This is a genomic window from Streptomyces sp. NPDC090994, from assembly GCF_044768905.1.
Taxonomy (GTDB): Bacteria; Actinomycetota; Actinomycetes; order Streptomycetales; family Streptomycetaceae; genus Streptomyces.
This window is the reverse complement of sequence record NZ_JBIVWS010000002.1, coordinates 505098-618365: the sequence shown is the minus strand read 5'-3', so window position 1 is coordinate 618365 and position 113268 is coordinate 505098. Positions and strand designations below refer to the sequence as shown.

At 73.8% G+C, this 113268-nt stretch carries 101 protein-coding genes and 2 pseudogenes (2 of these 103 running past the window's edge); 58 read left to right on the top strand and 45 right to left on the bottom strand.

The features are described from left to right. Positions 1-3660 carry part of the coding region annotated (locus ACIQR3_RS07385) for a beta-ketoacyl synthase N-terminal-like domain-containing protein (RefSeq protein WP_403535403.1) on the bottom strand (this coding region is incomplete at its 3' end). The annotated region extends 1604 nt beyond the left edge of the window, so 3660 of the 5264 annotated nt are shown. 200 nt (positions 3661-3860) lie between these two features. Here ACIQR3_RS07385 and ACIQR3_RS07380 point away from each other — a divergent pair. Then, complete coding sequence (locus ACIQR3_RS07380; RefSeq protein WP_403535400.1) at positions 3861-5450, top strand: bifunctional 3-(3-hydroxy-phenyl)propionate/3-hydroxycinnamic acid hydroxylase; 1590 nt, start codon at positions 3861-3863, stop codon at positions 5448-5450. On the opposite strand, the gene ACIQR3_RS07375 is transcribed toward ACIQR3_RS07380, so the two are convergent. Both ACIQR3_RS07375 and ACIQR3_RS07370 read right to left on the bottom strand, forming a co-directional pair. Further along, positions 5416-8331, bottom strand: coding sequence for an AAA family ATPase (locus ACIQR3_RS07375; RefSeq protein ID WP_403535397.1), 2916 nt, complete (start codon positions 8329-8331; stop codon positions 5416-5418). The genes ACIQR3_RS07380 and ACIQR3_RS07375 overlap by 35 nt on opposite strands. 431 nt (positions 8332-8762) lie before the next feature. Continuing rightward, positions 8763-9392, bottom strand: coding sequence for a malonic semialdehyde reductase (locus ACIQR3_RS07370; RefSeq protein ID WP_403535395.1), 630 nt, complete (start codon positions 9390-9392; stop codon positions 8763-8765). Between ACIQR3_RS07370 and ACIQR3_RS07365 the strand changes: the two genes are divergently transcribed. The 6 genes from ACIQR3_RS07365 to ACIQR3_RS07340 all read left to right on the top strand — a co-directional run bounded on the left by ACIQR3_RS07365 (position 9379) and on the right by ACIQR3_RS07340 (position 13953). Continuing rightward, positions 9379-9627, top strand: a complete 249-nt coding sequence (locus ACIQR3_RS07365; RefSeq protein ID WP_403535392.1) for a hypothetical protein — start codon at positions 9379-9381, stop codon at positions 9625-9627. The genes ACIQR3_RS07370 and ACIQR3_RS07365 overlap by 14 nt on opposite strands. Before the next feature lie 26 nt (positions 9628-9653). Beyond that, positions 9654-10598: a zinc-binding dehydrogenase gene (locus ACIQR3_RS07360; RefSeq protein WP_403535390.1), complete on the top strand. Its 945-nt coding sequence runs from the start codon at positions 9654-9656 to the stop codon at positions 10596-10598. 132 nt (positions 10599-10730) lie between these two features. Continuing rightward, positions 10731-11534 carry a thioesterase II family protein gene (locus ACIQR3_RS07355; protein WP_403535388.1) on the top strand — a complete coding sequence of 268 codons (804 nt, stop codon included), beginning with the start codon at positions 10731-10733 and terminating at the stop codon, positions 11532-11534. Between the two features lie 80 nt (positions 11535-11614). Continuing rightward, complete coding sequence (gene ccrA, locus ACIQR3_RS07350; protein WP_403535385.1) at positions 11615-12982, top strand: crotonyl-CoA carboxylase/reductase; 1368 nt, start codon at positions 11615-11617, stop codon at positions 12980-12982. A gap of 151 nt (positions 12983-13133) precedes the next feature. Then, entirely contained in the window at positions 13134-13553 is a 420-nt protein-coding gene (gene panD / locus ACIQR3_RS07345; protein ID WP_403535382.1) for an aspartate 1-decarboxylase, read from the top strand. A gap of 55 nt (positions 13554-13608) precedes the next feature. Continuing rightward, positions 13609-13953 (top strand): GNAT family N-acetyltransferase, encoded by a 345-nt coding sequence (locus ACIQR3_RS07340; protein WP_403535380.1) that lies wholly within the window; start codon positions 13609-13611, stop codon positions 13951-13953. A gap of 497 nt (positions 13954-14450) precedes the next feature. Here ACIQR3_RS07340 and gndA read toward each other — a convergent pair whose 3' ends face one another. Further along, positions 14451-15890, bottom strand: a complete 1440-nt coding sequence (gndA, locus tag ACIQR3_RS07335) for an NADP-dependent phosphogluconate dehydrogenase (RefSeq protein WP_215167246.1) — start codon at positions 15888-15890, stop codon at positions 14451-14453. Between the two features lie 300 nt (positions 15891-16190). Between gndA and ACIQR3_RS07330 the strand changes: the two genes are divergently transcribed. Beyond that, the gene (locus ACIQR3_RS07330) at positions 16191-17456 is read left to right on the top strand and encodes a transglycosylase family protein (RefSeq protein ID WP_403535376.1); all 1266 of its coding nucleotides are present in this window, start codon (positions 16191-16193) and stop codon (positions 17454-17456) included. Here the strand turns inward: ACIQR3_RS07330 and ACIQR3_RS07325 are convergent. Then, positions 17446-18735, bottom strand: coding sequence for a DMT family transporter (locus tag ACIQR3_RS07325; RefSeq protein WP_403535373.1), 1290 nt, complete (start codon positions 18733-18735; stop codon positions 17446-17448). The two genes, ACIQR3_RS07330 and ACIQR3_RS07325, sit on opposite strands and share 11 nt — an antisense overlap. Before the next feature lie 476 nt (positions 18736-19211). Between ACIQR3_RS07325 and glgA the strand changes: the two genes are divergently transcribed. From glgA to ACIQR3_RS07295, 6 genes are all read left to right on the top strand, one after another. Further along, positions 19212-20372 (top strand): glycogen synthase, encoded by a 1161-nt coding sequence (glgA, locus tag ACIQR3_RS07320; RefSeq protein WP_403535370.1) that lies wholly within the window; start codon positions 19212-19214, stop codon positions 20370-20372. Between the two features lie 47 nt (positions 20373-20419). Continuing rightward, a complete protein-coding gene (gene glgC, locus ACIQR3_RS07315) occupies positions 20420-21640 on the top strand; it encodes a glucose-1-phosphate adenylyltransferase (protein ID WP_403535367.1) in 1221 nt (406 codons plus the stop codon). Positions 21641-21885: 245 nt separating this feature from the next. Next, a complete protein-coding gene (locus ACIQR3_RS07310) occupies positions 21886-24489 on the top strand; it encodes a PA14 domain-containing protein (protein ID WP_403535364.1) in 2604 nt (867 codons plus the stop codon). A gap of 142 nt (positions 24490-24631) precedes the next feature. Then, positions 24632-26947, top strand: coding sequence for a GH92 family glycosyl hydrolase (locus ACIQR3_RS07305; protein ID WP_403535361.1), 2316 nt, complete (start codon positions 24632-24634; stop codon positions 26945-26947). Between the two features lie 185 nt (positions 26948-27132). Continuing rightward, positions 27133-28473, top strand: coding sequence for a wax ester/triacylglycerol synthase family O-acyltransferase (locus ACIQR3_RS07300; RefSeq protein ID WP_403535358.1), 1341 nt, complete (start codon positions 27133-27135; stop codon positions 28471-28473). 558 nt (positions 28474-29031) lie between these two features. Continuing rightward, positions 29032-30534, top strand: coding sequence for an SDR family NAD(P)-dependent oxidoreductase (locus ACIQR3_RS07295; RefSeq protein WP_403535355.1), 1503 nt, complete (start codon positions 29032-29034; stop codon positions 30532-30534). Positions 30535-30576: 42 nt separating this feature from the next. Here ACIQR3_RS07295 and ACIQR3_RS07290 read toward each other — a convergent pair whose 3' ends face one another. Continuing rightward, a complete protein-coding gene (locus tag ACIQR3_RS07290) occupies positions 30577-31017 on the bottom strand; it encodes a hypothetical protein (RefSeq protein WP_403535352.1) in 441 nt (146 codons plus the stop codon). Between the two features lie 424 nt (positions 31018-31441). Here ACIQR3_RS07290 and ACIQR3_RS07285 point away from each other — a divergent pair, with 424 nt between their 5' ends. Continuing rightward, a complete protein-coding gene (locus ACIQR3_RS07285) occupies positions 31442-31624 on the top strand; it encodes a hypothetical protein (protein WP_403535349.1) in 183 nt (60 codons plus the stop codon). A gap of 43 nt (positions 31625-31667) precedes the next feature. Next, entirely contained in the window at positions 31668-32150 is a 483-nt protein-coding gene (locus ACIQR3_RS07280; RefSeq protein WP_403535346.1) for a GNAT family N-acetyltransferase, read from the top strand. Here the strand turns inward: ACIQR3_RS07280 and ACIQR3_RS07275 are convergent, their stop codons facing one another. The 3 genes from ACIQR3_RS07275 to ACIQR3_RS07265 all read right to left on the bottom strand — a co-directional run bounded on the left by ACIQR3_RS07275 (position 32151) and on the right by ACIQR3_RS07265 (position 35836). Beyond that, positions 32151-33515: an MFS transporter gene (locus ACIQR3_RS07275; RefSeq protein WP_403535343.1), complete on the bottom strand. Its 1365-nt coding sequence runs from the start codon at positions 33513-33515 to the stop codon at positions 32151-32153. A 34-nt stretch (positions 33516-33549) separates the two neighbouring features. Continuing rightward, positions 33550-34470, bottom strand: a complete 921-nt coding sequence (locus ACIQR3_RS07270) for an amidohydrolase family protein (protein WP_403535340.1) — start codon at positions 34468-34470, stop codon at positions 33550-33552. Positions 34471-34810: 340 nt separating this feature from the next. Continuing rightward, positions 34811-35836: an amidohydrolase family protein gene (locus ACIQR3_RS07265; RefSeq protein ID WP_403535338.1), complete on the bottom strand. Its 1026-nt coding sequence runs from the start codon at positions 35834-35836 to the stop codon at positions 34811-34813. 253 nt (positions 35837-36089) lie between these two features. On the opposite strand from ACIQR3_RS07265, the gene ACIQR3_RS07260 reads away from it, so the two are divergent. The 4 genes from ACIQR3_RS07260 (at position 36090) to ACIQR3_RS07245 (ending at position 42351) form a co-directional block, all read left to right on the top strand. Beyond that, positions 36090-39104 (top strand): alpha-mannosidase, encoded by a 3015-nt coding sequence (locus tag ACIQR3_RS07260; RefSeq protein ID WP_403535335.1) that lies wholly within the window; start codon positions 36090-36092, stop codon positions 39102-39104. Positions 39105-39269: 165 nt separating this feature from the next. Beyond that, a complete protein-coding gene (locus ACIQR3_RS07255) occupies positions 39270-40610 on the top strand; it encodes an L-fuconate dehydratase (RefSeq protein WP_403535332.1) in 1341 nt (446 codons plus the stop codon). After that, positions 40607-41371: an SDR family NAD(P)-dependent oxidoreductase gene (locus ACIQR3_RS07250; RefSeq protein WP_403535330.1), complete on the top strand. Its 765-nt coding sequence runs from the start codon at positions 40607-40609 to the stop codon at positions 41369-41371. Before ACIQR3_RS07255 ends, ACIQR3_RS07250 begins: the two co-directional genes overlap by 4 nt. Further along, positions 41368-42351: an aldo/keto reductase gene (locus tag ACIQR3_RS07245; protein ID WP_403535327.1), complete on the top strand. Its 984-nt coding sequence runs from the start codon at positions 41368-41370 to the stop codon at positions 42349-42351. Before ACIQR3_RS07250 ends, ACIQR3_RS07245 begins: the two co-directional genes overlap by 4 nt. Here ACIQR3_RS07245 and ACIQR3_RS07240 read toward each other — a convergent pair. After that, positions 42339-43760, bottom strand: a complete 1422-nt coding sequence (locus ACIQR3_RS07240) for a lipase maturation factor family protein (protein ID WP_403535325.1) — start codon at positions 43758-43760, stop codon at positions 42339-42341. The genes ACIQR3_RS07245 and ACIQR3_RS07240 overlap by 13 nt on opposite strands. Before the next feature lie 130 nt (positions 43761-43890). On the opposite strand from ACIQR3_RS07240, the gene ACIQR3_RS07235 reads away from it, so the two are divergent. Both ACIQR3_RS07235 and ACIQR3_RS07230 read left to right on the top strand, forming a co-directional pair. Next, the gene (locus tag ACIQR3_RS07235; protein WP_403535322.1) at positions 43891-45981 is read left to right on the top strand and encodes a SpoIIE family protein phosphatase; all 2091 of its coding nucleotides are present in this window, start codon (positions 43891-43893) and stop codon (positions 45979-45981) included. Between the two features lie 43 nt (positions 45982-46024). Then, positions 46025-46888, top strand: coding sequence for an Fpg/Nei family DNA glycosylase (locus ACIQR3_RS07230; RefSeq protein WP_403535320.1), 864 nt, complete (start codon positions 46025-46027; stop codon positions 46886-46888). A 13-nt stretch (positions 46889-46901) separates the two neighbouring features. Here the strand turns inward: ACIQR3_RS07230 and ACIQR3_RS07225 are convergent, their stop codons facing one another. The 3 genes from ACIQR3_RS07225 to ACIQR3_RS07215 form a co-directional block, all read right to left on the bottom strand. Continuing rightward, positions 46902-47552, bottom strand: coding sequence for a zf-HC2 domain-containing protein (locus ACIQR3_RS07225; protein WP_403535317.1), 651 nt, complete (start codon positions 47550-47552; stop codon positions 46902-46904). A 117-nt stretch (positions 47553-47669) separates the two neighbouring features. After that, positions 47670-48173, bottom strand: coding sequence for a hypothetical protein (locus ACIQR3_RS07220; RefSeq protein ID WP_403535315.1), 504 nt, complete (start codon positions 48171-48173; stop codon positions 47670-47672). Between the two features lie 145 nt (positions 48174-48318). After that, positions 48319-48867, bottom strand: a complete 549-nt coding sequence (locus ACIQR3_RS07215) for a sigma-70 family RNA polymerase sigma factor (RefSeq protein ID WP_403535312.1) — start codon at positions 48865-48867, stop codon at positions 48319-48321. A 230-nt stretch (positions 48868-49097) separates the two neighbouring features. Here ACIQR3_RS07215 and ACIQR3_RS07210 point away from each other — a divergent pair, with 230 nt between their 5' ends. Then, positions 49098-50285, top strand: coding sequence for a CapA family protein (locus tag ACIQR3_RS07210; protein ID WP_403535309.1), 1188 nt, complete (start codon positions 49098-49100; stop codon positions 50283-50285). Between the two features lie 66 nt (positions 50286-50351). Here ACIQR3_RS07210 and ACIQR3_RS07205 read toward each other — a convergent pair whose 3' ends face one another. Further along, on the bottom strand, positions 50352-50822 hold the full coding sequence (locus ACIQR3_RS07205) for a universal stress protein (RefSeq protein WP_403535306.1): 471 nt from the start codon (positions 50820-50822) through the stop codon (positions 50352-50354). A gap of 139 nt (positions 50823-50961) precedes the next feature. Here ACIQR3_RS07205 and ACIQR3_RS07200 point away from each other — a divergent pair, with 139 nt between their 5' ends. Beyond that, positions 50962-51798 (top strand): polysaccharide deacetylase family protein, encoded by an 837-nt coding sequence (locus tag ACIQR3_RS07200; protein WP_403535304.1) that lies wholly within the window; start codon positions 50962-50964, stop codon positions 51796-51798. 69 nt (positions 51799-51867) lie between these two features. On the opposite strand, the gene ACIQR3_RS07195 is transcribed toward ACIQR3_RS07200, so the two are convergent. Next, a complete protein-coding gene (locus ACIQR3_RS07195) occupies positions 51868-52533 on the bottom strand; it encodes a class F sortase (protein ID WP_403535301.1) in 666 nt (221 codons plus the stop codon). Positions 52534-52866: 333 nt separating this feature from the next. Between ACIQR3_RS07195 and ACIQR3_RS07190 the strand changes: the two genes are divergently transcribed. Further along, on the top strand, positions 52867-53361 hold the full coding sequence (locus tag ACIQR3_RS07190; RefSeq protein WP_403535298.1) for a hypothetical protein: 495 nt from the start codon (positions 52867-52869) through the stop codon (positions 53359-53361). Between the two features lie 146 nt (positions 53362-53507). Here ACIQR3_RS07190 and ACIQR3_RS07185 read toward each other — a convergent pair whose 3' ends face one another. From ACIQR3_RS07185 to ACIQR3_RS07175, 3 genes are all read right to left on the bottom strand, one after another. Continuing rightward, complete coding sequence (locus ACIQR3_RS07185; RefSeq protein WP_403535295.1) at positions 53508-54101, bottom strand: hypothetical protein; 594 nt, start codon at positions 54099-54101, stop codon at positions 53508-53510. 296 nt (positions 54102-54397) lie between these two features. After that, positions 54398-55162 carry a hypothetical protein gene (locus ACIQR3_RS07180; RefSeq protein ID WP_403535293.1) on the bottom strand — a complete coding sequence of 255 codons (765 nt, stop codon included), beginning with the start codon at positions 55160-55162 and terminating at the stop codon, positions 54398-54400. A gap of 16 nt (positions 55163-55178) precedes the next feature. Next, a complete protein-coding gene (locus ACIQR3_RS07175) occupies positions 55179-55310 on the bottom strand; it encodes a hypothetical protein (RefSeq protein WP_403535290.1) in 132 nt (43 codons plus the stop codon). 738 nt (positions 55311-56048) lie between these two features. On the opposite strand from ACIQR3_RS07175, the gene ACIQR3_RS07170 reads away from it, so the two are divergent. The 3 genes from ACIQR3_RS07170 to ACIQR3_RS07160 all read left to right on the top strand — a co-directional run bounded on the left by ACIQR3_RS07170 (position 56049) and on the right by ACIQR3_RS07160 (position 60145). Further along, a complete protein-coding gene (locus ACIQR3_RS07170) occupies positions 56049-56975 on the top strand; it encodes an SCO0930 family lipoprotein (RefSeq protein WP_403535476.1) in 927 nt (308 codons plus the stop codon). A gap of 219 nt (positions 56976-57194) precedes the next feature. Then, positions 57195-58007 (top strand): SAM-dependent methyltransferase, encoded by an 813-nt coding sequence (locus tag ACIQR3_RS07165; RefSeq protein ID WP_403535288.1) that lies wholly within the window; start codon positions 57195-57197, stop codon positions 58005-58007. Next, positions 58004-60145 (top strand): putative bifunctional diguanylate cyclase/phosphodiesterase, encoded by a 2142-nt coding sequence (locus ACIQR3_RS07160; protein ID WP_403535285.1) that lies wholly within the window; start codon positions 58004-58006, stop codon positions 60143-60145. The genes ACIQR3_RS07165 and ACIQR3_RS07160 overlap by 4 nt, the downstream gene beginning before the upstream one ends. Before the next feature lie 160 nt (positions 60146-60305). Here the strand turns inward: ACIQR3_RS07160 and ACIQR3_RS07155 are convergent, their stop codons facing one another. Next, positions 60306-61190 (bottom strand): LysR family transcriptional regulator, encoded by an 885-nt coding sequence (locus ACIQR3_RS07155; RefSeq protein ID WP_403535282.1) that lies wholly within the window; start codon positions 61188-61190, stop codon positions 60306-60308. Positions 61191-61310: 120 nt separating this feature from the next. Between ACIQR3_RS07155 and ACIQR3_RS07150 the strand changes: the two genes are divergently transcribed. From ACIQR3_RS07150 to ACIQR3_RS07125, 6 genes are all read left to right on the top strand, one after another. After that, on the top strand, positions 61311-61982 hold the full coding sequence (locus tag ACIQR3_RS07150; protein WP_403535280.1) for a succinate dehydrogenase: 672 nt from the start codon (positions 61311-61313) through the stop codon (positions 61980-61982). A gap of 2 nt (positions 61983-61984) precedes the next feature. Continuing rightward, positions 61985-63934, top strand: a complete 1950-nt coding sequence (locus tag ACIQR3_RS07145) for a fumarate reductase/succinate dehydrogenase flavoprotein subunit (protein ID WP_403535277.1) — start codon at positions 61985-61987, stop codon at positions 63932-63934. After that, positions 63931-64680: a succinate dehydrogenase/fumarate reductase iron-sulfur subunit gene (locus ACIQR3_RS07140; RefSeq protein ID WP_215166038.1), complete on the top strand. Its 750-nt coding sequence runs from the start codon at positions 63931-63933 to the stop codon at positions 64678-64680. The genes ACIQR3_RS07145 and ACIQR3_RS07140 overlap by 4 nt, the downstream gene beginning before the upstream one ends. Before the next feature lie 198 nt (positions 64681-64878). Further along, entirely contained in the window at positions 64879-65655 is a 777-nt protein-coding gene (locus ACIQR3_RS07135; RefSeq protein WP_403535274.1) for a GNAT family N-acetyltransferase, read from the top strand. Continuing rightward, a complete protein-coding gene (locus ACIQR3_RS07130; RefSeq protein ID WP_403535272.1) occupies positions 65652-66506 on the top strand; it encodes a lysophospholipid acyltransferase family protein in 855 nt (284 codons plus the stop codon). The genes ACIQR3_RS07135 and ACIQR3_RS07130 overlap by 4 nt, the downstream gene beginning before the upstream one ends. A 47-nt stretch (positions 66507-66553) precedes the next feature. Continuing rightward, on the top strand, positions 66554-67426 hold the full coding sequence (locus tag ACIQR3_RS07125; RefSeq protein ID WP_403535269.1) for a DUF2382 domain-containing protein: 873 nt from the start codon (positions 66554-66556) through the stop codon (positions 67424-67426). A gap of 31 nt (positions 67427-67457) precedes the next feature. On the opposite strand, the gene ACIQR3_RS07120 is transcribed toward ACIQR3_RS07125, so the two are convergent. The 3 genes from ACIQR3_RS07120 to ACIQR3_RS07110 form a co-directional block, all read right to left on the bottom strand. Further along, positions 67458-68543: an LLM class flavin-dependent oxidoreductase gene (locus ACIQR3_RS07120; protein WP_403535266.1), complete on the bottom strand. Its 1086-nt coding sequence runs from the start codon at positions 68541-68543 to the stop codon at positions 67458-67460. A 42-nt stretch (positions 68544-68585) separates the two neighbouring features. Continuing rightward, on the bottom strand, positions 68586-68756 hold the full coding sequence (gene rpmF / locus ACIQR3_RS07115; protein WP_403535263.1) for a 50S ribosomal protein L32: 171 nt from the start codon (positions 68754-68756) through the stop codon (positions 68586-68588). Between the two features lie 145 nt (positions 68757-68901). Further along, positions 68902-69111 carry a dodecin gene (locus ACIQR3_RS07110; RefSeq protein ID WP_215166045.1) on the bottom strand — a complete coding sequence of 70 codons (210 nt, stop codon included), beginning with the start codon at positions 69109-69111 and terminating at the stop codon, positions 68902-68904. 171 nt (positions 69112-69282) lie between these two features. On the opposite strand from ACIQR3_RS07110, the gene ACIQR3_RS07105 reads away from it, so the two are divergent. Continuing rightward, positions 69283-70548 carry an extracellular solute-binding protein gene (locus ACIQR3_RS07105; protein ID WP_403535260.1) on the top strand — a complete coding sequence of 422 codons (1266 nt, stop codon included), beginning with the start codon at positions 69283-69285 and terminating at the stop codon, positions 70546-70548. A 101-nt stretch (positions 70549-70649) separates the two neighbouring features. Here ACIQR3_RS07105 and egtD read toward each other — a convergent pair whose 3' ends face one another. The 4 genes from egtD to egtA are packed head-to-tail and all read right to left on the bottom strand — an operon-like array spanning position 70650 to position 75029. Next, complete coding sequence (gene egtD / locus ACIQR3_RS07100; protein ID WP_403535257.1) at positions 70650-71612, bottom strand: L-histidine N(alpha)-methyltransferase; 963 nt, start codon at positions 71610-71612, stop codon at positions 70650-70652. Continuing rightward, the gene (egtC, locus tag ACIQR3_RS07095; protein WP_403535254.1) at positions 71609-72436 is read right to left on the bottom strand and encodes an ergothioneine biosynthesis protein EgtC; all 828 of its coding nucleotides are present in this window, start codon (positions 72434-72436) and stop codon (positions 71609-71611) included. The genes egtD and egtC overlap by 4 nt, the downstream gene beginning before the upstream one ends. Beyond that, positions 72436-73755 (bottom strand): ergothioneine biosynthesis protein EgtB, encoded by a 1320-nt coding sequence (gene egtB, locus ACIQR3_RS07090; protein ID WP_403535252.1) that lies wholly within the window; start codon positions 73753-73755, stop codon positions 72436-72438. The genes egtC and egtB overlap by 1 nt, the downstream gene beginning before the upstream one ends. Then, positions 73755-75029 carry an ergothioneine biosynthesis glutamate--cysteine ligase EgtA gene (egtA, locus tag ACIQR3_RS07085; RefSeq protein WP_403535248.1) on the bottom strand — a complete coding sequence of 425 codons (1275 nt, stop codon included), beginning with the start codon at positions 75027-75029 and terminating at the stop codon, positions 73755-73757. The genes egtB and egtA overlap by 1 nt, the downstream gene beginning before the upstream one ends. Before the next feature lie 208 nt (positions 75030-75237). On the opposite strand from egtA, the gene ACIQR3_RS07080 reads away from it, so the two are divergent. Beyond that, the gene (locus tag ACIQR3_RS07080) at positions 75238-76062 is read left to right on the top strand and encodes a TIGR02452 family protein (protein WP_403535245.1); all 825 of its coding nucleotides are present in this window, start codon (positions 75238-75240) and stop codon (positions 76060-76062) included. On the opposite strand, the gene ACIQR3_RS07075 is transcribed toward ACIQR3_RS07080, so the two are convergent. Beyond that, positions 76047-76511 (bottom strand): type II toxin-antitoxin system PemK/MazF family toxin, encoded by a 465-nt coding sequence (locus ACIQR3_RS07075; RefSeq protein ID WP_403535242.1) that lies wholly within the window; start codon positions 76509-76511, stop codon positions 76047-76049. The genes ACIQR3_RS07080 and ACIQR3_RS07075 overlap by 16 nt on opposite strands. Positions 76512-76691: 180 nt before the next feature. Here ACIQR3_RS07075 and ACIQR3_RS07070 point away from each other — a divergent pair, with 180 nt between their 5' ends. From ACIQR3_RS07070 to ACIQR3_RS07060, 3 genes are all read left to right on the top strand, one after another. Then, the gene (locus tag ACIQR3_RS07070) at positions 76692-77150 is read left to right on the top strand and encodes an SRPBCC domain-containing protein (RefSeq protein ID WP_403535239.1); all 459 of its coding nucleotides are present in this window, start codon (positions 76692-76694) and stop codon (positions 77148-77150) included. 40 nt (positions 77151-77190) lie between these two features. Then, positions 77191-78081, top strand: a complete 891-nt coding sequence (locus ACIQR3_RS07065; protein ID WP_403535236.1) for an NAD(P)-dependent oxidoreductase — start codon at positions 77191-77193, stop codon at positions 78079-78081. 82 nt (positions 78082-78163) lie between these two features. After that, positions 78164-78589 carry a PPOX class F420-dependent oxidoreductase gene (locus ACIQR3_RS07060; protein ID WP_403535233.1) on the top strand — a complete coding sequence of 142 codons (426 nt, stop codon included), beginning with the start codon at positions 78164-78166 and terminating at the stop codon, positions 78587-78589. Between the two features lie 171 nt (positions 78590-78760). Here the strand turns inward: ACIQR3_RS07060 and ACIQR3_RS07055 are convergent, their stop codons facing one another. Beyond that, a complete protein-coding gene (locus tag ACIQR3_RS07055; protein ID WP_403535230.1) occupies positions 78761-79399 on the bottom strand; it encodes a LysE family translocator in 639 nt (212 codons plus the stop codon). 51 nt (positions 79400-79450) lie between these two features. After that, positions 79451-80329 carry an alpha/beta fold hydrolase gene (locus ACIQR3_RS07050; RefSeq protein WP_403535227.1) on the bottom strand — a complete coding sequence of 293 codons (879 nt, stop codon included), beginning with the start codon at positions 80327-80329 and terminating at the stop codon, positions 79451-79453. Between the two features lie 125 nt (positions 80330-80454). Between ACIQR3_RS07050 and ACIQR3_RS07045 the strand changes: the two genes are divergently transcribed. Continuing rightward, complete coding sequence (locus ACIQR3_RS07045; protein ID WP_403535225.1) at positions 80455-82428, top strand: BTAD domain-containing putative transcriptional regulator; 1974 nt, start codon at positions 80455-80457, stop codon at positions 82426-82428. Between the two features lie 192 nt (positions 82429-82620). Then, positions 82621-83058 (top strand): CBS domain-containing protein, encoded by a 438-nt coding sequence (locus ACIQR3_RS07040; RefSeq protein WP_403535222.1) that lies wholly within the window; start codon positions 82621-82623, stop codon positions 83056-83058. Between the two features lie 10 nt (positions 83059-83068). Here the strand turns inward: ACIQR3_RS07040 and ACIQR3_RS07035 are convergent, their stop codons facing one another. From ACIQR3_RS07035 to ACIQR3_RS07020, 4 genes are all read right to left on the bottom strand, one after another. Continuing rightward, positions 83069-84508 carry an FAD-dependent oxidoreductase gene (locus ACIQR3_RS07035; RefSeq protein WP_403535219.1) on the bottom strand — a complete coding sequence of 480 codons (1440 nt, stop codon included), beginning with the start codon at positions 84506-84508 and terminating at the stop codon, positions 83069-83071. Then, complete coding sequence (locus tag ACIQR3_RS07030; RefSeq protein WP_403535216.1) at positions 84508-85716, bottom strand: polysaccharide pyruvyl transferase family protein; 1209 nt, start codon at positions 85714-85716, stop codon at positions 84508-84510. Before ACIQR3_RS07030 ends, ACIQR3_RS07035 begins: the two co-directional genes overlap by 1 nt. A 228-nt stretch (positions 85717-85944) precedes the next feature. Further along, positions 85945-86784, bottom strand: coding sequence for a helix-turn-helix domain-containing protein (locus tag ACIQR3_RS07025; protein ID WP_403535214.1), 840 nt, complete (start codon positions 86782-86784; stop codon positions 85945-85947). 176 nt (positions 86785-86960) lie between these two features. Beyond that, positions 86961-87179: a hypothetical protein gene (locus ACIQR3_RS07020; protein WP_403535211.1), complete on the bottom strand. Its 219-nt coding sequence runs from the start codon at positions 87177-87179 to the stop codon at positions 86961-86963. Between the two features lie 170 nt (positions 87180-87349). Between ACIQR3_RS07020 and ACIQR3_RS07015 the strand changes: the two genes are divergently transcribed. Beyond that, on the top strand, positions 87350-88255 hold the full coding sequence (locus tag ACIQR3_RS07015; protein ID WP_403535208.1) for a LysR family transcriptional regulator: 906 nt from the start codon (positions 87350-87352) through the stop codon (positions 88253-88255). A gap of 143 nt (positions 88256-88398) precedes the next feature. Here the strand turns inward: ACIQR3_RS07015 and ACIQR3_RS07010 are convergent, their stop codons facing one another. Next, positions 88399-88962, bottom strand: coding sequence for an NAD(P)H-dependent oxidoreductase (locus ACIQR3_RS07010; protein ID WP_215166065.1), 564 nt, complete (start codon positions 88960-88962; stop codon positions 88399-88401). A gap of 141 nt (positions 88963-89103) precedes the next feature. Here ACIQR3_RS07010 and ACIQR3_RS07005 point away from each other — a divergent pair, with 141 nt between their 5' ends. Continuing rightward, positions 89104-89772: a TetR/AcrR family transcriptional regulator gene (locus ACIQR3_RS07005; RefSeq protein WP_403535204.1), complete on the top strand. Its 669-nt coding sequence runs from the start codon at positions 89104-89106 to the stop codon at positions 89770-89772. A gap of 162 nt (positions 89773-89934) precedes the next feature. Then, positions 89935-90942, top strand: coding sequence for a LacI family DNA-binding transcriptional regulator (locus ACIQR3_RS07000; protein WP_403535202.1), 1008 nt, complete (start codon positions 89935-89937; stop codon positions 90940-90942). Between the two features lie 36 nt (positions 90943-90978). Here ACIQR3_RS07000 and trxA read toward each other — a convergent pair whose 3' ends face one another. Then, positions 90979-91365 (bottom strand): thioredoxin, encoded by a 387-nt coding sequence (gene trxA, locus ACIQR3_RS06995; protein ID WP_403535200.1) that lies wholly within the window; start codon positions 91363-91365, stop codon positions 90979-90981. A 119-nt stretch (positions 91366-91484) separates the two neighbouring features. On the opposite strand from trxA, the gene ACIQR3_RS06990 reads away from it, so the two are divergent. After that, complete coding sequence (locus tag ACIQR3_RS06990) at positions 91485-92921, top strand: dihydrolipoyl dehydrogenase family protein (RefSeq protein ID WP_403535197.1); 1437 nt, start codon at positions 91485-91487, stop codon at positions 92919-92921. Positions 92922-93006: 85 nt separating this feature from the next. Here the strand turns inward: ACIQR3_RS06990 and ACIQR3_RS06985 are convergent, their stop codons facing one another. Further along, the gene (locus ACIQR3_RS06985; RefSeq protein ID WP_403535195.1) at positions 93007-93651 is read right to left on the bottom strand and encodes a peptide deformylase; all 645 of its coding nucleotides are present in this window, start codon (positions 93649-93651) and stop codon (positions 93007-93009) included. A gap of 141 nt (positions 93652-93792) precedes the next feature. On the opposite strand from ACIQR3_RS06985, the gene ACIQR3_RS06980 reads away from it, so the two are divergent. Further along, positions 93793-95211 carry a PepSY-associated TM helix domain-containing protein gene (locus ACIQR3_RS06980; protein ID WP_403535192.1) on the top strand — a complete coding sequence of 473 codons (1419 nt, stop codon included), beginning with the start codon at positions 93793-93795 and terminating at the stop codon, positions 95209-95211. Positions 95212-95247: 36 nt separating this feature from the next. Here the strand turns inward: ACIQR3_RS06980 and ACIQR3_RS06975 are convergent, their stop codons facing one another. Further along, entirely contained in the window at positions 95248-95631 is a 384-nt protein-coding gene (locus ACIQR3_RS06975) for a tetratricopeptide repeat protein (protein WP_403535189.1), read from the bottom strand. 193 nt (positions 95632-95824) lie between these two features. On the opposite strand from ACIQR3_RS06975, the gene ACIQR3_RS06970 reads away from it, so the two are divergent. Beyond that, positions 95825-96151: a hypothetical protein gene (locus tag ACIQR3_RS06970; protein ID WP_403535186.1), complete on the top strand. Its 327-nt coding sequence runs from the start codon at positions 95825-95827 to the stop codon at positions 96149-96151. Positions 96152-96272: 121 nt separating this feature from the next. Beyond that, complete coding sequence (locus tag ACIQR3_RS06965) at positions 96273-97643, top strand: DUF3500 domain-containing protein (protein ID WP_403535184.1); 1371 nt, start codon at positions 96273-96275, stop codon at positions 97641-97643. Between the two features lie 67 nt (positions 97644-97710). Here the strand turns inward: ACIQR3_RS06965 and ACIQR3_RS06960 are convergent. Then, positions 97711-98398 (bottom strand): annotated as a pseudogene (locus tag ACIQR3_RS06960) (LysR family transcriptional regulator); the annotation flags it as partial. 245 nt (positions 98399-98643) lie between these two features. Here ACIQR3_RS06960 and ACIQR3_RS06955 point away from each other — a divergent pair. The 6 genes from ACIQR3_RS06955 (at position 98644) to ACIQR3_RS06930 (ending at position 103236) form a co-directional block, all read left to right on the top strand. Continuing rightward, positions 98644-99282 (top strand): class I SAM-dependent methyltransferase, encoded by a 639-nt coding sequence (locus ACIQR3_RS06955; protein ID WP_403535181.1) that lies wholly within the window; start codon positions 98644-98646, stop codon positions 99280-99282. Between the two features lie 132 nt (positions 99283-99414). Continuing rightward, complete coding sequence (locus tag ACIQR3_RS06950) at positions 99415-99603, top strand: hypothetical protein (RefSeq protein ID WP_215166086.1); 189 nt, start codon at positions 99415-99417, stop codon at positions 99601-99603. Between the two features lie 21 nt (positions 99604-99624). Continuing rightward, positions 99625-100320 carry a hypothetical protein gene (locus ACIQR3_RS06945; protein WP_403535179.1) on the top strand — a complete coding sequence of 232 codons (696 nt, stop codon included), beginning with the start codon at positions 99625-99627 and terminating at the stop codon, positions 100318-100320. Further along, positions 100317-101249, top strand: a complete 933-nt coding sequence (locus ACIQR3_RS06940; RefSeq protein ID WP_403535176.1) for a DUF6895 family protein — start codon at positions 100317-100319, stop codon at positions 101247-101249. Before ACIQR3_RS06945 ends, ACIQR3_RS06940 begins: the two co-directional genes overlap by 4 nt. Beyond that, the gene (locus ACIQR3_RS06935) at positions 101246-102166 is read left to right on the top strand and encodes a DUF6895 family protein (protein ID WP_403535173.1); all 921 of its coding nucleotides are present in this window, start codon (positions 101246-101248) and stop codon (positions 102164-102166) included. Before ACIQR3_RS06940 ends, ACIQR3_RS06935 begins: the two co-directional genes overlap by 4 nt. Next, positions 102163-103236: a serine hydrolase domain-containing protein gene (locus ACIQR3_RS06930; RefSeq protein ID WP_403535170.1), complete on the top strand. Its 1074-nt coding sequence runs from the start codon at positions 102163-102165 to the stop codon at positions 103234-103236. Before ACIQR3_RS06935 ends, ACIQR3_RS06930 begins: the two co-directional genes overlap by 4 nt. A 63-nt stretch (positions 103237-103299) precedes the next feature. Here ACIQR3_RS06930 and ACIQR3_RS06925 read toward each other — a convergent pair whose 3' ends face one another. Next, entirely contained in the window at positions 103300-104676 is a 1377-nt protein-coding gene (locus ACIQR3_RS06925) for an alpha-lytic protease prodomain-containing protein (protein WP_403535168.1), read from the bottom strand. Between the two features lie 260 nt (positions 104677-104936). Beyond that, the gene (locus ACIQR3_RS06920; RefSeq protein ID WP_403535165.1) at positions 104937-106601 is read right to left on the bottom strand and encodes an alkaline phosphatase D family protein; all 1665 of its coding nucleotides are present in this window, start codon (positions 106599-106601) and stop codon (positions 104937-104939) included. Positions 106602-106773: 172 nt separating this feature from the next. Here ACIQR3_RS06920 and ACIQR3_RS06915 point away from each other — a divergent pair, with 172 nt between their 5' ends. Beyond that, positions 106774-107079: a hypothetical protein gene (locus tag ACIQR3_RS06915; protein WP_403535475.1), complete on the top strand. Its 306-nt coding sequence runs from the start codon at positions 106774-106776 to the stop codon at positions 107077-107079. A 67-nt stretch (positions 107080-107146) separates the two neighbouring features. Here the strand turns inward: ACIQR3_RS06915 and ACIQR3_RS06910 are convergent. Beyond that, positions 107147-107382: pseudogene (locus ACIQR3_RS06910) on the bottom strand (methyltransferase); the annotation flags it as partial. Next, entirely contained in the window at positions 107364-107909 is a 546-nt protein-coding gene (locus tag ACIQR3_RS06905) for a hypothetical protein (protein ID WP_403535481.1), read from the bottom strand. The pseudogene ACIQR3_RS06910 and the gene ACIQR3_RS06905, both read right to left, overlap by 19 nt. Here ACIQR3_RS06905 and ACIQR3_RS06900 point away from each other — a divergent pair. Together ACIQR3_RS06900 and ACIQR3_RS06895 are read left to right on the top strand one after the other, a co-directional pair. After that, positions 107850-109199, top strand: a complete 1350-nt coding sequence (locus ACIQR3_RS06900; protein ID WP_403535163.1) for a glycosyltransferase — start codon at positions 107850-107852, stop codon at positions 109197-109199. The genes ACIQR3_RS06905 and ACIQR3_RS06900 overlap by 60 nt on opposite strands. A gap of 153 nt (positions 109200-109352) precedes the next feature. Next, positions 109353-109712 carry a cupin domain-containing protein gene (locus tag ACIQR3_RS06895; protein WP_215166104.1) on the top strand — a complete coding sequence of 120 codons (360 nt, stop codon included), beginning with the start codon at positions 109353-109355 and terminating at the stop codon, positions 109710-109712. A gap of 139 nt (positions 109713-109851) precedes the next feature. Here the strand turns inward: ACIQR3_RS06895 and ACIQR3_RS06890 are convergent, their stop codons facing one another. Next, complete coding sequence (locus tag ACIQR3_RS06890; RefSeq protein WP_403535473.1) at positions 109852-111162, bottom strand: FtsX-like permease family protein; 1311 nt, start codon at positions 111160-111162, stop codon at positions 109852-109854. 18 nt (positions 111163-111180) lie between these two features. Further along, complete coding sequence (locus tag ACIQR3_RS06885; RefSeq protein ID WP_403535160.1) at positions 111181-111927, bottom strand: ABC transporter ATP-binding protein; 747 nt, start codon at positions 111925-111927, stop codon at positions 111181-111183. 142 nt (positions 111928-112069) lie between these two features. Between ACIQR3_RS06885 and ACIQR3_RS06880 the strand changes: the two genes are divergently transcribed. Then, on the top strand, positions 112070-112711 hold the full coding sequence (locus tag ACIQR3_RS06880; protein WP_403535158.1) for a hypothetical protein: 642 nt from the start codon (positions 112070-112072) through the stop codon (positions 112709-112711). On the opposite strand, the gene ACIQR3_RS06875 is transcribed toward ACIQR3_RS06880, so the two are convergent. Then, a protein-coding gene (locus tag ACIQR3_RS06875; RefSeq protein ID WP_403535156.1) for a lactate utilization protein C crosses the window boundary here: on the bottom strand, positions 112698-113268 show its 3' portion. Its footprint extends 65 nt past the window's final position; 571 of the gene's 636 nt are visible here — the last part of the coding sequence; its start codon lies beyond the right edge, outside the window — the gene reads right to left on this strand; its stop codon occupies positions 112698-112700. The genes ACIQR3_RS06880 and ACIQR3_RS06875 overlap by 14 nt on opposite strands.

Below are 113268 nucleotides of genomic sequence, written 5' to 3'. Positions count from 1 at the left end.
GTCCACCGTCACCGCGGGGCCTTCGAAGCCGAGTACGTAGGACACGCGGCCCGACGCCACGCTGGCCGTCGTCCCGGTCATGAGGTGGCCTTCGAGATCGCCGGTGGCGCCGGCACCGTAGTTCTGGTGCATCATTCCGGTGAAGACGCCGATGTCCTTGCCGCGCAGGGCGGTCGGGTCGATGCCGGCCCGTTCGAACGCCTCCCAGGACGTCTCCAGCATGAGCCGCTGCTGCGGGTCCATGGCCAGGGCCTCGCGCGGGGAGATGCCGAAGAAACCCGCGTCGAAGTCGCCCGCGTCGCGCAGGAAACCGCCCTCGCGGACGTAACTGGTGCCGGCGTGGTCGGGGTCCGGGTCGAAGAGGTGGTCCAGGTCCCAGCCCCGGTCCGTCGGGAAGGGACCTGTCCCCTCGCCGCCGGCCGCCACCAGCTCCCACAGGTCCTCCGGGGAGGTGACACCGCCCGGCAGGCGGCAGGCCATGCCCACGATGACGACGGGGTCGTCGGCCGTGCGCGCCACCACCCCGGCCGGGGCGGTGCCCGCCGGGGTGGTGCCGCCGGACAGTTCACGGCGCAGCAGGCCGGCCAGGGCCTGCGGGGTGGGATGGTCGAAGGCGGAGGTGGCGGGGAGGCGGAGTCCGGTGGCCTCGGTGAGGCGGTTGCGCAGTTCGACCACGGTGACCGAGGTCAGGCCCAGGTCGGTGAAGGGGCGTCCGGGCTGGACGGCCTGCCTGCCGGTCAGGCCGAGCAGGTCGGCGAGCTGGTCGCGGACCAGGTCGGTGAGGAGCCGGTCGCGGTCGGCGTCCGCGACGCCGGCGAGGCGCTCGCGCAGGGCGTTCGTGACGGCCTCGTCGGCGGTGGCGGTCCGGACCGGCACGTCGATCAGGTCGTGCAGGAGAGGTGAGCCGGGAGCGGCGGACGGGTCGAGCTTCATCACGACGAGCTGGGCCTCGTCCACGGTGAGGGCGGCGTCCAGGGCGGCCATCGCCTCCTGCTCGGTGAGCACACCGCTCCCCGCACCGCCCGCCGTGTCACCCTCACCCTCCCAGGGGCCCCAGGCAAGGGACCGGGCCGGTACACCCTCGACGCGCAGGTTCTGGGCGTAGGCGTCGAGGAAGGCGGCCGAAGCGGCCTCGGTGGTCTCGCCGGCCGCGCCCAGCAGGCCCTTGGTCGAAGAGGACAGTACGAAGGCGGTGAGGGCGGCGTCGCGGGTGAGGTCGTGCAGGGTGCGGACCTCGGCGGCCACGCGGGTCTCGGAGGGCTCGTCCACGGCGTCCCAGGCGTGGACGACCAGGGTAAGGGGAGAGGGAGCCTTGGCCAGCGCTCGCCTGAGTTTCGCGCGGTCGTCGAGGTCGGCCTCCGCGAGCCGGACCTCCGTGCCCTGCCGGGTGAGCCAGGCGCGCAGACCGGCCGCTCCGGCGCCCTGTCCGGGCGGGGTGATCAGCAGCAGGCTGCGGGCGCCGTGGGCGGTGGCGAGGTGGCGGGCGATCGCCGCGCCGCGCCGGGTGTCGGCTCCGGTGACGACGACGGTGCCCGCGCGGTCGAAGGCGTGATCGGGCTGCGCGGCCGGGTCCGTCGCGGCGTCGAGGGTCACGCGTTCCAGCCGGGGCAGCAGGACGACACCGTCGCGGACGGCGCTCTGCGGTGCACCGGACGCCACCGTGGCGGCCAGGGCGGCCGCGCCCGCGTCGTCCGCGTCGGCCAGGTCCACGGCATCAAGATCCACCACGGCGACACGGCCGGGGTGGGCGGCCTGGAGGGCGCGGACCAGGCCCCACAGCGCCGCCTGGCCGAGGTCCCGCACCGTCTCGCCCGGGTGGGTGGCCACGGCGCCGCGGGTGAGCACGACCAGCCGGGGGCCGGCCGGGTCGGCGGACGTGAGCCAGGGTTCGGCCGTACGCAGGAAGTCGTCGACGCTCGTGCCCGCGGTGGCCGGCAGCAGGGCCACGGAGGGCGTGTCGCCGGTCAGGTCGATGCCGGAGGCCCGGAGGCGGTCGGCGAGGGCGGCGCCGGGGTCACCGAGGAGCGTCCAGTGGCCGCCGGCCGGCGCGGGCGCGGACGGCTGGGGAACCCAGTGGACGCGGAAAAGGGTGTCGTGGTGGGCGTTGCCGACCGCGCGGAGCCGGGCGGGACCGTCCAGGAGCCGGTGCCGGGTGACCTTGCCGGTGGCTGTGCGCGGGACGCGCTCGATCTCGTACAGCTCCTCGGGGACCTTGAAGTACGAGAGCCGCTCGCGGCACAGGGCGAGCGCCTGGGCCGGGTCGAAGCCGCCGGGGGCGGGGACGACGAAGGCGACCGGCACTTCACCGAAGACGTCGTGCGGCTTGCCGGCCACGGCGGCGTCGGCGACGCCGGGAACCTGGCGCAGCACGTCCTCCACCTCGCCGGGGTGGATGTTCTCCCCGGCGCGGATGATGAGTTCCTTGAGCCGTCCGGTGACGGTCAGGTAGCCGGCGCGGTCGCGGACGGCGAGGTCACCGGTGTGGAACCAGCCGTCGCGCAGCGCCTCGGCGGTGGCGTCGGGCTGGTCGTGGTAGCCGGCCATGATGTTCGGGCCGCGCACCCAGACCTCGCCCTCGGTGCCGTCGGGTACGTCGAGGCCGGTGCGGTGGTCGACGACCCGCAGCGCGAGGCCCGGCACGGGAAGGCCGCAGGAGCCTTCGACGCGGGCGCCGGTCGGCCAGTTGATGGCGATGGAACCGGAGGTCTCGGTGGAGCCGTAGGCGTCGATGAGGGGGGCGTCGAAGGTCTCCTCGACGGAACGGCGCAGCGCGGCGGTGAAGACGGCGCCGCCGACCAGGCCGACCCGCAGCGGGGGCGCGGTGAAACCGGGGGCCCGCGCGGCGCGGACGAGATAGTGGTAGAGCGTGGGGACACCGGCGATGACCGTGGACCGGTCCTGTTCCCACAGGTCGAGTACGTCGTCGGCGGAGTGGCCGTCGGTGATGCGGGCGGTGGCTCCGACGGCCGTCACGGCCAGCACGCAGACGATGTGGGACAGGCTGTGGAACAGCGGCAGCGGCCACAGCACCCGGTCCTCGGCGGTGAGGCCGAGCGCGGGGACGTAGGCGGCGGCGACCGACCACAGGCAGTTGCGCTGGGTGGCGAGGACGCCCTTGGGGCTGCTGGTGGTGCCGGAGGTGAAGAGCATCCAGGCGACGTCGTCGAGCCCCTGGTCGTCGCGGGCCCCGGTGGCGGGCTCGGTGGTGGCGAAGTGCTCGTAGCCGAGGCACCCGGCGGGCACGGGTCCGTCGCCGTCCACCACGATCAGGGTCAGCGGGCCGGTGCGGGGGGCCAGCCGGCGCACCGCGGGCACATGGGCGGCGTCGGTGATGACGACGCGGCTGCCGCTGACGGTGAGCAGGTGCTCCAGCTCGGCGGCGGAGAGGTGCGGGTTGACCGGGACGCCGATGCCGCCGGCGCGGACGACCGCGAAGTAGCTCTCCACCGTCTCGACCCGGTTGCCGAGGAACATCGCCACCCGGTCGCCGGGCAGCAGGCCCAGTCCGGCGAGGTGCCCGGCGAGGCGGCGGGTACGGGCCTCCAGACCGGCGTAGCTGACGGCGCGCCGGGCGTCGAGGTAGGCGGTCCGGTCGCCGAAGCGCCTGCTCTGTTCGGTGAGGAGTTCGTGGACCGGGCGGATCAACTCGGCACGCAGCATGCTGACTCCACACTCCCGTTGGCTGAGGTACGCGTGCCGCTGCGGCGGCTTCGGCCACGTCCAGCTTCACCCGTGCCGGGCGTCGGGGATCCCCTGAATCACCCCCTCAACTCCCCTTACTTGTGATCCGTGGGGCTTCCCGCGCGGTGCGCGGCGGAACGCCGTTGGTAGGTTCGCCGCACTTCCGGAGGGAGGGGCCGATGCGCACGTCGCGGGCGGATGTCCTGATCGTCGGGTACGGGCCCGTGGGTCAGGTGTTGTCACTGCTGCTGGCCGAGCGGGGCCGGCGCGTGACGGTGGTCGAGCGGTGGGAAGCCCCCTACACGCTGCCGCGGGCGACCAGTTTCGACGGCGAGACGGCCAGGACCCTGGCGGCGCTGGGGGTGGGCGACGCGTTCGCGGAGATCGGACTGCCGGCCGACGCCTACGACTGGCGCACCGCCGACGGCGCGTCGCTGCTCCGCGTCGAGCTGGCGCGGCGGGGCGCGCACGGCTGGCCGGAGACGACGACCATGCACCAGCCCGCCCTGGAGGAGGCACTGTCCGCCCGCGCGCGGCGGCTGCCGGGGATCGAGGTGGTGCGCGGGTGCACGGTGACGGAACTGTCCGACGACGGGGACCGGGTGGAGGTGACGGCGGCCGACGCGGCGGGGCGGGAGCGGCGGTGGACGGCGTCGTGGGTCGTCGGCTGCGACGGCGCCAACAGTTTCGTACGGGAGCGGCTGGGGGTGCGGTGGAACGACCTGGGCTTCTCCTACGACTGGCTGCTGTGTGACGTGACGCTGGACGTGCCGAGGGAGTTCTCGCCGCTCAACGTGCAGTACTGCGATCCCGCGCGGCCGACGACGGCGGTGGGCAGCGGACCCGGCCGCAGACGCTGGGAGTTCATGCGGCTGCCCGGCGAGAGCGTGGCCGAGCTGAACCGGGAGGAGACGGCGTGGCGGCTGCTGGCGCCGTTCGACGTGACTCCGGCCAACGCCACCCTGCGGCGGCACGCCGTCTACCGCTTCCAGGCGGCCTGGGCCGAACAGTGGCGGCGCGGCCGGGTGCTGCTCGCGGGGGACGCGGCCCACCTGATGCCGCCGTTCACCGGCCAGGGCATGTGCGCGGGCATCCGGGACGCGCTGAACCTGTCGTGGAAACTGGACCTGGTGCTGAGCGGTGACGCCGGTGCGGAACTGCTGGACACGTACGGCCCCGAGCGCGCCGGACATGTGCGGGAGGCGATCGGCACGGCGGTGCGGCTGGGCAAGGTGCTCTGCGTGACCGACCCGGCCGCGGCGGCGGCCAGGGACGCCGCGCTGCTGGCGGGCGCGGACACCGGCCGGGGCGGCGGCGCCGGCGCGCCGCTGCGGTCCGGGCTGCTGTACACCGGGGCCGGCGCGGAACCGGTGCCGCCGGCCGGGGAGGTGGTGCCGCAGGGCCGGGTGCGGCTGGGAGGTGTCACCGGGTACTTCGACGAGGTGGCCGGCACCGGTCCGGTGCTGCTGGGGTCGGCCGCTCCGGCGGCGGCACTCGACGGACCGCGGCTCGCCTTCCTCACCGGGCTCGGCACCCGGATCGTGCACCTGGTGGCGGACGGGGCCCCGGACGCCGCCGTGGACGTCGACGGTGTGTATCTGCCGCTGCTGCGGGCGGCTCGGGCGCGGTACCTGCTGGTGCGCCCGGACCACCACGTCTACGGCCCGGCCCGCACCGCACGTGAACTGGCGGCGCTGGTCGACGCGTTCCGTGCGGGGCTGACCGGCCGGCCGGTCACAGCAGGTAGGGCAGGTCCTGGCGCCGTTTGACGTTGACCTTGCGGAAGACGCGGGTGAGGTGCTGCTCGACGGTACTGGCCGTGATGTACAGCTTCGCGGCGATCTCCCGGTTGGTGTACCCCTTGGAGGCCAGCGCCGCGATCTTGCGTTCCTGCCGGGTCAGCGAGGAGACGCCGTCGGGGCGTTCCTCCGCGTCGGCGGCGGCGGGCGCGGCCTCGGAGCCGGCCGGGTCGAGGGCGGCCTCGCGGCACAGGTGTTCGGTGCCGGTCTGCTTGGCGAGGTGCCAGGCCCGGTGCGCCACCCGGCGGGCGTTGCGCTGGTCGCCGGCGTCCCGGAAGGCGGCGCTGAGGTCGATGAGGGCGCGGGTGAGTTCGTAGTCGTCGCCGCTCTCCTTGAGCATGTCGACGGCCTCGGTGAGCAGTTGCGGGCGGCGGGTGACCCGGCTCACCGCGGCCAGGGTGCGCAGGCTCTGCCCGCGTTCCCGGGAGGGGCCGGGGAGCAGCCGGGCGAGCTGTTCGCGTACCAGGCGTTTGGCCTGTTCCTGGTCGTTCTGGGCGAGCCAGGCCTCGGCCGCGCTGAGGCGCCAGGGGACCACGTCGGCACCGGGCCTGCCCCAGGTCTCGGCGAAGCGGCCGCAGGCGAGGAAGTCGGCGAGCGCGGCCTGCGGATGGTGGGTGGCGAGCCGGTAGTGGCCGCGGGCGTGCAGGTAGGCGGCGCCGTGGCGGCTGTGCAGGGCGTGTTCGGGCAGCGGCAGCGCCACGTACTTCTCGGCCGCCGCCAGGTCTCCGGAGCGGGTGGCGGCCAGGACGGCGCAGGCCAGCACGCCGGCGAGGCCGACCCCCCAGCCCTGCGGCGGGACGAGGGACAGGGCGTGGGCGGCCAGGTCGCGGGCGCGGGTGAGGTCGCCGCGCCGCAGGTGGGCCTCGACGCGCACGGCGAGGAACCGGGCCTGCGAGGCGACGGCGTGGTGCGCGGCGGTCTCGGCCTCCAGTTTCTCGCACCAGGCGACCACCTCGTCCAGCCGGCCCGCGTGGCAGAGGCCGCGCAGGGCCAGCACCCCGGACTCCACGTTCCACAGCGAGTCGTGGTCGAGGTGGTAGGTGCTCAACAGCAGTTCGGCACGCCGGACCAGCTGGTCGTCGCGCCCGTCGACGTAGTCGTCGGACAGGGCGACCGCGGAGGGCAGCCACGGGTCGTGGCAGGGGACGGCCGCGGGGGTGGCCGCGGCGACGGAGTGGGCGAGTCTGCGCAGGCCGGTGTGGAGGGGGTAGGCCATCGCCGCCCAGCTGGTCAGGGAGCGGATGTCCTCGGTGCCGGGGCCGGGCCCGGTGTCCTGCCGGTACCGGGTGCGCAGGACGTCGAGCAGGGCGGTCAGGTCGTGCAGGGCGCCGGTGTCGGCGAGACCGAGGACGAGGTCGGAGACGCCCCGCCGGTCCAGGCGGCCGGCGTGGAAGTCGTCGAGCTGGGGGCGGAGGTGGCGGACGGCGGCCTGCGGTTTCAACTGCCGTTCCAGGCGGCTGAGCCGGGTCCGGACGCGGGCGGCGGTGGTGCCGTCGGTCCGGGTGCGCCGGGCGAGACCGAGGCAGCCGAGGGCGGTGCCGGTGTCGCCGGCCGCCAGTGCCTCCTGGGAGGCGGTGAGAAGGACGTCGACACCGTTGTCAATGCCCGCGTCCCCGGCGCTCGTCAGCTGCCGGGCGACCATGAGCGCCGAGGCGCCGTTCTCCCGCAGCAGTTCCGCGGCGGCGTGGTGCAGCGCGGTCCGGTCGGCGGCGGGCAGGTTGTCCAGGACGGCGGCGGCACCGGCCGGATGCCGGAACGCGTACCGTTCGGCGCCCGCCGGTGCCGCGGCCTGGGCCGCCGGCACCATGGCACCGGTACCGGGCGGGCCCGCGTGGGCGCCCGGCCCGCGTGCGTCGGTGCTCAGCATGCCCGCGTCGGCCAGGGCCCGCAGGGCCCAGCGGGTGGTCTTGGTGTCCTGCCCGGCCAGCGGGGCCACGTCGGCCGGCTCCGGGGCTCCGCCGAGCACGGCGAGGGAGCGGACCACGGCCGGTATCGGCGGCCGGGCGTGGGCCATGAGGTCGAGGAGGGCCTGTCCGTACCCTTCCGGGTGGCCGGTGCCGCCCGCCTGCTGGTCGATGATCAGAGCACGTACGGCCAGCGGGTTGCCGCCGCTGACGGCGTACAGGTCGGCGGTGAGCCGGGGGGTGGCGGTGCGCGGTCCGAGGAGCCGGGTGGCGAGGCTGTGCACGGCGGTGCGGCTGAGCGGGGCCAGCGGGACGCGGTGGACGTGCGGGCTCGGTGCGAGCCCGCCGAGCAGCGGTGAGCGCGGCCGGCGCATGGTCGGGTCGTCGGTGACCAGCACCAGGATGCGGGTGGAGGGCAGCCACGCCACGACGCCCGCGAGGAAGTGCAAGGAAGGGGCGTCCACGTAGTGGGCGTTGTCGACACAGATCACCAGGGGGGAGTTTTCGGCCAAGTGGGCCAGTTCCACGGTGAGTTTCTGGAACGCGTCCGCGATCCGGGGGTCCGCGGCGTCCTGGGTGTCAGGGGCGGTGCCGCCGTGGAGGAGGGCGTGCTCGACCGCCGCGGCGAGCAGGGCGCGGAACGCCTCCCGGCGGGCCGGCGGGATGGCCAGGCCGTGGGAGAGCTGGGTCAGCACGCCGAACGGCAGCGCCTCTTCGCGCAGCGACGCGGTGGCCCGCAGGACGCGCGCGGCGCCGGGATCCAGGGTTTCGAGGAACTCGTGGAGCAGTCTGCTCTTGCCGCTGCCGAGCGGTCCCTCGACGACGACCAGCCGTCCTCTGCCGCCGACGGCGTCCGCCAACGACGCGCGCAGCGCGGTCAGCGCGGCCTCGCGCTCGACCAGATCACGTCGGCCGGTGACGGCGGCCGTGGAATCGCGGCATTCCAAAAAACTTAATGACATGCCAGCTCCCGACATTCCCTAGTGTTGTGCGGCCGGGCGAAGGGAACACCGCCGCTCAAACTGCTTGACGTACGGGCAGACGACAGGCCGTGACGTTTCACGTCACGGCGAGAATGATGGAGGAAAAAGACAGGTAAAAACCGGTGTCTTTTGTGGTGGCGGTGTGCGGTCAAGGCGCCGATGGGCGCGCACCGAATACGTGGGGGGACGTCGAGTGGGCGGGGGACACCGAATGGGTGGGGGCAACTCTCCGAATCATGGATAAATCGCCGCGCGTCGCAATGTCAAGCGAGTGAGTCGTACGTCACGGACCGCTTCGGCTTCGCGCGCGGGCCGGGCGCGGCGGGGAAACGGGACGCTCGCGCCGAGTGCCCCGTTCCCCCGGAATGTCGGCGTCGTGCCGAGCTGATCCTCCGTCAGGCCAGTTGCACGGCTTGCTCGTAGGACAGCCGCGCCCCCCGCTCGCGGAACGCGTTCTCGGCCGGGTGGCCGATGTTGACCAGCAGGACCGACTTCCACCGGCCGTCGGGGAAGAACTCCTCGTCGACGGCGCCCGCGTTGAAGCCGCCCATCGGGCCCGCGGCCAGGCCCGCGGCCCGCACGGCCAGCACGAAGTAACCGGCCTGGAGCCTGGAGTTGAGGTCCATCTGGGTCACCCGCAGGGCCTCGTTGGACTCCAGCATCGCCCGGAGCTGGGGGTTGGACGGAGCCAGGAAGGGGACGTACTCCGCGAACTGCGTGTCCGCCGCCAGCACCGCGGTGACCGGGGCCGACGCGGTCTGCTCCCGGTTGGGCGGTGCCACGCAGTCGAGGAGCCGGCGCTTGCCGTCCTCGGTGCGGACGTAGAGGATCCGCAGCGGGTTGATATTCGCCGAGGTCGGAGCCCACTTGAAGAGTTCGTAGATGGCCTGGAGCCGGTCGTCCCCGACCGGCTCGTCACGGAAGCCATAGGCCGTCTTCGCCTCGGTGAACAGCAATGCCTGTCCCTCGGGGGAAAGCGCGTACAAGCTCTGGTCCACTTCCGAGACCAGGGTGCTGTCCGACATATCGAAATGCTCCTCTTTCGCGGTACACACGGTGCTGATTGCCTGGCACAGCGTACGCGTTCCACGAGCCCGCCCACAGGCCGAAACCGCTGTTGTGCAGGGACATTTGGCCGCCGCCGGAAAAGAATGGCGCAAGAACATCGGTGCGGTCTACCGCCGGGCCGAGCACCTGTGGCAGGCTTCGCGCATGCGCCCGCCGACGATGCGCCGCCGCGACGAGAAGGCGGTCCTTTGAGAGCCGCCGTGCTGACGGAGCCCGGCGTGCTGTCCGTGACCTCCGTGCCGGACCCCGAGTGCGGTACCGGAGAGGTACTGATCAGGATGCGCGGCACCGGCCTGTGCGGCTCCGACCTCGCGGTGTACGCGGGACGGCGGCCCCCGCCGCGCCGGCCGTGGATCCTGGGCCACGAGGGCGCCGGCCGCGTGGCCGGGACCGGCGCCGGCGTCGAGGGACTGACGGTCGGTCAGGACGTGGTCATCGAGCCGGACTACTGCTGTCTGACGTGCCCGCCGTGCCGGGAGGGACGGACGTCGGCCTGTGCCGGCCGGGCCGCGGTCGGGCTGACCGTGCCGGGGCTGCTGAGCGAGTACGTGGTGGCGCCGGCGGAGTTCGTGTGGCCGGTCGCCCCGGACCTGCCGCTGGAGGACCTGGTCTGTGTGGAGCCGGCGACCGTGGCATGGGCGGCGCTGCGCCGCTCGGGCATCACCCCTGGCCTCTCCTGCCTCGTGACCGGTGCCGGCTCGCAGGGCCTGCTGCTGTGCCGGGCACTGGTCGAGCACGGGGTGACGGTGTACGTCCAGGAGCCCAACGCGGCCCGTCTCGACCGGGCTTGTTCCCTGGGCGCGCGGCCGGCGCCGCCGGACGGTGAGACCGTCCCGTACCTCTTCGAGACCTCCGGCGCCCCCGGAGCCGTCGAGCAAGGGTTGCGCCGCCTCGCCCCGCACGGCACCGCCGTACTGATCGGCCTCGGCACCGCACCGCTCGACCTCTCTCCCCGTGACCTGGTGGCCGGGCAGGTCACCCTCATCGGCAGCATGGTCTACGACCACCCCGGGGACTTCGCCCGGACCGTCGGCGCGCTGAACTCACCGTCATCGTCCCCCCTGGGCGCGGTGGTCAGCGACGGCTACCCCCTGGACGACGTCGACGAGGCGTTCGCCGCGGCGGCCACCGCGTCCGGCAAGGTGTGGGTCGACCTCGGGTGACCGGCTGAGGGGGACGAACAGGGGTGTGAACGCCGCTCACGCACAGAGAGACTGTGACGTGGATCGTGACGCGCTGCATGGAAGTGTTCCCAGCGTGCTCCGTGGTTGCCCGTGGAAGGGACTTTGAGCGACATGACCGGCCCGACCGAGCGGAACAGTGCGTGGATCCGCCGCTATCACCCCCGTCCCGACAGTCGCGTCCGGCTGGTCTGCCTGCCCCACGCCGGCGGCTCCGCCTCCTTCTACCACCCGGTCTCGGCGGCGATGCCGCCCGCCGTCGACGTCCTGGCCCTGCAGTACCCGGGCCGGCAGGACCGGCGCGCCGAGCCCTGTGCGACCAGCATCGCCGAGCTGGCCGACAAGGCGGTGGCGGAACTGCTGCCCTGGGCGGACCGGCCGCTGCTCTTCTTCGGGCACAGCCTCGGAGCGACCCTCGGCTTCGAGATCGCGCGCCGGCTGGAGAACGACCACGGCATCGTCCTGGCGGGCCTGTTCGTCTCCGCCCGGCGGGCACCGTCCCGCGTCCGGACGGGGACCGTGCACCTGCGGGACGACCAGGGCGTCCTCGCGGAGATACGCCGGCTGAACGGCACGGACGCGGGCCTCCTCACCGATCCGGAGGTGCAGCGGATGGTGCTGCCGGCGATCCGCGCCGACTACCGGGCCATCGAGACCTACCGGTACGAGCCGGGGCCGAAGCTGCGGTGCCCGGTGGTGTGCCTGATCGGTGACGACGATCCCGAGGTGACCCCGGACGAGGCGCGGGCCTGGGCCGAGCACACCGAGGGTCCGTTCACGCTCCAGGTCTTCGACGGCGGCCACTTCTACCTGTCGGCGCACCAGGCGCCGATCATCGGACTGATCGCGGGGCACGCCGCGACGGCCGTGCCCCCGGACACCCCTCACCCCACGGCGCAGGGCCCGACGACGGGGTAAGGGGGGTACCCCTCACGGGGCGCGAGAATCTGGGGTTCCCGCGCTGACCTCGTCACTTTAGGGTGCGGTACGTGGAAGACATGACCAGCGCACTCCTTTCCGAGGACGTCACCCGGCAGGACTGGGCCGGTGTCCGGATTCCCGATTCCTTCCGCGGCATCGTCACCCGCAAGGACGAGACCGACCTCTTCGAGGGGGTGGACTCGGCCGACAAGGACCCGCGGAAGTCGCTCCACCTGGCGGAAGTGCCGACCCCGTCGCCCGGCCCCGGTGAGGCGCTGGTGGCCGTGATGGCCTCCTCGGTCAACTACAACACCGTGTGGTCGGCCGTCTTCGAACCACTGCCGACGTTCCGCTTCCTGGAGCGCTACGGCAGGCTCAGCGCGTCGGCCCGCCGGCACGACCTGCCCTACCACGTCCTGGGGTCGGACCTGGCGGGCGTGGTGCTGCGCACCGGTCCGGGCGTCAACGCCTGGAAGCCCGGCGACGAGGTCGTCGCGCACTGCCTCAGTGTGGAACTGGAGTCCGCCGACGGCCACGGCGACACCATGCTCGACCCCGAGCAGCGCATCTGGGGCTTCGAGACCAACTTCGGCGGCCTGGCGGAGATCGCGCTGGTGAAGTCCAACCAGCTCATGCCCAAGCCCGCGCACCTGAGCTGGGAGGAGGCCGCCGCTCCCGGCCTGGTCAACTCCACCGCCTACCGCCAACTGGTCTCCCGCAACGGCGCCCGGATGAAGCAGGGCGACAACGTCCTGGTCTGGGGCGCGAGCGGCGGCCTCGGCTCGTACGCCACGCAACTCGTCCTCGCCGGCGGCGCCACACCGGTCTGCGTGGTCTCCTCGCCGCAGAAGGCCGAGATATGCAGGAGGATGGGCGCCGAGGCCGTCATCGACCGCGACGCCGAGGACTTCCGCTTCTGGCAGGACGCCCACACCCAGGACCCGAAGGAGTGGAAGCGGTTCGGCGGGCGCATCCGCGAGCTGACGGGCGGTGAGGACGTCGACATCGTCTTCGAACACCCCGGCCGCGAGACCTTCGGCGCCTCCGTCTACGTCACCCGCAAGGGCGGCACGATCGTCACCTGCGCGTCGACCTCCGGCTACGAGCACACCTACGACAACCGCTACCTGTGGATGTCGCTGAAGCGGATCATCGGCTCCCACTTCGCCAACTACCGCGAGGCCTGGGAGGCCAACCGGCTGATCGCCAAGGGCCGGATCCACCCGACCCTCTCCAAGGTGTACGCCCTCGAAGACACCGGCCAGGCCGCCTACGACGTCCACCGCAACCTCCACCAGGGCAAGGTCGGCGTGCTCTGCCTCGCCCCCGAGGAGGGCCTGGGCGTACGCGACGAGGAGACACGGGCCCGGCACATCGAGGCCATCAACCGCTTCCGCGTCACGGACGACCCGCCGCCAAAGGAGACGGCCACTCCCACGACCTGAAACCCAACGGCACCGGCCGGGGCCACGAGACATTCGTCGCCGAGATCACCGGTGCTCTGCGAATCCTCAGGGCCGAGGAGCGCCGGTGTACAGTGAACAACGCCCTTGACCTGCACGAAGCAGGCAGGGAGCCGTCTTCCGGGAGTCCGACATGCTGCGCACCATGTTCAAGTCCAAGATCCACCGCGCCACCGTCACCCAGGCCGACCTGCACTACGTCGGATCGGTCACCATCGACGCCGATCTGCTGGACGCCGCCGATCTGCTGCCCGGTGAGCTGGTGCACATCGTCGACATCACCAACGGTGCCCGGCTGGAGACCTACGTCATCGAGGGCGAGCGCGGCTCCGGTGTGGTCGGGATCAACGGGGCTGCCGCTCATCTCGTGCACCCCGGCGATCTCGTGATCATCATCAGTTACGCTCAGGTCACCGACGCCGAGGCGCGGGCGCTGAAACCGCGGGTCGTGCACGTGGACCGCGACAACCGCGTCGTCGCCCTGGGCGCGGACCCGTCCGAGCCGGTACCGGGCTCGGACCAGGAGCGCAGCCCGCAGGCCGTGTCGGGCTGACGCGGCGGGCGCGGCGAGGACCGAGGACCGAGGACCGAGGACAGGGAGCGTGGCCGTGAGCGACATCGAGATCCGTGACGACCGGGCGGCGGGCCGCCTGGAGGCGGTGGCCGGCGACGAGGTCGTCGGCCGGATCGAGTACTTCGTGCTCGACGCTCCCGGCCGCGCCCTGGTCCCGGTGCACACCATCGTCGAGCCGGCCCACGAGGGACAGGGCATCGCGGGCTCGCTCGCCCGTGAGCTGTACGCCCTCGCACTGCGCGAGGGCGTCACCGTCGCCCCGCTGTGCCCGTACGTCGTCAAGTGGGCCGAGCGCCACCCCGACGAGGCGCCGGCGGCCGACCCGGAGCTGCTGCGCGCGGCGAAGGACTGGCTGGAGGCGCACCCCGGACGGTTCTGAGGGGCCCGGCCGCGTCTTCGCGCGCGGCGGGCCCACCTGGGCCTTGCCGTTCATACGGGGGAGTGAGTGGCGGAGCGGCCCTCGGGTAGGCGGGGGAGTAGTCCAGAGCCGACGCAGACCTACTGGCCGGAGGACACCCGCCATGACGAACCCGTATCCGGACCCCGTCCCGCCGGGACCGACGCCGGGCCCGGACCCCGAGCCGCCGCAGCCGTACCCGGACCCGGTCCCGCCCCCCGAGCCGCCGCCCGGCCCCGGCCCGGGACCAGGGCCTGGGCCGACCCCCCAGCCTCCGGGTCCGGGACCGCAGCCGACGCCCCCGGGCCCGGGACCGCAGCCGACCCCACCGCCCCCGCACCCCGGCCCGCCGGAGCCCTCACCGTCGCCGATCCCGCCGGGACCGGAACCCGTGCCGAACCCGGAGCCGGGACCGCCGCTGAGCTGACGCCGCCCACGGGCGGCACGCCGACGGCCCGCGGCCCCGGTGACACGACGATCTAGCCGGCCACCTCCGACCGGTCCCCGCCCCACAGCGTGTGGAACGAGCCGTCCCGGTCGGTGCGCCGGTAGGTGTGCGCGCCGAAGAAGTCCCGCTGGCCCTGGGTGAGGGCGGCGGGCAGGCGCTCGGCGCGCAGGGCGTCGTAGTAGGCGAGGGCGGCGGCGAAGCCGGGGGTCGGCACTCCCTGCCGGGTCGCGGCGACCAGTACCTCGCGCCAGTCGTCCTGCGCCTCGGCGATCTCCCGTGCGAACGTCTCGTCCGACAGCAGGCTCGGCAGGTCCGGCCGGGCGTCGTACGCGGCGCGGATGCGGTCCAGGAAGGCCGCGCGGATGATGCAGCCGCCCCGCCACAGCGCCGAGACCGCGCCCAGGTCGATGTCCCAGCCGTACTCCTCGCTGCCCGCGGCGATCTCGTGGAAGCCCTGCGTGTACGACACGATCTTCGACGCGTACAGGGCCTGCTCCACCCGGTCGGCGAAGGCCGCCGCCTCCGACTCCGGCAGCGGCGACGGCTTCGGGCCCGCCAGCCCGCGGGACGCCGCGCGCAGCGCCGCGTGCCCGGACAGCGAGCGGGCGAAGACCGCCTCCGCGATGCCCGAGACCGGAACACCGAGGTCGAGGGCGATCTGCACCGTCCAGCGGCCGGTGCCCTTCTGCTCCGCCTGGTCGACCACCACGTCCACGAACGGCTCACCCGTCGCCGCGTCCACGTGCGAGAGCACCTCGGCGGTGATCTCGATCAGGTACGAGTCGAGCCGACCGGTGTTCCAGGTGCGGAAGATCTCCGCGATCCGCGCGGGGGAGTAGCCGGCGACATCGCGCAGCAACTGGTACGCCTCGCCGATCAGCTGCATGTCGGCGTACTCGATGCCGTTGTGCACCATCTTGACGAAGTGCCCGGCGCCGTCCGGACCGACGTGCGTCACGCAGGGGGCGCCGTCCGCCGCCTTCGCCGAGATCTTCTCCAGCATCGGGCCCAGGGAGTCGTACGACTCGGAGGGCCCGCCGGGCATGATGCTGGGGCCGTTGAGCGCGCCCTCCTCCCCGCCCGAGACGCCCATGCCGACGAAGTGGATGCCCTGCTCGCGCAGTTCGCGCTCGCGGCGCCGGGTGTCCGCGAAGTGCGCGTTGCCGCCGTCGATGATCATGTCGCCCGGCTCCAGGAGCGGGGCGAACTCCTGGATCACCGCGTCGGTCGGGTCACCGGCCTTCACCATGATCACCAGACGCCGCGGCCGTTCCAGCGCCGCCACGAACTCCTTGGCGGTCTCGGTGGCGACGAAGTCCCCCTCGCTCCCGAACTCCTCCACCAGCGCGTGCGTCTTCGACGCCGTCCGGTTGTGCAGGGCGACGGTGTAACCGTTGCGGGCGAAGTTACGGGCGAGGTTGCGGCCCATGACCGCGAGACCCGTGACGCCGATCTGCGCTGTAGTGCTCATTACGTTGGCTCCTAGTGACCCGAGTGCCGGTGGTGCCGGTGGTGCCGGTCGTGCCCGTCAGCCTACGGCCGCTGCCCGACCATCCTGACGTGCCGGTATGCCGGCCGCACCTCCGCGGCCGACGCACACACCGGTACGCACGGGAGGGGGCCGACGGCTCATCGGACACGTGCCTCATCCGGCCAACAACCGCCGGTTCCTCGCCATTCCGCCTCGCGGGGCGACCGGGGGCCGTATCGTCATGGCCGGTTCTCAATGCTCGCCTTCGTTGCTCCTGACTCCGTGTCGAGGGGGATCTCCATGGCCGTACGCGGTCGGCACCGCCGGTATCAGCCGAACAGGATCAACCGCGCCTCACTGACCGTCACCGCGGGTGGGGCCGGGATAGCGCTCCCGCTCATCGGCACCGGCACCGTGCACGCGGCCGACCTCGACACCTGGGAGAAGGTGGCCGCCTGCGAGTCCACCGGCAACTGGGACATCAACACCGGCAACGGCTTCTACGGCGGACTGCAGTTCACCCAGTCCACATGGGAGGCGTTCGGCGGCACACGGTACGCACCGCGCGCGGATCTGGCCACCCGGGACCAGCAGATCGCCGTGGCGGAGAAGGTACTGGACGGGCAGGGCCCCGGTGCCTGGCCGGTCTGCTCGGCCCGGGCCGGGCTGACACGCGGCGGCGACGCACCCGACATCCACCCGGCCGGCGGCGCCGAGAAGAACGCCGAGAGCGAGCGGCAGAAGCAGAAGAGCGGCAAGAAGAGCGACGGGAAAAGCGGCAAGAAGAGCGGCGAGAAGAGCGCCGCGGTGGATGTGCGGCCGCAGAGCACTCCGCAGTCCCGTGCCGGGCGGTCCCAGATGTACACCGTCATCTCCGGCGACACGCTGTCCGGTATCGCGGACGCCCAGCGGGTGCGGGGCGGCTGGCAGAAGCTCTACGACGCCAATCGCAGCGAGGTCGGAGAAGACCCCGACATGATACTGCCGGGCCAGCGGCTGACGCTGACCGGCAAGGCGTCCGAGAACAAGGCCGAGAACAAGGCCGAGAACAAGCGCAAGGCCGAGCGTAAGACCGAGCGCAAAGCCGAGCGCAAGACCGCGACGGTCAAGCCGAAGAAGAAGTCCTCCTCGGAGCGCGGCACGAACAAGGCGACCACCGGGCACTCCCTGGTGGCCCCCGTCGACGCCGCCACCGGCACGCCGTACCACCAGACGGGTTCCTCCTGGTCGCAGGGCTACCACACGGGCGTCGACTTCCCCGTGCCCACCGGCACGTCGGTCAAGTCGGTCGCCGCGGGCCAGGTGGTCAGCGCCGGCTGGGAAGGCTCCTTCGGCTACCAGGTGGTCGTCCGGCACGCCGACGGCCGGTACAGCCAGTACGCGCACCTGTCCGCGATCTCCGTGAAGGACGGGCAGAGCGTGGGCGCCGGCCAGCGCATCGGCCGTTCCGGGTCCACCGGCAACAGCACGGGCCCGCACCTCCATTTCGAGGTGCGGACCGGGCCCGGCTTCGGCACGGATGTCGACCCGGTCGCCTATCTGCGGGCCGGCGGGGTCAGCATCTGACGCCGTGCCGGCCCGGTACGGCCGACAGGGTGCAGGGGAGGTCGGTGAAGACGCCGTAGCCGCAGACGTGGGCCAGGACCGGAACGGCGGCGGCTGCGGTTCCGGCCGCCTCGCGTATCCCGTCGTCCGAGTACGTCTCCTCCGCCGGCGCGGTCTCCGCGGCCGGGGACGGCGCCGGGGCGGGCAGGGCGACCTGCTTCCGGTCCTGTCCCTGCTTCCGGTCCCGCGCCGGTTCCCGGTTCCGGTCCTGTTCCCGTACCCGTTCCCGCGCTTGGACCTGGTTCCGTGGCTGGTCCTGGTCCTGGTCCTGGTCCTGCTCCGCCGACGGTGCTTTCGCCCCGGTCAGGACAGCACCCTCGCGCGTCGCGTGCCCGGACGACGGCGTGCCCTGCGCCGGTACCTCACCGGTGGACGGCGTCGCCCCGGCGGCTGCCGACGCCCGCCGTTCCGTGAGCGCGATCCGCTCCGTCGTCAGCAGGATCAGGCCGCCCGCGGCCACCACCCCGCAGCCCAGGGCGAGCACGGTGCCGGTCGTGCCGTACCGGAAGGTCTCGCCGAACATCGTGATGCCGACCGCCGCGGCCGCCACCGGGTTCACCACCGTCAGCGTGGCCAGCGGGGCGGCCAGACCCGCGCCACGGTAGGACGCCTGGGACAGCACCATGCCGGCCGTGGCCAGTACGCCGATCACCGCCAGGGACGGCAAGTCGGCCATGGACACGCCACCGGTCCAGTCGACCGCGACCGTCTTGGTGAACACCGACGACATGCCGAAGGCGACGCCGGACGCGGTCGCCAGCAGCATGCTGCGCGCCATCGGGTGCCGGTGGGCGGCCCGGGCGGCGGCCATCAGCGCCACGACCACCCCGGCGGTCACCAGAGCCAGCACCGTCCGCTGCGCGGTGTCCAGCGACCGCGAGTCCGCCGATCCGACCAGCGCCAGCAGGCCCGCCAGCCCCACCGTCGCCATCATCGCGCCCCGCCAGGCCGTCGCACCGGCCGGGCGCCGCACGAACACCGCCGCCATGGGCAGGGCGAAGACGATGGTCAGCGCGCCCAGCGGCTGCACCAGACTGAGCGGGCCGTAGGCGAGGGCCGCCACGTGCAGCAGGCCGCCCAGGCCGTTCAGTGCGACCGCCGCCCACCAGGTGGGCCGGCGCAGCGGCGCGTACTGCCGGCCGGGGGAGGACAGCGCGACCTGCTCCTGGACGATGGCCCCGCCCGCGTAGGCGACGGCGGACACGAGCGACAGCACCACGGACAGCGCGAGGGCGCTCATCGGCCGCTCCTCTGCGTGAGGCGACGGCCCGGCCCGGTCGGCCCGGCCCGGCGCGGCGAACAGTCGGCTTTCATACCAGCCACCTTGCCGCGCGCGGCCCGTCCCGTCGTCAGCCCTGAGCACTCTTTGGGTCATACTGCCGATGGAGTACGGCCGCCTCCCGGTCCTCCCCAGGGTGGGCTATCCCGCCGCCCCGCCCGCGCCCTGCGAGCGGACACCGGCACCTTCCCGGCCACCCGAGCACTCCCCGCACCCGCCGCACCGGCCCCCACCGTACGAGCGGATCCCGCACCCGCCCCGCGCCCCACCCCGATCCCCGCATCCCCCGCCCCGCGCCCCCACCCCGATCCCCGCATCCCCCGCCCTCGCCCCCGCCCCGATCCCCCCACCGCCCCAGCCGCACACGTCGCGCTCTTCCCCCCGTGCCCCCGCTGGGTGACCATGAGGGGACCAGTCGCCGAGACGGGAGGTTCCGGGTGCGTGTGGGACTGCTGACCCGGGAGTACCCGCCGGACGTGTACGGCGGCGCGGGCGTCCATGTGGAGTTCCTCGCGCGGGAGCTGGCCGCGCTGGTCGACCTGGACGTGCACTGCTGGGGCGAGCCGTCGGGCGCCGACGGGGCCGGGGTGCGGCGCCACCGCCCCTGGTCCGCGCTGGACGGTGCCAACGACGCGCTGCGCACCCTCTCCGTGGACCTCGCGATGACCGACGCCCTGGCCGGCCGCGAACTGGTCCACTCCCACACCTGGTACGCCAACCTCGGCGGCCACCTCGCCAAGCTGCTGCACGGCGTCCCGCACGTGGTGACCGCCCACTCCCTGGAGCCGCTGCGCCCCTGGAAGGCCGAGCAGCTCGGCGGCGGCTACGCGCTGTCGAGCTGGGCGGAGCGCACCGCCGTGGAGTCGGCCGACGCGGTGATCGCCGTCTCCGGCGCGATGCGCGAGGACATCCTCACCTGCTACCCGGCGCTCCCCGCCGACCGGGTGCGCGTCGTGCACAACGGCATCGACACCCGGCTGTACCGGCCCGACCCGGCCACCGACGTCCTGGACCGGGTCGGCCTGGACCGCTCACGCCCGTACGTGCTCTTCGTCGGCCGCATCACCCGCCAGAAGGGCGTCCCCCATCTGCTGCGCGCGGTACGGGACATCGACCCCGCCGCGCAGGTCGTCCTGTGCGCGGGCGCCCCCGACACGCCGGAGATCGACCGGGAGTTCCGCGACCTGTACGACGAGCTGAGCCGGGCGCGGGACGGCGTGCACTGGATCCCGCGCATGCTGCCCCGGCCCGAGGTGATGCAACTCCTCACCCACGCCGCCGTGTTCGTCTGCCCGTCGGTGTACGAGCCGCTCGGCATCGTCAACCTGGAGGCGATGGCCTGCGGCACCCCCGTCGTGGCCTCGCGCACCGGCGGCATCCCCGAGGTCGTGGCGGACGGCGAAACGGGGGTACTCGTCGACGTGGACGACAATTTCGAGGCGGGGCTCGCGCGGGCCCTGGACGCGGTCGTCGGCGACCCGGAGAGCGCCCGCCGGATGGGCGAGGCGGGACGGGAACGGGCGGTGGCCGAGTTCGGGTGGGACGCGGTGGCCCGCCGCACGGTCCGGCTCTACGAGGACGTCCTGAAACAGGTGTGATCAGGCGTGACGGAGCAACTGGCGTAGAGGGTGGGAGGGGAGCGGCCATGCGTCGTGGAGGTCCTTCGGTGCTCGGTGTCGTCCTGGCGGGCGGTGAGGGCAAGCGGCTGATGCCCCTGACCGCGGACCGGGCCAAACCCGCGGTGACGTTCGGCGGCACGTACCGCCTCGTCGACTTCGTCCTCTCCAACCTGGTCAACGGCGACATCCTGCGCATCTGCGTGCTGACGCAGTACAAGTCGCACTCCCTGGACCGGCACGTCACCACCACCTGGCGGATGTCCAGCCTGCTCGGCAACTACGTCACCCCGGTCCCCGCCCAGCAGCGCCTCGGCCCCCGCTGGTACCTGGGCAGCGCCGACGCGATCCTCCAGTCGCTGAACCTGGTGTACGACGAACAGCCCGAGTACGTCGCGGTGTTCGGCGCCGACCACGTCTACCGCATGGACCCGCGCCAGATGCTCGCCCAGCACATCGAGTCCGGCGCGGGCGTCACCGTGGCCGGCATCCGGGTGCCGCGCACCGAGTCGGCGTCCTTCGGCGTGATCACCCCCGGCCCGGACGGCCGGACGGTCGAGAGCTTCCTGGAGAAGCCCGCCGACCCGCCCGGTCTGGTCGACGACCCGGCGTGCGTCTTCGCCTCGATGGGCAACTACGTCTTCACCACCAAGGCCCTGATCGACGCACTGCACCGGGACGCGGAGGACGACGACTCCGCGCACGACATGGGCGGTTCGATCCTGCCCCAGCTCACCGGCCGGGGCGAGGCCGGGCTGTACGACTTCAGCGACAACCACGTGCCCGGCGAGACCAGCCGCGACCAGGGCTACTGGCGGGACGTGGGCACCCTCGACGCCTACTACGACGCCCACATGGACCTGATCGCCGAGCGCCCCGCCTTCAACCTCTACAACCGCCAGTGGCCGATCTACACCTCCTCCGGTCAGCTCTCGCCCGCCCGGTTCAACGCGGGCGGCATCGCCAGCGAGTCGATCGTCAGCGCGGGGTGCCTGATCCGGGGCCAGGTCACGCGGTCCGTGCTGTCACCGGGGGTCGTGGTGGACCCGGGGGCGGTGGTGCAGGGCTCGGTGCTGCACGACAACGTGCACGTCGGGCGGGGCGCGGTGGTGCGCGGGGCGGTGCTGGACAAGAACGTCCAGGTGCCGCCGGGCGCCACGATCGGCGTCAACCCGGAGCGGGACGCGGAGCTGTACACGGTCTCCCGGGGCGGGGTGATCGCCCTCGGCAAGGGCCAACGGGTGCCGTAGCGCGCCCTTCCCGACTCCGGCCGGGCGGTCCCGTGCGCCGCCCGGCCGGTGCACCGCCCGTCGGCCCGGAGCGGTCGGGCCGACGGAACGGGCTCAGAGACGGGTGCCACCGGACGGCGTTGTCATGTCCCTGGACGCCAATCGGAATCCGTGTTGTCATGCATCTGCCGTTACATCGATGTAATGCAGTGTCGGTGTGACGACCGCCCCCGTCCTCCTCGAAGGACCCTCGAAGGAGAGGATTCGTGCGCATCAGACGACTCAGAGACCGCGTGGCCCTGTTGCTGGCCGCGGCGCTCGGCATCGGCACTCTCGCCGCCGTGCCCGCCGCGAGCGCAGCCGACGACGCCGTGGAGGTCCACGGCCTCAAGGGCGAGTACTACACCCACTCCGCCCCCGGCACCTTCGACTTCGACGAGCTGAAGGCCACCGGCTTCGACCCGCAGGTCGACTTCGGCAACCTGGAGTCGCGCCTCAAGTTCGCCACCGGGCAGTCGGACGACGTCAGCGTCCGCTGGACCGGCCGGCTGGTCCCCGAGGAGACCGGCCCGCACACCTTCTCGATCATCGGCGACAACGGCTTCCGCCTCTGGATCGGCGGACAGCTCGCCATCGACCACTGGGTCGACGACTGGGACCGCGAACAGACCGCCCAGCCGATCGAGCTGACCGCCGGCCGGTCCTACGACATCAAGCTGGAGTACTTCGAGCACTACGGCGGCTCCAACCTCCACCTGCGCTGGACCGAGCCCGGCGGCGCCAAGGAAGCGGTCCCGCAGTCGGCGTTCCGCCTGCCCGAGGGGTACGACTACGACGGCGCCACCTCGGCCACCGTGCTGGCCACCGGCCGCACCCTCAAGCTCGGCTTCGCCCACCCCGTCGCCACGCCCCCGGCCGGTTTCGCCGACCACCTCACGGCGGTCATCGGCGGCGCCACCTGGCCGCTGGGCGAGGCGAAGGCCGACCCCGAGGATCCCACCTCCCTCCTCGTCGCCCTCGACGAACCCGTCGTCGGCAACAAGACCGGCACCGCCCCCGGCACCGCCGACATCCGCTACGACGGCGAAGGCGGCCTGACGACGGCGGACGGCAACGTTGTCAGCGCGTTCTGGACGAGCGGCTCCAACCGTTCCACCTACGAGCTGCGCACCGACTGGGCCGACGAGGTCGGGCCGGACAACGCCCTCACCGAGTACCCGCGTCCGCAGCTGACCCGCGACGACTGGCGCAACCTCAACGGCAGCTGGCAGTTCGCCGCCGCCGAGGCCGGTGAGCAGCCGCCGGTCGGCAAGAAGCTGAAGGAGCGCATCCTCGTCCCGTACCCGGTGGAGTCCCAGCTCTCCGGCATCGAGCGGCACGAGGACCGCATGTGGTACCGCCGCACCTTCACCGTCCCCAAGGACTGGAAGGTCGGCTCCCAGCAGCGCCTCCAGCTGAACTTCGGCGCCGTGGACTGGCAGTCCGAGGTCTACGTCAACGGCGTCAAAGTCGCCGACCACAAGGGCGGTTACGACAAGTTCAGCGCCGACGTCACCGACGCGCTGAAGCCCGGCCGCACCCAGGAGCTGATCGTCGGCGTCTACGACCCGACCGACGCCGCCGACGGCGAGAACCCGCCGCTGGGCAAGCAGCGCCTGGACCCGAGCGGCATCTGGTACACGCCGTCCTCCGGCATCTGGCAGACGGTGTGGATGGAGCCGGTCGCCGCCGACCACGCCGACTCGCTCAAGCTCACCCCCGACGTCGACGCGTCCACCCTCACCGTCGAGCCGCAGGGCGTCCGCGACGGCGTACGGGTCACGGCCACCGCCTACGAGGGCAAGCGCAAGGTCGCCACGGTGACCGGCCGCACCGGCTCACCGCTCACCCTGAAGATCAGGAACCCGCGGCTGTGGTCCCCGGACGACCCGTTCCTCTACGACCTGAAGGTCACCGTCGGCAAGGACCGCGTCGGCAGCTACTTCGGCATGCGGTCGGTCTCCGTGGAGAAGGTGAACGGCACCCCGCGCACCCTGCTCAACGGCGAACCGGTCTTCCTGATGGCCACCCTCGACCAGGGTTTCTGGCCCGACGGCCTGCACACCGCGCCGACCGACGAGGCCCTCGCCTACGACCTGAAGATGCACAAGGAGATGGGCTTCAACTCGGTCCGCAAGCACATCAAGGTGGAGCCGGACCGCTGGTTCTACTGGGCGGACAAGCTGGGCCTGCTGGTCTGGCAGGACATCCCGGCCATGACGGCGGGCGTCAACCCGTCCACCGCCGCCCGCGCCGAGTTCGAGCGCGAGATGAAGGAGATCATCGACGAGCACATCAGCAGCCCGTCGGTGATCATGTGGGTCACCTTCAACGAGGGCTGGGGCCAGTACGACATCGGCCGGATCGCCGAGCAGGCCAAGGCCTGGGACCCGACCCGGCTGGTCAACAACCAGTCCGGCCTGAACCTCGGGGCCGACGGCGGCGCCGGCGACATCATGGACGAGCACGGCTACCCGAGCCCGGCCCTGCCACCGTCCCCGGACGGCGAACGCGCCCTGGTCAGCGGCGAGTACGGCGGCCTCGGCCTCGCGGTGCCCGGTCACGCCTGGTCCGTCCAGCAGTCGTACGTCGACGTCGACCCGGCGACGTACACCGACGACTACCTCACCAAGCTCGACGAGGTGCGTGCCCTGGCCTGCAAGGGCGGCAACGGTGCCGTCTACACGCAGATCACGGACGTCGAGGGGGAGCTGAACGGGCTGCTGACCTATGACCGCAAGGTGGTCAAGCCCGACGTACCGCGTCTGAAGGCGGCGCACGAGCAACTGATCACCGACATCTCCCGCCCGACCCCGGCGGGTTGTGTCTGACGGAGCGAGAGGACGCCGGGTGCGGCTCCCCACCCCAGGGGCATGGCGCTGTATCGATATGCGGCTCCGCCGCGTGGGCGCGCCCAGCCACCACCGAGCCGCACCCGGCGTCGTGCGCGACACCCCCCTTGGAGGCACCCGCATGAGATGGACCCACCGACTGCGCGCCGTGGCGGCCGCCGCACTGCTCGGCACCGCCCTCGCCGCCCCCGCCGCGCAGGCGGCAACCGTCCCCGACGGCCCGCTGACCGGCCTGGTCAACCCCTTCATCGGCACCGAGAACGAGGGCAACACCTACCCCGGTGCCGCCGTGCCCTTCGGCATGGTGCAGCTCTCCCCGGACACCGGCCACAACGTCGGCTACGACTACTCGAACGACCGCGTCCGGGGCTTCTCCCTCGTCCACCTCTCCGGCGTCGGCTGCGGCCTCGGCGGCGACCTGCCGGTGCTGCCCACCACCGGCGACGTCACCGAGACGGACTACACGGAGTACGCCGCCGGTTTCAGCCACGACGACGAGGCGGCGAGCCCCGGCTACTACCGCGTCGGCCTGGACTCCGGCATCGAGGCCGAGCTGACCGCGACCGAGCGCACCGGTGTGCAGCGCTACACCTTCCCGGCCACCGACAAGGCCAACGTGCTGCTCAACGCCGGGCAGTCGCTGCACCGCACGGTCGCCACGAACGTGGAGATCCTGGACAGCCGTACCGTGCGCACCGCCATCACCGGCAGCGGCTTCTGCCAGGACACCGAGCCGTACACCGTCTACACGGTCACCCGCTTCGACCGGCCCTTCACCGCGTACGGCACCTGGGAGGGCGCCACCGTCACCGCCGGGGCGAAGACCGGCCGCGACGGCGCCTACCTGCGCTTCGACACGACGAAGGACCGCACCGTCGAGGCGACCACCGCCCTGTCCTACGTCGACGCGCGCGGCGCCGCCCTCAACCTCCGCGCCGAGGGCGGCCGTTCCTTCGACGCCGTGCGCGAGGCGGCCGACCGCACCTGGGAGGAGCGCCTGGACGACGTGCGCGTCCGGGGCGGCGACGACACCCTGCGCCGTACCTTCTACTCGTCCCTGTACCGGTCCTTCCTCGCGCCGAACATCGGCAGCGACGTCGACGGCCGCTACACCGGCTGGGACCAGGAGAAGCACCGGGCGAAGGGCTTCACGTACTACCAGAACTGGTCGCTGTGGGACACCTACCGCACCCAGTCCCAGCTGCTGTCCCTGCTGGCGCCGCGCCAGGCGCGGGACATGGCGATCTCCGTCCTCAAGATCGACGAGCAGAGCGGCTGGCTGCCCAAGTGGGGCTACGGCACCGTCGAGACCAACATCATGACCGGCGACCCGGTCACCCCGTTCCTCACCAACGCCTACCAGCAGGGCCTGCTGAAGGGCTACGAGGAGCAGGCGTACCGGGCGCTGAAGAAGAACGCCGACGGGGTGCCGCCCGCCGAGTCCCCGGCGGTGGGCCGGGAGGCCAACCGGGAGTACCTCGCCCACGGCTACGCGCCCTACATCAAGGGCCGCCCGCACGCCAAGCCCGGTGACTCCGACTACGACCACGGTGCCTCCGCCACCCTGGAGTACGCTCTGTCGGACGCGATGCTCGCGCGGATGGCCGGCGACCTCGGCCACGACGAGGACGCCGCCCGGTACGCCGCCCGCGCCCAGAACTACCGCACCGTCTTCGACCCCTCGACCGGCTTCTTCCGCGCCCGCGACGCCGCCGGCGCCTTCACCGGCCCGGCCGACCCGGCGCAGAGCGAGGGCTTCCACGAGGGGACCAGCTGGCAGTACCAGTGGCTCGTCCCGCAGGACCTGCCCGGCATGATCGACCTGATCGGCGGCACAGCCGCGGCCAACGAGCGGCTCGACTCCTTCTTCGCCTACGACCAGCTCCTCGCCGATCCGGCGGGCACCGCCCGCGAGGTCTGGGTCAACGGGCCGTACGACTACTACAACGCGGACAAGTACAACCCGCAGAACGAACCCGACCTCATCGCCCCGTACACCTACCTGTCCACCGGGCAGCCCTGGAAGACCACCGACGTGGTGCACGCGGCGCTGACCCTCTTCACGGACACCCCGACCGGCATGACCGGGAACGACGACCTCGGCACCATGTCCGCCTGGAACGTGCTGTCCTCGATCGGGATCTTCCCGATCCAGCCCGGTTACGCCACCTGGGGGCTGTCCACACCGGTCTTCGACCGGGTCGACCTGACCCTGGACCGCCGCTACTACCCGCGCGGCGCCCTGACGATCACCGCCCCCGGCACCTCGGACACCGACCGCTACGTCCAGTCGGCCCGGACGGACGGGAAGAGCTACGGCCGCACCTATCTGACGACCGACACGCTGCGCGCGACGCGGTCGCTCGGGTTCACGGTCGGCCCGCAGCCGTCCGGGTGGGGAACGTCACCCCAGGCGGCGCCACCTGCGCTGACGTGACCTCAGACGCCCCATGAGTCCCGCCCCTCCCTGAGGGGTGGGACTTAATCCTTTGTTAACTGTGCGTAGCTTGATCGTACTTGACCGTAATCGGTGAGGAGAGTTTGACTGCTTGTCTCCACCCGTCAGCGACATCCGTCATCGACATTCGTCAGCGACACCCGTCATCGACGCGAGGCAAGCCATTGACTTCCGATCTGCTCGCTCCCCTCGATCTGGCGTTCTGGAACATCGAGTCCGCCGAGCACCCCATGCACCTGGGGGCGCTCGGCGTCTTCTCGGCGCACTCACCCACCGCGGGGGCCCACGCGGCGGACCTGCTCGCCCTGCGCGCGGCGGGCGTGCCCGGACTGCGGATGCGCATCCGGGACGTGTGGCAGCCGCCGCTCGCCCTGCGGCAGCCGTTCTCGTTCGGCGGCGCCGCCCGGGAGCCGGCCCCGGACTTCGACCCCCTCGACCACGTCCGGCTGCACGCCCCGACCGATGACTTCCACGCCGTGGCGGGCCGCCTCATGCAGCGCCCGCTGGTCCGGGACCGGCCGCCGTGGGAGGCACACGTGCTGCCCGGCGAGGACGGATTCTCCTTCGCCGTGCTGTTCAAGTTCCACCACGCCCTGGCCGACGGGCTCCGGGCGCTGGGGCTGGCCGCGGCCGTCCTCGACCCGATGGACCTGCCCGCGCCCCGGCCCCGGCCCGCACCGCCCCGGCGCGGGCTGCTGCCGGACGTGCGCGCACTGCCGGGGCTGGTGCGCGGAGTCCTCTCGGACGCCGGGCGCGCCCTGGACATCGGCACCTCCCTCGCCCTGTCCACCCTCGACGTGCGCTCGTCGGCGGCGCTCACCGCAGAGTCCTCCGGCACCCGCCGCACCACAGGCGTCAGCCTGGACCTCGACGACGTGCACCGCGTCCGCAAGGCCGAGGGCGGCACCGTCAACGACGTGCTGATCGCGGTCGTCGCGGGCGCCCTGCGCCGCTGGCTGGACGAGCGCGGCGACGGCAGCGAAGGTGTGGCGCCGCGCGCCCTGATCCCCGTCTCCCAGCGTCGCCCGCGCACCGCCCATCCCCAGGGCAACCGGCTCTCCGGCTACCTGATACGGCTCCCGGTCTGCGACCCCGACCCGCTCTCCCGCCTCGGCGCCGTCCGCGCCGCCATGGACCGCAACAAGGACGCGGGGCCCGCCCGCGGCGCCGGGGCGGTGGCGCTGCTCGCCGACCACGTCCCGGCCCTCGGCCACCGGCTCGGCGGCCCCCTGGTGAGCCAGGCGGCCCGGCTCTGGTTCGACATCCTGGTCACCAGCGTGCCCCTGCCCAGCATCGGCCTGAAGCTCGGCGGGCACCCGCTCACCGAGATCTGCCCCTTCGCGCCGCTGGCCCGGGGCCACTCACTGGCCGTCGCGGTCTCGACGTACCGGGGGCGGGTGCACTACGGGCTGATCGCGGACGCCGAGGCCGTGCCGGACCTCGACCTCCTCGCCCACGCGGTGACCGAGGAGGTGACGGCCCTGTTGCGGGCCTGCGGCCCTTGATCCGGCGGGGGAGGCCCGCCGTACGACCCGCGGGTCCTGGTCCGAGCGGGCGGTGGGCCTGCCCCGGGGGAGGCGGTCCGCGGGGCGGTCCGGGGCGGTGGCGGTCGGGGCCGATGCCCCTCGGCCCTGACCCGAAGGGGTGGCGGGCCGCCGCACGGCCTGCGGGTTCTGGCCCGGCGGGGCGACGGGCCGGTCCGAGGGACGAGGCGGTGGCGGGTCGGCCGATGGTCTTCGCCCCCTGATCCGAGGCGGTGGCGGGTCGGCCGATGGTCTTCGCCCCCTGGTCCGGGGCGGTGCCGGTCCGGCCGATGGTCCTTGCCCCCTGGTCCGGGGCGGAGACGGGCCGGCCGGTCGCCCGCGGCTTCCGCGGTGCGGCGCCGGCGGCCCCGGCCGACCGCCCGCGGCTCCGCGCCGGGGCGGGCCGACGGTCCGCCGGGTCGCCCCTGGTGCCGATCCGGACGGTTTGGCGGGCGGGCCCGTCGCTCGCGTAAAATCCGGCGTTCGACAGCGGACGCGAGACGGAGCGCCGCGCGGGTGACCAGGGAAACGGCAGCGGCGATGACGGTGACACAGGACGGTTCGGCGGCCACGGACGAGGTGGGCGCGTCCGGGTACGGCCCCGGCATCGACCCCGAGCGGCTCGCCGTCTGCCTCAGCGTGCTCAAGGAACTCGACGACATCGAGGTCGACCACCCCGACGCGATCGCGGTCCGCCGGGCCACCTCGCACATCTACCGCACGGTCAAGCAGCGCCGCCGCCAGGAGCGCCGGGCCGCCAAGACCGCCCACGACAAGGCGGTCACCGAGGCCACCGCCACCGGCTCGGCGGAGCGCATCGACGACGAGACCGAGGGCATCCTGCCCTCCTCCCGCACGGAGGAGGGCACGATCGCGGGGATACTCCAGCGCCCCCGCTCCTGCTACGTCTGCAAGCAGCGGTACGTCGAGGTCGACTACTTCTACCACCAGCTCTGCCCGCCGTGCGCCGCCGAGAACCGGATGCGGCGTGACGCCCGCGCCGACCTGACCGGCAAGCGGGCGCTGCTCACCGGCGGCCGGGCCAAGATCGGCATGTACATCGCGCTCAGGCTGCTGCGCGACGGCGCGCACACCACCATCACCACCCGTTTCCCCAAGGACGCCGTCCGCCGCTTCAAGGCCATGGACGACTCCGCCGACTGGATCCACCGCCTGGAGGTCGTCGGCATCGACCTGCGCGACCCCGCCCAGGCGGTCGCTCTGGCCGACCGGGTGGCCGAGCAGGGCCCGCTCGACATCCTGATCAACAACGCGACGCAGACCGTACGGCGCCTGCCCTCCGCGTACGCCGCCCTGGTCGAGGGCGAGAGCGCGCCGCTGCCCGCCGGTGAGCTGCCCGCGCGGCACGTCATCGGCGCCTTCGGCTCCGGCTCGGTGGACGGGCTGGCCGCGCTGCCCGCCGGCGTCAGCGGCCTCGACGCGCAGCAGGTCGCCGACCTCGCCCTGGTGGCCGGCAACGCCAGCGTGGTCCGGCACCGCGACGGCACCGCCATCGACGCCGGCGGTCTGGTCCCCGACGTCGTCGACAGCAACACCTGGGTGCAGAGCATCGAGCAGATCTCCCCGGTGGAACTGCTGGAGACCCAGCTGTGCAACTACACGGCGCCGTTCATCCTCATCAGCAAACTCCGGTCGGTGATGGCCGAGGCCGCCCGCAAGGCGCCCTCCCGGCGGGCCTACGTCGTCAACGTCTCGGCGATGGAAGGCGTGTTCGCGCGCGGCTACAAGGGCGCGGGCCACCCGAACACCAACGCCGCCAAGGCCGCGATGAACATGGTGACGCGGACCAGCGCCCAGGAGATGTTCGAGAGCGACGGCATCCTGATGACCTCGGTGGACACCGGCTGGATCACCGACGAACGCCCCCACTACGACAAACTGCGCCTGGCCGAGGAGGGCTTCCACGCCCCGCTCGACCTGGTCGACGGCGCGGCCCGGGTGTACGACCCCGTCGTGCGCGGCGAGGCGGGCGAGGACCTGTACGGCGTCTTCCTGAAGGACTACGCGCCCGGCAAGTGGTGAGGAGCCGGGGCCCCGGCTCGTGATGAGCGGCCCCGGTGGCGGTCAGCCGCCCGCGCCGAGGCGCGAGTTGCGGGCCGCCACCAGCTCCAGCACCGTGCGCCAGTCCTCCAGGACCCCGGCGTCGAAGACGGCGGCACGGCCCTCCTCCTCCGCCTCGCGCAGCCTGCGCAGATCGTCGTCGGCCGCGGCGTCCGGGCGGAGGCGGCCGGCGACGAGTCGGGCGACGCGGTCACCGAGCAGCCCGCGGACCGCGTCGGCGGTGCGCCCGGCGCGGCCGGCCGGGTCGCCGGGCCACAGCAGTCCGCCCACGGCGAGCACGAGACCGGCGATCTGCAACTCCTTGTCGGCGGGGCGGCCCCGGCGCAGCAGCGCGGCGGTCCGCAGCGCGCGGCCGTGCGCGTCGGCCGGACCGCCGCCGGGGCCGGCGGCCTCCCGGCAGGCGTACAGCAGGTCCATCAGCTCCTCGACGCTGCGCAGCTCCACGCGTCCGTCCTCCCGCGATCTCCCGCGACACGGCCCCTTGCGCACCGCAGCAGACCATGACGACCTTGCGGCGCGGCCAACGCCGTCTGAACTGCCCCGAGCCCCTGGGCCGCGTGGGCCGAACGGGTGACCCGCACATGTGAACAACATGTGACAAAACGGAGCGCGCCGGACTCAACTGTGCGCGGGCCGAAGCATGATGATTACCAGGAGTTTGCAGCCCCATAGAGCGGACCCCCGCTCATTTGGTTAATGTGGAGCGGACGGACCGCAGTACGGGCCCTACCCACACCCATCGTCCGTCCGAGTGACCGGCGCCACCGCGTCCGAACTGCTCTAGACCGACACCCGAGCGGGCGTCAGGCACCGGACAGCAGACTGGCCGGCGAGGCCCGAGGGTGACCCGACACATAAGGAGTGCGCGGTGACACCGGAGAAGACGAAGACCGAGGAACGAACCGTCGAAGGCGCGGAACGCACCGGGGCCACGGGCCGCCGGCCCGGCGAGCTCGGCAGCCTCGACGTATGGGCCCGGTCCGCCCCGATCCGCCTGGCGGGCTACGAGGACGACCTCGCCGAGCCGCACATCCTGCCCAGCGTGGACTGAACCCGGATATCACGGTCGGCATGGGCGTGCGAGACTCGCGCCCATGCCGATCAGAGAAGCGACCGCGGACGACTGGCCGCGCATCTGGCCGTTCTGGCACCGCATCGTGGCCGCCGGCGAGACCTACGCCTGGGACCCGGAGACCTCCGAGCGGGACGCCCGGAGCCTGTGGATGAACCCCGCCAAGCGCGTGTACGTCACCGAGGACGAGACCGGCACCGTCGTCGCCTCCGCCTACCTCACCCCCAACTACGGCGGCCCCGCCGCCCGCATCGCCAACGCGGGCTTCATGGTCGACCCGGACCGTGCGGGCCGGGGCACGGGCCGGGCCCTCGCCGAGCACGTGCTGGCCGAGGCGAAGGCCCACGGCTACCGGGGCATGGTCTTCAACGCGGTCGTGGAGACCAACCCGGCGGTGAGACTGTGGAGTTCCCTCGGCTTCACCGTCCTGGGCACCGTGCCGGAGGCCTTCGAACACCCCCGGCACGGCCTGGTGGGCCTGCACGTCATGTACCGCGCCCTCTAGCTAGGCGGGCGTCTTCTCCGCCGTGGCCGCCGCCGCTGCCGCCGCCTGCCGGGCGGCCCGGGTGCGCGGTCCGAAGACCGCGAGCACGATGGCGCCCACCAGCCAGGAACCGGCGATGAAGTAGAACACGCTCTGGTAGCCCTGGCTGTTGTAGAGCGCCGCGACGACCAGCGGTCCGGCGGCGTTGGAGAGCCGGCCAAGACCGTAGGAGACGCCCGTGCCCAGCGAGCGGCTGCGGGTGTCGAACAGCTCGGGCGAGTAGGCGTAACCGAGGGCGGTGTAGCCGCGCTCGAAGAGGTTCACCAGGAAACCGAAGACGATGATGAGCACCGGGTTGAAGGTGAGCCCGTAGAACAGGCCGCACACCGCGATCACCGTGCCGAAGGCGACCAGGCACCACTTGCGTTCGAACCGGTCGGTGACCAGCGCCGCCAGGTACGAGCCGAGCGGGGCGCCGACCGTGGTCAGGGCGACGTAGAAGACCGAGTCCTCGACGCTGAAGCCCTCCTTGGCCAGCAGGGTCGGGGCCCAGCTGGAGTAGCCGAAGAAGCCGATGGTCTGGGTGACCCAGACGACCGTGAGCAGCAGGGTCGGCAGCAGGTACTTCCGCTGCAGCAGCAGCTTGAGCGGGGCCTTGGTGACCGGGGCCTCCTCCACCGGCGGGGCCGGCTCGGGCAGCGGGCCCTTCTCGGCGGCGACCATGGCCTCGATCTCGCCCAGGACCCGCTCCGCCTCCTCGTGCTTGCCCCGGCTCTCCAGCCAGCGCGGCGACTCCTTGAGGTGGCGGGTGAACAGGACCAGCAGCATGCCCAGCGAGCCCCACAGGAACACCAGGCGCCAGGACCAGTCGCTGAGCGGGACCACCGCGCTGGCGATCAGGCTGGTGACGGGGGTGCCGCAGATGCCGATGACGATGGCGTACGCCTGGTACCGGCCGCGGACGGCCGCCGGGTACATCTCGGCGACGTAGATCACCGCCACGACGGTCATCGCGGACAGGCCCGCCGAGGTCAGGACCCGGAAGACGCCCAGCGAGAGCAGGTCCCAGGAGAAGACCGAGAGGAAGGAGAAGAGGCCGAAGAACACCGTCGTCTGCATCAGGGCCCGTTTGCGGCCCCAGCGGTCGGCGATGTTGGAGGCGACGATCGAGCCGATGAACATGCCGACGAACGACAGGGAGGTCACGTAGGCGACCTGGTCGACCGTGACGCCCCACAGCTTGATCAGCTTCGGCGCGGTGACGGAGAAGCTGTTGATGTCGGCGAACTCGAAGAAGTACGCGAACGAGATCGCCAGCAGGGTCATCTTGTGGAACCGGGAGACCGGCAGCCTGTCCAGCCGGTTGAGAGCGTTGACGCGGTGCATGCGATTGCCCTTGCGGTGAGAGGGGACGGGATGCTCAGACGGTCTCTTCGGGCCAGTACAGGCTCATCGGGTTGGCGACCAGGAGCTTGTGCCGCTGTTCGGCGGTGGGGGCGATGTGCGGGATGTGGTCGACCAGCAGCCCGTCGTCGGGCATGTGGTCCTTGAGGTTGGGGTGCGGCCAGTCGGTGCCCCACAGGACGCGGTCCGGGAACTCCTCGACCGTGCGGCGGCCGAAGGGCACCACGTCGGTGTAGGCGTGGCGCTCGCCGTCCAGGGCGGCCGGGCCGGTGACGGTGAGGCGCTCGGGGCAGGTCACCTTGACCCACACGTCGCCCCGGTCGACGAAGCGCAGGAAGCGGGAGAACTCCGGGCCGTCCACCGGCTTCGTCACGTCCGGGCGGCCCATGTGGTCCACGACCAGCGGGGCCGGCAGCGAGGAGAAGAAGTCCTCCAGGTCGGGCAGGTCGACGGCCTCGAAGTAGAGCACGATGTGCCAGCCCAACGGGGCGATCTTCGCCGCGATGGCGCGCAGGTCCTCCTCGGGCGAGGTGTCCACCAGGCGGCGCACGAAGTTGAAGCGCACGCCCCGGACCCCGGCCTCGTCCAGCTCCCGCAGCTCGGCATCGGTGACGTCCGGGCGGACGGTGGCGACGCCGCGGGCCCGGCCGCCGGCGGCGCGCACGGCGTCCACCATGGCCGAGTTGTCCGCGCCGTGGCAGGTGGCCTGCACGATCACGTTGCGGGAGAGACCCAGGTGGTCACGGAGCGCGAACAGGTCCTCCTTGCCGCCGTCGCAGGGCGTGTACTTCCGCTCCGGCGCGAAGGGGAACTCGGCCTGGGGTCCGAAGACGTGGCAGTGCGCGTCGACGGCCCCGTCCGGGAGCCGGAACTCCGGCTCGGACGGATCGGCGTACCAGTCGAGCCAGCCGGGGGTCTTGGGGGCGAGATCGGGCATTTCGGTCGTTCCTTTCACGAGCGGTCCCGGGGTCCGGGCCGGTGCGGCCGGTGCGGGGTGCTCGGTGCGAAGCCGCCGGGCGGGTACGGGTGCCGGGGAGCGTTCGGGCGGGGCGGGGCCGGCGTGCGGGGGCGGGGAGTCGCGGGGCCGCCGGGCGGCCCTGTGCACCGGCCCCGGGCAACGACGGCCGGGGAGGGGTCCGCGGGCCGGCCGGCGCGGGGGAGGCGGCGGGGCGGCGACGCGAAGCGGAACGGGGGAGGAGCGGGGAAGGGCGAGGGGGACGAGGGGGAGGAGCGGTCGGGCGGCGGGGGATGCGGGAGCGCGCCCCGCCGCCCGGGGGTCAGCGGCCCTGGCTCTTGAGCAGGGCGTCCAGTCGAGGGTAGACGGTGCGCGCGTTGTGCTCCTGGATCGCCGACCGGTGCTCGGCGGGCAGCTCGGCCGCCTCGACGTAGCGCCGGGTGTCGTCGAAGTGGAAGCCGGTGCACGGGTCGATGTCGCGGACCGCGCCGATCATCTCGGAGGCGAAGAGGATGTTCTTCGGCGGTACGACCTCCAGGAGCAGGTCGATGCCGGGCTGGTGGTAGACGCAGGTGTCGAAGAAGACGTTGCCCAGGACGTGCTCCTCCAGCTCCGGCTTGCCCAGCGCCATCGCCAGGCCGCGGAACCGGCCCCAGTGGTAGGGCACCGCGCCGCCGCCGTGCGGGATGACCAGCTTCAGGGTGGGGAAGTCCTTGAACAGGTCGCCCTGGACGAGCTGCATGAACGCCGTGGTGTCGGCGTTGAGGTAGTGCGCGCCGGTGGTGTGGAAGGCGGGGTTGACGCTGGTGCTGACGTGCACCATCGCCGGGATGTCGTACTCCGCCATCTTCTCGTAGACCGGGTACCACGAGCGGTCGGTCAGCGGGGGAGCCGTCCAGTGCCCGCCGGAGGGGTCGGGGTTCAGGTTGAGCGCGACGGCGCCGTACTCCTCGACGCAGCGGGTCAGCTCGGGGACGCAGGTGGCGGGGTCGACGCCCGGGGACTGCGGCAGCATGGCCGCCATGGCGAACCGCTCCGGGTAGAGGCGGCTGACCCGGAAGCACAGCTCGTTGCAGATCGACGCCCACTCGGCCGAGGTCTTGAAGTCGCCGACGTGATGTGCCATGAAGGACGCCCGCGGGGAGAACACCGTCAGGTCGATGCCGCGCTCGTCCATCAGGCGCAGCTGGTTCGACTCGATGCTCTCGCGCAGTTCGTCGTCACCGATCTCCAGGTCGGCGCGCGAGGGCGCGGACGCGGGGTCGTCGAGTCCGGCGATCTGCCGGTCGCGCCAGGCCGCCAGCGCCCCGGGAGCGGTGGTGTAGTGGCCGTGGCAATCGATGATCATGGCTGTTCCTGACTGCTGTGAGGAGTCGCCCCGGCGTCTGTGACGGGGCGCGGACCAGGTTCAACGTAACGGCCGACGAAATTGTTGACAATATGTTCCGGCAAAGTTTCCGTCCGGGAGCGGCGGACCGGACGCCGGGACACGCGGGCCGCGCGGTTCGGACCGGGCACGGCGGGGGAGCTCAACCCTCGTCCGCCCGTCACCGTGACCCACGTCCTGGCAACCGCCCGCTCCCGAACCCACGGAGACCCGCATGCATGACGACCGCGCCCTGGTCGAAGCCCGCCTCAGGCGCGTCCTCGACGAACGCGTCCGCCCTGCCGTGTACCCCGAGTCCGTACCGCTGGACGTGACCGTCTGGCACGCCCCCGGCGAGCCCGTCCCGGTCGCCGAGGGCCTGGCCGCCGAGGGGGAACCCGTCGCGCCGGGCGCCCGCTGGGGCGCCCCCTGGGGGACGAGCTGGTTCCGCGTCACCGGTACCGTCCCCGAGCGCTGGGCCGGGAAGACCGTCGAGGCCCTGCTCGACCTCGGCTTCGACGGGAACATGCCCGGCTTCCAGTGCGAGGGCCTGGTGTACCGGCCCGACGGCACCCCGGTGAAGGGCCTCAACCCCCGCAACCAGTGGGTCCGCATCGGCACCCCCGCCGAGGGCGGCGAGCAGGTACGCCTGCACGTCGAGGCCGCCTCGAACCCCGTGATCCTCGGCCCCCGCGGCTTCCTGCCGACCCCGCTCGGCGAGAAGGAGACCGCCGGCACCGAACCGCTGTACACCCTGGCCCGCATGGACCTCGCCGTCCTCGACGAGACGGTCTGGAACCTCGTGCTCGACCTGGAGGTGCTGGGCGAGCTGATGGCCGAGCTGCCCGTCGACTCCCAGCGCCGCTACGAGATCCTGCGCGCCGTCGGCCGGGCCCTGGACCTCCTCGACCTCCAGGACGTCAACGGCACCGCCGCCCGCGCCCGCGAGCAGCTCACCCAGGTGCTGTCCGCGCCCGCCGTCCCCTCCGCCCACCGGATCAGCGCGGTCGGCCACGCCCACATCGACTCGGCGTGGCTGTGGCCGCTGCGCGAGACCGTCCGCAAGGTCGCCCGCACCACCGCCAACATGACCGCGCTGCTGGAGGACGAGCCGGACTTCGTCTTCGCCATGTCGCAGGCCCAGCAGTGGGCGTGGGTGCGCGACCACCGGCCCGAGGTGTGGGCGCGGGTGAAGAAGGCGGTGGCGGACGGCCGGTTCGTGCCGGCCGGCGGCATGTGGGTGGAGTCGGACACCAACATGCCCGGATCCGAGGCGATGGCCCGGCAGTTCGTGCACGGCAAGCGGTTCTTCCTGGACGAGTTCGGCATCGAGAACGACGAGGCGTGGCTGCCGGACACCTTCGGCTTCGCCGCAGGGCTCCCGCAGATCATCAAGGCGGCCGGCTCCCAGTACCTGCTGACGCAGAAGATCTCCTGGTCCCAGACCAACCGGTTCCCGCACCACACCTTCCGCTGGGAGGGCATCGACGGCACCCGGATCTTCACCCACTTCCCGCCCGTCGACACCTACAACTGCGCCATGACCGGCGCGGAACTCGCCCACGCCGCGCGCAACTTCAGGGACAAGGGCACCGCCCGCCACTCCCTCGCGCCGACCGGCTTCGGTGACGGCGGCGGCGGCACCACCCGCGAGATGGTCGCCCGGGCCGCCCGCCTGCGCGACCTGGAAGGCTCCGCGACGGTCACCTGGGACACCCCGCGCGCCTTCTTCGAGAAGGCCGCCGCCGAGTACCCCGAACCACCGGTGTGGGTGGGCGAGCTGTACCTCGAACTGCACCGCGCCACCCTCACCAGCCAGGCCAGGACCAAGCAGGGCAACCGCCGCAGCGAACACCTGCTGCGGGAGGCCGAGCTGTGGGCCGCGACGGCCGCCGTACGCACCGGCTACCCCTACCCGTACGAGGACCTGGACCGTCTGTGGAAGACGGTCCTGCTGCACCAGTTCCACGACATCCTGCCCGGCTCCTCCATCGCCTGGGTGCACCGCGAGGCCCGCGCCACCTACGACCGCGTCGCCGGTGAGCTGAACGGCATCATCGACGCCGCCCAGCGCGCCCTGGCCGGGGAGGGCGGGACGCCCCTCGTCTTCAACGCCGCACCGCACCCCCGTCACGGCGTCCCGGCCGGCGGCGCGGGCACCCCCGTCGCCGAGGGGAGCACCCGCCTCACCCCGCGCCCCGGCGGCGGCCACGTCCTGGACAACGGGCTGCTCCGGGCCGAGATCGACGACCGGGGCCTGGTCGTCTCCGTGTACGACGTCGAGGCCGACCGCGAGACCGTCGCCCCCGGCGCGGCGGCCAACCTCCTCCAGCTCCACCCCGACCTCCCGAACAAGTGGGACGCCTGGGACGTCGACGCCTTCTACCGCAACACGGTCACCGACCTGACCGGCACCGACTCGGTGACGGCCGGCCAGGACGGCGCCTCGGTACGGGTGGTGCGGTCCTTCGGGTCGTCGACGGTCACCCAGGTGCTGACGCTCCCGCCGGGGCAGCGGCGGCTGGAGGTGGACACCGAGGTCGACTGGCACGAGACGGAGAAGTTCCTGAAGCTGGCCTTCCCGCTCGACCTGCACGCCGAACGGTACGCCTCCGAGACCCAGTTCGGGCACGTCCACCGCCCCACCCACACCAACACCTCCTGGGAGGCGGCCAAGTTCGAGGCGTGCAACCACCGGTTCGTCCACCTGGAGGAACCCGGCTTCGGCGTCGCACTCGTCAACGACTCCACCTACGGCCACGACGTCACCCGTACCGTCCGCGCCGACGGGGGCACGACCACCACGGTCCGGGCGTCGCTGCTGCGCGCGCCGCGCTTCCCCGACCCCGAGACCGACCAGGGCACCCACCGCTTCCGGCACGCCCTGGTGCCGGGCGCGACCGTCGGCGACGCGGTCCGCGAGGGCTGGCGGATCAACCTGCCCGAACGGCACCTCACCGGCGCCGGGGAGGTCGCCCCGCTGGTCACGGCCGACCGGGACGCGGTGGTGATCACCGCCGTCAAGCTCGCCGACGACGGCAGCGGGGACGTGGTGGTCCGCTTCCACGAGGCGCACGGCGGCCGGGCCCGGGCCACGCTGACGGCCGGGTTCGCGGTCGCCGGCGTCACGGTGACCGACCTGCTGGAGCGGCCGCTCGCCGGGGAGCCCGCGCCCGACACGGACGGCGACCGGATCACCGTACGGCTGCGGCCGTTCCAGCTGGTGACGCTGCGGCTGCGGCGGGCGTAGCGCGGGGGTCACTGGCCCGGACCGGCGGGTGAGCCGGGCCAGTGGTCCGATCACTTTGCCGTCCGATTGGGGAGGTAGCGGGCATTTCGGCGGCGAGAGGGGTGTTCGTCGGATCAATACGTCTGATAAATATGCGGGACCTGGTCGCTCACCCCGAGGAGCCGCGTGCCCGCCACCGACGCCCGCATCACCGCCGTCGACACCTACGACATCCGGTTCCCCACCTCCCGCGAGCTGGACGGCTCCGACGCGATGAACCCGGACCCCGACTACTCGGCCGCCTACGTCGTCCTGCGGACCGACGGGGCGGGCGAACCGGAGGGGCACGGCTTCGCGTTCACCATCGGGCGGGGCAACGACGTCCAGGTCGCCGCGATCCACGCGCTGCGCCACCACGTGGTGGGCCGGCCCGTCGCCGAGCTGTGCGCCGACCCCGGCACGCTCTACCGCGACCTGACCTCCGACAGCCAGCTGCGCTGGCTGGGACCGGAGAAGGGCGTGATGCACATGGCGATCGGCGCGGTCGTCAACGCCGTCTGGGACCTGGCGGCCAGACGGGCCGGCCGGCCCCTGTGGCGGCTGCTCGCCGACGCCGACCCCGAGTGGCTGACCGGCCAGATCGACTTCCGGTACCTCACCGACGCGCTCACCCCCGACGAGGCCCTGGACCTGCTGCGCCGGGGCCGCAAGGGCGCCGCCGAGCGCACCGGGCACCTGCTGGCCACCGGCTACCCCGCCTACACCACCTCGCCGGGCTGGCTCGGCTACGACGACGCCAAGCTCACCCGGCTCGCCGCCCGGGCCGTCGCCGACGGCTTCCGGCAGATCAAGCTCAAGGTCGGCGCCGACCTCGACGACGACATCCGGCGCTGCCGGGTCGCCCGCGCGGCCATCGGCCCGGACGTGCGCCTCGCCCTCGACGCCAACCAGCGCTGGGACGTCCCCGAGGCCGTCCGCTGGACCAACGCGCTCGCCGGGTTCGACCCCTACTGGATCGAGGAACCCACCAGCCCCGACGACGTGCTGGGCCACGCCGCCGTCCGCCGGGCCGTCGCCCCGGTGAAGGTGGCCACCGGCGAACACGCCCAGAACCGGGTGGTGTTCAAACAGCTCCTCCAGGCGGGCGCCCTCGACATCGTGCAGATCGACGCCGCCCGGGTCGCCGGCGTCAACGAGAACCTCGCGATTCTGCTGCTCGCGGCGAAGTACGGCGTCCCGGTCTGTCCGCACGCCGGCGGCGTCGGCCTGTGTGAACTCGTCCAGCACCTGGCGATGTTCGACTACGTGGCGCTGTCCGGCACCACCGAGGACCGGGTCGTCGAGTACGTCGACCACCTGCACGACCACTTCGTCGACCCGGTGGTGATCCGCGAGGGTCACTACGCGGCACCCACCGCGCCGGGCTTCTCGGCCGCCCTGCGGCCCGAGTCGATCGCCCGGTACACCTACCCCGGCGGCGCCTTCTGGGCCGCCGACGCCGAGCGGACCGGAGGACGGACGGCATGACCGGCACCGACGACTTCGCGGGCCTCAGGGCCCTGGTGACGGGCGGGGGCTCCGGCATCGGCCGGGCCACCGCCGGGCTGCTCGCCCGGCGCGGCGCGGCCGTCGCCGTCCTCGACGTCGACATATCGACGGTGGGCGAGCCGTTCCTCGCCCACCGCGCCGACGTCACCGACGACGCCTCCGTACGCGCCGCGGTCACCGCCGCCGCCGGCGCGCTCGGCGGCCTGGACGTCCTCGTCAACAACGCGGGCATCGGCGCGCAGGGCACCGTCGAGGACAACGACGACGCCGAGTGGCACCACGTCCTGGACGTCAACGTGGTCGGCATGGTCCGGGTCGCCCGCGCCGCGCTGCCCCACCTGCGCCGGTCCGCGCACGCGGCGATCGTCAACACGTCGTCCATCGCCGCCACCGCGGGCCTGCCGCAGCGCGTGCTGTACAGCGCGACCAAAGGGGCGGTCCAGTCCCTCACCCTCGCCATGGCGGCCGACCACGTCCGCGAGGGCATCCGCGTCAACTGCGTCAACCCCGGCACGGCCGACACCCCGTGGATCGGCCGCCTGCTGGAGAGGGCCCCCGAGCCGGCCGCCGAGCGGGCCGCGCTGGAGGCCCGCCAGCCCACCGGCCGCCTGGTCGGTGCCGACGAGGTCGCCGGCGCCATCGCCTACCTGGCGAGCCCGCTGTCCGGCGCCACCACCGGCACCGCGCTCGCCGTGGACGGCGGCATGCAGGGCCTGCGACTCCGCCCGGCGGGCGCGTGAACACGCTGGGCGCCAGTGGCGTCCCCGTCAGCCCCCTCGCCCTCGGCTGCGCCGCCCTCGGCAACCTCTACACCGAGGTCGGCGAGGAGCAGGCGGCGCAGACCGTCCGGGCCGCCTGGCAGCGGGGCGTGCGCCACTTCGACACCGCCCCGCACTACGGCCTCGGCCTGTCCGAACGGCGCCTGGGCGCGGCCCTGCGCGCGTGCCCCCGCGACGCGTACACGCTCTCCACCAAAGTGGGCCGCCGGCTGGAGGCGACCGAGGCGGACGGCGACGACCTGGCCCACGGTTTCGCCGTGCCCGCCACCCACCGCCGGGTCTGGGACTTCACCGCCGACGGGGTGCGCCGCACCCTGGAGGCCAGTCTGGAACGACTCGGCCTGGACCGGGTCGACGTCGTCTACCTGCACGACCCCGACGACCACGCCGAGCAGGCCTTGCGGGAGGCATACCCGGCCCTGGAACGGATGCGGACCGAGGGGACGGTCGGGGCGATCGGCGCGGGCATGAACCGCACCGCGCTGCTGACCCGCTTCGTCCGCGACACCGACGTCGACGTGGTGCTCTGCGCCGGCCGCTACACGCTGCTCGACCAGGGCGCGCTGGACGACCTGCTCCCGGCCGCCGCGGCCCGCGGCACCTCCGTCGTCGTCGGCGGCGTCTTCAACTCCGGCCTGCTGGCCGACCCGAGGCCCGGGGCGTCGTACGACTACGCCCGGGCGCCGGCCGGCGTGCTGGAGCGCGCGCTGCGGCTGAAGTCGCTCGCCGAGCGGCACGGCACCTCCCTGCGGGCCGCGGCGCTCGCCTTCGGCGCCGCCCACCCGGCCGTCGCGAGCGTCCTCGTGGGTGCCCGTTCGGCCGCCGAGGTCCACGACTGCGCCGACCGGTTCGCCGAGCCCGTACCCGCCGCGTTCTGGCGGGAGCTGAAGGAGACCGGGCTGCTCCCCGAGGCCGCCCCCGTGCCGGACTACGACCGATGAGCCGTCCCCGTCAGCCGGGTCGGCGGCAGGTACTCGCGCACGTACGTCCGCTCCCAGCAGGCGCCCGTCTCCCGCAGCTCCCGCCAGGTGGTGTACCGGTAGCGGAAGAGGCGGGCCCGGACGTGGCGCGGTGGCGCGTCCGGCGGGAACGGTGAACGGCGCAGCAGCCGCAGGGTGTCCCGGTCGTTCTCCAGCAGCCGTTCCACCAGTGCGGAGAACCACGTCCCGGCGTACGCGGGCGACAGCGCGGCGAACCACATCATCCAGTCCAGGCGCAGATGGTAGGGGGCGAACTGGCGCGGCCAGCGCCGCGGGTCACCCGGCTTGCCCTTGAACTCGTACTCCCGCCAGTCCCCGTCCTGGCGCGGCACCTCGTCGGCGGTGCCCTCGATCACCACCTCGTACCGCACCCGGCTGACGCTGCCGAACGCGCCGTAGGTGTTGACCAGGTGCAACGGGTCGAAGGAGCGGTTCATCACCTGGCGCCGGGAGAGCATGTTGGCGACCGGACGGTAGCTGAGCGCCAGCAGCAGCGCGGCCACCGCCAGGACCACGGTCTCGTACCAGAGAGGGGTCGCGGGAAGCGCCGGGGGAGTGGCCGGGAAGCGGACGGCCGGCAGGGCCAGCACGATCGTGATCCAGTTCAGCCAGGAGAAGTTGCCCGAGAGCACCAGCCACAGCTGGGTGACGATCATCAGCGCGGCGGCGACACCGGCCACCGGCTGCGGGGTGAACAGCAGGAAGGGGACGACGAGCTGGGTGACGTGGTTGGCGGCCACCTCGACGCGGTGCAGGGGCTTGGGGAGGTGGTGGAAGAACCAGCTCAGCGGGCCCGGCATCGGCTGGGTCTCGTGGTGGTGGTCCAGACAGGTCAGCTTGCGCCAGCACGCGTCGCCGCGCATCTTGATCAGCCCCGCCCCGAACTCGACCCGGAACAGCAGCCAGCGCAGCAGGAACAGCACCACGACCGGCGGGGCCACCTCGTCGTTGCCGAGGAACACGGCGACGAAGCCGGTCTCCAGGAGCAGCGACTCCCAGCCGAAGCCGTACCAGGTCTGCCCGACGTTCACGATCGACAGGTACAGCGCCCAGGGCACCAGCCACAGCAGCATCGCCGCCCACAGCGGCACCAGCGCGTCCGCCCCCGCCAGCAGCGCCACCGCCACCGCGCAGCCCGTCCAGGCGCAGCCGGCGAAGAGCCGGTCCGAATAACGCCACTGGAACAGGCTCGGCGCCCGCCCGAACGGCACCCGCTCGACGAACCGGGGCACCGGCAGCATGCCGCGCTCGCCGATCAGCGCCCGGAACTGGAGGGCCGCCGTCAGGAACGCCACCAGGTACACGGCGGCCAGCGCCTTCTGGAAGACCAGCCGGGCGACCCAGTAGTCAGGTGCGGTGAACCATTCCACGGCCGTACCCTCCTTCGTTCGTTCCGCGCGGAGACACGGTTACCCTCCCTCAGGTCTCCGCCCCCGGGTCACCCGCCCCGGGCGGACCGAACGAGTCGAAGAATCGGTCAAATGCTGACAAGGTGGGCTCATGGCTGAACGGGGAGCGAGTGAGCTGTCCCTCCCGGACGACTGGCCCGCCCACCCGGACCCGATCCTGGCGCTCAACCGCATGGGCAGCTTCGACTGGGACCTGGCCAGCGGCCTGTTCCACATGGACGCCCGGGCCCACGAGGTCTTCGACCTGCGCCCGGAGGAGTACGACGGACGCGCACAGTCCCTCTCCGTGCGCGTCCCCCGTCCGGAGAGCACCCGCCTGGACGCCCTGGTCGCCCAGGCCATCAAGGACGGCAGCGAGAACTACGGCACCTACTTCCGGCTGCGCCTGCGCGACGGCCGGCTGCGCTGGACCCACACCCAGGGCTACATCCGGCGCGACGAGACCGGCCGTCCCTACCGGGTCATCGGCATCGTGCGGGACGCCACCCAGGAACTGAGCGAGATCGAGTCGCACCGCGAACGGGCGATCCGGGACGAGGCACGCCGCCGGCAGACCGACGTCGTGGAGACCGCCACCGCCGCCCTCGCCCACGCCCGCACCGTGGACGACGTCATCGAGGTCCTCAGGGACACCAACGGCCTGACCCGGCTGGGCGCCACCAGCCTGGTCATGGGCCTGGTGGAGGCGGGCCGCATCCGGCTGGTCGCCGACGGCCCCGACAACAGCTTCGTCCCCGGCACCCGCGTCACCCGGATCGACGAGCCCTACCCGATGAGCGAGGTGGTGCGGACCCTGGGGCCGCGGTTCATCGAGTCACCGGAGGAGTTCGCCGAGCGCTACCCCGTCCTGTGGCCGCACATCACCCACCTGGACATCACCTCGGCCGCCTATCTGCCGCTGATCGCGCAGGCCCGCCCGGTCGGCGCCATCGGCCTGCTCTACAGCGACCGGTACGGCTTCTCGCCCGAGGACCGCAACGTGCTGGTCGCCCTGGGCAGCAGCATCGCCCAGAGCCTGCAGCGGGCCATGCTCTACGAGCAGGAGATGGACCTCGCCGCCGGCCTCCAGCAGGCCATGCTGCCGCGCACCATCCCCTCCGTCCCCGGCTGCGACGTCGCCGTCCGCTACCGCGCCGCCACCATCGGCGGGACGCTCGGCCGCGACATCGGCGGCGACTGGTACGACCTGATCCCGCTGCCCGGCGGCCGGGTCGGCGCCGTCATCGGCGACGTCCAGGGCCACGACACCCACGCCGCCGCCGTCATGGGTCAGCTGCGCATCGTGCTGCGCGCCTACGCCGCCGAGGGGCACACCCCCGCCACCGTGATGGCCCGGGCCTCCGTCTTCCTCCACGAACTGGACACCGACCGCTTCGCCACCTGCCTGTACGCCGAGGCCGACCTGACCACCGGCGTCGTCCAGGTGGTGCGCGCCGGACACATCGACCCGCTGGTGCGGGACCCGGACGGCACCTGCCGCCGGGTCCCCGTCGCCGGCGGGCTGCCGCTCGGCCTGTCCGCCGAGTTCGGACAGCTCGACTGTCCCGTCTCCACCCTCGAACTCGACCCCGGCTCCACCCTGGTGCTGTGCACCGACGGCCTGGTCGAACAGCCCGGCACCGACCTCGGCCACGGCGTACGGGCGCTGGCCGCGACGGTCGCCTCGGGGCCGTCCGACGTCCGGGAACTGGCCGACCTGCTCATCCGCGAGGCCGAGGAGCGCGGCGGCGAGGACGACGTGGCCCTGCTCCTGCTGCGCCGCCGCGGCCTGGAGGCCCCGCGCTCGCACGGCCGGCTCCAGCAGCACGTGGCCCCCGGCGACCCCGAGGCGCTCGCCGAGGCCCGCCATCTGATCCGGGCCGCGGTGCGGGCCTGGGGCGCCGGGGAGCACGGCGACGAGATCGAACTCGTCGCCGACGAGCTGATCACCAACGCGCTGATGCACACCGAGGGCGCCGCGGTCCTCACCCTGCGGCTCCTCACCGGCGCCGACCGCCGGCTGCGGATCGAGGTCGAGGACTCCTCCAGCGCCCTGCCGCGCCGCCGGGAGGCGGGCGAGTCCGGCGTCTCCGGACGGGGGCTGCTGCTGGTGGAGACGCTGGCGGACGGGTGGGGCGTGGAGGCGCGGGGCGGCGGCAAGTGCGTGTGGTCGGAGTTCCTGGTGCGGGGGCCGCGGGCGTGAGGTGCGAGGTGGCGCTGTCGGTCCCCGGTGGCACCCTGGACACATGCCCGAACTGCCCGAGGTCGAGGCGCTCCGACAGTTCCTGACCGAGCGCCTCACCGGCCACGAGATCGTCCGCGCCCTGCCGGTGGCGATCAGCGTTCTGAAGACCTACGACCCGCCGCTCACGGCCCTGGAAGGGCACGTCGTGACGGCCGTGCACCGGCACGGCAAGTTCCTCGACCTGGAGACCGACGGCGGCCCCCGGCTGGTGACCCACCTGGCCCGGGCCGGCTGGCTGCACTGGAAGGACCGCCTCCCCGACGGCGTCCCCCGCCCCGGCAAGGGCCCCCTCGCCCTGCGCGTCGCCCTGGAGACCGGCACCGGGTTCGACCTGACGGAGGCGGGCACGCAGAAACGCCTCGCCGTGTACGTCGTCCGGGACCCGGCCGAGGTGCCCGGCGTGGCCCGGCTCGGTCCGGACCCGCTCGCCGACGACTTCGACGAGGCCCGCCTGGCCGCCCTGCTGCACGGCGAACGGCGGCAGCTCAAGGGGGCACTGCGCGACCAGAGCCTGATCGCCGGCATCGGCAACGCCTACAGCGACGAGATCCTGCACGCGGCCCGGATGTCCCCCTTCAAGCCGGCCGCGTCCCTCACCCCGGAGGAGCTGAGCGGGCTCTGTGCGGCCCTGCGGGAGACGCTCACCGAGGCGGTCGAGCGCTCCCGGGGCGTGGCGGCCGGACGGCTGAAGGCCGAGAAGAAGAGCGGCCTGCGCGTCCACGGCCGTACCGGTGAGCCCTGCCCGGTCTGCGGCGACACCGTCCGCGAGGTCTCCTTCAGCGACTCCTCGCTCCAGTACTGCCCGACCTGCCAGACGGGCGGCAGACCACTGGCGGACCGGAGGCTGTCCCGGCTGCTGAAGTGACCCCGCCCGCGGCCTACCGGGTGGGCAGGGTGACCAGCCGCTCCCCGCCGGACGTCCGTACCTCGTACCGGGCGATCTGGTCCGGATGCAGCGCGGCGCCACCGCGCACGGTGGTGGCCCGGGTGCCGTGCCCGGGCACGTTCCAGCCGGCGACGGTCGTCTCGGAGCCGTCCCGGCCGACGGCGACGAGCCGGCAGGGCCGGGGGCCCGCCCCGTCCTTGACCTCGATCTCGACGCCGCTGCCCCAGGGCCGGTTCTCGGCGGTCACCCGGGCCCACACCCCCGACCGCTCGTCGGTGGCGGCCACCCGCACCGCGCCTTCGCCCCGCGTCGCGAGCAGCGCGGCGCCGGGCGCGGCCACCGCGCACACCAGCGCGGCGGCCGTGGCGCACCACAGCCTGCGGCGGGCGGCCCGGTGCCGCGCGGCCACCTCGGACAGCAGCCGGTCCAGGAGCAGGGGGCCGGGCCCGGCGAAGGGGTGCACGGCGCGCGGGGTGGCCCCGCGGTACAGCAGCAGCTGCCGGGCCACCGGCCGCAGCCCGGTCACCGTCGCGGTGCACCGGGGGCACCCCATGAGGTGGTCCTCGAAGCGGAACGCGTCCCGCTCGTCGAGGACACCGAGCGCGTAGGCGCCCGCGTCGCGATGCCTCTCCAGGGACCTCATGCCGCATTCCTCGTGCCGTCGGGTGGGGGTGGCGTCCTGCCCCCTCCCGTACGCGGCCCACCGCCGAATCACTCAACCCGGCCGGCACCGTGATGCCGGGCCGGCCGGGCGAGCGGCCTAGAAGAGGTGGATGGCGAGGTGGCCGAGCGGCAGCCCCAGCTGCCACGCCGGGGTCCACACCTTCGGGCCCTCGTCCTCGCCGGTGGCGGGGGCGCCGCCCGGCACCGCGTTCAGGTCCGGCGCGAGCAGTTCGGTGTCCTGGAGCCAGCGCCAGGCCGCCCGCGCCAGGTGCAGGTCGCCGTCCGGACCGCCGCCGGCCGCGGTCTCGGCCAGCCGCTCGCGCACCCACTCCCGCCACGGCTGGTCGTACGCCGTCAGGGAGAGCCAGGTCTCAAGACGGGAGACGACCTCGGCGCCGCACAGCTCGCCGTCGGTGTCGGACAGGAAGACGGTCAGCGCCAGCGCGTAGCGCCCGGCGCGGAACTCGAAGGACGTGGGCGGCATCAGGTCGCCGCCGCGCAGCAACTGGTCGGCGACGTACTCGGCGTACAACCACGCCATGGGAACGGTCAGTTCGTCCCCGCCGTCGCCGTCCGTGCCCTCGTGACCTCTGTGCAGCATCCCTTCCTGCCTTCCTCCGGTGCGTGTGCGTCGCCCCACCCGGACCCCGCCGAGGGCCCCGTCCGGAACACGGATGAGGACAGCCGATTACCCAACCGGGGTCCACGGCAAGGCGCTTTACGGAGGCTTGACCCGGCGTCCGGTTTCATCGCAGGTCGGTGGCGTATCCCGGCAGCACCCGGCGCAGGGCGCGCAGTGCGTAGAACGCCCGGGACTTCACGGTACCCGCCGGTATGCCCAGGGCCGTCGCCGCTTCCGCCACACTCGCCCCCTGGAAATACACCAGCACCAGGACGTCACGGTGTTCCGGAGTGAGTGTCTTCACAGCCTCGCGCACATCGAGGGCGGCGGCGGCCCGCTCGGCGTGGTCCGCGCAGACGGGTGTGTTCTCCAGGGCCGCGTCGCCGACCTCGGGCGGCCGGGCCTGCCGGGCCCGCCGCGCGTCGATCGCGAGGCGCCGGGCGACGGTGAGCAGCCAGGGCCGTACGGAGGCGAAGTCGTCGGCGCGCAGCGCCTCGGGATGCTGCCAGGCGCGGACGAGGGTCTCCTGGAGGAGGTCCTCGGCGCGCTGCCGGTCGCCGTCGCACAGCCGCAGCAGCAGCCCGAACAGCGGCCGGCCGTGCTCGCGCTGGAGCGCGGCGAGCTCGTGCTCGGCGGTCGTCGTCCCGTGGGTGAGGGTGGTTCCGGCCGTCATGGCCGTATGGCATCGCAGGGGGCGGCCGGGGGACAGGGCGGGCGCACGGGTGTGCGGCGGACGGTCGATCGCGTCGACGAACGGTTCGACGAACGGTCGGTCCACCCCGTACCCGCACGCCGGACGGGCTAATGGGCGTGTCGGAGCCGCCCGAAAAGAGCCGAGACTTCTTACCTGTTTGTGTGTAAATCTGATTTTTATCCGTGCGTGACCACACCCGGGGTGAACGGATGATCACACGCAGCCGACAGGTGGCCCTGGCCCTGACCGCCGTCCTCACGGCGGGCGCGGCCTGCCAGGCCCGCGACCACGAGCCACCGCCGGACCGGCCGGCCCCGTCCCCCTCGGCGGCCTCGGGAGCCCCGGGGGCCGCCGAGGGCAGGCACACCGGGGCCTTCACCCTGGTCGCCTCCGGCGACGTCCTGCCGCACGACTCGGTCATCGAGCGGGCCCGCTTCGACGCGGGCGGCAGCGGCTACGACTTCCGGCCGATGCTGGCCGGCGTCGCCCCCGTCGTCTCCCGGGCCGACCTCGCCCTGTGCCACATGGAGACCGTGTACGGCGCGGACGGCGACTACTCCGGCTACCCCCTCTTCAAGTCCCCGCCCGAGGTGGCGGAGGGCCTCGCGGCCACCGGCTACGACGGCTGCTCCACCGCCTCCAACCACTCCCTCGACGACGGCGCGGACGGCATCCGCCGCACCCTGGACGCCCTCGACCGGGCCGGCGTACGGCACGCCGGGTCCGCGCGCACCGCGCAGGAGGCCCGCACCGTCACCGTCCTGCGGGCCGGTCACGCCCGCGTCGCCCACCTCGCCTACACCTACGGCACCAACGGCCGCCCGCTGCCCGCCGGGCAGCCCTGGGCGGTGAACCTGACCGACGAGGGGCGCGTCCTCGCCGACGCCGCGGCCGCGCGGCAGGCGGGCGCCGACGTGGTCGTGGTCTCCCTGCACTGGGGCACCGAGTGGCAGGAGACGCCCGACGAGCGGCAGCGGTCGCTCGCCCGCTCGCTCACCGCCGCCCGCACCGCGGGCCGCCCCGACATCGACCTGATCATCGGCACCCACGCCCACGTCCCGCAGGCGTACGAGAAGGTCAACGGCACCTGGGTGGTCTACGGGATGGGCGACCAGATCGCCGGCGAGATGACCAACGACGCGGGGGCGCCCGATCCGCGCGGCAACCAGTCGACGATCGGCCGCTTCACCTTCGCGCCGCCCGCCCGGCCCGGCGCGCGCTGGGAGGTGACGAAGGCGGAGTTCGTGCCCCAGCTCTTCGACATCGACGCGGGGCGGGTGGTGAACCTCAACCGGGCGCTCGCGCAGGGCGCCGAGGTACGCGCCGTGCGCGACCGCATCCGGGACGTGGTGCTGGGGCGCGGCGCGGCGAAGGACGGGCTGGTGATGGGGGAGTAGCCCGACGGTCTCCGGGCCGCGGGGACCCCGCAGAACGGACGTCGGTGACGTGCCTGCGCGGCAGCGTCACGGCACGACCGTCACCGGCCAGCGGCCCGCCTTCACGAGCCGGATCGCGACGGAACCGACGATGCGGTGGCCGGCCTGTTCGGAGGCGCCCACCACCACGGCGTCCGCCTTCAGGTCGTCGGCCGCCTGCCGGAGGCCGTTGAACGGATCGCCGCGGAACGTGTGGAACTCCCAGCGGATCTCGAATATCCCCTTCACCTGCTCGGCCGCCTCCCGGATGTGGGCGACCAGGTCCTCCGCGATCTCGTCGGTCGTCTCCGCGACCGGCGCCCCGAGGGACACCCCCGCCGCCAGCATCGGCTGCACGTACACCACGGCGAGCAGCGCGTGCTGCCGCCGGGCCAGACCGCCGGCGTAGGCCGCCGCGCGGAGCGAGGAGGCCGACCCGTCCACACCGACGACGATCACCTTGGGCCCGTCCGTGCCCCGCTCGAACTGATGGGAATGCTGCTGTTCCGGTTCCGTCACGCGGCGAGGTTATCGGAACGGGCGGACGCCGCCGGTACGGGATGCCCGGCAGGCCGGCGCTGGTCCGGGCGGGTGGATTCGTGCCGCCGCCCCGGTGTCGCACTGGTGCGTCGGCCCGTGGCCGGGCGACTGATGAGTCATGAAGACGGATCAGTTGCTCACCCGGCGCGGGGCGTTGCTCGCCGGCGTGGCCGCGGTGGGGGCGGCCGGGACCGCCGGCGTGCTCGGGGCCCTGGCCGGGAAGGAGCCGGTCCCGCCCCGGCCGGCCGCCCCCGGCCCTCCGGCACGCCGCGCGCTCAAGCCCTCCGACTACCGCCTGCGGCCCCTGACCGGACACGGCCCGCCGCGCACCGCCCTCGCCCCCGTCCCGGTCCGGCGCGAACCGCTCCTGAACGTCCCCGGACGCGGTCGCGTCATGGTGCTGACCTTCGACGACGGCCCCGACCCCCGCTACACCCCCGACATCCTGGACACCCTGGCCGAGTACGAGGTCCGCGCGATGTTCTTCGTGTGCGGCGAGATGGCCGTGGACAACAAGGACCTGCTGGCCCGGATGGCCGACGACGGACACGTCGTCGGCAACCACACCTGGTCCCACCCGCTGCTCACCCGGCTCGGCCGCGCGGAGATCCGCTCCGAGATGGAGCGCACCGCCGAGGTCATCGACGCGGCCTTCGGTGAGCCGCCCCGCTGGTTCCGGGCGCCCTACGGGGCGTGGAACCGCGCCGCCTTCCAGCTCGGCGCCGAACTCGGCATGGAACCGCTCGCCTGGACCGTCGACACCCTGGACTGGACCACCCCCGGGACCCGCGCCATCGTCGACCGGGTCGAGGACGGCGCCGCCCCCGGCGTCGTGGTGCTCTCGCACGACGCCGGGGGCGACCGTTCGCAGAGCGTGCGCGCCCTGCGTTCCTACCTTCCGAGCCTGCTGGACTCCGGGTACCACCTCACCGTTCCCCGGCGGGCCCCCGCCTGACGCCCCGTGCGCCCGCCCGGCCGGGGTCCCGCGCGGCGGATTCCGGCCGGCGGATCCCTGCGATTCCTGTCAGCGGACCCCGGTCAGGCGGGCGAAGGCGACCACGTTCCCGGCGTATCCGTTCTGCTTGGAGAATCCGCCGCCGCAGGTGATCACACGCAATTCCGGACTTCCCTTGGAGGCGTACACCCGGTCGCCGGGGAAATCGTCCTTCTCGAAGACCTCGATGCCGTAGATCTCGAACTCGGCGGTCTTTCCGTCCGCGCGGTCGACCTCGACCTTGTTCCCCTTCTTCAGGGCGCCGAGTCCGTAGAAGACGGCCGGGCCCTGTTTGTTGTCGACATGCCCGACCACGACCGCGGTGCCCTTCTCCCCGGGCGAGACCGCGCCCGTGAACCAGCCGGCCAGATTCGGGTCCTCGGGCGGCGGCGCGCCGACCCAGCCGTCCGCGTCCAGGCCCACCGGCATCATCGGCGCGTCCACCTGGATGGCGGGGATCCGCACTCGGTCGGGCACCGCGTACGGCAGTGGCGCGAGGCCCTCGGGGACGGTGCCGCCCTCCGCGCGGCGGGTCTCGGCGGCCGCGGCCGACGCGGGCTGCGGCGGGCCCACGTCGAATTCCCCCGAACCGTTGCGAATGAGCGCGAGGCCGGTCAGCAGGACAAGAGCTATGACACCCCACGGAGCGCGCTTCCTGTGCCGCTCCTCCTCTTCGGCGAGCTCGGACGCAGACATTCGACATCCCCTCTCGACACAGCCGTCGCCGTGTCAGTCGCGCATACCGGAAACGCTAAGTGCCGTCCGGCGCGGCGGCGACGGGGCGGATGCGAACGGGTGGCTCCGCGTGCGGCCGGTGAGCCATCCGAGGCGCCGGGTACGGGAAATTTCTGACGGTCCGTGACCTGCGATGATATCCACTGCCGAGGTCCCGCCGCGTCGGCGCCGCTCACCAGGACGGACCAGCGCCGAAATGCGCCTGCCGCCGCACCAACTGAGGGTTTTTCCGGGAGGCGCTTTCTCGCCGATCGACCGGGGACGGGTCCCGGGGCGTCTTCCGCGGAGGATCACATGCGTAACTCCCGTGCCCTGGCGGCCGCAGGCGCCGCCGTCGTTGTTTCCGGGGTTCTCGGGCTCGCCGCTCCCACGGCCGTCGCGTGGGACACGCCGAGCAACATCGTGGCCCTGCCCAGCGTCATCGCCCGCGGCGGCCAGCTGACCGTCACCGTCGACGGCTGCCCGCACGGCGGCACGATGACCTCGCGCGCCTTCCCGACCACCCACCTGACACCGGTCAGGGGTGCCAACGAGACCTCCAAGGGTGTCGCCACCATCGACAGCGACGCCCGCCCCGGCTCCTACGAGATCAAGGTCAACTGCTCGGGCCGGACACTGACCCGGCCGGCCGCGTTCACCGTCATCGGCGGGGTCCGGGGCGGCATCGGCGGCAGCAACTCCAGCGGCGCGACGCCGGCCGACATGGCGATCGGCGGCGGGCTCGTCGCCGCGGCGGTGGCGGGCGGCGGGCTGTTCTGGATGCGCCGCCGGGCCGAGCGGCGCGTCTGACCGGTGTGCCCGGCGCCCGGCCGGACCCCGCCTTCGGGGGGCGGGCTCCCGGGCGCCGAACGGAACCTCGCACAGGACGTCACCCCGGCTCCCCTCCTCGGGGAGCCGGGGTGACGTCCTGTGCGCGGGCGCGGGGAGGGGCTCCGTCAGCCGCCGTCCTCGCCGGTGCGGCGGCGGGAGAGGTGGTACGCCGCGCCCACCGAGCCGGCCACGAGCAGCGCGCCGAGCCCGAGGTTCTTCAGGTCGAACCCCGCCACGGTGCCGCCCTCGCCGGCGTGCACGCCCTTCTCCGGGTGCTCGTGACGGCCGTGCCCGGGGTGTTCCGGCGGCGGCGGTGGGGCGGTGGTGGGAGGCGGCGGCGACGTGGGTGTGGGCGTGGGGCTCGACCCGCCGGCGATGGTCAGGCCGGTCGTCCCGGTCGCCCCGTCGCAGCGGAACGCCACCTGGTGGACCGTGCCCGGTCTGGCATCCCGGTCGACCACCGCGGTGGCCGACGTGTGCCTGGGCGGAATGGTCACCGGGTCGAACACCGGGGCGGAGACCGTCGCGGGACCCTTGCAGCGGCCGTCGGCGCGGTCGACGATCAGGGTGACCTCGCCGCCCGCCGCGATGGTGGAGGGCAGGACGCGGAAACCGAACGGGGTGACGGTGCTGTCGCCGGCCGCGCCTGCGACCGGGACACAGGACGTGAGGGCGCAGGCGCCCAGCAGTGCGGCCGCAGCGACGGGTATCGCGCGCATGAAGGATCCTCCGGGTCCCGAGGAGCAGTGGCGGACCTGTTCCGCTCGCGACGGACATGCACCTCGATGTCCGAAACGCTAGGAAGGCGCGCGGAGGGGCGCGATCACAGTCGCGCGAATGGGGCAAGAGTGTGGGCCACTCAGGGGAAGGGCCGGACCGGCGGCACCCGTCGGCCGCCGGCGCCCCACCGCCCGGGCGGACGCCCTGAGGACGCCCTCGGGACGCGCTCAGGACGCCCTCGGGACGCGCTCAGACGTCCTCAGGACCTCAGGACGCCTCAGGCCTCGGCACGCCCTCAGGTCGTGACGCCCGGGAAGAGCCCCAGGTACGGGTCGGTCGAGGCGCCGAAGCCCCGGCCGTAGGGGTCGTCGAAGTCCCAGATGAGGAAGAGCAGGAAGGCGATCAGCGCCGAGAACAGCCCCGCCAGCACCAGTTCGCGCGCGGTGCGCCGGATCTGCAGGGCGAAGATCATGCCGATGGTGACGACACCCCCGGTGATCAGCCCGAACCACACCACGCCCGGCATGGTCGACCCGGTCGACTCCGCCCGCGAGATACGGGCCTGGTCGGCGGCGCTCACCTGGTCCAGGAGCGGCTGGTAGGCCTGCGCCTCGAAGTCGGACCGGGGCTCGTAGTCCGTCACGTCCGCGCGGATCCGGTCGAGGAGCGCGGTGCCGCGCTCGGTGACGTCCCCGGTGTCGGCCATGGCCGGCCACTCGTCGCTGACGACGTGTCCGACATAGGCATTGACATCGTCCCGAATCCGGTCGCGGACCTCGGGCGGATAGACCCGGACCCGCTCCGAGATCTCGTGCAGCGCCACCGCCTCCGCCTGGACGTGGTCCTGGGCGGCGCTGCGGGCCTCCCAGACGCCCGCGATGGCCAGACCCAGGACGATGGCGTACACCACGCCGATCCACATGGTCATGTACTCGATGACGTCCGGGGTCTCGGTGATGTCCTCGTCGTCCGCGGCCCTGCGGTGCCGTACGACGGTGATGACGACCACGACCGCACAGGCGGCCAGCATCGCGAGGGTGAGAACAAGCCATTCCGGCAAGAGAAGCCTCCAGGGATCAGCGCGGGCGCAGGGCGACGACGGCGGCCAGCGCGGGGATCAGGATGAGCAGGACGAAGACGAGCGGGGACATGGCACCGCGCGTGGAGCGCGGCTGCTGCGGGGCGGAGCGGTAGCGCGGGTAGTGCACCGGGGTCAGGGACGGCGTGGGCGTGGGAGTGGGCGCGGTCGAGGCCGGCGGAGCCGACGGGGGCGCGGGCGCCGGGGTGGTGCTGGGGGCCGGCGACCGTACGGGCGGCGGGGGCGCCGGACGCGGTGGCGCGGGCGGTTCGGGCTCGGGTGTGGGACGGGCCGGCGGGGACGGGGTCCGGGGAGGAGGGGGAGGGGGCTTGGGGGACGGCGGCTTCGGAGTCGGCGGCTTCGGGGGCGGTTTCGGCGGAGCGGGAGGCGTGGGCGTGGGCGTGGGGCTCGGCGTGGGCGGCGGGCACGGCGGGAACGTGGGCCAGGTGGCGCCGCTTCCGGCGAACGCCGCGGCCCGGCTGTCCCCCGGGCCGTTCGACACGTACGCGCACGCGTCCGCCGCCGCGGGTCCCGCCGGGACGCCGACGACTGCGAACGCCAGCGTCACCAGGGCCAACGTCCGTCCGGCAGGGGCGAGTCGGATCGGTTCGGGTCCATGCACGTGGCGAATCATCGAGGGTGCGGCGACGGGGCGCGCCGAAATGTCACCAGATTGGCTCAAAGGAGGGACAGCGGTCGATCGGATGTCCGTCGCCTCGTACGCGTGTACGGCCAAGTGCCCCGTAGCGGCAGGTCGTTGAAGAAACTCGTGCCGCCGTTGAACACCGCCGGGCCGCCGGTCCGTACCCCATGCCGTGCGGAGAGCGGACGTTCTCCGCACCACCCGGACAAGGAGAGGGAGTTGACGATGAGGACCTCGTGGCGGAACGCCTCACTCGTGGCGAGCGCCGCGGTGGTGCTGGCACTGACGACGGCGTGCGGTCAGGACGGCGGCACCACCGGCGGCAGCCAGAACGTGGGCGCCTCGGCCCAGCCCGGCGAGATCGGCAACGTCGGCGCCGGCCAGGGGCTCGAAGCCGGCGCCGGGGACGCGCGGTCGGCGAGCCCGGCCGGGGCCGGCAAGCTGTCCGTCACCACCGACGCGGAACTCGGCGAGCTGGTGACCGACGGCGACGGCCGCACCCTGTACCGCTTCGACGCGGACACCGCCGAGCCGCCCAGGACCACCTGCGAGGCGGACTGCGCCACGGCCTGGCCGCCGGTGGCCGCCGACGACGCGATCGCGGGCGAGGGCATCGACGAGTCCCTGCTCGGCGAGGTCACCCGCCCCGACGGGACCAAGCAGCTCACCATCGGCGGCTGGCCGGCGTACCGCTACGCCAAGGACACCGCCGCCGGGGACGTCAAGGGCCAGGGCGTGAACGGCAAGTGGTTCGCGCTGGCCGCCGACGGCACGAAGGCGGCCCGCCCCGGGCTCTCCACCCGTGAGGACCCGGAACTGGGCGAGATCGTCGTCGACAAGGACGGGATGACCGTCTACCGGTTCCTGAAGGACGAGGCCTGGCCCGATCCGGTGTCCGCCTGCACCGGCGACTGCCTGAAGAAATGGCCGGTCGTCGCCCCGGTCGAGACCAACGACACCGAGGACGTCGAGAAGAAGGGCCTGATGAGCTTCACCCGGCCCGACGGGGCCGCCCAGCAGACCCTCGACTGCTGGCCGCTGTACACCTTCGCCGGCGACGAGGAGCCCGGCGACATCAACGGTCAGGGCGTCGGCGGCACCTGGTACGCCGTCGCCCCCGACGGAAAGGCGGTGGGCGCGCCGCAGAAGTAACCGGCCTCCCCGCAGCCGGGCCGCCCCCTCCGTACCGGACGGAGGGGGCGGCCCGGCGTGCGCTGTCCGCGGGCCGCTCCGCGTAGCCGTCCGCGGCTGGCACGTGCCGGAGGCAGTGACCGGGAACGGATGGTCAATTTCCGTTTGGACTCGCTCCTTTGGCGGACGATCAGTAGCCTCTGCTCGAACACCGGATCGCCTTCAGCCTTGGAGAGCCAGATGGAGCGTCCCGCCTGGGCCCCGCGGAGCATCGACATCACGGTGCCCAGCGTGTCCCGGATCTACGATTTCTACCTGGGCGGTTCGCACAATTTCGAGGTCGACCGGGAAGCGGCCCGCAGGGCCATGGAGTTCATGCCGGGACTGCCCAAGGCCATGCAGGCCAACCGGGCGTTCATGCGCCGCGCCGTGCGCTTCGCCGCAGGTGAGGGCATCACCCAGTTCCTGGACATCGGCTCCGGCATCCCCACCTTCGGCACCGTCCACGAGGTGGCCCGGCGGGCCTGCCCCGGCGCCCGCGTCGTCTACGTCGACCACGACCCGGTGGCGGTCGCGCACAGCCAGGCGGTCCTGGCGGGCGACGAGGACGCGGACATCGTCGCCGCCGACCTGCTCAAGCCGGGCGAGATCCTCGCCAGTGAGCAGGTGGAGCGGTTGATCGACCTGAATCGGCCGGTGGCCCTGCTCCTCGTTGCCATACTGCACTTCGTGGCAGACGAGGACGACCCGTACGCGGCGGTGGCCGAGTTGAGCTCCGCGCTCGCGCCCGGCAGCATGCTGGTCCTCACGCACGCCGCGTACGAGGGCATCCCGCTGCCTCCGGAGCGGGCCGAAGGCGCGGTGGACGTGTACAAGGACATACGCAACCCGCTGATCATGCGCACGCGCGAGGAGATCGCGCGGTTCTTCGAGGGGTACGACATGGTGGAACCCGGACTGGTGCCGATGGCGCGCTGGCGCCCCGAGGGCGCACCGGAGGACGAGGACCCCTATGCGTTCTCCGGTTTCGCGGGCGTGGGGCGTACCGCGTGATCGCGCAGCCGGACGGGCCGGAGGACAGACTGCGCAGATTCGCCACGATCTGGAGCCGGGCGGTGTTCCCGGTCACCACGACGTCGTCGACCCGGCCGGAGTTCGAGGCCGAACTGCTGCCGCTGGCCCGGCGGCTGAGCGAGGTGCTGCGCGAGCGGGCCTTCGACGCGGAGGAGGCCAAGGCGGTCGGCGCCGCGCTCGTCGACGTCCACTGCACCGACCCCGAGGCGCTCAGCCGCACGCTGGACTGCGTCGACGCCTACCTGGTGCTGTACTGCGGTGAGGGCGGCGACCAGGAGGACCTGCGGGCCCGCTCCTCGCGGATGCAGCACGCGATGGCGGCCGGTTTCGCGCAGGCGCTGCGCGCCCGCACCCTGGCCGAGCAGGAGGCCATCGCCCAAGCCGCGCTGAAGGCGCAGGGCGTGGTGGCCGCCGCGCTGCACGCCAGCGAGGCCCGGTTCCGCGCGGTCTTCGAGGGCGCCGCCATAGGCATCGGCATCGCCGACCTCGACGGCAACATCCTCCAGGTCAACGAGGCGCTGACGCGCATGTTCGGCCTCACCGACCAGAAGCTGCGCCAGGGCAAGGTCCGGGACTGGACCCACCCCGACGACGCCCCGCAGACCTGGCGGCTCTACGACGAACTGGTGCGCGGCGAGCGCGAGCACTACCACCTGGAGAAGGCGTTCTACCGGCCCGACGGCACCGTCCTGTGGACCAACCTGACCGTCTCCCTGCTGCGCGACGCCGACGGCGTCCCCCAGTACCAGCTCGCGCTGATGGAGGACACCACCGAGCGCCGGCTGCTCAATCTGCGGCTGCGCTACGAGGCCACCCACGACGCGCTCACCGGCCTGCCCAACCGCAGCTTCTTCTTCGAGCGCCTGGAGAAGGCCCTGAACGCCGGCCCGGGCCAGCGCTTCGGCCTGTGCTACCTCGACCTCGACGGCTTCAAGACCGTCAACGACAGCCTCGGGCACGCGGCCGGCGACCGGCTCCTGGTCGAGGTCGCCGACCGGCTCCAGGCCTGCGCCACCGCGCCCGGCGAGATGGTCGCCCGGCTCGGCGGCGACGAGTTCGTGGCACTCACCACCGGTACGGACACCGCGCACGAGGTGGACGAACTGGCCGGCCGCATCATGAACGCGCTGCTCGCGCCGATCGGCATCGACGGCCGGGAGATCACCGTGCGCGGCTCCATCGGCATCGTCGAGGGGCCGGCGGGGGAGCGCAGCGCGGCCGAGGTGCTGCGCAGCGCCGACATCACCATGTACCGGGCCAAGTCGGCGGGCGGCAACCGCTACGAGCTGGCCGACCCGGAGGCCGACGCCCGCGCCATCACCCGGCACGGGCTGACCACCGCGCTGCCGGCGGCACTGGAGCGCGGCGAGTTCTTCATCGAGTACCAGCCGCTGGTCCACCTCGGCGACGGCAGCGTGCGCGGCGCGGAGGCCCTGGTGCGCTGGCTGCACCCGCAGCACGGCGTGCTCAGCCCGGACCGGTTCATTCCGCTCGCCGAGCACACCGGCCTGATCGTGCCGCTGGGCCGCTGGGTCCTGGAGCAGTCGGTGCGCCAGGCCCGCGCCTGGCGGGAGCTGTACGGCGACGGCGGCGCGGACCCGCTGCGCATCAACGTCAACCTCTCGCCCTGCCAGCTCACCCACCCCGGGCTGGTCCAGGACACCGTCGACATCCTGGAGCGGGCCGGGGTCGCGCCGGACGCGCTCTGCCTGGAGGTGACCGAGTCGGCGCTGATCGGCGCCGACGACGACCTGCTCAAACCGCTGCGCCGGCTGGCCGAGATGGGCGTCGACATCGCCCTGGACGACTTCGGCACCGGCTACTCCAACCTCGCCAACCTGCGCCGGCTGCCGGTGAGCGTCCTGAAACTGGACCGCTCCTTCACCCAGAGCATGCAGCAGTTCCCCGCCGACCCGGTCGACCTCAGGATCGTCGAGGGCATCGTCTCCCTCGCCCACGGTCTCGACCTCGCGGTCACCGTGGAGGGCGTGGAGACCGGCGCCCAGGCCGAGCAGCTCCGCGTACTGGGCTGCGACACGGCCCAGGGCTGGTACTACGCCCGTCCGGGCCCGCCGGAACGGCTGCACCAGCTGGCGCTGGTGGACGCCACCGGGTGACGTTCCCTCGCCGGGTGAGGTGATGCCCCCAGGGGCGCGGGGAACTGCGCGACCAGCCGCAGCGGGCCCGCGCCCGACAACGGAACGCGCGGGTCCGTCGTGGTTGCCCGCGCAGTTCCCCGCGCCCCTGGGGGACACGCCCTCGTCCGGCGTGGAACAGTCACCGTTCCAGCAGCATCCGCTGAAGCTCCCGCGCCGCCCGAGGCGGAGCCACGTCGCTGCGGTGGGCCAGCGCGATCGTCCGGTGCAGTCCGGGCCGGGTCAGCGGAGTGACCCGCAGCCCCCGCCCCGACCGCGCCGCCACCATCCGGGGCACGACGGCGATCCCGAGTCCCGCCCGCACGAAACCGAGCACGGCGTCCATCTCACCGCCCTCGACCGCGAACGTCGGCTCGAACCTCGCGGAGCGGCACGCCGCCACCGTCAGTTCCCGCAGGTCGTAGCCGTGCCGGAACATCACCAGGCGCTCGCCCGCCAGGTCGCCGATGTCCACCGCCCGCCGCCCGCCCCCGGGCCTCGGCTCCTCCGGTGACGACACCACCACCAGGTCCTCGCGCAGCAGCTCCACCGTGGTCAGCGCCGGCGAGGGCGTGGGCAGCGGCAGGACGACCAGCGCGAGATCGAGCGCGCCGCGCGCCAGCTCCCGTACCAGGTCGTGACTGCCGCCCTCCTCGATCAGCAGCCGGATGCCGGGATAGCGGTCGTGGAAGGCGCGCAGCACGTCCGGCAGCAGGCCGGTGCACAGGCTCGGCGTGGCGCCGAGCCGGACCCGGCCGCCGCGCAGCTGCGCCAGCTCCTGCACCTCGTGCCGGGCGGTGTCCGCGTCGGCCAGGATGCGCCGGGCCAGCGGCAGCAGCGCCTCCCCGGCGTCGGTCAGCGTGATGTTGCCCCGCGCCCGCTGGAACAGATCCGCGCCCAGCTCCCGCTCCAACGCCTTGACCTGCTGCGACAGTGACGGCTGGGAGACGTGGACCAGATCGGCGGCCCGGGTGAAGTGCCGGGTCTCGGCGACCGCCACGAAGTACTGGAGCTGCTGGAACTGCATGCGCTCATCATAGGCATCGCCTATCGAAACGAGCCGGACCATGTCTTGGACCGATGGGGCCGTCCGGCCCTAGCGTCTTGTGACATGGCTCTGGCAACGCGGACGGACCGACGGCCGTCCATGGCACGCACCGTGTGGGACTCGACCGTCGGCAAGAAGACCGTGATGGCGGTCAGCGGGCTGATCATGCTGCTGTACCTGGTCGTCCACATGATCGGCAACTTGAAGATCTTCTTCGGTACGGAGGAGTTCAACCACTACGCCCACTGGCTGCGCACGGTCGGTGAGCCGTTCATGCACTACGAGTGGACGCTGTGGCTGGTCCGCGTCGTGCTGGTCGTCGCCGTCGTCGCCCACGCCGTCTCCGCGTACCAGCTCAGCCGCCGCGACCTCAAGGCACGGCCCACCAAGTACGCGCACAAGCGCAAGCGGGCCAGTTACGCGACGAACACCATGCGGTACGGCGGGATCATCCTCGCCCTGTTCATCGTCTGGCACATCCTGGACCTGACCACCGGCACCGTGCACTCCGGCGGCTTCGAGTCGGGCAAGCCCTACCAGAACGTCGTGGACACCTTCTCCACCTGGTACGGCAACGTCATCTACCTCGTCGCCATGCTCGCCCTCGGCCTGCACATCCAGCACGGCTTCTGGAGCGCCGCCCAGACCCTCGGCGCCGGCAGCCGCACCCGCGACCGCGCCCTGAAGACCGTCGCCAACGTCCTCGCGCTGCTGCTCACGGCCGGTTTCATCGCCGTCCCCGTGGGCGTCATGACCGGAGTGGTGAGCTGAACATGACTTCCTACGCCGACTACACGACCGGTGCGCCGGTCGTCGACACCAAGGCCCCGGCCGGCCCGGTCAACGAGCGCTGGGACAAGCGCCGTTTCGAGGCCAAGCTGGTCAACCCGGCCAACCGCCGCAAGCACACGGTGATCGTGGTGGGCACCGGCCTCGCGGGCGGCTCGGCCGGCGCGACCCTCGCCGAACAGGGCTACCACGTCGTCCAGTTCTGCTACCAGGACTCCCCGCGCCGGGCCCACTCCATCGCCGCGCAGGGCGGCATCAACGCGGCGAAGAACTACCGCAACGACGGCGATTCCGTGCACCGCCTGTTCTACGACACCGTCAAGGGCGGCGACTTCCGGGCCCGCGAGTCCAACGTCCACCGCCTCGCGCAGATCTCCGTCGAGATCATCGACCAGTGCGTGGCGCAGGGAGTGCCCTTCGCCCGCGAGTACGGCGGTCTGCTCGACACCCGCTCCTTCGGCGGCGTCCAGGTCTCCCGTACGTTCTACGCCCGCGGCCAGACGGGCCAGCAGCTGCTCCTCGGCGCCTACCAGGCGCTCAGCCGCCAGGTCGCGGCCGGGAACATCGAGCTGCACCCCCGTACCGAGATGCTCGACGTCATCGTCGTCGACGGGCGGGCCCGCGGGATCGTCGCCCGCGACCTGATCACCGGCAAGATCGACACGTATTTCGCGGACGCGGTCGTGCTGGCCTCCGGCGGCTACGGCAACGTCTTCTACCTGTCGACCAACGCCATGAACTCCAACGCGACCGCCGTGTGGCGGGCGCACCGGCGCGGCGCGTACTTCGCCAACCCCTGCTTCACGCAGATCCACCCCACCTGCATCCCGCGCACCGGCGACCACCAGTCCAAGCTGACGCTGATGAGCGAGTCGCTGCGCAACGACGGCCGGATCTGGGTGCCCAAGGCCAAGGGCGACGACCGCCCGCCGAACAAGATTCCCGAGGACGAGCGCGACTACTACCTGGAGCGCATCTACCCGTCCTTCGGCAACCTCGTCCCCCGCGACATCGCCTCCCGCGCAGCGAAGAACGTCTGCGACGAGGGGCGGGGCGTCGGCCCCGGCGGCCAGGGCGTGTACCTGGACTTCGCCGACGCGATCAAGCGCATGGGGCGCAAGGCGGTCGAGGCCAAGTACGGCAACCTCTTCGACATGTACCAGCGGATCACCGACGAGGACCCCTACGAGGTCCCGATGCGGATCTACCCCGCCGTGCACTACACGATGGGCGGCCTGTGGGTCGACTACGACCTCCAGACCACGATCCCCGGTCTGTTCGCGGTCGGCGAGGCCAACTTCTCCGACCACGGCGCCAACCGGCTCGGCGCCTCCGCGCTGATGCAGGGCCTGGCCGACGGCTACTTCGTGCTGCCGGCCACCATCAACGACTACCTCGCCCGCAACCCCCACCAGGACGCGGTCGGCGACGACCACCCGGTGGTGCAGGAGGTGCTGGCCGAGACCCAGGACCGGCTGAACCTGCTGCTGTCCGTCGACGGCGACCGCACCCCCGACTCCTTCCACCGCGAACTCGGCGAGCTGATGTGGGAGTTCTGCGGCATGGCCCGCACCGACTCCGGACTGCGCAAGGCCCTTGAGCGCATCCCGCAGATCCGCGAGGAGTTCTGGCGCCGGATCAAGGTGCCCGGCACCGGCGAGGAGTTCAACCAGTCGCTGGAGAAGGCCAACCGCATCGTCGACTACCTGGAGCTGGCCGAGCTGATGTGCCTGGACGCGCTGCACCGCGCCGAGTCCTGCGGCGGCCACTTCCGCGAGGAGTCCCAGACCCCGGACGGCGAGGCCGCCCGTAGGGACGAGGAGTTCTCCTACGCCGCCGCCTGGGAGTTCTCCGGCACCGGCGAGGCCCCCGTCCTGCACAAGGAAGACCTGGTCTTCGAGTACGTCCACCCCACCCAGCGGAGCTACGCATGAGGCTCACCCTGCGCGTCTGGCGCCAGAAGAACGCCGACGCCGAAGGCGCCATGTCCACGTACGAGGTGGACGGGATCTCGCGGGACATGTCGTTCCTGGAGATGCTCGACACCCTCAACGAGGAGCTGATCCTCAAGGGCGAGGACCCCGTCGCCTTCGACCACGACTGCCGCGAGGGCATCTGCGGCGCCTGCTCGCTCGTCATCAACGGCGACGCGCACGGCCCGGAGCGCACCACCACCTGCCAGCTGCACATGCGGTCCTTCCAGGACGGCGACACGATCGACATCGAGCCGTGGCGGGCGTCGGCCTTCCCGGTGGTGAAGGACCTGGTCGTGGACCGGTCCGCGTTCGACCGGATCATCCAGGCCGGCGGCTACATCACCGCGCCGACCGGTGCCGCGCCGGAGGCCCACGCCACGCCGGTGCCGAAGCCGGACGCCGACTTCGCGTTCGAGCACGCGGAGTGCATCGGGTGCGGTGCGTGTGTGGCCGCGTGTCCCAACGGGGCGGCGATGCTGTTCACGTCCGCGAAGGTCAACCATCTGAACGTGCTGCCGCAGGGGGCGCCCGAGCGGGAGTCGCGGGTGCTGGACATGGTGGGGCAGATGGACGCGGAGGGGTTCGGCGGGTGCACGTTGGCGGGTGAGTGCGCCACCGCTTGCCCGAAGGGCATTCCGCTGATGTCGATCACCAGTATGAACAAGGAGTGGCTGCGAGCGACCCGGAAGGCCGGAAAGCGGTAGCGCCCCTTCTCAGTGAACGTTCGCCGAAATCGTGCGGACGGGCGGGGTCGGGAGAGGTGCTCCTCCCGGCCCCGTCTCGCGTTCCGCGCCCCCGGCATTCAGCAAGCGCACATCCGCTCTCCCGGCGCTGGTCATGCGCAGGACAGCCAGGCTCGGAAGAACTGAGCCGAGCCCGGCCCCTCGACCAGGAGAGCAGTCATGAGCGGTGTACTGACCGTCGACCGTCCCCCGCAGCCCGCGGCACCCGTCCGTTATACCGTCTCCCTCGCCCGCGACGAGGACGAGGTCCGGGCCGCGCAGCGGCTGCGGCACGACGTCTTCGCCGGGGAGATGGGGGCGCTGCTGTCCGGCCCGCAGCCGGGCCTCGACATCGACTCCTTCGACGCGTACTGCGACCACCTGCTGGTCCGTGAGGAGGTCAGCGGACAGGTCGTCGGCACCTACCGGCTGCTGCCGCCCGAGCGCGCCTCGGTCGCCGGACGGCTCTACGCGGAGAGCGAGTTCGAGCTGGCCGCGCTGGACCCGATCCGCCCGGACCTGGTCGAGGTCGGCCGCTCCTGCGTCCACCCCGACCACCGCGACGGCACCGTCATCGGACTCATCTGGGCCGGCATCGCCCGCTACATGACCGACCGCGGCCACGAATGGCTGGCCGGCTGCTGCTCCATCCCGCTCGCCGACGGCGGCGCCCTCGCGTCGGCCACCTGGGACCGGGTACGGGAGCGCAACCTCGCCCCCGAGGAGTACCGGGTACGGCCGCTGCTGCCGTGGATCCCGCACGCCGGGACGCCGGCCGGGCACACCGACGTGCCGGCCCTGCTGCGCGGCTACCTCCGGCTCGGCGCCTGGGTCTGCGGAGAACCCGCGCACGATCCCGACTTCGGCGTCGCCGACCTGTACGTGCTGCTGCCCATGAGCCGGGTCAACCCGCGCTACCTGCGGCACTTCCTCTCGCTCGCGCCCGCCGCCCGGTGAGCGTCTGGCTGCCCGGCGCGCCCTGCACCCCCGAGGCGTGCGTGGAACGGGCGCGGACCGCGGCGGCCGTACCGCGGGCCGTGCTGCGGCTGACGGCCGTCGGGGTCCTGCTGCTGGCCGGGATCGCGCTGACACCGGTGGGACACCGCCTTCCCGCCGCCCTGGTGCGCCGGTGGTGCCGGTGGATCGTACGGGCCTGCGGCGTCCGGGTCCGGATCACCGGCGGCGCACCGCCCGCCGGGGGGCTGCTGCTCGTCGCCAACCACGTGTCCTGGCTGGACGTCCCGCTGCTCGCCGCCGTCCGTCCGGCGCGGATGGTGGCCAAGACGGAGGTCCGCGGCTGGCCGGTGGCCGGGTGGCTGGCCGCCCGCGGGGGAGTGCTGTTCATCGAACGGGACCGGCTGCGGGCACTGCCCGGGACCGTCGCCCGCATCGCGGCCGAACTGCGCGGCGGCGCCGCGGTCGCGGCCTTCCCCGAGGGCAGCACCTGGTGCGGACGGGCCGGGGGGCCGTTCCGCCGGGCCGTGTTCCAGGCCGCGCTGGACGCGGGCGTGCCGGTCCAGCCGGTGCGCATCCGCTACCTGGAGGACGGGCGGACGGTGAGCACGACGCCCGCCTTCGTCGGCGAGGACACCCTGCTCGCCTCGCTGTGGCGGGTGGCGTCGGCGCGCGGCCTGGTGGCCGAGGTGCGGGTACGGCCGGTGGTTCCCGCCGGGGCCTGTTCCGACCGCCGGGCCCTCGCCCGGGCCGCCGAAGGGGCGGACGGGGGCGCCGGCGCCGGTCACCACGGGAAAGCACACTCGAAAAGTTTGCGCAAATTTGTGACGTATGTGCCGTTTTCTGTCTCTTGATGCGGAAAACCAGATAAGCGTCACTCCAGAAGGAGGGTGAGGCCAAGATGATCACCCGCGAAGAGATCACGATGCTGTTGGACCATCCCGTCTACGACGGCGACGGCAACAAGATCGGCGACGCCAAGCACGTCTTCTTCGACGACATGACCGGGCGCCCCGAGTGGGTCAGTGTCAGGACCGGCATGTTCGGCTCCAGCGAGTCGTTCATCCCCATCCACGACGCGACCCTGGTCGAGGACCACCTCGAGGTTCCCTACCCCAAGGACCAGGTCAAGGGCGCGCCCAACGTCGACATCGACGCGGGCGGGCACCTGTCGGCGAGCGAGGAGCACCGTCTCTACGAGTACTACGGTGTCAACTGGGACAGCGTGCTGTCCGAGGCCGAGGCGTCCGGTGGTCCGGGCACCGGCACCACCACGGGCACGGGTACCGCCGCGGCGGCCGGTACGGCGGGCGTGGCCGGTACGGCGGGTATGGCGGGCACCGCCGGCCGGGGCCGCACGGACCGCACGGGCCTGCGCGACGACGACGATGCCATGACGCTCTCCGAGGAGCGGCTGCACATCGGCGTCGAGCGGCGCGAGACCGGACGGGCCCGGCTGCGCAAGTACGTGGTCACCGAGGACGTGCAGCAGACCGTTCCCGTGCGGCACGAGGAGGTGCGCCTGGAACGGGAGCCGATCACGGAGGCCAACCGTGACGCCGCGCTCTCCGGCCCGGAGATCAGCGAGGCCGAGCACGAGGTCACCCTGTACGAGGAACACCCCGTGGTGGAGACCGAGACGGTACCGGTGGAACGCGTGCGGCTGACCACCGAGGAACGCGTCGAGGACGAGACCGTCCGGGGCCGGGTCCGCAAGGAGCGGATCGAGACCGAGGGAACGGTCGACGACATCCGGCGGCCGGGCCGCGAGTGACCCGGACCGCCCCGGCGGCGTGGCGCCCTCCTCAGCGGAGCGCCGCGCCGCCGGCGGCCGTCTCCGGAAGGCCCGTGGCGTGGCCCGTGGCGTGGTCCCGGCCGCCCCGGACCGGCTGCCCGACGATCCGGGCGAGCCGCCGGTAGGAGTCGTACAGGGCCGCGCGGTCGTAGGTGCTGGTGGTGACCAGCACCTCCTGGGCGCCCGTCTCCTCCAGCAGGGTCTCCAGTCCGTCGGCGACCTGTTCCTCGGTGCCGGCGAGGTGGCCGCTGAGACCGGCCTCGTAGAAGCCGCGCTCCTTCGCGGTCATCGTCCGGGCCTCGACCCGCTCGGCGGGCGGCAGGGGCGGGAAGGTGCCGTGGGTGCGGGAGTGCGCCATGGACCACGCCTCGGGGAGCAGCAACCGCCGGGCCGCCTCGGGGGTGGCCGCCACGGCGATCGTGCCCGAGACGACGACGTACGGCTCCCGGCTCCAGGGGGAGGGCCGGAAGGTGTCGCGGTAGCGGTCGATGCCGCGCCGCATCCGGTCGCGGTCGCGCAGGTCGCCGACGACCATCGGCAGGCCCGCGCGGGCGGCGACGGCCGCGCCCTCGCCCATCGCCAGCACGAACGGCGGCACGGTCAGGCCCTCGGCGGGGCGGGCGTGCGCGCCGGTGGCGGAGGTGCCCTCGAACCAGCCGAGCAACTCCGCCAGTTGCTCGGCGAACCGGTCGGCGCCGGCGTCGTCGAGGGAGCGGCCCAGCGCCCGGCGCACCCCGTCGGTGAAGCCCACCGAACGGCCGAGCCCCATGTCGATCCGGCCCGGGAACAGCGACTCCAGTACGCCGAACTGCTCCGCGACGACGAGGGTCCGGTGGTTGGGGAGCATCACGCCGCCCGTCCCGACCCGGATGGTCCGGGTGGCCCCGGCGACGGCGGCGGCCAGTACGGTCGGCGCCGAACCGGCCACGCCGGGCACCCCGTGGTGCTCGGACACCCAGAACCGGTGATAGCCGAGCCGTTCGGCCTCCCGCGCGAACCGCACGGTGTCGCGCAGCGCCTCGCCGGGCGGGTGTCCCTCGCGGGTGCGGGAGCGGTCGAGGACGGAGAACGGGGTCCGGGCGGTCAGTGAGCTCACACGTGGTTCAACGTCCCGTGGGTGGGGGCATTCCCGCGGCGGTCAGTCCTCGGGGTGCAGCAGCCCGCGCTCGTACGCCTTGCGCAGGTGCTGCGGGACGAGGTGGCGGACGCCGTCGACCGTGACCGGGACGAGGGCCGGGGCGGCCGCCTTCCACTGGGCGCGGCGGTGGCGGGTGTTGCTGCGGGACATCTTCCGCTTGGGGACGGCCATGGGGACGTGCTCCTCGGTGGTCGGGGCGTGGCAAGGTCACCGAGGAAGCTATATGAAAATGGATGCCATTTACAAAGCGGGGTGGTGGCGGCGGGCGGTGGCGGGCGGGGGCGGCTCCCTGGGGTGCGGGTTCCTGGGGCGGCGCTCACTCGTCCAGGCGGAAGCCCACCTTCAGGCCGACCTGCCAGTGGGCCACCTGGCCGTTCTCGATCTGGCCGCGGACCTGGGTCACCTCGAACCAGTCCAGGTGGCGCAGGGTTTCCGAGGCGCGGGAGAGGCCGTTGCGGACGGCCTGGTCCACTCCGTCGGGCGAGGTGCCGACGATCTCCGTGACGCGATAGGTGTGGTTCGTCATCACTCCACGGTGCCCCACGCCGCGCCGGCGCGCGACATGTCGGGCGATGTGCCGGAGACCCTTGACCCCGGCATTGGTACGGACCAAAATCCAGGCACCCGTTCGAGCCACGGGCTCGTCCCCCCATGTCGGGTGTCCCTTCGCCGTGTTCCGGACAGAACAGGACCCCTCGTGAGACGTCGTCGCCTGCTCGCCCTCGTTCCCGCCGCCGCCCTCCTGCTCGGCGGCTGCGGCCTGGTCGGGGACGACGACTCCGGCGGGCGCACCGTCACCGTGTGGCTGATGAAGGGCAGCGCCTCGCAGGAGTACCTGGACCGCTTCACCGATGACTTCGCCCGCACCCACCCCGGCATCACCCTGGACCTGCGCCTCCAGGAGTGGACCGGCGTCGTCGACAAGGTGCGGGCCGCGCTGGCGGCGGACGGCGCGGACGGGCCCGACGTCATCGAGGTCGGCAACACCCAGGTCCCCACGTACGCCGAGGGCGGCGGGCTGCTCGACCTGACGCTGGAGTCGATGCGGGACTGGGGCATCCGCGACTGGCTGCCGGGCCTGGCCGAACCGGGCGCGTGGCAGTCCCAGCAGTACGGCATCCCCTGGTACGCCGCCAACCGCGTCGTCATCTACCGCAAGGACCTCTTCGAGCGGGTGGGCATCAGCCGGCCGCCGCGCACCCGGGACGAGTGGCTCGACGTCACCGAACGGCTCGACGAGAGCGGCACCCAGGGCATCTACCTGGCCGGGCAGGACTGGTACACGCTCGCCGGCTTCATCTGGGAGGAGGGCGGCGAACTGGCCCGGCAGCGCGGCGGCGGCTCCTGGGAAGGTGCCCTGGACAGCCCCGCCGCCCTGCGCGGCATGGAGTTCTACCGCCGGCTCCAGGCGCTCGGCGACGGTCCCGTCGGCGCCGACGAGGAACACCCGCCGCAGGCGGGCGTGTTCGCCCGGGAGGAGGTCGCGCAGATCGTGGCGGTGCCGGGCGCGGCCCAGGCCATCCTCCAGGAGAACCCCGGGCTGGAGGACGAGCTGGGCTTCTTCCCCGTCCCGGGCAGGAAGGCCGGTACCCCGGGCGCCGTCTTCACCGGCGGCTCCGACCTGGTCGTGGCGGAGAACACCGGCGACCGGGACGCCGCCGTCGCCGTGGTCGAGGCGCTGACCGGGAAGAAGTGGAACACCGAACTGGCCCGGACCATGAACTACGTGCCGAACAAGAAGTCCCTGGCCGGCGCCGTCGCGGGCGAGGAGGGCGTCGCCGCCATGGCGGCCGGGGCCGCGCACGGGCGGGCCACCCCGACCACGCCCCAGTGGGGCGCGGTCGAGGCGGACAACCCGATCAAGGAGTACATGACGAACGTGCTCACCGGCGCCGCCCCGGCCCCGGAAGCCCGCCGGGCCGCCGACCGGGTCACCGAACTCCTCGACCCGAGCGTCCGGTGAAGCCCGGTGAAGCCCGGTGAAGCCCCGTGAAACCCGGTGAAGCCCGGTGAAGCCGGGTGACGGGCGGTATGCCCGGTGGCGCCCGGTGGCGCCCGGCGCCGTCAGCGCACCGTGCTCAGGGACAGCGCGAAGCGGCCCTCCCGGTCCGTCCACCAGTGGACCGGCTCCAGGCCCGCCGCCGCCAGTTCGGCGCGTACGCCCGCCTCGCGGAACTTCGCCGACACCTCGGTCCGCAGTTCCTCCCCGGCCGCGAACTCCACGGCCAGGTCGAGCGCCTGGACCTTCACCGTCTGCGCGGTGCGGGAGCGCAGCCGCATCTCGATCCACTCGCGCTCCGCGTCCCAGCGTGCCACGTGGTCGAAGGCGGCGAGGTCGAAGTCGGCGTCCAGCTCGCGGTTGATCACGGACAGCACGTTCTTGTCGAACGCGGCCGTCACCCCGGCCGCGTCGTCGTACGCCCGGACCAGCACCGCCTCGTCCTTGACCAGGTCGGTGCCGAGCAGCAGCGTGTCGCCGGGGCCCAGCGCGGAGCGGACCGAGGCGAGGAACGCGGACCGTTCGGCGGGCAGCAGGTTGCCGATGGTGCCGCCGAGGAACGCCAGCAGCCGGGGTCCCGGCGTGTCCGGCAGCTCCAGGGCGGCGGTGAAGTCGGCGATCAGCGCGTGGACGACGAGCCCCGGCCGTTCGGCGGCGATCGCCCGTCCGGCCTGGTCGAGGGCGCTCTCGCTGACGTCGACCGGCACGTAGGCGCGCAGTCCGGTCAGCGCGTCCAGCAGGTACCGGGTCTTCTCGGAGGAGCCGGAGCCCAGCTCCACCAGGGTGCGGGCGCCGGACGCCGCGGCGATCTCGCCGGCCCGGGCGGCGAGGATCTCGCGTTCGGCACGCGTCGGGTAGTACTCGGGCAGTGCGGTGATCTCCTCGAACAGCTCGCTGCCGCGCGCGTCGTAGAACCACTTCGGCGGCAGCGTGCGGGGGCTGCCCGTCAGACCGGCCAGGACGTCGGCGCGCAGGGCGGCGTCCGTGGCGTCCTCGGGCAGGATGCGGGTGATGCGGAACGTGCTCACGTACGGGACTCCTCGGCGGGTGCGGGCGTGCGGGCGTCGCTCGGTTCCTCGGCGGGTGCGGGGGAACGGTCGTCGCTCGGTTCCTCGATCGGCGTCAGCAGCACCTCCGCGCTGCTCGCCGTCAGCAGGGTGCGGTCGGGTACCTCCTGCCAGTGCGGGTCGTCGTCGTAGGGCTCGGAGGCCACGACGGTGCCGCCGCCGGGCCGGGCCAGGTACCACAGGGTGTCGCCCCAGGCGGTGGCGGCGATCGTGTCCCCGTCGGTGAGGAGGAGGTTGAGGCGGGCGGTGGGGGCCGCCGAGGCGACCTCCAGGACCGTGCCGGCCAGTGCGCGGGGCTGGGGGACGCCGGTCCGCAGCCGGCCGAGGACCAGCGCCCACACGAACGCCGAGTCGTTGCGGGCCTCCAGGGACAGCAGCGCCTCGGGCGGCAGCGACGGCACCAGACCGGCGAGCGAGCCGGGCCAGCCGGGCACCGCCCCGTTGTGGCTGAACAGCCAGGCGTCCGCGGCGAACGGCGCCGCCGCGGCCTCCGCGTCCGCCCCGGACAGGGTGGCGTCGCGCACCGCGCCGAGCACCGCCGTACTGCGCACCACCCGGGCCAGGTCGGCGAAGGACCGGTCCGCCCAGATCGGCCCGGCCCGCCGGTACCGGGCCGGCACCGGGTCGTCCTCGGCGTACCAGCCGACGCCGAACCCGTCGGCGTTGACCGTCCCGTACCGCTGCCGGCGCGGCGCCCACGACTGGCGGTACAGGGCGTGCGGGGGCGCCACGAGGAGCCCGCCGAGCGACAGCGCGGGCCCCACGTAGGCGAGGTGACGGCACATCAGACGGCCTCCGCGGACCGGGCCGTGCGGAACCCGGCGAAGATCTGCCGCCGGATCGGATAGTCCCAGTTGCGGAACGTGCCCCGGCAGGCCACCGTGTCCACCGCGAACGAACCGCCGCGCAGCACCTTGTGCTCGGGGCCGAAGAACACCTCCGAGTACTCCTTGTACGGGAACGCCCGGAACCCCGGGTACGGCAGGAAGTCGCTCGCCGTCCACTCCCACACGTCGCCGATCAACTGCCGTACCCCGAGCGGCGACTCACCGGCCGGGTAGCTGCCGGCGGGCGCCGGGCGAAGGTGCCGCTGGCCGAGGTTGGCGTGCTCGGGGCCGGGGTCGGCGTCGCCCCACGGGTAGCGCGTCGAGCCGCCGGTCGCCGGGTCGTGGCGGGCGGCCTTCTCCCACTCGGCCTCGGTGGGCAGCCGCCGGCCGGCCCAGCGGGCGTAGGCGTCGGCCTCGTACCAGCACACGTGCACCACCGGCTCGTCGGGCGGCACCGCCTCCGTCACCCCGAACCGGCGGCGCAGCCACTGCCCGCCGTCCCGGCGCCAGAACAGCGGCGCGGTGATCGCGCTGCGGCGGATGTGGTCCCAGCCCTCGGCGGTCCACCAGCGCGGGTCGGTGTAGCCGCCGTCGTCGATGAACGCCTGGTACGCCGCGTTGGTGACCGGCGTCGTGTCGATGTGGAACGGCGCCACCTCGCGCCGGTGCGCGGGCCGTTCGTTGTCCAGCGCCCACGGCTCGGTGGACGTGCCCATCGTGAACGGGCCGCCGGGGACCAGGACTTCGGCGGGGCCGGTGAACAGCGGCACCGGGTCCGGATCGGGCGCGGTGAGGGCCTGCGGACCCCGGCGGAGCTGATGGGTGATCAGCATCGTCTCGTCGTGCTGCTGCTCGTGCTGCGCGATCATCCCGAAGGCGAAGCCCGCCTCCGTCAGCCGCGTCCCGTGGAAGGCGGTGCCCGCCAGCACGTCCAGGGCCCGGCCGCGCACCTCGGCCGCGTACCGGCGGGCCTCCTCGGGCGACAGCAGCGGCAGCTTGGGGCGCTCGGCGCGCGGGTGCTCGAAGGCGTCGTAGAGACTGTCGATCTCGGGCCGTATCGCCTCCTGCCCGCCGACCGCCCGCAGCAGCCACAGCTCCTCCTGGCTGCCGATGTGGGCGAGGTCCCACACCAGTGGCGACATCAGCGGCGAGTGCTGCGCGGTCAGGTCCGGCTCCGCCACGCAGCTGGTCAGCAGCGTGGTGCGGTCGCGGGCGGTGACGAGCGTGGCCAGGGCCCGCTCGCGCAGGGTCTCGGCGTCGTGGGTGGGGTCGGTCATCAAGAGCGGTCCTTCCGGTGCTCGTCCAGCAGGTCGTCGGCGGGGCACCGGCCCCGCGCGACATAGCGGTCCAGGTGCGCCGCGACGGCGTCCGTCACCCGGGCGCCGGCGCCGAGCCGGGGCAGCGCGCGCAGCGCCGCCGCGAAGCACACGGCGGCGGCCTCGCGCAGCTCCGGGTCGCCGAGCCCGAGCCGGGCCGCGTCCCGCCACAGCGGGTTGTGCGGGGCGGGCCGGCCGCCGGTGCGCTCGGTCAGCGGCTTCACCGCCCGGTAGGCGGTCTCGGTGGCCTCCGGGTCGTCGAACAGCGCCGCCGTCACCGCGAGCGGCACGAGCCAGCCGTCGTCCCCGGGCTGCGCGTCGATCATGCGCAGCTCCAGGTGACCGTGCGGTCTGACCGGCGGGAACAGCGTGGTGAGGTGGTAGTCGAGGTCGTCCGCGGTGGGCGGCCTGGGCGACCGCGACCGGGTCCACTCCCGGAAGGTGAGCCTGTCGGGGACCTCCCACGGTCCCGTGTCCTTCCGTACGCACATCACCGGGGCGTCCAGCGCGTGCCGGGCCCAGGCGCCGGACGGGTCGGTGTCCAGCGGGGGGCCGCCCGCCCGGCCCGGGCCGATCCGCTCCCAGTACAGCTGCCGGGTGGACCGCCAGCCGGTGGGGCGCCCGGCGGTCAGCGGCGAGTTGGCGAACGCGGCCACCAGGACCGGGCCCAGCTGATGGGCCAGCCACCAGCGCCGCACCTGCCCGAGCGGGCCGGGCTCCTCGTACCCGGCGTCCACGCACACCTGCACGGAGGCGGTGGCCCGCATCATGCGGCGGCCTTCCGGACCGGTGCGGTCCAGGCACGCCTCCATGGCGTCGTAGCGCGGCTGGCGCAGGAAGCGGGGAGGGAGGTGCCACGGGTCGTGGCCGAGGCCGGCCAGGGTCAGACCGTCCTCGCGCAGTACCGCGCGGACGGTGTCCAGGTCGGCGGAGACGGTGTCGACGACGTCCGTCAGGGAGGCGGCGGGCGGCGAGCTGAGCTCCAGCTGACCGCCGGGCTCCACGGTGAGCGCCGACGCCAGGGGGACGGACCGCAGTGCGGCGTACGCCGCGTCGAGCCGTCCGGGGGTGACGGGGAGCCGCGGGTCGCGCAGCTCGTGGACGAGCCATTCCAGTTCCACCCCGAGACGGCGGGGCGGACCGGTCTTGAAGGCGATGCCGCGGACCAGTGCCTCGACCTCGGCCTCGCTGACGGCGGTGCGTGGCCTCTCACAGCCACTGAACGATTCTGACATGTCGGGATCCTCCTGAGATTCCACCATGTCGACGGGTTCCGGCCGGACGGCCGGGCCGCACTCGTCCCACCCAAGACCTTCCCGCGGCACGGCACAAGAGTGCGAAAACTCCGTTGCACCGCACGACCAGCATCGCTCACGATGCGTTCATGAGCACGACGGGGGAGACCGCGCGGTCCGCGGTCACGGCGTCCACGGGGGTGGCGCCGTGAGCGCGCGCCTGCGGGAGATCGCCCAGCGGACGGAGCAGATCGTCGCGGCGGGCGCCTACCGCGCGTCCGACGGACGCGAGGTGGGGATCGCGGCGGCCGTGGCGGCGGCCCGGGCGGGCACCCGCCTGCACGGGCCGGAGCCCGTCCCCGTCCCGGACATCCCGTCCGTGACGACACGCATCGAGGTCACCGGTGAGAGCAGCCTGGAGGCCGCGCGCCGCCTCGGCGGTGATACCGCGGTCCTCAACTTCGCCTCGGCGCGCAACCCGGGCGGCGGCTACCTCAACGGCGCCCAGGCCCAGGAGGAGGCCTTGTGCCGGGCCTCCGCGCTCTACACCTGCCTGCTGCGGGCCCGCGACTTCTACGACCACCACCGGGCGCACCGCGACCCGTTCTACACCGACCGCGTCGTGTACTCGCCCGCCGTCCCCGTCTTCCGGGACGACCGCGGCCGGCTGCTGGACGAGCCGTACACCGCCGCCTTCCTCACCGCCGCCGCGCCCAACGCGGGCGTGGTGCTGCGCACGGCGCCGGACCGCGCCGCCGGCCTGCCGCGCGCCCTGGCCGTCCGCGCCGAGCGGGTGCTGGAGACGGCCGTGGCCCACGGGCACCGCCGACTCGTCCTCGGCGCGTGGGGCTGCGGCGTCTTCCGCAACGAACCGGCCCAGGTCGCGGGCGCGTTCCAGGCGCTGCTCGGACCCGGCGGCCGGTTCGCGTCCGCGTTCTCGCACGTGGTCTTCGGCATCCTGGACCGCACCGCGGGCGGCACGGTCCGCGCCGCCTTCGAGCGGACGTTCGACGGGGCTCAGCTCCAGCCGTAGCGCTCCCGCAGCCGGTGCCGTACGAGGTTGAACCGCATCCGGTCCAGCGCGCACGCCTCCCGCCGCATGCCCGCCTCGTGCAGCCGCAGCACCCGGTCGGTGTCCACCCAGGAATCCCGGCCCGAACGGTCCCACGGGCCGCTGCCGATGGGCACCCAGTCCCGGTCGGCGTCGTGCCGCTTGCTGGACAGCTGCACGGCGAGCACGGTGCCGGCCGCCTCGCGGGCGACCACCAGCACGGGGCGGTCCTTGCCCCGGCCGTCGTTCTCCTCGTAGGGCACCCAGGTCCAGACGATCTCGCCCGGGTCGGGGTCGCCGTCGTAGGCGGGGGAGTACTCGGTGCGCACCGGGCCCACCGCGCGGACGTCGGCCTCGGTGGTGGCGTGCGGGCCGTGGCGGCCGGGGGCGTCCCCCTCGGTCCCAGGGCTCTGATCGGTGAAGGCAGTCACGGCCGTACCGTACGGGACGCGGGCGTGCCGGCGGCCGCTGGGGCATCGGAGGACCGATGGCGGCCGTCGGGGCTCCTCTTGGTACGCCGATGGCGCCCGGCCTACGGTCGAAGGCGTCGCCGAGTGGCAGCGCGCCGCGCGAGCGGCCAGCATGCAGCCAGGAGCACCGAGAGAGGCCCCATGACCACCCAGCACGCGATCGACTGGCCGGAGCGGTACCTGCCCGGCACCGGCGACACCTTCGTCTCCAACGAGGTGATCGTCCAGGGCGTCACCGCGTCCCGGGCGTGGCGGTTCCTGGTCGACACCTCCACCTGGGAGTCGTACTACGACAACGTCGCCGACCTCTCCTTCCCGGACGGCGACGGCCCCGAGCCGGCCGACGGCGTCCGCTTCGCCTTCGGCACCTTCGGGTTCCCGCCGCTGGACGCTCGCGTCGTCGAGTTCCTCCACCAGCCAGGCGTGCAGCACGTCGAGCCGGACCTGCCCGGCGGCCGGACGCGGATCCTCACCCAGGAGTCGCAGTTCGGCAAGCCCGCCGCCGACCTGGCGGGACAGACCCCGAACCCGATGCTCAACGGCCACCAGGCCTGGCTGGACGGGCTGGTCCGGGCCGCCCGCGGCCAGGTGGCAGGCTGATCCCCGTACGCGTGACCCCTTGGAGGAGGAAGCCGACCTCATGACCGACCAGCTCACCGTGAGCGTTCTGGGCACCGGCATCATGGGCGCCGCGATGGCCCGCAACCTCGCCCGCGCCGGACATACCGTCCGCGTCTGGAACCGCACCCGTGCCAAGGCCGAGCCGCTCGCCGCCGACGGCGCGCACGTCGCCGGCACGGCCGAGGAGGCGGTGCGGGGCGCGGACGTCGTCCTGACCATGCTCCACGACGGCCCCGCCGCCCTCGACGTCATGCGGGAGGCGGCGCCCGGCCTGCGCCCCGGCGCCGCCTGGGTGCAGTCGACCACCGCGGGCGTCGACGCCCTCGACGACCTGGCCGGCTTCGCCCGCGAGCACGGCCTCGTCTTCTTCGACGCCCCGGTGCTCGGCACCCGGCAGCCCGCCGAGGCCGGCCAGTTGCTGGTGCTGGCCGCCGGACCGGCCGAGGCGCGGGACGCGGTGACGCCCGTCTTCGACGCGGTGGGCAACCGCACCGTGTGGACCGGCGAGGACGGCGCCGCCGGCAGCGCCACCCGGCTCAAGCTGGTCGCCAACAGCTGGGTCATCGCCGCCACCAACGCGGCCGGCGAGGTGCTGGCGCTGGCCGGGGCGCTGGGCGTCGACCCCGACCACTTCTTCGACGCCATCGCCGGCGGCGGGCTCGACATGGGCTATCTGCGGGCCAAGGCCGCGCTGATCCGCGAGGGCAGGCTGACCCCCGCGCAGTTCGCCGTGCACACGGCCGCCAAGGACGCCCGGCTGATCGTCGAGGCCGGCGAACGGGGCGGCGTCCGCCTGGACGTGGCCGCCGCGGGCGCCGAGCGCCTGTCCCGGGCCGCCGCGCAGGGGCACGGCGACGAGGACATGGCCGCCGCGTACTACGCCAGCTTCACCGAGCGGCCGTCCGACTGACCGGGAGCGGGGGTGCCGCCCCGGCGAATGGGAACGATCAAGAACCAGAGCGACCGAGAACCAGAACGACCAAGGAGTCCGTATGTCCAAGCCGCCGCTGCCCGCCGACGCCGTCGAGATGCTGCGCCGCGCCAACCCCTGCGTCATGGCGACCCTCCGCTCCGACGGCACCCCCGTCTCCACGCCGACCTGGTATGTCTGGGAGGACGACGGCCGGGTCCTGATCAGCCTCGACGAGGGGCGCGTACGCCTGGGACACCTGCGCCGCGACCCGCGGGTCACCCTCACCGTCCTCGACGGGGAGGACTGGTACACCCACGTCACCCTCATCGGCCGGGTCGCCGAGTTCCGCGACGACGAGGGCCTGGCCGACATCGACCGCATCGCCACCCACTACACCGGCGGCGCCTACCCCGACCGGGTCCGGTCCCGGGTCAGCGCGCTCATCGAGGTCGAGCGCTGGCACGGCTGGGGCGCCCACAAGGACAGCGACCAGGCGTCCTCCTGAGCCGAGGACCTGCCGTTGCCCGGACCCGGCCCCGGGCAGGTACGGGTTCGGGTGGCGGCGTGCGGACGGGAACCCGGTGGACCACCAGGTCGCGGCGTCCACGACGACCTGCGCAGCCCGGGGTGCCTCGCCGAGTACGCAGGGGCTAGCTCGTCGTCGCCTGACGCCGGGTCAGTCCGTCCGGCCGGTGGCGGCCACGGTGACCCCGAGTCCCACCATGGCCAGTCCGCCCGCCCCGCCGACCAGGGACAGCCGGCGGGGCGAGTCCGCGAACCAGTCGCGCGCCGAGGCCGCCAGCAGCCCCCAGACGCTGTCGCAGGTCAGCGCGATGACGCTGGAGACCAGCCCGAGCACCAGCATCTGCGCGGCCGCGGAGCCCGCGTCGCGATCGACGAACTGGGGCAGCACCGCGGCGAAGAAGACCACGGACTTGGGGTTGGTCACCCCGACCACGAACCCCTCCCGGAAGGTGCGCCGCCGGTCACGCGCCGCCGTCGGCGCGGTCAACGCCCCGCGCAGGGAACGGCGTTCACGCCAGGCCCGGACACCCAGGTACACCAGGTAGGCGGCGCCCGCGAACTTCAGCAGGGCGAAGACGACGACCGAGCGCTCCACCACCGACCCGACGCCCACGGCGACCGCGACGACGAGGATGTAGGAACCGAGCGTGTTGCCCACGACCGTGGTCAGCGCCGCCCGGCGGCCTTGGGCCAGCGCCCGGCCGACCACGAACAGCACACTGGGGCCGGGGACCACGATCAGCAGGGCGGACAGGGCCGCGAAGGCCAGCAGACGGTCGGTGGAAACCATGCCCCCAGGCAAGCACGCGACGCGCGTGTCCGCCGGGGATTGGGGACTCCTTTACCGCGTCAGCAGCTCCCGCAGCGCCCCCGACACCTCCGCCGGCGCCTCCTCCGCCATGAAGTGCCCGCAGTCCACGGTGAGATGCCGCAGGTCCGGGGCCCAGGCCCGCCACAGCGCGGCGGCGTCGTAGCCGAGGGCCGCGCCCCAGTCCTGCTGGAGCACGGTCACCGGCATCCGCAGCCGGTTGCCGCGCTCCCGGTCGGCCCGGTCGTGGTCGACGTCGATGCCGGCCGAGGCCCGGTAGTCGGCCACGATGGACGGCACCGCCTCCCGGGACGCCGTGAGGTACGCGGCGCGCACGTCGGCCGGGAGGGCCTCCGGGGCGCGGGTCCAGACGTCGAGGAAGTGACCGAAGAACGCGTCCGGCGCGCCGCCGATCAGGGTTTCCGGCAGCCCCGGCGGCTGGGCCATCAGATAGAGGTGGAAGCCGACGGCGGCGGTGGTGCCGTGCAGCACGTCCCACATGTCCAGGGTCGGCAGCACGTCCAGCGCGGCCAGGTGCGTCACCGCGTCCGGGTGGTCCAGCCCGGCCCGGACGGCCACCAGCGCGCCCCGGTCGTGCCCGGCCAGCGCGAACCGCTCGTGCCCCAGCGCCCGGGCCAGGGCGACCACGTCGGCGGCCATCGTCCGCTTGGCGTACGCGGTGCCGTCCGGGTCGGCCGGCTTGTCGCTGGCGCCGTAGCCGCGCAGGTCGGGGCAGATGACCGTGTGTTCGGTCGCCAGGCCGGCGGCGACGTGCCGCCACATCAGGTGGGTCTGCGGGAAGCCGTGCAGCAGGACGACGGGGCTGCCGGAGCCGCCGACGGCGACGTTCAGCGCCACGCCGTCGGCGACGGGAACCCGGTCGTAGGAGAAGCCGGGGAGGGTCGGTGTCATGAGGGGTGCGTTCCTTTCAGCGGTCCTTCGCGCACCCCTGACCCTGCCGGGCGCGAATCAGCAACCGATCAGCGCGCGTACGGTGGTGACCTGGTCGGAAGCGAACGGAACAGGTCGGACGGAACATGGAGACGGTCACCTTCGGGGTGCTCGGGCCCGTCACGGCCGAGCGCGACGGCCGGGCGCTCGCCCTGCGGGGACCCCGGCACCGCGCCGTGCTGGCCCGGCTGGTGCTGGCCCGGCGGCGGACCGTCCCGGTGGCCCGGCTGGTCGAGGACCTGTGGGACGTACCGCCCGCGCGGGCCGTGGGAGCGGTGCGCACCTTCGTCGGGGATCTGCGCCGGGCCCTGGAACCGGACCGGCCGCGCCGCGCCCCGGCCCGGCTGCTGGTCACCGAGGGTCCGGGATACGCGCTGCGCGCGGCGGCGGACGCGGTGGACGCGTGGCGCTTCGAGGCGGCCGTCACGGCGGCCGGACGGCTGCCCGCCGCGCAGGCGCCGGACCGGCTCGCGGCGGCCCTGGGGGAGTGGCGGGGACCGGCGTACGCGGAGTTCGCCGGGGAGGAGTGGGCGCGGGGCGAGCGGTCCCGGCTGACCGAACTGCGGCTCGGCGCCGTCGAGCGCCGGGCGGAACTCCTGGTGGAGCTGGGCCGCGCCGCCGAGGCCGTCCCCGACCTCGACGCCCACCTGGACGGCCACCCCTGGCGCGAGGAGGCGTGGCGGCTGCTCGCCCTCGCCCTGTACCGCACCGGACGGCAGGCGGACGCCCTCGCGGTACTGCGCCGGGCCCGCGCCCGCCTCGCCGGGGAGCTGGGCATCGAGCCGGGGCCGCGGCTGCGCCGCCTGGAGGCCGGCGTCCTCGCCCAGGACCCGGCCCTGGACCCGTCCGCCGAACCGGCCGAGGCGGCGGCCCGGCTGTGGACCCGGGCGACGCGGGCGTACGACCGCGCGGTCGCCGCCGGCTCCGGGGCCCGCCTGGAATCCACCGTCGGCCTGCTGCGCGCCCTGGCCGTCACCGGCGGCGACGGTCTGGAGGCCGCCCGGCTGCACCGTCCGGCGGCCGTCGCCGCGGCCGAGGAGACCGGCGACGCCGAACTGACCGCCCGGGTCATCGGCACCTACGACGTCCCCGCCAACTGGACCCGCAGCGACGACCCCGAGGCGGCCCGCCGGATCGTCGAGGCCGCCGAACGCACCCTCGCCGTCCTCCCGGACACCCCGCCGGCCGCCCCCGCCCGCTGCCGCCTGCTCGCCACCGTCGCCCTGGAGAGCCGCGGCGTACGGTCACCGCGCGGCCCCGAGGCAGCGCGCGCGGCCGAGGAGATCGCCCGGAACCTGGACGACCCCGCGCTGCTGGCGTTCGCCCTCAACGGCACCTACATGCAGTCCTGCACCACCGCCGGGACCGCCCGGCGCCGCGACGCGATCGGCGCCGAACTCGTCGCCCTCGCCGCCCGCCACGCCCTGGTCACCTACGAGGTCCTCGGCCACCTCGTCCGCCTCCAGGCGCGCTCCGCCCTGGCCGACTTCGCCGGCGCCGACGAGCACGCCGCCGCCGCGGACCGGCTGGCCGCCCGGCACGAACGGCCCCTGGTGGCCGTCTTCACCGACTGGTACCGCGCCCTGCGCCAGGCCGCCGGCGAAGCCCCGTACGACCGTGCCGAGGCCGGGTACCGGGCCGCCGCCGCGCGCCTGGACGGCGCCCGGATGCCGGGCCTGGAACGCGGCCTGCTGCCGCTCGCCCTGCTCGGTCTGCGGCTGTCCCGGGGCCTGCCGCCCCGGGTCGACCGGCAGACGGACTGGGGCCCCTACCGCCCCTGGGCACAGCCGTTCGCGCTCCTGGCCGAGGGCGAACGGCCGGCCGCCCGCGACGCCCTGCGGAACCTGCCCGAACCACCGCCCGACCTCCTCTACGAGGCCCTGTGCTGCGCCGAGGCCGCGCTCGCCCTCGCGCTCGGCGACCGGGCGGCGCTGCGGCGGACGTACGACAGGCTGCTGCCCGCGTCCGGTGAACTGGCGGGCGCGGGCAGCGGAGTGCTCACGTTCGGCCCGGTCGACGACTGGCTGACCGCCCTCGGCCGGGTGCTCGACCGGCCCTGACCCGCGGGTCGCGGAGCCGTTCCCCGCCGGCCGGCCGGTTTGACCGGGCCGATGTCGGCAACGCGGTCGAAGACGGACATCACCACAGGCACCGCCGGCACAGGCCCCGCCGCCATAGACACGCCACCACAGGCCCCGCCGCCACAGACACGGCACCACAGGCACCGCCACAGCGCCCGGGAGGCGCCCGCCATGACCCACCGCATCCGGGACGTGATGTCGCCCGCCACGGCGACCGTCGAGCCCATGACCACCGTGACCCACGCCGCCGAGCTGATGCGCGAAGGGAACGTCGGGGACGTCCTCGTCGCCTACGACCGCGACCTGTTCGGCGTGCTGACCGACCGTGACATCGTCCTGCGGGCCGTCGCCGACGGCCGCGACCCCGACGACACCCGGGTCGGCTCCGTGTGCACGCCGCCGCCCGTGGTGACCCTCACCCCGGAGGACACCACCGACCGGGCGGCCGAGCTGATGCGCCGGTACGCCGTGCGCCGCCTCCCGGTCGTCGAGCACGGCGGCGACCTGGTCGGCATCGTCAGCCTCGGTGACCTCGCCGCCGCCGAGGACCCCCGCGAGGACCCCCGCTCGGCCCTGGGCGGCATCAGCACGGCGGCCCCCGGCCACTGACCGGCGGCGGTCAGGCGCCCTCCGCCTGGTCGATCCGCAGCCGCGCCCCCTGCCGCAGCAGCTCCCGCTGGACCAGCCGGTACGGCAGCCCCCGCGGGCCCTGCCCGTGCCGGACGGTCAGCGCGGCGCACACCCCGGCCGCCTGGCCGGTGGCCATGGCGATCGGCATGACCCGGTACGACGAGTGGGCGACGTGCGTCCCCGAGATGCAGCGCCCGGCGACCAGCAGCCGGTCGGTGCCGCGCGGCAGCAGGCAGCGCAGCGGAATGTCGTAGAAGCTGCCCCTGGGCACCCGCTTCAGCACCGTCCCGGAGCCGCGCGGGTTGTGGATGTCGACCGGGTACGCGCCGTGCGCGACGACGTCCGCGAAGGGACGGGCGGCCAGGATGTCGTGGCCCGTCAGCTGGTAGTCGCCGAGCACCCGCCGGCTCTCCCGGACGCCGACGTGCACGCCGCTCTGCACCACGTACGACGCCTCGAAGCCGGGCACCCGGGCGCGCAGGAACCGGTCGATCTGGGCGAGCTGGCGGCGGGCGGTGTACTCGGCCCGGGTCAGGTCCCACACGCTGGTGCCGAGCACCCTGGTCACCCGCGTGCAGTTGACGCTCACCTCGTGCGGGTGCGGCGTCGCGAAGAACAGGATGTCCTCGCGCGGCAGCCGCAGGTCGCCGTCGGCCCGCGCCTCTTCCACCAGGTCCCACAGCCCGTGCACCCCGCGCCACTGGTCCGGGTGCTCGCGCACGTACTCCGCGAAGTCCGGCCGCGAGAAGTCCGCCATCCGGAACATCAGCGTCATCGGCTGCACCAGCCCGTCCTCCGGCCGGCCGATCTCGTACGGTGCCCCGCAGGCCGCCGCGACGTCGCCGTCCCCGGTGCCGTCCACGACCACCCCGGCGTCGATCACCACGGGGCCGGACTTCGTCTCGAAGACCACCCGCCAGCCGTCGTCGAGCTTCAGCGCCGTCGAGGCGAACGCGTGGAACAGCATCCGCACGCCGGACTCGTCCATCATCTCCAGCAGGGTCAGTTTGAACAGCTCGGGGTCGAAGGGGACGGTGTAGCCGGTCCTCGGGGTCGGGCGCAGACAGCCGCCGCGTTCCATCAGCCGTTCCAGCAGCCGCCACAGCACGCCCGCGACCACCGGCTCGCCCTCGCCGTGGTCGGTGGGCAGCAGCCGGGAGGCGTCCCCGGCCTCGGTGAACGCCGCCTGCTTGTGCTCGTTGTGGAACGACATCAGCGGCATCACCAGCGCCGCCGTCGCGTTGCCGCCGAGGAACCCGTACCGCTCCACCAGCACCACGTCGGCCCCGGCGTCGGCCGCCGCCAGCGCCGCGGCGAACCCGGCCGGACCGCCGCCCACCACCAGCACGTCGCAGCGGCCCCCGTGCTGGGCGGACCGCGGCGGCAGGGTCACCGTGCGCGGCTCACCGGGTTCGCGCAGAACGGGCATCACACCTCCAGGGGCCGGGGCTCGGCCGCGCCGGACAGCGCCCCGTCCGGGCCCCGTCCGCCGCCGACCGCGTCCAGCAGCGAGCCGCAGCGCACACAGGTCTCGCGGGCGGCCGTCGTCAGCTCCCGCATCCGCGCCCTGAGGTCCTCCTCGCGCCGCGGATACTCGTCCCACAGCCGGTCGACCTCCGCCAGCAGCAGCCCGGCCTGCTCCCGCGCCACGCCCACCAGCGCCGGAGCCCCGAGCCGCCGTGCGAAGTCGAACACCTTGCCGGAGTAGGGCAGCGGCAGCACCGGTACGCCGGTCAGCGCAGCGAAGATCACGAAGTGCAGCCGCATGCCGACGGCCAGGTCCAGGTGGCGCATCAGGCCGAGGACCTGCCCCGGGCTGTAGGCGCCGTGCAGGATGCGGCCCTTGTCCGGCGCGGTCATGTGGGACAGCACGGCGTGCGCGTGCCGTACGTCGTGCCGCTCCATCGGCAGGAACACCACGTGCGCGTCCAGGCGCCGCACCAGGAAGTCCGCGACGGTGGCGAGCAGCGCGTGGTAGTCGCTCTCGTCCAGCGCCTCGGCCGCCCGCCCCGGTTCCCGTACCGACATCCCCACCAGCCGGGCGTCGGTGGGCACGCCCTCGTCGCGCATCATGGCGTCGGTGAAGGGCTCCGGGCGCAGCAGCAGAGCCGGGTCGGCGGTGACGGTGACCTCGCGTTCCAGGCCGACCTCCTCCAGGACCAGCCGGGACTCCTCGTCCCGTACCACCACGTCGTCCATGTCGGCCAGCACGGTCCGTACCGCCTCCCGGTCCTCGGCCTCCCGCAGCGGACCGGCGCCGATGGCGTAGGCGAAGGTGGGCACGTCCCGGTCCTGCGCGGCGCGCACCAGCCGCAGGTAGCGCCGGGCCTCGCCGTCGAAGAGGAGGCCGCCGCCGCCCAGGACCAGCAGGTCCAGGCGGGGCAGTACGTCCAGGACGTGGTTGCGGCTGACGCCCTCCCAGTCGACGACCTCGTCGGCCTCGGCGTGATGGGCGCGGGTGTGCTCGGCGTTCCGGCTGAGGACGACGAGGTGGGCGTCCGGCCGGTGGGCGCGCAGGCAGCCCAGGACGCAGGTGAGGATCGCCTCGTCGCCGGTGTTGAAACCGCCGTAGGAGCCGAGCACGCCGATGCGCGGGCCGGACCGGGCGGCGGGCGGATGCGAAGGTGCGATGGTCATCCGGGGGCTCCCGTCGGGTCGGGCCGGGCGGGCCGCCGGCCGGGTCGTGCTCACACGGGGTGCAGGCGGGCGGGGCCTGCGCAGGGACCCGGGTTGCCTGCGTCGCCCCCCGGAAACCCCCCGTCTCGTCCGCCCACGCCTCCGCCTGTCCGGCGCCGGACAGGCATGGCGCCGCCCGCCCCATGGCCCGGGGCCGGGACGCGGGCCATGGGGCGGGCGGTACGCGGGCTAGTCCACCAGCGACTGGGTGCCCAGGACGGTGACCAGGGCCAGCCGCTCGGCGTCCGGGGTGCCCGGCTCGGCGGAGTAGACCATGACGCGCAGGTCGCTGCCCGCCACACCGAGCACGTCGCAGTCCAGGTCCAGCGGCCCCACCGCGGGGTGGTCGATCGTCTTGCGGGCCACCTCGTGGCGGCCCACGATCCCCGACTCCCACAGCTCGGCGAACCGCTCGCTGTGCGCGCACAGGTCCTCGACCAGCCGCCGCAGCCGCCGGTCGGCGGGGTACCGGCCCACCGTGTGGCGCAGATCGGCGACGAGCGCCTCCTCGAACGCCCGCCGCTCCGACGGGCTCTGCCGCGCCCGGCCGCGCGGGCCGGCGAAGGCGCGCCACACGCTGTTGCGCTCGTGCCCGCGCCGGTCGGACGGATCGCCCATCAGCGCGGCGTACGGCTGGTTGGCCAGCAGCAGCGTCCACGCGGCGTCGAACACGGCGACGGGGGTACCGGCCAGCCGGTCCAGCAGCCGGTGGACGCTCGGCGGAATGTACGAGGGCACCGTGTCCGGACCCGGCGGCACCAGCCCGGCCTGCCGGTACAGATAGGCCCGCTCCTCCAGCGGCAGGCGCAGCGCCCGGGCGAGCGCCTCGACGACCTGCGGTGAGGGGTTGGCCGCCCGGCCCTGTTCCAGCCGGGTGACGTAGTCGACCGAGATGCCGGCCAGCAGGGCCAGCTCCTCCCGCCGCAGCCCGGCCGCGCGCCGTGGACCGCGGGCCGGCAGCCCGGCCGACTCGGGGGAGACGCGGTCGCGCCACCGGCGTACGGTCCGTCCGAACTCGGTCGTCGTCATGGCTTCCAGTGAACACCGCCGGGCCCGCGCGTACCTGGTACCGCCGCTCCCAGGAAGCGGGCCCGGCCGTGGCACACAGGGGGCGTCGGCGCACAGGAGGCGGCGCGGCCGGGCCGCCCGTGGCGTGGCGTGCGGTCCACCGGGGAGCCCCGGCGCGGTCGGCGCGCCGGCGGTCCTCAGTGCCCCGGCGCCGGACGGCTGCGGGAGACCACGCGGACTCCCGTCGCGTCGACGACCCGCATCTGGAGCGAGCCGCAGGCGCACCGGGACCACACCGTGTGGCCGGTGGCCGTGGGGTGCCGGGACACCACCTGGCAGGGCTCGGCGGCGTCCGGCCACCCGCAGTGCGGGCAGGCGGTACCGGTCGTGCCGGTCGTGCCGGTCGTGCTGGTCATGGTGTCTCCTTGTCGGTGCGGGTGCGGGTGCGGGTGCGGGTGCGGGTGCGGGTGCGGGTGCGGTCGGTCCTGCTCGGCCGGCTGATCGTCGCGGCACAGCCAAGGGTGCGACGGGAGGTCCGTACACGTCCAGGTTGACTTACCGGACCTCACCGTGAAGCGTGGACTTCATGATTGACCTGCGCCGGCTGCACGTCCTCAGGGCGGTCGCCCACTACGGCACGGTCACCGCCGCCGCCCGCGCCCTGCACTTCACGCCGTCCGCCGCATCGCAGCAGATCCGCCAGCTCGCCCGGGAACTGGGCGTCGACCTGCTGGAGCCGCAGGGCCGCGGCGTACGGCTCACCCCCGCCGCCGAGAGCCTGCTCACGCACGCCGACGCCATCCAGGCCCGCTGGGAGGAGGCGGAGCTGGAGCTGCACGCGGGCCGGGCGGAGCCCGCCGGTCCGCTGCACGTGGCCGGGTTCCCGGTGGCCGTCTCGGTGCTGCTGGCGCCGATGACCGCCCGGCTGCGCGAACGCCATCCCCGCCTCACCGTCCGCATCCGGGAGACGGACGTACCCGAGAGCTTCGACCTGCTCTTCGAGGGGGAGGCCGATCTCGCCGTGGTGGAGGCGACCCCGCGTAACCCGCCGCCGGGCGACGCCCGCTTCGACCAGCGGCCCCTGCTGGACGATCCGTTCGACCTGGTCGTCCCCGAGGGGCATCCGCTCGCCGGGCGGGACCGGGTCGGCCTGGCGGACGCGGCGCACGAGTCCTGGATCGCCCCGGTGCCCGAGAGTCCCTGCCGGCTGCACGTGATGTCGGCGTGCGGCGCCGCCGGTTTCACCCCCGACGTGGTCCACCACGCGCGGGACTGGAACGTGACCGCCCACCTCGTCGCGCACGGCCTCGGCGTCGCCCTGATCCCGCGCCTGGCCCACCTGGTCCCGCACCTGCCCGTCACCCGGCTGCGCTGCGCCGACCGCCCGCACCGCACGCTGCTGACCTGCACCCGGCGCGGCGGGCACCGGCGGCCGGCGGTAGCCGCGGCACTGGCGGAACTGCGCGCCCTGGCACCGACGGCGGTGGCCTGACACCGCGCCGCGAAACAGCAGCCGCGGAACAGCAGCCGCGGAACAGCACGGGAACAGCACAAACGGGGGAACAGCACAGGAACAGCACAAGGGGCCGGAGTCCCGAAGGACCCCGGCCCCGCGTGGTGCCGAGCCGGCCGCACTCAGGCGGCGGTGATCTCCCCGGCGTGGCCGTGCAGACGCGAGACGACCTCGGTCAGCTGGGCGGCGACCTCGGAGTCGTCCGCCGGGTGGGTCTCGGCGAAACGGGTCACCGAGCCGGGGATGGACAGCTTCAGCTCCTCGATCACCTTGCCGCCCGCGATGCCCACGGCCTTGCGGGCGTCGTCCTGCGCCCACACGCCGCCGTACTGGCCGAAGGCGGTGCCGATGACGGCGACGGGCTTGCCGCCGAAGGCGCCGGCGCCGAACGGGCGGGACAGCCAGTCGATGGCGTTCTTCAGCACGGCCGGCATGGTGCCGTTGTACTCCGGCGACAGGACCAGGAAGGCGTCGGAGGCCTGGGCGGCCTCACGCAGCCGGGCGGCGGCGGCCGGGACGCTGCCCTCGACGTCGATGTCCTCGTTGTAGAAGGGGATCTCGGCCAGTCCCTCGAACAGCTCCACCTCGGCACCGGCCGGGGCGAGCTTGCGGGCCGCCTCGGCGAGCTGGCGGTTGTGCGAACCGGCGCGAAGGCTGCCGACGAGGGCGAGGATACGAACAGACATGGTGATGACTCCAGGCGCTGTAAACACTGCGGGACACCGCGAAACACGGCGGTTACGAATCCGGACCGAGGTCCGTTTAATGTTGTAGCACCTTAAGCGGACCACGGTCCAGTTTTCTTCCCGATGCTTTACGCTGACGACATGTCCGCCGCCCTTCCGCCCCGTCCCGCGTCCCCGGTTCCCGTCGACCCGCCCGAACTGCTGCAGCTCGGCACCGGCCCGCTGGAGAAGGAGCCGTGCCTGCGCGCGGACGCCGCGCGCAACCGCGCCCGGCTGCTGGAGGCCGCCGCGCGCCTGGTCGCGGAGCACGGCGCGGCCGGGGTCACCATGGAGGCGGTGGCCGCGGCGGCCCGGGTGGGCAAGGGCACGGTGTTCCGTCGCTTCGGCGACCGCACCGGACTGCTGATGGCCCTGATGGACCACTCGGAGCGGAAGTTCCAGGCCGCCCTGCTCAGCGGCCCGCCGCCGCTGGGACCCGGGGCGCCGCCCGTGGAACGGCTGCGCGCCTTCGGCTGCGCGCTGCTGCGCCGCGCGAGCGAGGAACTGGACCTGCAACTGGCCGCCGAACCCGGCCCCGGGCGCCGCTACACCGTCCCGGCCCGCCGCTTCCACAACGCCCACGTGGCCCTGCTGCTGCGCCGGCTGGTCCCGGACGCCGACAGCGAACTGCTCGCGCACACCCTGATGTCCTCGCTCGACCCGGTGCTGGTCCACCACCTGACCGTGCAGTGCGGGATGCCCCTGGCCCGGCTGGAGCGGGCCTGGACGGACCTGGTGGCCCGGACGACCGGGACGCCGCCGCCCCGGTGACCGGGAGGCCCTCGCCCGGTGACCGGGATGCCGTCGCCCCGGTGACCGGAGGGCCGCTGACGCTCCGTCAATTGCCGTACGCCGTACCGTAGTCGGTCCGATCCGGACTACCTTCCCCCGGCCGCCGCCCCGTCCCGCGGCTCTGCCAGGATGCCGTACGTCATGGTGCAGATACCGAACCCGCCCGTGCCCACGAGCGCCGATGTGGCCCGTCTGGCCGGCGTCTCCCGCGCGACCGTCTCCTACGTCCTGAACAACACCCACGCCGTCCGCATCAGCGAACCCACCCGCCGCCGGGTCCGCGAGGCGGCCGAACAGCTCGGCTACGTCCCGCACGCGGCGGCCCGCACCCTGCGCGCCGGCCACAGCCGCACGGTCGTGATGCCGGCGCCCGCGTTCCCCGCCGGCCCGCTCTACACCCGGTTCGTCGGCGAACTCCAGAAGGCCCTCGCCCACCTCGACTACACCGTCGTGCAGTACGGCGCCGGCGGCCCGTACGGCGACGACAGCGCCCGCGCCTGGGCGGAGCTGCGGCCGATCGCCGTCCTGGTCCCCGGACCGGGCCTCGGCCCGCGCGGCGTGGCGGTGCTGAAGCGCTCGGGCGCCCGCGCGGTGGTGACGTTGGGGCCCGAGGCCGTCGACGGCGCCCACGCCCTGATCATGGACCACCGGGCCGTCGGCCACGCCGCGGGCCGGCACCTGTACGAGCGCGGGCGCCGCCGCGTCGGTGTGGTGATGCCGGCCGAACCCGGCCTGCGGCTCTTCTCCGTACCCCGCCTGGCGGGCGTCCGCCGCGCCCTGCACGGCACCGACGCGACCCTGACCGAACTGTCCCTCCCCTACGAGGAGGAGGCCGCCGCCCGGCTCGCCGCCCGCTGGGACACCCTGGGCCTGGACGCCGTGTTCGCCTACAACGACGAGTACGCCATGCTGCTCTGCCGCGCCCTCCAGGACGCCGGTGTCCCCATCCCCGGGCGGACGGCCGTGCTCGGCGCCGACGACCTCGTGCTGGGCCGGCTGCTGAGGCCGCGGCTGAGCACCGTACGCCTCGAACTGCCCGCCGGCCGCGAACTCGCCGCGCTCGTCGACCGTGCCGTGCGCGAACCCGGCACCGTCCCCGAGCACCGCACGGTCCTCGGCGCGTCCGTGGTGCACCGCGACTCCAGCTGAGCCCAGCGCCGGGCGAGGACCGCGCCGGCGGCCGGACTACCGCCCGCTCTGCCCGCCCTGCGCCTGCTGCTCGGCGACCGCCTTGCGGACCTCGTCCATGTCCAGCTTCCGGGCCTGCCCGATGACGTCCGTCAGCGCCGCCTCGGGCAGCGCGCCCGGCTGCGCGAACACGGCCACCTGGTCCCGGACGATCATCAGCGTCGGAATGGACTGGATACCGAAGGCCGCGGCCAGCTCCGGCTGCGCCTCGGTGTCCACCTTGCCGAAGACCAGGTCGGGGTTCTCCTCCGCCGCCTTGTCGTAGACCGGGGCGAACTGACGGCACGGCCCGCACCACGACGCCCAGAAGTCGATCAGCACGAACTCGTTGTCCGTGACCGTCTGGTCGAAGTTCTCCTTGGTGAGCTCCACGGTGCTGCTCATGGCTGATCCCTCTTCCTGGTCGGGGGCGGGTGCCGTCGGCGCAAACAGCGAAGGCCGAGCGGGTATTCCGCGCACGTACCCATGTGGCCCCGGCGCACACCACCCACCAGACTGGCCCCATGACGGAAACGGAATCCAACGTGTACGACGTCGTGGTGATCGGCGCCGGACCGGTCGGCGAGAACGTCGCCGACCGCACCCGGGCGGCCGGACTGACCACCGCGATAGTGGAGAGCGAACTGGTCGGCGGTGAGTGCTCCTACTGGGCGTGCATGCCCAGCAAGGCCCTGCTGCGCCCGGTCATCGCCCGGGCCGACGCCCGCCGCACCCCCGGGCTGAGCCAGGCGGTGCGAGGCCCCCTCGACGCCTCCGCGGTCCTCGCCCACCGCGACTACTACACCTCGGACTGGAAGGACGACGGCCAGGTCCGGTGGATCGAGGGCATCGGCGCCGACCTGTACCGCGGACGGGGACGCCTCGCCGGGCCGCGCACCGTGGAGGTGACCGGGCCCGACGGGGAGCGGCGCGTCCTCACCGCCCGGCACGCCGTCGCCGTCTGCACCGGCAGCCGCGCCGCCCTGCCCCCGCTGCCGGGCCTGGCCGACGTCCGCCCGTGGACCAGCCGCGAGGCGACCAGTGCCCAGCGGGTGCCGGGCCGCCTGATCGTGGTCGGCGGCGGAGTCGTGGCCGTCGAGATGGCCACCGCCTGGCAGGCCCTCGGCGCGCGCGTCACCGTACTGGTGCGGGGCGGGGGACTGCTGGAGCGCATGGAGCCGTTCGCCGGGGAACTGGTCGCCGAGGCGCTCACCGAGGCCGGCGCCGACCTGCGCACCGGTACGTCCGTGAAGTCCGTCAGCCGGGAGAACGGCACCGTCGTCGCCGTCACCGACGACGGCGACCGGATCGAGGCCGACGAGATCCTCTTCGCCACCGGGCGCGCGCCGCGCACCGACGACCTCGGCCTGGAGACCGTCGGACTGGAGCCGGGCTCCTGGCTGGAGACCGACGACAGCCTGCGCGTCACCGGCCACGACTGGCTGTACGCCGTCGGGGACGTCAACCACCGGGCCCTCCTCACCCACCAGGGCAAGTACCAGGCGCGGATCGCGGGCGCCGCCATCGCCGCCCGCGCCTCCGGCGGCGAGGGCGCCCTGGACTCCGGACCGTGGGGCGCGCACGCCGCGACCGCCGACCACGCCGCCGTCCCCCAGGTGGTCTTCACCGACCCCGAGGCGGCCTCCGTCGGCCTGACCCTGGCCGAGGCCGAACAGGCGGGCCACCGCGTCCGCGCCGTCGACGTGGACCTCTCCACGGTGGCCGGCGCCGGTCTCTACGCCGACGGCTACCGGGGCCGCGCCCGGATGGTCGTCGACCTGGAGGACGAGATCGTGCGGGGCGTGACCTTCGTCGGCCCCGGGGTCGGCGAGATGATCCACTCGGCGACCGTCGCCGTCGTCGGCCAGGTCCCGGTCGGTCGGCTCTGGCACGCGGTGCCGTCCTACCCGACGATCAGCGAGGTGTGGCTGCGGCTGCTGGAGTCCTACCGCGACAGCTGACCGCCCTCCCGCGACACCGCCGCCCGGCCCGCGGGCAGCGGGGGGAGGGGCAGTCGGCGTCGTACGGGCGCGGCCCGTGGAGCGCTCAGTCCAGGTCGAAGCCGAGCGCGGCCGCCGCCTCGTGCGGCGTGGGCTGTGACCAGCGTTCCGTCATCGCCCGGGCCGACGCCAGCGAGCGCGGCTGCGCGCGGTCCAGGTAGAGCGTCCCGTCGAGGTGGTCCGTCTCGTGCTGCACGATCCGGGCGGGCCATCCGGTGAACACCTCGTCCAGCGCGCGGCCGTGCTCGTCCACCCCCGTCAGCCGTACCGCCGCGGGCCGGGCCACCACCGCCTGCCAGCCCGGCACGCTCAGACAGCCCTCGTAGAACGCGGCCCGGCCGTCACCGGCCGGCTCGTACGCCGGATTGACCAGGACCCGGAACGGCTGCGGCACCCGCCCGCGCGCCCGGCGCACCTGAGGCGGCACCGGCGCCGGGTCCTCGATCACCGCGATCCGCAGCCCCACCCCCACCTGCACGGCCGCCAGGCCGACCCCCGGCGCCGCCCGCATGGTCACCCGCAGCGCCTCGACGAACCGGGCCAGCAGCGCGGGCTCCAACTGCCCGTCGAACGGCTCGGCCGCGCGCCGCAGCACCGGATCACCGGCCTCCACGATCGGCAACGGGCCGCCAGGGGCCAGGAGTTCCTCGACACGCTCGGCGATCGGCGTACGCCCGGCCCAAGTTCCCATCACGCCAGGATGCCACGGCCCACGGACACCACCCCACGCGCGAGTGACGCACATCACACAGGGCGTCGGGAACTCGACGCCCCCCGGAGCCGACCACTGCACCGTCACGCCCGACGACGCCGACGCCCCGGAGAGACGCCCATGACCACCGCTTCCTCGACCACCACGGACGAGGCCCCGCAACCGGCCGCCGCGCAGCCAGCGCCCGGCAGATGGTCCCCGCTGCGCCCCCTCGTGCTGCGCCTGCACTTCTACGCCGGGGTGTTCGTCGCCCCCTTCCTCCTGGTCGCGGCCGTCACCGGCCTGCTGTACGCCGCCTCCTTCCAGGCCGAGAAGTTCGTCTACGCCGACGAACTCACCGTTCCCGAGGTGGGCGGGGCCAAGCTGCCGGTCTCCGAACAGGTCGCCGCCGCCCGCGAGGCCCACCCCGAGGGCACCGTCTCCGCCGTGCGCCCCTCGCCCGCCGACGACGCCACCACCAGGGTGATGCTCTCCGGCGTCGCGGGCGTCGACCCCGCCCACACGCTCGCCGTCTTCGTCGACCCCTACACCGCCGAGGTGCGCGGCGCCCTCGAACAGTACGGCTCCACCGGCGCGCTCCCGCTGCGCACCTGGATCGACGAGTTCCACCGCGACCTGCACCTCGGTCAGACCGGCCGGCTCTACAGCGAGTTCGCGGCGAGCTGGCTGTGGGTGATCGCGGGCGGGGGACTGGTGCTGTGGTTCTCCCGGCGGCGGGCCCGGCGCAAGCTGCGCGGCACCAGCGGCCGCCGCCGCACCCTCGGCCTGCACGGCGCGACCGGCGCCTGGATCGCGGCCGGGCTCGTCTTCCTCTCGGCGACCGGCCTGACCTGGTCCACGTACGCCGGGGCCAATGTCGAGAAGCTGCGCGTCTCGCTCGGCCAGACCACCCCCACCGTGTCCTCGGCCGCGGCGGGCGGCGAGCACGCGGGTCACGGCGCGGCGGCAGGCACCGGCGGGGACGCGGCGCACGGGGTCGGCCTCGACAAGGTGCTGGCCGCCGCCCGCGCCGAGGGCCTCGGCGACCCGGTCGAGATCGTCCCGCCCGCCGACGCGTCCACCGCGTACGTCGTGCGGCAGGTGCAGCGCAGCTGGCCGGAGAAGCAGGACTCGGTCGCCGTCGACCCGGCCACCGGCGAGGTCACCGACGTGCTGCGGTTCGCGGACTACCCGGTCCTGGCCAAGCTCACCCGCTGGGGCATCGACCTGCACACCGGCAACCTGTTCGGCCTCGTCAACCAGCTCGCCCTGATGGCGCTGGCGCTCGCGCTCGTCCTGCTCATCGTGTGGGGGTACCGCATGTGGTGGCAGCGCGGACGCGGCTCCTCCTTCGGCCGCCCGATCCCGCGCGGCGCCTGGCAGCAGGTGCCGCCGTACCTCCTCGTACCGCTGCTGGCCTGCGTCGCCGTCCTCGGCTACTTCCTGCCGCTGCTCGGCATCCCGCTCGCGGCGTTCCTCGCGGCCGACGTCGTCCTCGGCGAGATCGCGTACCGCCGGGGCCGCCGGACGTACGCGAGCGGCCCGGCGGCGAGGCGCTGAGCCCCGCGGCCGGGCCGCCCGGACCAGGCGGCGGGCTCAGACCTCCGCGAAGTCGCCCCCGAGGGCCGCGGCGATCCGCAGCTGGGAGTCGGCCTCGTCCTGCCGGCCCTGCCGCTCCAGCGTCCGGCCCAGCATCAGCCGGGCGTAGTGCTCCACCGGGTCACGCTCGACGATGACCCGCAACTCGGCCTCGGCGCGGTTCAGCTGGGCGGAGTGGTAGTAGGAGCGGGCGAGCAGCAGCCGCGGCCCGGTCTGCTCCGGCACCTCCTCGACCAGCCGGCCGAGGACCAGGGCCGCCGCCGCGTAGTTCTTGGCGTCGAAGAACGTCCGGGCGCGCTCCCAGCGCTCGGCGGGCGTTCCGTGGTCGTAGTACGCCGGGTGGGCCGGGCGGGCGGGGCGTGTCGAGTGGGTCGTGTTCACGGGTGGCCTCCTTCGGACCGGTCAACCACGCGAGGTGGTTGAACATTCCACGACCGGCGGGGTGCGTGCCCGCCGGACTCCGAGCCCCGGCGGCGATGTCAGTGCCTTGTCGCAGAATGCGGGTCAGCGAGATCAACTCCGGCCGGACCGGGTAGGCGGTCTCGGGTCCCGCCTCGCAGAAAGGCCCTCGTCGATGCCGTCCACCACCGCCGGCCAGTCCAGCCCGGACGCCGCCCAGGTCCTGCGTGTCATCTCCGATCCGCGCACCCCCGTCTTCGTGACCGCACACCCGGGCGGGCGGCGCAGATACGGCTACTGGCGGCCCATGGAGCCCGGCCTGCCGACGGGCGGCTGTTACGTCGCCCTGCCCACCGCCGTCTGCGAGGAACTGCGTTCCGCCGGCCGGATCGCCCTCGACGACCCCATCGTCGACCCCGCCAAGACGACCTGCCGCGTCCGGCCCGTCCCCGCCCACACAGCCTCCGCCCGCGCCCGCCGGCAGTGGGCCCGCGCGGCATGACGGAGGCACGTCCAACGAAGCCCGACAACAGGTCAGTTGACACCGGCTGAGGCAAGTGTTCCTAAGCCGCGCACAGCTTCCTGCTATCGTCTACCTAATTGTTGACGAAATTGTTCAGCACATGGTCAACGGAACGCACGGACACAAGCCCCGCACGCGGGCGGCACACCGCTCCCGCCGATGGTTCATGAACAAGGCCCTGCTCGCGGGCGGCGTCTCCGCCGTCGCGGCCATGGGCGGGTACGCCGCCACCCAGGCCGGCGCCGAGACGACGGCCACGGCCGACGCGACGGCCAGTGCCAGCCCCTCCGGCCCGCCGGCCGGCGGCGGCTTCGGCCAGACGATCGCCTACGACGACTTCGTCGGCGTCACCACCGACGGCACGGTCGTCGAGAACCTCTACGCGATCCACTCCACCGGCGTCTCCACCACCCCCGTGGTGCGCGCCGCCGCGGCCTTCGTCGACTCGCTCACCGACGACCAGAAGGCGGCCACCCTCTTCGACATCGACGCCGACCAGTGGCTCGACTGGACCAACGTCGACTCCAACGACCGCGAGGGCGTGGCCCTGCGCGACCTGACGGAGAAGCAGTACGCGCTCGGCATGAAGCTGCTGAAGTCGGCGCTGTCGGCCCGCGGCCTCAAGCAGGCCGACAGCATCCGCAAGCTCAACCACTTCCTCGGCGAGTACTCGGGCGACACCTCCAAGGCGCTCAACGAGGACGCCTACTGGTTCACCGTCATGGGCACCCCGTCGGCCACCGACGCCTGGGGCTTCCAGTTCGAGGGCCACCACCTCGTCATCAACTACTTCGTCCTCGGCGACCAGGTCGTGATGACCCCGACCTTCATGGGCTCCGAGCCGACGAAGATCACCTACGACGGCGTGGACTACCACCTCTTCCGCGAGGAGACCGTCGCCGGCCTGAAGTTCTTCCGCTCCCTGAACGACACCCAGCGCGCCGCCGCCCTCTCCGCCGACGAGAAGTCCGGCACCGACCTGATCGCCGGCGCCGGCCAGGACAACGCCCAGATCCCGTACGCCGGCGTCAAGGGCTCCGCCCTGAACAACCGCCAGCAGCAGCTCCTGCTCGACCTGGCCGAGGTGTACGTCGGCTACCAGGACGAGGGCCACGCGCGGGTGAAGCTGCGGGAGATCGAGAAGCACCTCGACGACACGTACTTCTACTGGATCGGCGAGTACGAGGACGACTCCGCGTTCTACTACCGGATCCACAGCCCCGTCGTGCTGATCGAGTACGACGCCCAGTCCCCGCTCGCCTACCACGAGGACGAGGACGGCAGCTCGGCCTCCCCCTCGGCGTCGGCCTCCGCGTCCGCCTCGGCCTCCGCCTCCACGGGCCCCGGCGCCGGCGGCCCCGGCCAGATGGGCGACCCCACCCAGCAGCACATCCACACCATCATCCGCACGCCCAACGGCAACGACTACGGCGTGGACCTGCTCAAGCTCCACCTGGCGACCGACCACTGACCGGTCCGCCGCCTCCTCGGGCCCCGGCCCCGGCCGGGGCCTTCGCGCTGCCCGTGGCCGCCGGCCACCAGTCGCCGGCGGCCCGCCTGAGGTGGTCCCGGACGCGGCGCACGTCGGGGTTGGCGTCGGCGCCCGGGCGCTGCACCAGGAAGCGGGTGTTCAGCGGCGGCTCCGCGGGGGAGTGCAGCAGCACCAGCCGGCCGCTGTCCAGGTGCTCCCGGCACAGCGAGCGGGGCAGCACGCTGTAGCCGGCGCCGGAGTTCACCGCCGCCAGGACGGCGTACAGGTTGGGCACGGTCACGGCGGCGTCGGCCGCGAGCTGCCGGCCGAAGACCGTGCGCCAGTAGCGGCGCAGGATCGGCAGGTCCTCGGCGTACGTCACCATCGGCACCGCGCGCAGGGCCGCGCCCACCTCGTCGGCGCCGGCGACCCGCTCGGCCCAGGCGGGCGCGGCGACCAGGACGTACTCCTCGTCGGCCGGCGGGACCGAGGCGAGGGCCCGGCCGCGCGGGCGGCGTCGGCTCCACCCCGCGCGGCAGCCGCGTGAAGAGGACGTGTCCGGTCTGCTGCTCCAGGGTGCGGATCCGGGCGGTCACCGTCGGCTGGGACAGGGCGAGCCCGGGCGCCGCCGCGGTGAACGAACCGGCGCGGTACACGGCCAGGAAGGTGCGCGGCGGATTCAGGTCCGCGTGCGGCGGGAGCCCCCGGCCGCCGGTGGCCGACGGCTCCTGCGGGGCCGGTGTGCGGTGCTTCACGTGCCGGCGTAGCCGCGCCTGCCATCGGGGCCCGATGGCGGAGACCGGCATTTCCATCGGTGGACGGACGGCCGCCCCGCTCCGCGTCCGGATGACCGCACGCCTGGATGCGACGCGGGTCCGCCGCCTCCCGTTTGCCGAACCGGCAAAGTTGTTCGCCGTCGGCGCGGTGTCCGGTGCAGGGTCGTCGATGAGGCGCCGCACTCCCGCGGCGCACGGCCGCAGCGCCCGCCCTGGAGGCACCCATGACCAGCGTCCCCCCGCCTGCCCAGCCCGCCGAGTTCTGGGAGTCCCGCTACCGCGACTCCGGCCGCGTCTGGAGCGGGCGCCCGAACGAACTGCTCGTACGGGAGGCGTCCGCCCTGACCCCGGGCACCGCCCTGGACCTCGGCTGCGGCGAGGGCGGTGACGCCGTGTGGCTGGCCTCGCGGGGATGGCGGGTCACCGGCGTGGACATCGCGGCCACGGCCCTGGAACGTGCCGCCGCACACGCCGCCGAGGCCGGCGTCGGGGACCGTGTGGCGTGGGAGCGGCACGAGTTGGGCGAGTCGTTTCCCGAGGGTTCCTTCGACCTGGTGAGCGCGCACTACCTGCAGTCCCCGGTCGCCCTCGACCAGCGGGGCGTACTGCGCCGGGCGGCGGCCGCCGTCGCACCCGGCGGCACCCTCCTGCTCGTCCTGCACGCCGGCTGGCCGTCCTGGCAGACCGAGCCCCCGTTCGACGCCGAGTTCCCCACCCCGGACGGCCTCCTGGCCGACCTCCACCTGCCGGCCGCCGAGTGGACCGTCGAGACCCGGGAGACGGTCCGCCGCGCGAGCGCCTCCCCCGACGGCGTCGACGGCCACCGCGAGGACCACGTGTGGCGGCTGCGGCGCGGCCGGTGAACCGGCGACCCCAGCACTGTCCGATTCGTTGAAAAAGTTACCTCATGGGTTTTTTATGAGGTAGGCATGTTTTGTGACTAGAGGGACACTTGTGGTGTGAAGGTCATTGGCCAACCAGAGGGAGATGGTGACATGCCTTCCAAGGAGAAGATGATCGAAGAGGTCATCCGCACCCAGGACATCGACATCGACGCGGCGCTCGACCCGGCCGAGGCGGAAGGCGTCTTCCGCGACAGCCGCGAGTGCGCGGCGCTGGCCCTGTCGGGTGGCAAGTACGGACTGCTGCTGTCGCCCCCGACCCCGCGCCCGAAGAAGGGCTGACCTGACCGACAGGAGCAGTGAATGCACCAGCCAGGCACCTCGTCCCTCCTGAAGGGCGCGGTGCGGGAGTTGGCTACCGGCGTGGCCTCCGCTCTGAGCAGCGGGGGCCACCGCCCGGTCTCCGGGGACCCGCCGCCGGCCACCGGGGCCGACGGCTTCGCACCGGCCGCCGTCCGGGTCCTGGGAGCCGACTTCCTGCTGCCGCACCTCCTCTTCGGCACCCGCCCGGGCGAGACGGAACTCGCCCTGTTCCGGCAGGCCGTGGAGACCTACCCGCCGCGCGCCGACGCCGCGCCCACCGTGGTGTGGAGCCACTGGGCGATGACCCGGACCCTGCACCGGCTGGCGGGCCCCGGCCCGGCCGGCCCCGGCGCCGAACCCGGCGCCGGCTGGCTCGACGTCGCCGACTGGCGGACCCTGACCCACCAACTGGCGGTGCTGGCCCCGCTCGCGCTGCCCGGCGAGGAGTGCGCCGTGGCCCGCACGGCCCGGCAGCGCCCCCTCGACCTCGCCCGCGGCTTCGTCCGCGCGGTCCGCCGCCGGGACTGGCTCCAGGCGGCCGGCGCGGGACGCTGGCTGACCCTGCTGGACGGCGTCCCCGACACCCTCGGCCTGGCGTCCGGGCTGGACTTCGTGGAGCTGATGGCCGACGGCGACCCGCAGGTCGACCTCCAGGTACGGGCGGCCCGGCGGCTGCGGGCCGGAGCGCTCGTGTGAGCGCCGCGACCGTCCGGGAGGCGTCCCGGGGCGTACGGGACGTGGCGGAGTCGGCACTGGCCTGGGCGGCGGACCACCGCGGCGCCTTCACCCTCGGCGACGACGCCCTCGCCGCGTCCGGCGAGGTCAACCGCACCTGGAAACCGCTCGGCGAACTCGCCCAGGTGTGCGCCACCGTGACCCGGCGCACCGCCCCCGCCGACCCGCTGCACGGGCAGGCCCGCGCCCTGCTGGCCCACGCCTGGCGGCAGACCGGGCAGGGCGGCCTCTTCCTCGCCCTGCAACGGAGGGAGCCCTTCGCGACGTACCCCCTGGAGGTCTACGCCGCCTTCGCCGCGGCCGGGCTGCGCCACCAGAACTACGAGACGGCCGCCGCGACGGTGGCCCGCACCCGGGGCTGGCGGCTCACCGAGCAGGACCCGACCCGCCGGCTCGGCGTCCTCGCGGCCGAACGGCACTGCGGCATCACCCGGCCCGGCCCGGCCGACGCCGTACGGGACGGCACCTGGCTCGGCGGCCTGCCCGAACCGTGGACCTTCGAGGCTCCCTCCGGGTACGCGCTCACCCACGTCGTCTTCCACCTCACCGACTGGGGCCGGGCCGGACCGGACGGCGTCCCCGCCCGTCTCGCGGAGTACCTGACGCAGTGGCTGCCGCCCTGGCTGGACACCTGCCTGGACGCCGGCCTGTGGGACCTCGGCTGCGAACTCCTCGCCGTTGCGGCGAGCGTGCCCGGCCTCCTCGACCCGGCCGGGTTCCAGGAGGCGTGGCAGCGCCTCGCGGCGGCCCGGCACCCCTCCGGCGCGCTGCCCGAGACGGCCGCGGCCCCCGACGACGACTTCGCCCACTGCTACCACTCCACGCTGATGGCCGCGTTCGCCGCGACCCTCACCCACGTACACCTCGGCGCACAAGGAGCGCTCGGATGACCGACACGCGCCTGACGCACACCGTCGGGGCCCGCGCCCTGGAATGGCTGTGGGCCCACCGGGACGGCTTCCGGCTGGAGCCCGACGTCGACCCGGAGGTGGGCTTCCTCCAGCGGTTCCAGCCCATCGGTGAACTGGCCCTGATCTGCAAGGTGCTCTTCCGCGAGGGCGTGGCCGGCTCCCGGCAGGAGCGGCTGGCCCACCGGCTCCTCGACCACGCCTGGCGCGAGACCCTGGACGGCGGCCGGATGCTGGTGCGCGGCCAGCGCACCGAACCGGTCTCCTCCATCCCCTTCGAGGTGTACCTGCCGTTCAAGGAACTCGGCTACAGCCAGCCCGAGCTGGAACGGGCCGTCGTCCTCAACCACCGTCTGGACGGCTGGCGGTTCTTCGAGCGGACCCCCACCCGCAGGCTGGGCCTGGCCGCGTTCCAGCGCCGCTTCGGCCTGACCCCCCATCCGCCCGAGGCGGAGGCCCTGACCGGCACCTGGCTGGCCCGCACCCCCGAACCCTGGACGGTCGAGGGACACATCGCCTACGACATCACCCACGCGGTGTTCCACCTCACCGACTGGGGCGAGAACCCGGCCGGCCTGCCGCCCCGCGTCGCCGACTACCTCACCGCCTGGCTGCCGGTCTGGATCGACGACTGGCTGGACCTGGAGCGCTGGGACCTGCTCGGCGAACTCCTCGTCGTCGACGCCTGCCTGCCCGAACCCACCCTCGACCAGCGGGCCTGGGAGGCGTTCGCCGCCGCCCAGCAGCCCGACGGGGCCATGCCCGCGATCCGCGAGATGCCCGAGGGCGACCCGGACGAGGTGTTCGACATCGTCTACCACCCGACGCTGGTCGCCGCCTTCGCCTCCGCCCTGGCGACCTCACGCTCCCTCACCGCCCTCGCGCACAGCGCCTCATGACCGCCCCCGCCGCGCCCTGGCCGGACGCCCCCCTCGACGACCCCGCCCCGGCCCCCGCCCCGGCCGACGACCGCGGCCTCGCCGAACGGCTGGACGCCGCCGTCGAGGCGTGTGACGCGCCCGACGCCGTCTTCGCGCTCTCCCGGCACGGCCGCCGCACCGTCCGCGCCGGGGGCACCGCACCGCCCCCCGACGTCCCCCGCGAGGACCTGCGCTACGAGGCCGGGTCGGCCACCAAGACGTTCACCGGACTGCTGCTGGCCCACCTGATCCGCTCCGGCCGGCTCACCGGCGGCGAACCGGCCGCCGCGTGCCTGGACCCCGGCCGGCCCACGGGCCCCGGCCCGGTGACCCTCGCCCATCTGATCACGCACTCCGCGGGACTGCCCGTCCTGCCGCCCGGTTTCCGCGCCCGGGCGCTGCCGGCCTGGCGCACCAACCCGTACGGCCGCTACCCCGCCGACCGGGTCGTCGACGCCTTCCTGCGCCACCACCCCCGGCACCGCCCCGGAACGCGCTGGCGCTACTCCAACTTCGGCGTCGCCGTACTGGGCCACGCCCTCGCCGCGGCCACCGGCCGGAGCTGGGACGACCTGCTCACCGGACACGTCCTGCGTCCGCTCGGCCTGGCCGGCACCGGCCTCGCCCCCGAGGGCCCCGCCACCGACGCCGTCGGCCGCGCCAAGGACGGCCGCACCCCCCTGCCGCCCTTCGACGCCGGCGGTTTCCGGGCGGCGGGCGCCGTCCGCGCCACCCCGCACGACCTGCTCACCTTCCTGGAAGCCCACCTCGACCCGGACGGCTCCCCGCTCGCCGGGGCGCTGCGGGCGGTCCGGGTGCCCGTCCTGCGCCGCGGCCTGGGCCACCGCCATGTGCACACGGTGGCGTGGTTCCGGCACCCCGTCGACGGCGGGCCCTTGTACTTCCACAGCGGCGCGACCCTCGGCCAGCAGGCGTTCCTGGGCTTCCGGCCGGACACCGGCACCGCCCTGGCCGCCGTCTGCACCCGCCGCTTCCGCGCCCACGACCCGTTCGTCGCCACCGCCTACGCCCTGCTCGCGGACGGCTGACGGCGCCCGGCCCGGGGAGTGTTCCCCGGGCCGGGCGCCGTCAGTCGTCCGGCCGTCCGTCCCTCAGGTCCGCTGCCACAGCGCCGGGGTGCCCTCCGGCGACCAGGCGACCTGCGCCTGGTGGTCCTGAAGACACGTGTACCGCACCCGTCCGTAGGCGACCGTGGCCCCGGCCTCGTAGACCCGGCCGGACCGCCATCCGTCGGCCGCCCCCTCGTCCGCGGGCGCGGGCAGGGTGGTCTGGATCGCCTGCGTCTTCAGGGTGAGGCCGTACTCCTTGAGGACCGGGTTGACCGGCTGGTAGAAGGTCGTCCCGCCGTTCGCGCAGTCGCCCGAGCCGCCCGAGGTGATGCCCTGCGCCTGGACGCCCGCGACGAACGGGCCGCCGGAGTCGCCGGGTTCGGCGCACACCGTGGTCTGGGTGAGACCGTCGACGGTGCCCTGCGGATAGCTGACGCTGGCGTCGTGCTGCTCGATGGTGCCGCAGTGCCAGCCGGTGGTGGAGCCCGACCGGCACACCGCCGCCCCGACCAGCGCCTGGACCGAGCCGGCCACCTGCACCGTCTGGCCGTCGCCGGCCTTCACGTCGGGGGTCGGGGTCCAGTTGTCGTTGACGCCCACCCAGGACATGTCCTTGCCGGGGAAGGTGGACGCCTTGAACTCGCCCTGCGCGCTCTGGTCGGCGCCGGTGGTCTTCGCGCCCGGCTTGCCGCAGTGCCCGGCCGACGTGAAGCCGTGCTCCTGGCCCTTGGTGACGGAGAAGGCGATGGAGCAGCGCGCCTTGTCGTCGATGAAGTACGGCTCGCCGCCCACCAGGTCGGCCAGCACCCGCGGCCGGTTCGCCGAGATCCGTACGCCCACGTCCTGGGCCTTCACCCCGGCGGCCCGCACGAAGGCCGTGGCGGCCTGCTTGCTGGTGGCCTGGACGACGACCCGGTTGGCCGGTACGTCGACGTACCAGACCGGCGTGTCGGGGGTGTCCACCCGCCGGGCGGCGGCGTCCAGCCGCTCCTTGACGGACCGCAGGTCGGCCAGGGTCCGCTTGACCACCGTGGCCTCCGCGCCCTGGGCCCGGATGGCGGCCACCCGCGAGGCGTCGGTGGTGGCGACGGTGAGCCGGGCCGAGGTCGTGCCGCTCACCCAGGCACCGGCGAAGTGCGTGCCCAGGGTGGTGCGGAGCCGGCCGGCGCGGGTGCCCGCCTCCGCCTCGTTGACCAGCCGGGCCGTCGCCTGGCCCGCCGTCAGCCCCAGGTCGCGTTCGAGGGCGCGCAGCACCTGGGCCGACGGCCGGTCGGCGCCGAGCGTCTGGGCGGCGGTGGGCAGCGGGCCCGGCGCGGGCGGCGGCCCGGCCGACGCGGCCGAGGGGACGGCGGTCAGGACGAGGGCGCCGAGCGCGGTGAGCGCGGCGCGGCGGCGGCCCGTGACGTGTCTGCCGACCATGCGATGTGCCTCCTGAAGCGTTCCGGAGAATGGGAGAGGAAGGGAAAGGGAGAGGAAGGGAAAGGGAGAGGAAGGGAGAGGGAGAGGAAGCGGAGGGGCGGGGAAGCGAAGGGAGAGGGGGCGAAGGGGTGGGAAGTGAAGGGGCGGGGAAGTGCTAGCCCTAGCCCGATTCGCCCCCGGTGATGCAGCACAGGTGCGCGGTTCGCGCTTTGGGGGACGCCGACGGGTGCCAAGTGCAGTACCCGGACCAGGCCGGCGGCTCAGGCCGGTTCGAGTCCCGGCGCGCCCGCCTCGGTGACGAAGGACGCGGCGGTCGTCAGCGCGGCGCCCGGCCGGGTGACGGCGGAGACGGTCTTGAAGTCGACCCGGGCGTTCCGCCGGCCGATCTCCACCCGGGCGAAGCCCCGCTTGCCGTTGTAGAACCTCAGGTGCGGGTTGGCCTTCATGTACGTGTCCCAGTTGTCGGGCTTCTCCGTACCGTCCTTGCCGCTGGCGACGGAGGTGCAGGTCAGCTCGGTGCCCAGGGTCCGGGAGTCCGGGTCGTCGAAGTTCTCCTTGATGTCGAAGGCGTAGGCGACGTGCACGTCGCCGGTGAGCACCAGCCAGTTGTCGACCCCGGCCGCCTTGGCGCCGGCGACGACCCGGTTGCGGGAGGCGCGGTAGCCGTCCCAGGCGTCCATGGACATCCGGGCGTCGGCGGTCAGGTCGAACTTGCGCTGGGAGAACGTGACCTGCTGCGGCATCACGTTCCACAGCGCGCCGGAGGACTTCCAGCCGTCCAGCAGCCACCGCTCCTGCGCGGCGCCGGTGATGGTGCGCGCCGGGTCGTCGGACTCGGCGCCGGGCGCGTGCGGCCGGTCGTCGTAGGCCTGGTCGGAGCGGTACTGGCGGGTGTCGAGGATGTCGAACTGGGCGAGCGTGCCCCAGTGCAGCCGCCGGTACAGCTGGGCGTCGGGGCCCTGGGGGAGCTGGGCGGAGCGCAGCGGCTGGTTCTCCCAGTAGGCGCGGTAGGCGGCGGCCCGGCGGACCAGGAACTCCGACTGCGGGACGTCGTTCTCGGGGACGGGCCCGGCGTAGTTGTTCTCCGTCTCGTGGTCGTCCCAGGCGACGACGAACGGGTGGGCGGCGTGCGCCGCCTGGAGGTCCTTGTCGCTCTTGTACAGCGCGTACCGCAGCCGGTAGTCCGCGAGGGTCATCGTCTCCCGGTCGAACACGTCGGGCAGGGTGACGTCGGTGTACCGGCGCTCGCCGCCCGCCGAGTTCACCGCGTACTCGTAGAGGTAGTCGCCGAGGTGGAACACCACGTCGACGTCCTCTTCGGCGAGGTGCCGGTGCACCGTGTAGTAGCCGTCCTGGTAGGCCTGGCAGGCGACGGCGGCCAGCCGGAGGGAGGCCGCGTCGGTGTCCGCGGCGGGCGCGGTGCGGGTGCGGCCGACGGGGCTGATGAACCCGCCGGTCCGGAACCGGTAGTAGTACACGGTGGCGGGGTCCAGGCCCTGGACCTCGACGTGCAGGCTGTGGCTGTACTCCGGGTAGGCCGTCGCCGTGCCCGTCCGCACCCGGGCGGCGAAGGACTCGTCCAGCGCCACCTCCCACTCCACCGCCACGCGCTGTTCCCCCAGTCCGCCGTCGGCCGCGAACGGCTCCGGCGCCAGCCGCGTCCACAGCAGCACCGAGTCGGGCAGCGGGTCACCGGAGGCGACGCCGAGGGTGAACGGGTCGTCGGTGAGGCGGGCGGCGTCCAGTTCGGGTGCGGCGGCGGCGCCGCGGGCCGGCAGGTTGGTGGAGAAGGCGAGCGCCGCGGCGGCCGCGGTGACGGTGAGGAAGCGCCGCCGGCCGAGGTAGCGGGCGGCGGCGCCCAGCACGGCGTCGTGCGGGGAGAAGGCATGCGCGGCCAGTGCTCTGGGACGGCCCGGGAACGCCATCTGGGGTCCTCTCGTAGGGAGCGGCGGACCCTGCATGCTAAGCAGACAAAAAACCTGAAAAGGGGTAAACGTGCGGGGTGTGGGGGCTGATCACACAGGAGGCGGTACGCGTGTGTGTCCGCGGTCCGCCGGGGGCACCCGGACGGGGACGAGGAAGGCGGTGAGCGTGCCGGTGCCCAGGGCGAGGCGGTACGACGTGGCGGCCTCGGGCCGCTGGTGGGACGAGGAGGACAACCGCTGGCTGCCGGCCGGCGAGGTGCACGCGTGGGAACAGGGCCTGAACCAGACGGTGTGCGGCCTGTCCCTGCACCGGTCGCAGCTCTCCCGTTTCCCCTCGGTCACCTGGGCCGACGTGCTGCCGGAGTCCGGTGGCGCGGCCGACGAGGTGCGCCGGGTGTGCCCGCGCTGCGCGGCCGCGGCGGGCCGCCGCGGGGCGGGTGCCCGCCCCGGCTGGCGGCGGACGAATCCGCGGCCGTGAGCAGATCACGTGGACCGGTCCGCGGCCGTGAGCAGATCACGTGGACCGGTCCGCGGCCGTGAGCGGCCTACGCGGGCAGCGGCGCGCGGCTGACGCGGATCGTCGACTGGCCGTGCGGGCGGGTCTCCCAGTCCGCCATGAACCGTGCATGAACCGTGCGTGCAGTCCGTGCCGCCGGGCCAGTTCCAGCAGCGTGTCGGTGCGGTAGTAGAAGTCCTCCCGCAGCACTTGGTGCTCGGTGCCCTCGGTCCGGTCGAAGGTGAAGTCGAAGAACCCGGTGTCGGTCAGCACCCGGCCCACGTGGTCGGGGTGCTTGAGCCGCAGCCAGGTGTCGCGTCCGGCGCGGCGGAGGCAGGGGCCGACGCGGCCGGGGTGGCGCAGGGCGTAGGCGGCCTTGTGGGTGAGCGCGGCGCGGTTGCTGCGCCGCTTTCTGGCGTCCTTGGGCAGGACGAAGAGACCTTCCGCGTGCGGGAAAGGGCCGTCACCGACAGGGTCCAGGCCATCGCGGACAGGACACGGCGGGTCAGCAGTCCGGCGAGGGCGCCGGTGGCCAGGCCGAACAGGGCGGCGGCGACGGCGGACGGTCCGGAGCCGCTCAGCGCGGTCGTCTCGTACCGGAACAGGCCGTAGCTGTGGTCGGCGGCCGGCTGCCACCACCAGTGGAACAGCCAGGCCAGGATGCCAGAGAGGGTCACCGTGGACAGTGCGGCGAGGGCGAGGCGGGTGGTGAACCACTGGGCGCGGCCGACGCCCTGGGCGAGGACCATGCGGTGGGTGCCCAGTTCGCGGTCGCGGCCCAGCAGCGGCGAGGAGGCCCTGTACGCCGACAAGGCCCGCTCCTGGGCCGACGGCACGCCCGCCGCGGGCTGGGCCCCTACCGCCCGGCCGGCCTGCCCGCCCTGGGCCGGCTGGCCCTCGCCGTCCACGACAGCGTCGGCGCGCTGCGCGCGGTCGCGCTGCTGCTGACCCTGTTCACCCCCGCCGTCACCTGCCTGGCCGCCGCCCGCTGGACCACTCCGCGCCGGGGCGCGCTGGTGGCGCTGCTCCTCCTCGGCGGGCTCGGATTCCTGCACCGGACACCGGAGTTCCTCAACGACATCGGCGCCACCGGCCTGCTCCTGCTGGTCGTCGCCCTGCTGGTCCGCTGCCAGGAACGCCCGCGCTCGCGCTGGACCCCGCTCGCCACGTCCCTCGTCGCGCTCGCCGCGTTCTACCTGCGCTACGGCAGCCTCGGCAACCTCCTGGCGATCGCCCTGGCCGCGCACTTCGCCTACGGCCCGCGCGCCTGGCTCGCCCGGGGCCGCCGGCTCGCCCTCGCCGCCGGGGTGTTCGCCGCGGGCCTGCTCCCGCACTTCGTCCACGCCGAGCGGGTCACCGGCTCCCCGCTCGGCCTGATCCTGTGGGCGACCTCGCAGGCCAACCGTTCCTACGTCGGCGACGGCCTCGTCCACTACGCGGCGATCCTCCCGTACCGCCTCGCCGGTGACCTGGGCGCCGTGGTCATGGCGGGCGGCCTGCTGCTCGCGGTGTCGGCCCTGCGCGGCCGGCGTGACGAGGGGGACCTCCTGGCCGCGCGCCGGGTGTTCCTCGGGACGACGGCCGTCCTGGTCCTCGTCGTCCTCGGTCTGGTCACCGACGGCGAGCCCCGCTTCGTCTACCTGCCGGTCGTGCTGCTCACCCTGCTCGGCGTCGAGGCGCTCCCGCGCGGCACCGGCCGCTGGGGTCCCCCGCTGCTGGCGGCGACCGGCGCGCTGGCCGCGCTGACCGTCCTCGGCACCGCCCGGGTCGTGGCCCACGGCGCGATGCCCGGCCCCACCGCCCAGGCCCGGTCCACGGTCCCCGTCGCCGAACGGCTCGCCGCCGACCGCACCGACCGCCCCTGCCTCCTGGTGACCGGCGACGAACCCGAGGCGGGCCGGTACTCCGGCTGCGACGCGGTCACCTACGCCCAGTACCGCCGCCTCACCCCGCCCCCGGGCACCACGGTCCGGCTGCTCCTGTTCACCCACGGGTGCCTCCAGCCCGACCCGGCCGCCCTGCCGCCCGGCCGGCGCACCACGATCCCCACCGGCGGCCCGCTGGGCACCGCCACCGTGATCACCCTGCCGCCGGACCGGTGAGGGCGCGGGACGTCACCCGGTTGGCGCACCCGGCTTGACGGACGGACGATGGAGGAGTGGGGCGGGTCCCCGCCGGTGTCATCCGTGGGGAGCGCGGGCCAGACGGAGGCCGGCCCCGGCCGCGTGCGAACACGGCCGGAAAGGAGGAGCGTCATGCTGGAGATCAAGACGCTCGACAAGCCCGACGAACGACGCGACTTCCCCCGGGGGCACATCGAGGCCGTCCACATGACCGGACTCGACTTCGCCGTCGCCACCTTCGAACCGGGCTGGCGCTGGTCGGAGTCGGTGGCCCCGCTCGCGGGCACCGAGAGCTGCATGATCCACCACAACGGCTACGTGCTCCAGGGACGCATGCGCCTGCGCATGGACGACGGCGCCGAGAGCGAGGTCGGCCCCGGCGACGTCTTCGTCTGCCCGCCCGGACACGACGCCTGGGTCGTGGGGGACGAGCAGGTCGTCGTCCACGACTTCGCGGGCGGCATGGCCCAGGAGTACGCCAAGGCCGGCTGACGGCCCCTGGGCGCACAGCGTCGGCGTACGGGACTGCGGCAGGCGGTCGGAGCGGGCTCTGACCCCTGACCGCCTGCCGCGCACGGTGCGGTCCCTGACGCCGACCGCCTGCCGCGCACGGCGCGGACGGACCCGTAGCTCACGCCGCCTCGGCGACCGCCCTCACCGCCGGGACGCGCAGCACCCGGCGGGCCGTCGCCAGGCTCGTCCCCAGCGTCACGGCCGCCGCCACCGCCGTCATCGCGAGCCAGGTGCCCCAGAACGCGTCCGGCAGCACCGAGTCGGTGCGCACCATCGTGAACGGGACGATCCCGGCCAGGGCCGCCGCCGTGCCGAACAGCACCCCCGTCACGGTGAGCAGCGCGCCCTCCACCGCGACCGTGCCGAGCACCTGCCCGGGCGCCGCGCCCGCCAGCCGCTGCTGCCCGAACTCGCGGGAGCGGTGGGCCGTCGCCGCGTACAGCGCGTTGACCAGCAGCACGCAGACGAACACCGCGACGATGCCGACCACCGTGAAGTTGAGCGTCTCCAGGTTCTTGGCGTCGACCGACTTCACCCGGCCCGACGCCGCGACCGCGTCGCTCTCCACGGCCTGCAGGGTGAGCGTCGCCGTGGACACCGCCGTGAACAGGATCAGGGACATCAGGATGCCGGCCAGGTCACCGGCGCGCTCCCGCAGATTGCGCACCGCAAGCCAGCCGCTCGCCCCGCCCAGCGGCAGCCGCGCCGTCACCGCCGTCAGCAGCCGTGCCGCCAGCAGCGCGAAACCGACCGACAGCAGGATCGCCCCGTAGGCGGCCGGTGCCATCAGCGCCTCGTCCGTCGCGGAGAACGCCAACGTCGAGCAGGTGCCCGCCGCCCCGGCCGCCAGCGCGCCGTACGCGACGAACCGCCGCGCCCCCGGCCGCCGCCCGCCCGGCCGGGTCACCCGCCGCACGGCGAGGAACGCGGCGCCCGCCGCCGCGAGCGAGGTCACGGCCACCCCGGACACCAGGGCGACCGGGCCGAAGGCGTACTCCACCGACTCCGCCACCTGCCCGCTGTCCTGGAACACCCCGAGCAGCGCCCGCCCGCCGAGCATCGCCGGGCCGGTCGCCAGCACCGCCCCCGCCAGGGCGACGGCCACCGCCTCGCCCACCACCATCCGCCGGAGCTGCGCCGGGGTCGCCCCCGAGCAGCGCAGCAGCTCCAGCTCGGCGGCGCGCTGCCGTACGTTGACCGTCAGCGTCGAGGCGATCGCGAAGAACACCAGCAGCGTGCCGTACCCGCCCACCACCCCCGCCGACAGACCGAGGGTCTCCGCGCTCACCGCGTCGACGCCGTCGCCCGCCGCCGTGTCGTGCAGCGAGTTGAACGTCATGACGACCCCCGCGCCCAGGAAGGCGGACAGCAGCGTCGCCAGGAACCGTCCCGGCCGGTGCCGTACCGACCGCACCGCCAGGCCGCCCATGGTGAGTGTCCCCATGGCTCACACCCCCGCCGGCACGTCGTCGCCCAGGTGCGCCAGCCGCTCGGCCACCGCGTCCGGCGTCGGTGCCCGCATCCGTCCGGCCACCCGGCCGTCGGCGAGGAACACCACCGCGTCGGCGAAGGAGGCGGCCACCGGGTCGTGCGTCACCATCACCACCGTCCGCCCGTGCACCCGCACCGCGTCCTGGAGCAGCCCGAGCACCCGCCGCGCGCTGCGCGTGTCCAGCGCGCCCGTCGGCTCGTCCGCGAAGATCACCCGGGGCTCGGTGACCAGCGCCCGCGCGATCGCCACCCGCTGCCGCTGACCGCCGGAGAGCTGGTGGGGCCGGTGCCCGAGCCGGTCGCCGAGCCCGACCGCGGCGAGGACCTCCCGGGTCCGCCGCCGGTCCACGCGCCGCCCGGCCAGCTTCAGCGGCAGCACCGTGTTCTGCGCGACGGTCAGCGTCTCCAGCAGGTTGTACTGCTGGAACACGAACCCCACCCGCCCGCGCCGGAACCGCGTCAGCTCCGTCTCCGTGCCGCCCGTCAGCTCCGTGCCGTCCACGCACACGATCCCGGCGTCCGGCCGGTCCAGCCCCGCCGCGCACTGCAACAGCGTCGACTTGCCCGAGCCGGACGGCCCCATCACCGCGGTGAACGTGCCCTGCTCCAGGCCCAGCGTCACCCCGTCCAGCGCCGTCACCGCACTGTCGCCGGTGCCGTACGTCTTGCTGACCTTCACCAGCCGCAAAGCCTCACGGGACATCGTCATCCCCCTCCCCGCCGGCACACCCTGTGCCTCACCGACGACGCTACGAGCGCGGCGGTCCGGACACAGTGGGGGCGGGGCCCGTATCGCGGGGTGTACCCAGTGACACCCGCGGACCGGTTCGGACAGGATGGCGGCCATGACCGACGGAACAGCCTGGCTCGCCGTCCCCCAGCCCGCCGGCTCGGGCGGCCACCGCATCGTGATGTCCCGCGAACTCGCCTCCGACGAACTGGTGTCGAGGATCACCGCCACGGTGCGGGGCCCCCGGCGCACGGCCCGGGCCATCGGCAGCCTGTCCGCCGCCCAGGTCCACGACCTGCTGGAGGGCCTGTACGGGCAGGCGTGCGACGGGCTCGCCCTGCGCCACGGGGAGGCGGGGGAGTGGTCCTTCGCCTGCGCCTACGGCGGCCTGCCCGGCGCGTTCGACGACCGCGCCGCGCTCTCCCGCGAGGGCGCCCATGTCTTCGTACTGGACCACGACCCGGACAACTACCGGAAGGCACCGGGGTTCGAGTACGGGCACGACGGCCGGCCCCGGTGCGCTTTCAACCTCTACCTGGACGGTTCGCGGGCCTCCTGGCCGCCCGTCGGCGACCCGGAGACCGTGGCCCGGGTGCGCGAGGCGCTGGCCGCCGCCGGGCTGCCCGACGACAAGCGTGACCCCCGCACGGTGCACCGGGACTGCCTCCAGGTGCTGGAGCAGTGCTTCGGCCTCTCGCTGCCCCGGCGGGAGATCAGCCGGCGGGTCCTGCCCACGGTGCTGCTCACGCGGACGTGACCAGCACCACCTCCAGCGTGCGCGGCCCGTGCACCCCCTCCACCCGGTCCAGCTCGATGTCGCTGGTCGCCGACGGGCCGGAGATCCAGGTCAGCGGGTGGGCGGGGTCGAGCCGTTCGAGGCCCTGGGGCACGGAGGAGACGACCTGGTCCGGCACCCGTACGACACAGATGTGGTGGTCCGGCACGAGGGTGATGCGGCGGCGGCCCTGGTCGGGGGAGCCGTCCAGCACGAGGGTGCCGGTCTCGGCGATGGCGACCGCGCATCCCGTGACCACGCTGTCGACCCGGTCGAGGTCGGACACGCTCCCCTCGGCCCGGTCCGCGACCCGGGTGACGTCCGTGTCCGCGAGCCACCCCTCGTCCAGCCCCGGCGGCACGACCACCGACGCCGACCCGCGCGCGGCCAGCAACCCGGCGATCACCGACGGCAGTTCGGAGTCCGTGCACCGGTGCACGACCGCCCGGTAGTCCGCCAGGTTCTCCGCCAGCAAGTCCACCGTCTCCGCGACGCTCCGCGCCCCGTGCTCGCGCAGATACTCCCGTGCGAAAGCCGTC

Excerpts from the sequence above, each read along its gene's own strand:
- ACIQR3_RS07380 (WP_403535400.1), top strand. The coding sequence starts at position 3,861 with ATGCGCACGTCGCGGGCGGATGTCCTGATCGTCGGGTACGGGCCCGTG.
- ACIQR3_RS07370 (WP_403535395.1), bottom strand. The coding sequence starts at position 9,392 with ATGTCGGACAGCACCCTGGTCTCGGAAGTGGACCAGAGCTTGTACGCG.
- ACIQR3_RS07355 (WP_403535388.1), top strand. The coding sequence starts at position 10,731 with ATGACCGGCCCGACCGAGCGGAACAGTGCGTGGATCCGCCGCTATCAC.
- ccrA (WP_403535385.1), top strand. The coding sequence starts at position 11,615 with ATGACCAGCGCACTCCTTTCCGAGGACGTCACCCGGCAGGACTGGGCC.
- panD (WP_403535382.1), top strand. The coding sequence starts at position 13,134 with ATGCTGCGCACCATGTTCAAGTCCAAGATCCACCGCGCCACCGTCACC.
- gndA (WP_215167246.1), bottom strand. The coding sequence starts at position 15,890 with ATGAGCACTACAGCGCAGATCGGCGTCACGGGTCTCGCGGTCATGGGC.
- ACIQR3_RS07330 (WP_403535376.1), top strand. The coding sequence starts at position 16,191 with ATGGCCGTACGCGGTCGGCACCGCCGGTATCAGCCGAACAGGATCAAC.
- ACIQR3_RS07325 (WP_403535373.1), bottom strand. The coding sequence starts at position 18,735 with ATGAGCGCCCTCGCGCTGTCCGTGGTGCTGTCGCTCGTGTCCGCCGTC.
- glgC (WP_403535367.1), top strand. The coding sequence starts at position 20,420 with ATGCGTCGTGGAGGTCCTTCGGTGCTCGGTGTCGTCCTGGCGGGCGGT.
- ACIQR3_RS07305 (WP_403535361.1), top strand. The coding sequence starts at position 24,632 with ATGAGATGGACCCACCGACTGCGCGCCGTGGCGGCCGCCGCACTGCTC.
- ACIQR3_RS07295 (WP_403535355.1), top strand. The coding sequence starts at position 29,032 with ATGACGGTGACACAGGACGGTTCGGCGGCCACGGACGAGGTGGGCGCG.
- ACIQR3_RS07280 (WP_403535346.1), top strand. The coding sequence starts at position 31,668 with ATGCCGATCAGAGAAGCGACCGCGGACGACTGGCCGCGCATCTGGCCG.
- ACIQR3_RS07275 (WP_403535343.1), bottom strand. The coding sequence starts at position 33,515 with ATGCACCGCGTCAACGCTCTCAACCGGCTGGACAGGCTGCCGGTCTCC.
- ACIQR3_RS07270 (WP_403535340.1), bottom strand. The coding sequence starts at position 34,470 with ATGCCCGATCTCGCCCCCAAGACCCCCGGCTGGCTCGACTGGTACGCC.
- ACIQR3_RS07265 (WP_403535338.1), bottom strand. The coding sequence starts at position 35,836 with ATGATCATCGATTGCCACGGCCACTACACCACCGCTCCCGGGGCGCTG.
- ACIQR3_RS07260 (WP_403535335.1), top strand. The coding sequence starts at position 36,090 with ATGCATGACGACCGCGCCCTGGTCGAAGCCCGCCTCAGGCGCGTCCTC.
- ACIQR3_RS07250 (WP_403535330.1), top strand. The coding sequence starts at position 40,607 with ATGACCGGCACCGACGACTTCGCGGGCCTCAGGGCCCTGGTGACGGGC.
- ACIQR3_RS07235 (WP_403535322.1), top strand. The coding sequence starts at position 43,891 with ATGGCTGAACGGGGAGCGAGTGAGCTGTCCCTCCCGGACGACTGGCCC.
- ACIQR3_RS07230 (WP_403535320.1), top strand. The coding sequence starts at position 46,025 with ATGCCCGAACTGCCCGAGGTCGAGGCGCTCCGACAGTTCCTGACCGAG.
- ACIQR3_RS07225 (WP_403535317.1), bottom strand. The coding sequence starts at position 47,552 with ATGAGGTCCCTGGAGAGGCATCGCGACGCGGGCGCCTACGCGCTCGGT.
- ACIQR3_RS07220 (WP_403535315.1), bottom strand. The coding sequence starts at position 48,173 with ATGCTGCACAGAGGTCACGAGGGCACGGACGGCGACGGCGGGGACGAA.
- ACIQR3_RS07215 (WP_403535312.1), bottom strand. The coding sequence starts at position 48,867 with ATGACGGCCGGAACCACCCTCACCCACGGGACGACGACCGCCGAGCAC.
- ACIQR3_RS07210 (WP_403535309.1), top strand. The coding sequence starts at position 49,098 with ATGATCACACGCAGCCGACAGGTGGCCCTGGCCCTGACCGCCGTCCTC.
- ACIQR3_RS07200 (WP_403535304.1), top strand. The coding sequence starts at position 50,962 with ATGAAGACGGATCAGTTGCTCACCCGGCGCGGGGCGTTGCTCGCCGGC.
- ACIQR3_RS07195 (WP_403535301.1), bottom strand. The coding sequence starts at position 52,533 with ATGTCTGCGTCCGAGCTCGCCGAAGAGGAGGAGCGGCACAGGAAGCGC.
- ACIQR3_RS07190 (WP_403535298.1), top strand. The coding sequence starts at position 52,867 with ATGCGTAACTCCCGTGCCCTGGCGGCCGCAGGCGCCGCCGTCGTTGTT.
- ACIQR3_RS07185 (WP_403535295.1), bottom strand. The coding sequence starts at position 54,101 with ATGCGCGCGATACCCGTCGCTGCGGCCGCACTGCTGGGCGCCTGCGCC.
- ACIQR3_RS07170 (WP_403535476.1), top strand. The coding sequence starts at position 56,049 with ATGAGGACCTCGTGGCGGAACGCCTCACTCGTGGCGAGCGCCGCGGTG.
- ACIQR3_RS07165 (WP_403535288.1), top strand. The coding sequence starts at position 57,195 with ATGGAGCGTCCCGCCTGGGCCCCGCGGAGCATCGACATCACGGTGCCC.
- ACIQR3_RS07155 (WP_403535282.1), bottom strand. The coding sequence starts at position 61,190 with ATGCAGTTCCAGCAGCTCCAGTACTTCGTGGCGGTCGCCGAGACCCGG.
- ACIQR3_RS07150 (WP_403535280.1), top strand. The coding sequence starts at position 61,311 with ATGGCACGCACCGTGTGGGACTCGACCGTCGGCAAGAAGACCGTGATG.
- ACIQR3_RS07145 (WP_403535277.1), top strand. The coding sequence starts at position 61,985 with ATGACTTCCTACGCCGACTACACGACCGGTGCGCCGGTCGTCGACACC.
- ACIQR3_RS07140 (WP_215166038.1), top strand. The coding sequence starts at position 63,931 with ATGAGGCTCACCCTGCGCGTCTGGCGCCAGAAGAACGCCGACGCCGAA.
- ACIQR3_RS07135 (WP_403535274.1), top strand. The coding sequence starts at position 64,879 with ATGAGCGGTGTACTGACCGTCGACCGTCCCCCGCAGCCCGCGGCACCC.
- ACIQR3_RS07125 (WP_403535269.1), top strand. The coding sequence starts at position 66,554 with ATGATCACCCGCGAAGAGATCACGATGCTGTTGGACCATCCCGTCTAC.
- rpmF (WP_403535263.1), bottom strand. The coding sequence starts at position 68,756 with ATGGCCGTCCCCAAGCGGAAGATGTCCCGCAGCAACACCCGCCACCGC.
- ACIQR3_RS07110 (WP_215166045.1), bottom strand. The coding sequence starts at position 69,111 with ATGACGAACCACACCTATCGCGTCACGGAGATCGTCGGCACCTCGCCC.
- egtC (WP_403535254.1), bottom strand. The coding sequence starts at position 72,436 with ATGTGCCGTCACCTCGCCTACGTGGGGCCCGCGCTGTCGCTCGGCGGG.
- egtB (WP_403535252.1), bottom strand. The coding sequence starts at position 73,755 with ATGACCGACCCCACCCACGACGCCGAGACCCTGCGCGAGCGGGCCCTG.
- egtA (WP_403535248.1), bottom strand. The coding sequence starts at position 75,029 with ATGTCAGAATCGTTCAGTGGCTGTGAGAGGCCACGCACCGCCGTCAGC.
- ACIQR3_RS07070 (WP_403535239.1), top strand. The coding sequence starts at position 76,692 with ATGACCACCCAGCACGCGATCGACTGGCCGGAGCGGTACCTGCCCGGC.
- ACIQR3_RS07065 (WP_403535236.1), top strand. The coding sequence starts at position 77,191 with ATGACCGACCAGCTCACCGTGAGCGTTCTGGGCACCGGCATCATGGGC.
- ACIQR3_RS07060 (WP_403535233.1), top strand. The coding sequence starts at position 78,164 with ATGTCCAAGCCGCCGCTGCCCGCCGACGCCGTCGAGATGCTGCGCCGC.
- ACIQR3_RS07055 (WP_403535230.1), bottom strand. The coding sequence starts at position 79,399 with ATGGTTTCCACCGACCGTCTGCTGGCCTTCGCGGCCCTGTCCGCCCTG.
- ACIQR3_RS07050 (WP_403535227.1), bottom strand. The coding sequence starts at position 80,329 with ATGACACCGACCCTCCCCGGCTTCTCCTACGACCGGGTTCCCGTCGCC.
- ACIQR3_RS07045 (WP_403535225.1), top strand. The coding sequence starts at position 80,455 with ATGGAGACGGTCACCTTCGGGGTGCTCGGGCCCGTCACGGCCGAGCGC.
- ACIQR3_RS07040 (WP_403535222.1), top strand. The coding sequence starts at position 82,621 with ATGACCCACCGCATCCGGGACGTGATGTCGCCCGCCACGGCGACCGTC.
- ACIQR3_RS07035 (WP_403535219.1), bottom strand. The coding sequence starts at position 84,508 with ATGCCCGTTCTGCGCGAACCCGGTGAGCCGCGCACGGTGACCCTGCCG.
- ACIQR3_RS07030 (WP_403535216.1), bottom strand. The coding sequence starts at position 85,716 with ATGACCATCGCACCTTCGCATCCGCCCGCCGCCCGGTCCGGCCCGCGC.
- ACIQR3_RS07025 (WP_403535214.1), bottom strand. The coding sequence starts at position 86,784 with ATGACGACGACCGAGTTCGGACGGACCGTACGCCGGTGGCGCGACCGC.
- ACIQR3_RS07020 (WP_403535211.1), bottom strand. The coding sequence starts at position 87,179 with ATGACCAGCACGACCGGCACGACCGGCACGACCGGTACCGCCTGCCCG.
- ACIQR3_RS07015 (WP_403535208.1), top strand. The coding sequence starts at position 87,350 with ATGATTGACCTGCGCCGGCTGCACGTCCTCAGGGCGGTCGCCCACTAC.
- ACIQR3_RS07010 (WP_215166065.1), bottom strand. The coding sequence starts at position 88,962 with ATGTCTGTTCGTATCCTCGCCCTCGTCGGCAGCCTTCGCGCCGGTTCG.
- ACIQR3_RS07005 (WP_403535204.1), top strand. The coding sequence starts at position 89,104 with ATGTCCGCCGCCCTTCCGCCCCGTCCCGCGTCCCCGGTTCCCGTCGAC.
- ACIQR3_RS07000 (WP_403535202.1), top strand. The coding sequence starts at position 89,935 with ATGGTGCAGATACCGAACCCGCCCGTGCCCACGAGCGCCGATGTGGCC.
- trxA (WP_403535200.1), bottom strand. The coding sequence starts at position 91,365 with ATGAGCAGCACCGTGGAGCTCACCAAGGAGAACTTCGACCAGACGGTC.
- ACIQR3_RS06990 (WP_403535197.1), top strand. The coding sequence starts at position 91,485 with ATGACGGAAACGGAATCCAACGTGTACGACGTCGTGGTGATCGGCGCC.
- ACIQR3_RS06985 (WP_403535195.1), bottom strand. The coding sequence starts at position 93,651 with ATGGGAACTTGGGCCGGGCGTACGCCGATCGCCGAGCGTGTCGAGGAA.
- ACIQR3_RS06980 (WP_403535192.1), top strand. The coding sequence starts at position 93,793 with ATGACCACCGCTTCCTCGACCACCACGGACGAGGCCCCGCAACCGGCC.
- ACIQR3_RS06970 (WP_403535186.1), top strand. The coding sequence starts at position 95,825 with ATGCCGTCCACCACCGCCGGCCAGTCCAGCCCGGACGCCGCCCAGGTC.
- ACIQR3_RS06965 (WP_403535184.1), top strand. The coding sequence starts at position 96,273 with ATGGTCAACGGAACGCACGGACACAAGCCCCGCACGCGGGCGGCACAC.
- ACIQR3_RS06955 (WP_403535181.1), top strand. The coding sequence starts at position 98,644 with ATGACCAGCGTCCCCCCGCCTGCCCAGCCCGCCGAGTTCTGGGAGTCC.
- ACIQR3_RS06950 (WP_215166086.1), top strand. The coding sequence starts at position 99,415 with ATGCCTTCCAAGGAGAAGATGATCGAAGAGGTCATCCGCACCCAGGAC.
- ACIQR3_RS06945 (WP_403535179.1), top strand. The coding sequence starts at position 99,625 with ATGCACCAGCCAGGCACCTCGTCCCTCCTGAAGGGCGCGGTGCGGGAG.
- ACIQR3_RS06935 (WP_403535173.1), top strand. The coding sequence starts at position 101,246 with ATGACCGACACGCGCCTGACGCACACCGTCGGGGCCCGCGCCCTGGAA.
- ACIQR3_RS06930 (WP_403535170.1), top strand. The coding sequence starts at position 102,163 with ATGACCGCCCCCGCCGCGCCCTGGCCGGACGCCCCCCTCGACGACCCC.
- ACIQR3_RS06925 (WP_403535168.1), bottom strand. The coding sequence starts at position 104,676 with ATGGTCGGCAGACACGTCACGGGCCGCCGCCGCGCCGCGCTCACCGCG.
- ACIQR3_RS06920 (WP_403535165.1), bottom strand. The coding sequence starts at position 106,601 with ATGGCGTTCCCGGGCCGTCCCAGAGCACTGGCCGCGCATGCCTTCTCC.
- ACIQR3_RS06895 (WP_215166104.1), top strand. The coding sequence starts at position 109,353 with ATGCTGGAGATCAAGACGCTCGACAAGCCCGACGAACGACGCGACTTC.
- ACIQR3_RS06890 (WP_403535473.1), bottom strand. The coding sequence starts at position 111,162 with ATGGGCGGCCTGGCGGTGCGGTCGGTACGGCACCGGCCGGGACGGTTC.
- ACIQR3_RS06885 (WP_403535160.1), bottom strand. The coding sequence starts at position 111,927 with ATGTCCCGTGAGGCTTTGCGGCTGGTGAAGGTCAGCAAGACGTACGGC.
- ACIQR3_RS06880 (WP_403535158.1), top strand. The coding sequence starts at position 112,070 with ATGACCGACGGAACAGCCTGGCTCGCCGTCCCCCAGCCCGCCGGCTCG.